This is a genomic window from Thioclava electrotropha (genome assembly GCF_002085925.2).
GTDB lineage: Bacteria > Pseudomonadota > Alphaproteobacteria > Rhodobacterales > Rhodobacteraceae > Thioclava > Thioclava electrotropha.
Genome location: NZ_CP053562.1, coordinates 3,466,657 through 3,577,756, shown reverse-complemented (window position 1 = coordinate 3,577,756; position 111,100 = coordinate 3,466,657). Strand labels below are relative to the sequence as shown.

Here is a 111,100-nt window from a genome sequence, read left to right as displayed (position 1 = left end):
CGCACAGGCCGCGCTGGCCGCCAACGGTCAGGTAATCGCGACGCTGCGGCTGGTGGGCGCGAAAGACGCCTTCATCGCGCGGGCTTTCGTGCGCCGCTTCACCACGCGCGGGCTGATCGGCGCGGTGGCGGGCACGGTGCTGGGGATGCTGGCGGTGGCGCTGCTGCCTTCGACCGAGGCGGCGGGCGGCTTCCTCACCGGCTTGGGCTTTTCCGGGGCCGCATGGCTCTGGCCATTGATCATTCCGCCGATCGCCGCGATCGTGGCCTTTGCCGCCACCCGTTTCGCCGCGCTGCGTATGCTCAGGAGACTTCGCTGATGTCCGACCCTTCGCGCCGCCCCGGAAAAGTCACGCCGCTGACCCATGTGATGACCGGGATTTACTACGTTCACATCGCGCTCGCGACGGTGCTGATCGGGGCGTGGGGGCTTGTGTTTCAGGTGCTGCCCAAGGGGCGGGCCGGCGTGCATCGCACCGCCGGTATCTGGACGCAGCATCTGCTGGATATGGCGCGGGTCTATCTGGGGCTGCGCTATGAGCTGCGCGGCACGCCGCCCGAGGGCGACTGCATCGTCGCGGCCAAGCATCAGAGCTTTTCGACATTCTGATCCTCGCCAATCACCTGCCGCGCCGGGCCTTCGTGATGAAGAAGGCGCTGCTGAACGTGCCAGTGATGGGGTGGTTTGCGCATAAGGCGGGCTGCATTCCGATCGACCGCTCGAAGGGGTCGGAGGCGATGAAGGTGATGCTGGGCGCGGTCGAAGAGGCGCGCGCGACGCATGGGCTGGGGCAGCTGATCATCTATCCCGAGGGCACGCGCGTGCCGCCGGGCGAGAGGCGCCGTTACAAGCAGGGCGTGGGTGTCGTGGCCGAGGCCACGAAGCTGCCGGTGGTGCCCGCCGCGACCAATGCGGGCCTGTTCTGGAGCAAGCGCGGCTGGCCGATCCGGTCGGGCGTGGCGGTGACCGAATTCCTGCCGGCGATCGAGGCGGCGGGCTCTGCGCCGCAGACGCTGGCGGCGGTCGAGGCAGTGGTCGAGCCGCGCTCGGATGCGCTGATGCTGGAGGCCGGGTTCGCGCTGCCGAAGCCCTGAGCGGGTGGCGGCGGAGGGAGCCTCCGGCGGGGATATTTCTGCCAAGAGGAAGAGGTTCCGCGGCGCTGCGGGTGGCATGCGTCGAACACGTTGGCGTGATCAGCTGTCGCGAAGATCGGCGTCGAGGATTGGGTCGATCAGGCCGGGGAAGCGCGCTTCGAGGTCGTCCCGGCGCAGGGTGAGCAGGCGGCCGCGCCCGTTCGGGTTCGGCTCGTTCCGGATCACGCCGGATTCCCGCAAAACCTTGAGAATATGGGATTTCGTCGACTTCGGGACATCCGCTGCCACGGCGCTGCAGGCCGCCGCTTCGAGTGGTCCCTCGCGCAGGTTGCGCGCGATTTCGCGTCGCGCCGGGTCGCTTAGCGCGAAGAGCACCTGCGAGAGCGACAGCGCTTCGAGCGGAGGGTGCGGGAGTTCGGGTTGTGTGTTCATGGTTCGGTAATACTTGAACCATCGGCCATGTCGAGTATGTGGGGGTTCGAGAATTTTCGAACCTACGCCTCAGGAGACAGCGATGACCGACGAGACAGATCCCGGCCCGAACGGCGCCTCTCCAAGTCTGCCGACGCGGAGCCGCGCAGGCTTCGTGCTGGCGATCATGGGGCTCGTGCTGATGCTGGCCGGGGCCAGTGCGCCGTCTCCTTTTTACCCAGTCCTGCAGGCGCGGATCGGCTTTTCCTCGGCGATGATGACGGGGATCTTCGCGATCTATGCCGGGGCGCTTCTGGTCACCCTGCTGGTCTTTGGTCGGCTCTCCGACCATCTCGGGCGGCGACCGGTTCTGTCGGTGGGCTTCGTGCTGCTTGCGCTCGGGATGCTCGAATTCCTTTGGGCGGATACGGCGATGGCGCTGCTGTTGGCGCGGGTGTTGCAGGGGCTGGCGAGCGGTCTGCTGATTTCGACGCTGAGTGCGAGTTCGACCGATCATGAGCCGTCTGCGCGGCCCGGTCTCGCGGCGGTCTGGAACGCGGTGGCGCCCTTGGCGGGGCTGGCGGCCGGGGCGCTCGCGGGGGCGCGTTGTTGGCCTATGCGCCTGCGCCGCGTCTGGTGACCTTCCTCGGGCTCGCGCTGGTCTATGGCGTGCTGGCGGTGCTGGTCTGGCTGCCGCCGGAGACCGCGCCGCGCCATGAGGGGACGCTGGCCTCGCTGCGCCCGCAGGTCTCTGTGCCGCCCCATATCCGTGCGGCGTTCCGGCGCGGTGCGCCCGCGGTGCTGGCGGGGTGGGGAACCGGCTCGCTGTTCCTGTCGCTGGGGGCGCCGATCGTGGCGCAGGTTTTCGAGGTTCACACCGCGCTGGCGCAGGGCGCGATCGTGGCGCTGCTATCGGGGACCGGAGCGGCCTCGTGCTATGCGACGCGCAATCTGGCCCCGCGCCGGATTGCGCTTCTGGGGACGGACGGGCTGGTGCTGGGCACGGTGCTGTCGCTCGCGGCGCTCACGACGGGGAGTTTCGCGCTCTATCTTGCGAGCGTCTTCATCGCGGGGATCGGCTTCGGCACCTGCTTTGCGGGGGTGTTGCGCTCGCTCGCGCCGCTGGCCGCACCGGATGAGCGTGGCGGGCTGTTCGCGGCGCTGTTCACGCTGGCTTACTCGGCCTTCGGGGTGCCCGCGGTGCTGGCAGGGCTGGCGGTGCCGGAACTGGGGCTGCGGCTGACGACCGAGATCTACGGCGCGGTCATCATCGCGCTTGCATTGGGGGCGGGGTTGATGCGCAGGCAGGCGGAACCGGCGTGAGGCCGGTTCACGATGCTTGGGGGCTTCGGTTTAGGCCGAAAGCCCCTTCGTGCCCATGTCGAGGAACTTCTTGCGGCGTGCCTTGATCAGATCGGCGGGCTTCTTGCCCTCCAGCTCTGCCAGCATCAGCGAGATTTCCGAGCCGACCGAGGCGATGGTCGCCGTGGAATCGCGCTGTGCGCCGCCCATCGGTTCGGAGATGATGCGGTCGATCACGCCGAGCTTCTTGAGATCCTGCGCGGTCAGGCGCAGCGCCTCGGCGGCTTCGCGCATCTTCTCGGAATCCTTCCACAGGATCGAGGCGCAGCCTTCGGGCGAGATCACCGAATAGACGGAATGTTCCAGCATCGCGACGCGGTCGCCGGTGGCGAAGGCCACGGCGCCGCCGGAGCCGCCTTCGCCGATGATGACCGAGATCAGCGGCACGCCGATCTGCAGGCATTTCTCGGTCGAGCGGGCGATGGCTTCGGACTGGCCGCGCTCTTCCGCGCCCTTGCCGGGATAGGCGCCGGGGGTGTCGATCAGCGCGACGACCGGCAGGCCGAAGCGCGCGGCCATGTCCATCAGACGGATCGCCTTGCGATAGCCCTCGGGGCGGGCCATGCCGAAGTTGCGCTCGATGCGGCTTGCGGTGTCGTTGCCCTTCTCATGGCCGATCACCATCACCGGCTTGTCGCCGAGACGCGCGAGGCCGCCCATCACCGCGTGATCGTCGGCGAAGTTGCGATCGCCCGCGAGCGGCGTGTATTCGGTGAAGAGCTGGTCGATATAGTCCTTGCAATGCGGACGGTCGGGATGGCGTGCGACCTGACATTTGCGCCAGGGCGACAGGTCTTTGTAGAGGTCGCGCAGCATCGCCTCGGCCTTCTTGTCGAGGGCTGACGCTTCCTTGTCGACATCCATCTCTTCGTTTTGCCGGGCCAGCGCGCGCAGCTCTTCGGCTTTGCCTTCGATTTCTGCCAGCGGCTTTTCGAATTCGAGATAGGTCATGGATCACTCCGCATCCGGAAACTCGCGCCCTTAATGTCTTCAACGCTCGGGAATTGCAACTGGGTGGCGCATGGCGGGCGCGTCCCGATTGCGGGAGCGGCGGCGCCTTGCCTCATAGGCGCGGCGAATGGGAGGTGATAGAGTAACCGAGGAAACGCGCGCTTTAACCGGATGAGGGTTAATTTGGCGTATGAAGTCGAGATCAAAGAGATGCCAGCGGTGCGGCTTGCCGGGCTGGCACATAAAGGGCCTTACCCGTCGGTCGGCCCGGTCTTTCAGAAACTTGTCTCGCTGATCCCGGAGCCGTCCTGGGCGGAAGTCGAGCACGCGGCGATGATCGGGCATGACAATCCGCGCAAAGTGCCGGCGGAGGAGCTGCGCTCGCATGCCTGTTTCGCGGTGGGCGAGGGGTTCGTGATCTTCCCGCCGCTTGCGGAGATTCGCTATCCGGCCGGGAAATATGCGGTGGTGACGGTGAAGGGGCCCTATGAGCAGCTGCCCGAGGCGTATCGCTGGCTGGACGAGGATTGGTTCCCGGCGTCTGGCATGGAGCACCGCGATCTGGTGGCCTACGAGGTCTATCTCAACGATCCGATGAACACGAAGCCGGAAGATTTGCTTACGGAGATCCGCTTGCCGCTGAAGGGCTAAGGCCTGCGGAGCTGTCATGGAGCCGTCGCACAGCGCGGCTAGATGGCGTTTGCGTGGGATTCCCCGGCGCTAGAAAAACGGAAACGCCCCGGCCGTAAGCCAGGGCGCTCCTTTTCCCTCATGCGACCGGGCCTCCCCTCCCAACCGCTCCGGGATTCGATAACTATATCGCGATTCGTTCGCGCGCGGCTTAATCTTTAATCATTTCGGCTTGTCTTACAATCACTTCGGCTTGTTTGATTGACGCAATGTCGACGAGACGGCCTTTGTAGACGGTCGCACCTTCGCCGCGTGCCTTGGCCTCTTCCATCGCCGCGAGGATTTCACGGGCCTCGGTCACAGCCTCATCAGAGGGCGTAAAGACCTCATTTGCAAGAGAAATTTGCTTGGGATGGATGGCCCATTTGCCCACCATGCCGAGCGTCGCCGAGCGCAGCGCCTGCGCGCGGAAACCATCGTCGTCGGAGAAATCGCCGAACGGGCCATCGACCGGCAAAATGCCGTGAGTGCGGCAGGCGGCGACGATCGCGGCCTGCGCCCAGTGCCACGGGTCGGACCAATGCTTCTCGCCGTTGCGCAGCATGTAGTAGTTTTCCTGCGTCCCGCCGATACCGGTGGTCTGCATGCCCATCGAGGCGGCGAAGTCGGCGGCGCCGAGGCTCATCGCCTGCAGACGCGGAGAAGATGCTGCGATTTCCTCGACATGCGCGAGGCCGGCAGCGCTTTCGATGATGACTTCGAGCGAGATTTTCTTCGTGCGCCCCTTCGCGGTTTCGATCGCGGTGACGAGCGCGTCGACCGCATAGACATCCGCCGCGCAGCCGACTTTCGGGATCATGATCTGGTCGATGCGCTCGGAGCCTTCTTCGAGCAGTTCGACCACGTCGCGATACCAATAGGGCGTGTCGAGGCCGTTGATGCGGACCGAGAGGTATTTGCTGCCCCAGTCGATCTCGTGGCTGGCCTGAATGATGTTGCGCCGTGCCTGCGCCTTATCGTTGGGGGCGACCGAATCTTCGAGGTCTAGATTGATCACATCGGCGGCGGAGGCAGCCATCTTCGGGAAGAGCTTGGTGTTCGAGCCGGGGCCGAAAAGCTGGCAGCGGTTCGGACGGGCAGGGGGCGTGGGTTGAACGCGGAAGCTCATGAAGCGGCCTTTCGCAAGGAAGTTACGTTTTGGGTTGCGGATTGGGTATATTGTTGCGCGGCCTCTTGCAAGGCGATTTTGCAGGCGCAGAATCAGGGCCGCGCTGCAGCATTGCAAGCATCCGAAAATCCGGGTGATGCACGAAATTGCGGCGAGTTGGTGCTTTTGCCGAAGGATCTTCCGTTTTGTCGGAAATGTTGCACGGAAATCCCCAAGAAATTTTTGCGCCGCGCCCTAATATCATCAACAAACAAGACAAAACACAGACCACAGGGAGACCCGCATGTCGCTGATCGACACCCCTTATCTACTGTTCCTGGGCGATGCCCCCGATCCCTTGTCCGCGAAAGTCGCGCAGGGGATCAAAGACTGGCGGCCCGAATATGCCGTCGGCCAGTACCGGATGGAGGGATGCCAAGCCGACATGGGCATCCCCGATCTCGATATCAAAGAAGCCATCGCACAAGGCTGCAAGACGCTGGTGATCGGCGTCGCAAACCGTGGCGGCGTGATCTCGCAGGGCTGGAAGAAGGTGCTGGTGGAAGCGCTGGAAGAGGGGCTCGATCTGGCCTCGGGCCTGCACAACCTGCTGCGCGACGAGCCCGATCTGGTCGCGGTCGCGAAGGCCTGTGGGCGTCAGCTGCACGACGTGCGCATTCCCTCGGTGAAATATCCGATCGCGAATGGCGAGAAGCGCACCGGCAAGCGCTGCCTTGCCGTGGGCACCGATTGCTCGGCGGGCAAGATGTATACTGCGCTTTGCATGGAGCGCGAAATGCGCGAGCGCGGCATGAAGGCCAGCTTCCGCGCGACCGGCCAGACCGGCATCCTGATCACCGGCGACGGCGTGCCGCTCGATGCAGTGATCGCGGATTTCATGGCCGGGTCGATCGAATACCTCACGCCCGATAACGATCCCGACCACTGGGACCTGATCGAGGGGCAGGGCAGCCTGTTCCACGTCTCCTATTCGGGTGTGACGATGGCGCTGATCCATGGCGGTCAGCCCGACGCGCTGATCCTCGCGCATGAGCCGACGCGCACCCATATGCGCGGGTTGCCCGGCTACAAGCTGCCCTCGCTGCAGGAGCTGAGCGATATGGCGCTGGCGCTGGCGAAGGTCGCCAATCCCGCCTGTCAGGTGGTCGGCATCTCGGTCAACACTCAGAAGATGGGTGAGGACGAGGCCAAGGCCTATCTGGCGAAGGTCGAGGAAGAAATGGGCCTGCCCACGACCGACCCGTTCCGCTTCGGGGCTGGCAAGCTGGTGGACGCGCTCGCCGCGATCTGATTGTCTCGCTTGTGACCCCTGCCGGATGCCTCCGGCGGGGATATTTGCACCAAGTCGAAGGGGGGCGCGGATGATCCGGGTGAGTCATGATACGTTCAAGCTGGCGCAGGTCTTTACCATCGCGCGCGGCTCGCGCACCGAGGCGCATGTGCTGAGCGTGACGCTGGAGCGCGAGGGCGTGACGGGGCGGGGCGAATGCGTGCCCTATGCGCGGTACGGCGAAAGCCTCGACAGCGTTACCGCGCAGATCGAGAGCCTGCCGCAAGGGATTTCCCGTGCGGAGCTGCAAGAGGCACTGCCCGCCGGGGCTGCGCGCAACGCGGTCGATTGCGCTTTGTGGGATTGGGAAGCCAAGAAGAAGGGCGTTCCGGTCTGGGAGCTTGCCGGGTTGGACAAGCCGGTGAGCCAGACCACGGCCTATACGCTGTCGTTGGACGAGCCGGAGAAGATGCGCGCGGCGGCCGCCGAGCATGCGCATCGCCCGTTGCTGAAGATCAAGCTCGGCACGCCCGAGGACATGCCGCGTCTGCGCGCGGTGCGCGAAGGGGCGCCGGAGTCGAAGATCATCGTCGATGCGAACGAGGGCTGGGAGATCGAGACTTTCCTCGACATTCAGGCCGAGCTGAAGAAGCTGGGTGTCGCGCTGGTCGAGCAGCCTTTGCCTGCGGCGGGGGACGAGGCGCTGTCGGATATCCAGCGGCTGGTGCCGATCTGCGCCGATGAGAGCTGCCATACGCGCGACGGGCTTACCGATCTGCGCGGCAAATACGACGTCATCAACATCAAGCTGGACAAGACCGGCGGGCTGACCGAAGCCCTGCGGCTGCGCGATCTCGCGCGCGCCGAAGGGTTCGGCGTGATGGTTGGTTGCATGGTGGGATCGAGCCTTGCGATGGCGCCGGCGATGCTGGTCGCCCAGGGGGCGGATTACGTCGATCTTGACGGCCCGCTGCTTCTGGCCGAAGACCGCGATGTGCCGCTGCGTTACAAGGGCAGCGTGGTGGAGCCGCCGGAGCCGGAGCTCTGGGGATGAGTTTTCAAGGAGCAAGAATATGAGCCGGATCGTCTATCTCAACGGAGAGTATATTCCCGAGGAAGAGGCCAAGGTCTCCGTCTTCGACCGTGGTTTCGTGATGGGCGATGCGGTCTATGAGGTGACTTCCGTTCTGGGCGGCAAAATCCTCGAATTCGAAGGTCACATGAACCGGCTCGGTCGCTCGCTGGCGGAGCTGGAGATGAGCTGCGATCTGACCCGAGACGAATGGATCGAGATTCACCGCGAACTGGTCAAGCGTAACGATCTCGACGAAGGGATGATCTACCTTCAGGTCTCGCGCGGGAATGCGGGCGATCGCGATTTCCACTACCCGCCGGAAGGCACGCCCCCGACCGTGGTGCTCTATACGCAGTCGAAACCGAACCTCGCCGACGATCCGAAGGCGAAACAGGGCATCAAGGTGATCTCGCTGCCCGACCTGCGCTGGCATCGCCGCGACATCAAGACCGTGCAGCTGCTCTATCCGTCGATGGCCAAGATGGCGGCCGAGAAGGCGGGCAAGAACGATGCGTGGTTCGTGGAAGATGGCTTCGTGACCGAAGGCTCGTCGAACAACGTCTATATCGTGAAGGGCAACAAGATCATCACGCGGCATCTGAGCCACGACATTCTGCACGGGATCACCCGCGCCTCGCTGCTGAAATATGCCGCCGAGAGCCAGATGGAGATCGAGGAGCGTCCCTTCACCATCGAAGAGGCGCAGGGTGCGGATGAAGCTTTCTTCACGTCGGCCTCGGCTTTCGTGATGCCGGTGGTGGAGATCGACGGCGAGGCGGTGGGCGAGGGCGCGGTTGGCCCGGTGGCTATGCGTCTGCGCGAGATCTATCTCGACGAGAGCCGCAAGGCCGCGATCTGATCCGCACCCAGGCGCAACATCCGGAATTTAAAAAAGAAAAGACCCCGGCCAGCCCAACCGGGGTCTTTTCCTGTCATGCGGGCGGTGTCTCTCAGGCCGCCGCATGAGCGCGGAATTGGAAGGCATCTGGCGCGATTTGCTCGGGCGCGATGCCTGTGATGACCAGTTCGGCCTGACCTTCGATCACGACGAGCGTGCCTTCGGCGCAGGTGCGGAAGGTGATGTCGTCGCGACGCGGCGCAGAGCCGGTGAAATCGAGGGCGATGGCGTCGCCCGGTTCGAACCCGTTTATGCGCGGCAGAGGCTCGGGGCCTGCGGCGGGTGCAGGTGCCGGAGCGTGTGCGCGGGTCTCGGCCTGTTGGTTCGGATGCGCCAGCAGCGCTTCGATGCGCATCATCACGGCGGCATCGAGGTCGTTCGCGTCCTCCGCCGAAGCGCCGAGCGCCTCTTTCGGCGAAGAGACCTGCGCGGGCGCAGCGGTCATCGTGGCGGCCTCCGATCCGGTGTCGGCGGCGGCGCGAACCTGGCGCTGGCGCGGCAAACCCTCGGCCCAGCCGAGAAGGCATAACGCGATGGTGGTGGCGATGAACAAGGCGAGCATGTTTTCTCCTGATCTTGCCTTGATCGTCGCGACATTTGTCGGCTTGCGCAAAAGCTTTGTGAGGCCGAAACCGGCCCATTGTTCAGGGGTCGTTAACCATCAGAGAGAATGACGAGGATTAGTATCGCGATCGGATATGGTCGCGTTTTTGGGGCTTTACCGAAACGGAAGGAGGCCGCGCGATCGGCGGCCTCCCGGCACGATTCGAGAACGGGTCAGGCGTAGACTGGCTGACCGTAGTTGAGTCCGTCGGTGGCATAGATCGCGCCGCCCGCCGCCTTGAGCGCGGCATATTCGACATCCTTGAGCGTCGCGACCTGCTGGCCATTGATCGACACGATGGAGTCGCTGCCGCTTTGCGAGACGGTGAAGTCGGACACGTTGTCGAGGTCGTCCACCTCGATGCCCAGAAATTCGCCGAGCGCGCCGGGGGCCGGGGTCGGGTCGAGCTGTCCGAAATCGGTCACGGTTACCGGCGCGTCGCCCTCGGTCCAATCGACCCCGAACCAGTCCGAGCCGGTGCCGCCGGTCATCGTGTCGCCGTCGTCGCCATTGAGATAGTCGTTATTCGCCCCGCCATCGAGCAGGTCGGGCGCGCCGTCCAGATCGCTGGCATAGAGTTCGTCATCGCCATAGCCGCCATAGAGGGCGTTCGACCCTTCGGCATCGAACAGGTAATCCGCGCCGAGATTACCGCGCAGCGTGTCATCGCCCTGGCTGCCGGTGATCGAGTCGTTGCCCGCGCCCGCGTCTATATAGTCGTCGCCCGAGCCGCCGACCGCGCCGAAGACCCCTGACGCCTCATAAAGATCGAGGAATTCGCCGAGGCTCGTCGCCTGATCCATCGCCTGCTGGTCCTCGGGCGAGAGGTCGCCGCCGTCATTGCCATCGCCGAGATAGATGTCGTCGTTGCCTGCGAGCCCCATCACCGTGTCGGTCCCATCGGTGCCACGGATCGTGTCGTCGCCCGACGTGCCCTCGGTCAGCTGATCGGGCTCGGAGATGTCGATCTCCTCGCCTGCACCAGTGCCTTCTTCATCAGGACGAGCGGCCTCCTCGTCCTCATGCTCATCTTTATGGTCGCCGCCACCGTCGAGGCTGGCCCCGACAAGGAGCGCCAACGGCAGGAAGGCAAGAAGAAGAGTCGCGAGCATCGGTGGTATCCCCCTGAAATCAGGGAAAATATCCGCGACGCTCACGAAGGCGTCAATAGAATGTGATCAGAATGTGGCAGGAGTAACGTCGTTTGGAAACAATCCCTCGCGCCACGCGGTCACTGTCGCCGGTTAGAGGCCGCTCTGCGCCAGAACCCGCGTCAGAATCGGAGCGAGGCGGTCGGCCCATGCGGCTTGCTGCTCGGGCGTCGCGATCAGGTCGTTGCGCAGCTCGATCAGCACGTTCGGCCGGCGATGCGCCAGAGCGTGGCGGTCGATCGAGTCGCCTTCCAGATGGCCCAGATAGGGTTGGTTGTCGCCCACGCAAAGATCGCCCTCGGCTTCGAGCGCCGCGATCATCTCATAGGCGAGGCGCGGATCGGCCGGAGCGTGCAGGATGCCGACGTCCCAAGGGCGGGGCGGGCGCCCGCGCAGGCGCGGTGTAAAGGAGTGAACCGCGCAGATCACCGTATCGTCGCGCCGCGCCGCGAGCCGGGCATATTCCGCATGATAGGGGCGATAGAGCCGGTCCAGCCGCCGCTCGACCTCTGCCGCGTCGGTATGGCGGTTCGCGGGGATGATCGTGCCGTCATAAAGCTTCATCACCAGTGTCGGATCGTCTTCGCCCCGGTTCGGGTCGATCACGAGGCGCGAAAAATCGCTCGCGATCATCGGCGAGTCGAGCCGCTCCGCCAGCGCCTCCGACAGCCCCAGCGCACCGACGTCATAGGCGATGTGGCGCGCCATATCCTCGGCGTCGATGCCCAGATCGCCACCACCCACCCAATCGGGCACGGTGTTGCGCGCATGATCGCAGGTGACCAGCCAGCGTCCGGGCCGTGCCTCTCCACTAATCGAAAGGGGCTGTTTTTCGTTCATAGTCTCTTCACGCTTGCTCGATATGGCTCAGATAACGGGAAAGATTGCGCCACGCCAGTTGCGGCCCGCGACAAATTGCGCCATACGCTTACTTGGCCCACGAAATGACATCAATTTGAACGGAAAACGAGGACGCATGAGACGCCTTCGCAACGTGAAGATCGTGGCTACGCTGGGCCCTTCTTCCTCGGACTATGACAGCATCAAAGCTCTGTTCGTCGCAGGTGCGGACGTGTTCCGCCTGAACATGAGCCATGGCAGCCACGAAGAGCATCGCGCTCGGCACGCCATCATTCGCCAACTCGAAGCCGAATTCGGTCGCCCGATCGCGATCCTCGCCGATCTTCAGGGCCCGAAACTGCGCGTCGGCACTTTCGCCGCGCATGGGGCGGAACTGGAAGACGGCGACAAGTTCCGCTTCGATCTCGACGAGACGCCCGGCGCTACGCATCGCGTGTGCCTGCCGCATCCCGAGATTTTCCAGGCGCTCGAGCCGGGGTCGGAACTGCTGGTCAATGACGGCAAGATCCGTCTCGTGGTCGATGACTGCGGCGACGATTTCGCGAATTGCACCGTCACCGTGGGTGGCACGATCTCGGACCGCAAGGGCGTGAACGTCCCCGACGTGGTGCTGCCGCTGGCCGCACTGTCGGAGAAGGACCGCAAGGATCTGGAATTCGCCTGCGAGATGGGTGTCGACTGGCTCGCGCTGAGCTTCGTGCAGCGTCCCGAGGACGTCGAAGAGGCGCGCGATCTGGCCAAGGGCCGCGCGGCGATCCTGTCGAAGATCGAGAAACCCTCGGCGGTGCGCAGCTTCGACGAGATCCTTCAGGCCTCGGACGGGATCATGGTCGCCCGTGGCGATCTGGGCGTGGAGCTTCCCGTTCAGGCCGTGCCGCCGATCCAGAAGCAGCTGATCCGCAAATGCCGCACCTGGGCGAAGCCCGTGATCGTGGCGACGCAGATGCTGGAATCGATGATCGAGAGCCCGATGCCGACCCGTGCAGAGGTCTCCGACGTCGCGACCGCGATCTACGAGGGCGCCGATGCGGTCATGCTCTCCGCGGAATCCGCAGCGGGCAACTACCCGGTCGAAGCGGTCGAGACGATGAACAACGTCGCGATCTCGGTCGAGAAGGACCCGACCTACCGCGAAGTGATCGAGGCCTCGCGCCATGCGGCCCGTCAGACCGTCGCCGACGGGATCGTGGCTGCGGCGCGCGAGATCGCCGAGACCACCGACATCGCGGCGATCTGCGCCTATACGCAATCGGGCAAGACGATCGCTCTCATCGCGCGGGAGCGTCCGCGGGTGCCGATCATCGCGCTTTCGCCGATCGAGGCGACGCTGCGCCGGGTCTCGCTGACCTGGGGCGTGCATGCGGTGCCGTGCGGCGAGCTGGAGCGGTTCAAGCAGGCCGTCGTCAACGCCGCCCGCGCGGCGCGCGATTTCGGCTTTGCCGACGAGACGCAGCAGATCGTCGTCACCGCTGGCGTGCCGTTCAACGTACAGGGCACCACGAACATCCTGCGCGTCGCACCCTGTGATGAGCGATTGATTTACCGCACTGACCCTGAGTAACCTTTCCCGAGAGGGTTGGTGACAAGGGCGCAGGTGATGGATCTTTCTTCGGTAGATGCCGATCTCCTGCTTACGATCGGGCTGGCGATCGCGATCATCGCGATCCCGGCTGCGATCTCCGCCTTCTCCGACAGCCGCCCGCCGCGGGCGGCGACGGTCGGGATCCTGGTGGCTGGTGCGTTGATCCTGCTGGCTTTCTACGCCCGGCCGGGGGGCTATACGCTCAAGACGGTGCCCGAGGCGGTGGCGCGCGTCTTGGCTCGCTTGGTCAATTACTAGCGTCGCCATCCGGGGGCAGGGCAGTTCCGGATTTTTCCCTTGCCAAACGGACCTGCGGCGTCTAACAGGCCCACTCTGAACCCGCGCGGCCGGCCTAAGTGGCATGCCGAGTCGCGCTTCCACACCCTGCAAAGGAGCTGTAAATGCCCAAGATGAAGACGAAATCCGCTGCCAAGAAGCGGTTCAAGTTCACCGCGACCGGCAAGGTCAAGGTGGGTCCGGCCGGCAAGCGTCACGGCATGATCAAACGCTCGACGAAATTCATCCGCGAAACCTCGGGCACCATGGTGCTCTGCGAGGCGGATACGAAGATCGTCAAGAAATACATGCCCTACAACCGCTGAACTCGGGAGACTTGAACAATGGCACGCGTCAAATCCGGTAAGGTCACCCACGCCGCGCACAAGAAAGTGCTCAAGAAGGCGAAAGGGTATTATTCCTCGCGCTCGCGCAACTTCCGCACTGCGACCCAGGCGGTCGACAAGGCGAACCAATACGCGACCCGCGACCGTAAAGCCCGTAAGCGTAATTTCCGCGCACTCTGGATCCAGCGTATCAACGCCGCCGTGCGCGCCGTCGATGCGGATCTGAGCTACTCGAAGTTCATCTTCGGCCTCAACCAAGCTGGCATCGAAGTGGACCGCAAGGTTCTCGCCGATCTCGCCGTGCACGAGCCCGAAGCCTTCGGCGCGATCGTCGAGCAGGCGAAAGCCGCCGCCGCCGCGTAATCGGCTTACGACAGAATTCGGGAAGGGCCGCTCCATCTGGGGCGGCCTTTTTCGTTTGGGATGGATTAGGGGCCGGGGAGGGGGCGCTGCCCCCGCTCGTTTCACGAGCCCCCCGGGATATTTCCACCAAGAGGAAGGTTAGTGGTTCATTAACTGGAATCGCGTTCACTCGGAGATGCGGTACAGGCGGGGACGCCGATGACCGCTCAAGGGGAAGCGCCCGGTCTGCCGCCCGATGATGGGTCCGAGCCGGGCGTTTTTCTTCCTCTTGATCCAAATATCCCGGGGGGCTCCGAAGGAGCGGGGGCAGCGCCCCCATCCGCCCTTTGCCTGCAAGCGCGAGGTTGCAAAGGCGCGCCGGCGCGGCTAACCCGTGGGCCAAGCAAATTCCCGGGGAATGATATGCAAGAGCTTCGCGATAAATACCTGAGCGCCGTGGCCGATGTGACCGACGAGGCCGCGCTGGAAGAGATCCGTCTGGCCGCCTTGGGCAAGAAGGGCGAGATCAGCCTTAAGATGCGTGAGCTGGGCAAGATGACCCCGGAGGAGCGCCAGACCACGGGCAAGGCGCTCAACGTGCTGAAGGACGAGATCGACGCGGCGCTGCGCGCGAAGAAGGCGGCGCTGGCGGATGCGGCGCTCGATGCGCGGCTGCGCGAGGAATGGCTTGACGTGACGCTGCCGGGCCGCCCGCGGCGGCAGGGCACCATCCACCCGGTCTCTCAGGTGATGGACGAGGTCACCGCGATCTTCGCCGATATGGGCTTTGCGGTCGCCGAAGGCCCGCAGATCGAAGACGACTGGCACAATTTCGACGCGCTCAACATCGCGCCCGAACACCCCGCGCGGCAGGAGCACGACACGTTCTTCATGCATCGCGACGAGGGCGACAATCGTCCGCCGCATGTGCTGCGCACCCATACTTCGCCGGTGCAGATCCGCGCGATGCTGGAGCAGGGCGCGCCAATCCGCGTGATCGCGCCGGGCCGCGTCTACCGCATGGACATGGACCAGACCCACACGCCGATGTTCCACCAGGTCGAAGGTCTGGCGATCGGGAAAGACATCTCGATGGCGAACCTGAAATGGGTGCTGGAAGAGTTCTGCAAGGCCTTCTTCGAGGTGGATGGCGTCGAGCTGCGTTTCCGCGCCTCGCATTTCCCCTTCACGGAGCCGTCGGCCGAGGTCGATATCCGCTGTTCCTGGGAGGGCGGTAGCCTGAAGATTGGCGAGGGCGACGACTGGATGGAGATCCTCGGCTCGGGGATGGTGCATCCGAAAGTGCTCGAGTCTGCCGGGATCGACCCGAGTGAATGGCAGGGCTTCGCCTTCGGCATCGGGATCGACCGCCTCGCGATGCTGAAATACGGCATCCCGGACCTGCGGGCGTTCTTCGAGAGCGACCTGCGCTGGCTGAAGCATTACGGGTTTAGTGCGCTGGATCTGCCGACGGTGGCTGGTGGGTTGAGCCGGTGAGATGGCGTGACGCTTACCGAGACCTAGATTGGCCCGTTGCGGGTCTCCTAACGCTTGTAGGTCTCGGTGGCGTTATCTGCTTGCCCTCGGCAGCTACAGGTATCATCGGTGCGACCGCAGCTCTGATGATCGGTTTCGTGGCATACCCTTGGCAGAAGGCACAGGATCGGAAAAACGAACGGCACCGTGAACTGAGAGAGTTCTACTTTCAGACAGTGTCAGAGCTCGTGGAGCTGCGGGGATCGCTCGCTCGGGGGCCGCAATTAACTGGCGATAGCGATATATCCGTTACGGCCGAAAACTGGGTAAGTGAAATTTTGCCTAAGGTGAACGTGATCGTAGGCAGAGTTTTTCTAGTTTCTGAAGATCAGAAGACTCTCGATGCGGCGATGAAGATGCAGCGCGTCACACTGGATTTCTTGCGGGGGTACTCGGAATTCGCCCTCACGGAATTTGGCACAAAAGATCTAGACCGAGTGCAATTGCGCGAAATAGCAACACGGTACTGGCATCAAGCTCGAAAGGGCGTCGATGAGATGCACTCGGAGCTAGAGTCCGCTTTTGTCAGTGAGGTTCAGGGGCACGAAGTGAAAATCACGAATTTGCCTCTCGACGGTAGGGATTGAGGAGCCGCCTGATCTAAGCACTGCTAAATGCGAAGCCATCTGTCGTTGCTTCCCCAACTCCAAAGGAAGCCCCAATGCCCAACACCCCCATCACCTTCACCTTCGGCGACAGCCGCGAACTCTGCGACGAACTCCTCACCCTGATCCGCGAAGGCAAGAAGACCGCCACCTGCGGCGCGCTCACCTATTTCACCGAAGGGGGCGAGGATATGCCGGTGGTCGGTCGCCGCGATATCGCGCTCGATTGGGACGGCAAGCCTGCGTTGATGATCGAGACCATCGAGGTCACGATCCGGCGGTTTTGCGATGTCGACGCGGATTTCGCGCTGGCCGAGGGGGAGGACGAGACGCTGGAAGGCTGGCGGCAGGGTCATCAGGCCTATTTCGAGCGTAACGGAGGTTTTACCCCCGAGATGGAACTCGTTTGCGAGCGGTTTCGCTTGGTAAAGGACTATCAAGGAGAACCCGATGGCCCAGAAGAAACACCTCTTCGACACCCCGAAGCATGAACAAAGCCCCGAGCAGCGCCGCTTCGTCGCCCTCACGGAGATTGCCTATACGGTGGTCGATTTCGGCGCGGCCTTCTGTTTCGTCATCGGCTCGATCTTCTTCTTCTACGAGAGCCTGATGATCCCCGGCACGTGGTTGTTCCTGATCGGGTCGCTCCTTTTCGCTGCAAAACCCTCGATCCGGCTTTGGCGGGAGTTGAAACTCCTTGAGATGGGGGATTACAAGGACCTCGCGCAGCGCAAGCAATCCTGAGGGAAGTCCGATGAAATTCACCCTGTCCTGGCTCAAGGATCATCTCGAGACCGAGGCCACCGTCGATCAGATCGCCGAGGCGCTCACCGATCTCGGGCTTGAAGTCGAGGAGGTCGTCGATCCGGCGGCGAAGCTGGAGACGTTTACGCTGGCGCGTGTGCAATCGGCCGAGCAGCACCCCGACGCCGATCGTCTGCGGGTCTGCATGGTCGAGACGGATGAGGGAGTGACGCAGATCGTCTGCGGGGCACCGAATGCGCGGGCCGGGATCACGGTCGTGCTCGCCAAGCCCGGCGATTACGTGCCCGGCATCGACGTGACGCTGTCGGTGGGCAATATCCGCGGGGTGGAAAGCCACGGGATGATGGCCTCCGAGCGCGAGCTGGAGCTGTCGGACGAGCATAACGGGATCATCGAATTGCCGTCGGGCGAGGTCGGGCAGAAGTTCACCGACTGGCTGGCCGAGAACCGTCCCGAGGCAGTCGATCCGGTGATCGAGATCGCGATCACGCCGAACCGTCCTGATGCGCTTGGCGTGCGCGGGATTGCGCGCGATCTGGCGGCGCGCGGTCTGGGCAAGCTCAAGCCGCTCGACGTGCCGAAGGTCGAGGCTGCGTTCGAGGCTCCGATTTCGGTGACGATCGACCCGGCGCTGAAGGACAAGGGCTGCCCGCTCTTTGCAGGTCGCGTGATCCGCGGTGTGAAGAACGGGCCGTCGCCCGAGTGGCTGCAAAAGCGGCTCAAGGCGATCGGTCTGCGCCCGATCTCGACGCTGGTCGATATCACCAACTACTTCACCTATGACCTGAACCGGCCGCTCCACGTCTTCGACATGAAGAAGGTGGCGGGCAATCTGGTGATCAAACCGGCCGAGGGCGGCGAGGAATTCCTCGCGCTCGACGAGAAGACCTATACCGTGCGCGCAGGCGACATGGTGATCTGCGACGACAAGGGCGTCGAGAGCCTTGCCGGGATCATGGGTGGCGAGGAGTCCGGCGCGGATGAGGACACGGTCGATGTGTTCCTCGAGAGCGCCTATTGGGACCCGATCACCATCGCGGCGACCGGTCGAGCGCTGAAGATCAATTCGGATGCGCGGTATCGGTTCGAGCGCGGTGTCGATCCGGCCTTCACGCTGCCGGGGCTCGATCTGGCGGCGAAGATGATCGTCGATCTCTGCGGTGGCGAAGTGTCGGACGTGGTGATGGACGGCGCGGTTCCGGATGTCAGCCGCGCTTACAAGCTGGACCCGGCGCGGGTGATCTCGCTCGTCGGTATGGATATCCCTGAGGCCACGCAGCGCGAGACGCTGGAGGCTCTGGGCTTCACGCTCGACGGCGACATGGCGACGCCCCCGACCTGGCGCCCCGACGTGCTGGGCTCGGCCGATCTGGTCGAGGAAGTGGCGCGCATCGCCTCGCTGACGAAACTTGAGGGCAAGCCGATGGGGCGCGAGACGACCGGCGTGCCGGACGCGATCCTCACGCCGATGCAGCAGCGCGAGCGGATGGCGCGGCGCACGACGGCGGCTTTGGGCTACAATGAATGCGTGACCTACAGCTTCATCGACGAGGCGTCCGCCAAGCTGTTCGGCGGTGGCGCGGACGCGACCAAGCTGGAGAACCCGATCAGCTCGGAGATGACGCATATGCGCCCGGATCTGCTGCCGGGTCTGTTGCAGGCGGCCGCCCGCAATCAGGCGCGCGGTCTGAACGATTTGGCGCTGTTCGAGGTTGGTCCTGCGTTCAACGGCGGCGAGCCGGGCGAGCAGGTTCTGCAGGCGACCGGGCTTCTGGTCGGTCACTCCGCGCCGCGCGATCCTTTTGGGTCGCGCCGTCCGGTGGACCTTTACGATGCGAAAGCCGATGCCGAGGCCGTGCTGGTCGCGGTCGGCGCGCCGGCGCGTGCGCAGATCAACCGCAAGCTGGATGCGTGGTGGCATCCGGGTCGCGCGGGTAATGTGGCGCTTGGTCCGAACCTGCTGGCGACCTTTGGCGAAGTGCATCCCAAGGTGCTGCGCGAACTGGGCGTGAAGGGCCCGGCGGTCGCCTTCACGATCCGTCTGGCAAACATCCCCTTCCCGAAGAAGAAGGGCGCGACGCGGCCCGCGCTGCAGATCTCCGACCTGCAGGCGGTCGAGCGCGATTTCGCCTTCGTCGTGGATGCGAATGTCGAGGCGCTGACCGCGGTGAACGCGGCGATGGGTGCAGACAAGAAGCTGATCGAGAGCGTGAATGTCTTCGACCAGTTCACCGGCGCCAAGGCCGAGGAGCAGATGGGCGCGGGCAAGAAGTCGATCGCGCTGACGGTGCGGATGCAGCCCGCCGACAAGACGCTGACCGATGCCGAGATCGAGGCGGTGAGCAAGAAGATCGTCGAGAAGGTGAGCAAAGCCACCGGCGGCACGTTGCGCAGCTAAGGTTGTCCTCGAGAGAGTTTGGAGCGCCCGGTCGGAGAGACCGGGCGTTTTCTTTTGCGTGCAGCGGGGGGGCTCTGATGGCGCGGGCGACCAGCCCGGGCCGCGCCCGATCCTCCCCACGGGAGGGCGCATTGGCGATGTCGCCGCGAGTTCGTCGGTCTTCCGGGCTTTTGAGATAAAGGGCCAAGCCACCTATCTCGCGCCGCGCCCACCCATGGCTCGGGCGCGTCCCTTGGCACTCCGACCCCGCGTCACGCTTCCCTATCTTCCGAAACCCGTTAGGCTTTTCGCGAACGAGGGAAGGAGGAGCCCTTGCGTTTCGATTATCTCATTCTGGGCGGCGGCTCGGCGGGGTCGGTGCTGGCGGCGCGGCTGTCGGAGGACCCGACCGTGACCGTCTGTCTTGTCGAGGCAGGCCGCGAGGCGCGCGATATCTTCGTGCGTGCGCCTGCGCTGGTCGCCACGATGGTCGCCGGGCGACCGCCGATCCATAACTGGGCGTTGAGCACCGTGCCGCAGCCGGGGTTGAACGGGCGGCGCGGGTTCCAGCCGCGGGGCCGGGGGCTTGGCGGGTCGTCGGCGATCAACGCGATGCTCTATGCGCGCGGCCAGCCCGAGGATTACGACGGCTGGGCCGAGGCGGGCGCCGAGGGCTGGGACTGGGAAACCGTGAAGCCGTGGTTCTTCGCCTCCGAGCGCAATGCCCGCGGGGCGTCGGACTGGCATGGCGCCGAAGGGCCGTTGCAGGTCGGCGATCAGCGGCGGCCGCGGGCGATCAGCCGTGCCTTCATCGAGGCCTGCGAAGCCGTGCAATGCCCGCCAAACGAGGATTTCAACGGGCCACGACAGGAAGGGGCGGGGCTCTATCAGGTCACGCAATTCTGGGACGGTCCGCGCAAGGGCGAGCGCTGCTCGACGGCGGCAGCCTATCTGCATCCGGTGATGGCGCGGCCCAATCTGACCGTGCTGACCCGCGCGCGGGCCGAGAAGATCGAGATCGTGGACGGGTGCGCGACGGGGGCAATCGTCCGGCAAGGCCGCAAGCGGATGAAGATCGAGGCGGCGCGCGAGGTGATCGTCTCGGCGGGGGCGTTCGGCTCGCCGCAGCTGCTGATGCTCTCAGGGATCGGGCCTGCGGATCATCTGCGCGAGGTCGGGATCGAACCGCGTCTCGATCTGCCGGGCGTGGGCGCAAACCTTCAGGATCATCTGGATTACGTCATCAGCTACACCTCGCCTCGGCGCGACGTGGTGGGGCTGAACCCGCGCGGGCTGATGCGACTGGCGCGGGCGGCGGGCGCGTGGCGCAAGCATGGCGAGGGGCTGTTCGCCTCGCCCATGGCCGAGGGCGGGGCCTTCCTGAGGAGCGATCCGAGTCTTTCGCGGCCCGATCTGCAAATCCATTTCGTCGTCGGTATCGTCGATCAGCATATGCGCAAGCCGCATCTGGCCGATGGCTGGTCGGCTCATATCTGTCCGCTGCGGCCTCAGTCACGCGGGACGCTGCGGCTGGCCTCGAGCGATCCGCGCGCGGCGCCCTTGATCGACCCGGAATACCTGTCCGATCCGCGCGATGCAGAGCTGCTGCTGAAAGGCGCGCGGCTTCTGGACCGGATCGCCGAGGCGGAGCCCCTCACCCCTTGGCGGGGGCGCAGGTTCTATCCGCATGACGGGACGGATGAAGGGCTGATGGCCGATATCCGGGCGCGGGCGGATACGATCTACCATCCGGTCGGCACCTGCGGGATGGGACAGGGCGACATGTCGGTGGTTGATCCTCAGCTGCGGGTGCGCGGGATTGACGGGCTACGCGTTGTCGATGCCTCGGTGATGCCGCGGCTGATTTCGGGCAATACCAACGCGCCGACGATCATGATCGCCGAGCGCGCCGCCGCGTTCATTCGAAAGGATCAGTCGGCGCGATCGGTCGGGTGATTGACGCCATCATTCCACGGCACCGGGTCCAGATCGCGCGGGTTCACCCCTGCAAGACAGGCGGCGTTCACGCCGTATTGGTTCGGGTTCGAGCGGCGCTGGTGATGGGTGTAGATGCCGCAGGTTTTGCAGAAGTAATGCTTCGCGGTCATCGTGCCGAATTGGTAGAGCGTCAGATTGTCCTCGCCCTTCACGATGCGGATGCCCGAGAGCGGGGCAGAGACCGCCACTGCCCCGCGCCGACGGCAGAAAGAGCAATCGCAACGCCGTTTGGTGTTCAGCCCGTCGGAGAGCGTCACCTCCATCTCCACCGCGCCGCAATGGCAGGTCAGGCGGTGGGGCGACTGGATTTCGGGCAGCATCAGCGTCTCCGTGTGACTGTGGGAATGTTGGTCTGGCGCTCGCGCGCCTCGGGGAAGGGCGGGTGGCCATGGGTGAGCCGCCAGAAGAGCGGCCCGCCAAGGCGATACCACAGCGGCAGCGTTAGAAGCGCGCCCGCCACGAAGCCTCCGATATGGGCCATGTGGGCGACGCCGCCCGACGCGCCGGAGGTCAGCTCGTTGAATAGCTGGATCCCGAACCACAGGCCCAGCACCAGCCAAGCAGGCGTGGCCCAGATCTTGAAGAAGACGAGGAAGTAGAACAGCACGTCGATCCGCGCTTTCGGATAGAGCAGCAGATAGCCCCCCATCACGCCTGCAATCGCCCCCGAGGCGCCCACCATCGGCACAGTCGCATTCGGGTTCGCGGCGATCTGCGCGAAGGCGGCGGCCAGCCCGCAGGCGAGATAGAAGATCAGGAAGAGAACGCGCCCCATCCGGTCTTCGAGATTGTCGCCGAAAACCCAGAGAAACAGCATGTTGCCCGCCAGATGCAGGATGCCGGCATGCAGGAACATATGGGTGAAAAGCCCGTGCCACGCGACGCCATGGGTCACTGCAGCAGGCCAGAGCGCGTTGTTGAGCCAGAGTTCCCGCATATCGCCGCCCCAGGGCGCGGTGAAGACATAGACCACGATATTGATCGCGATCAGGGTCCATGTGACCCATGGGGTGCTGTAAGAGGGGTTGTGATCGCGGATCGGGAACATCGCCCGAGAGGGCCACGCTCCGCACCGTCGGTCAAGGCGCTTATTGCGTGGCTTCGATCACCGTGTCGCCCTGCGAGATCAGCTCCAGCCGGTCCTGCGACAGTTTCACCGTATCGACGCGGGCCATTGCCGAGTGGAAGGCCTTCTCGACGCCCATTGCGGGCTCGGGGCACATCATGCGCGTCCCGGCCAGTTCGCCGACGCGCACCCGACCGTCCTTTTCCGAGATCCGGCCGTTATAGTGATTGCAGCCCGCCTTGCCCGCGATCAGGCCCTTTTCGGGATGGGTCAGCGTGACCTCGACGCCGTCGGGCAGGGGCTTGCCGTCGATCGACACCACTTCCCAGATCGCGTTCGGCGCAATCGCCTCGAGAGGGTCGCCCGGCTCCGACTGGCATCCTGCCACAAGCCCCAAGGCCAGCAGCGGCCCGATCACGATCGCACGCATTTTCAGCATCCCTCTTGGTCTCACGCGCCTTGCTTAGACCTTGAGAATGGGCTGTGCCATTCACGCCCCCGTGAGTGGCTGTCGGAAAGTTGCGACATCGGCGCGCATCCTCCTTGGCCCGAAGGCCGTATATCTCTATGCTCTCGCCCCGCGACAGGAGGAGTCCCATGATCAACGAACTCGGGCATTTTGCCCTGATTCTCGCCTTTGCGGTGGCCATCGTGCAGGCCATCGTGCCCATCGTCGGCGCGCAAAAAGGCTGGCGCGGCTGGATGGCGGTCGGCGAACCCGCAGCGACAGCGCAGTTTTTGCTCATCGCGGTGAGCTTCGCGGCGCTGACCCACGCCTTCGTCGTGTCGGACTTCTCGCTGAAGCTGGTCTGGGCGAACTCCCATACCGACAAGCCGATGCTCTACAAGATCACCGGCGTGTGGGGGAATCACGAAGGCTCGATGCTTCTGTGGGTGTTGATCCTGTCGCTCTTCGGGGCGGCGGCGGCCGTGTTCGGTGGCGCTCTGCCGCCGCGACTGCGCGCCCGCGTGCTGAGCGTTCAGGCCTGGATCGGCGTGGCCTTCCTCGGCTTCATCATCTTCACCTCCAACCCGTTCCTGCGTCTCGCAGAGCCGCCGTTCAACGGCGAGGGGATGAACCCGCTGCTGCAAGACCCGGGCTTGGCTTTCCACCCGCCCTTCCTCTATCTCGGTTATGTCGGTCTCTCGATGTCGTTCTCCTTCGCGGTGGCGGCGCTGATCGAGGGCCGGGTCGACGCGACCTGGGCGCGCTGGGTGCGGCCGTGGACGCTGGCGGCCTGGATCTTCCTGACCATCGGCATCGCGCTGGGCTCGTGGTGGGCCTATTACGAGCTTGGCTGGGGTGGTTTCTGGTTCTGGGACCCGGTGGAGAACGCCTCCTTCATGCCGTGGCTCTTGGCCGCCGCGCTGCTGCACTCGGCCATCGTGGTCGAGAAGCGCGAGGCGCTGAAGTCGTGGACCATCCTTCTGTCGATCATGGCCTTCGGTTTCTCGCTGATCGGCACCTTCATCGTGCGTTCGGGCGTGATCACCTCGGTGCATAGCTTCGCCTCCGACCCGCAGCGCGGCATCTTCATCCTCGGCATTCTCGCGCTCTTCGTGGGCGGGGCGCTGACGCTCTATGCGTTCCGCGCGACCTCGATGCAGGCCAAGGGCGTGTTCTCGATGCTGTCGCGGGAAACCGCGCTGGTGATCAACAACATCCTGCTGGCCGTCGCGGCGCTCGTGGTCTTCGTGGGCACGGTCTGGCCGCTGGTCGCGGAGATGTTCTTCGGCCGCAAGCTGTCGGTCGGTGCGCCGTTCTTCGATCAGGCCTTCACCCCGTTCATGGTGATCCTCGCCCTGATCCTGCCGATCGGCGCGATGATGCCGTGGAAACGCGCGCGTCTCGGTCGCGTGGTGAAGCCGCTGATCCCGGCATTCGTGCTGGCGCTGGCCGTGGGCGGCCTCGCCTGGGCTGTCGAGAGCGGCAATTCGCTGCTCGCCCTCGTCGCGGTGTTCCTGGGCAGCTGGCTGGTCTTCGGGGCCATGACCGAGCTGTGGCAGCGGTCGGCGCGCAATTTCGGACGCCTCAAGCGCCTGCCGCGCGCCGATTGGGGCAAGGCCACCGCCCATGCGGGCCTCGGCATCACCTTCATCGGGATCGGTCTTCTGACCGCGGGCCAGATCGAGGATATCCGCGTCGCCAAGATCGGCGAGCCCTTCACCGTGGACGGCTACCAGATCACGCTTCAGAAGGTCGAACAGGTCAAAGGTCCGAACTACACCTCCTCCACCGGCACGATGACGGTCGAGAAGGACGGCAAGCTGATCGGCACCATGCATCCCGAGAAGCGCGTCTATCCGGTGCAGCGGATGCCGACGACCGAAGCCGCGATCCACACCACGCCGCTGGGCGATATCTACCTCGTGCTCGGCGATCCGCAGGATCAGGGCGGCTACGCGGTGCGCACCTATATCAAGCCCTTCGCGGACTGGATCTGGGCGGGCGCGATCATCATGGCGTTGGGCGGGCTGCTGAGCCTGTCGGATCGCCGCTACCGTGTGGCAGCGGGGGCGCGCAAATCGCGCGCCGCCCCGTCGCAAGCGTCTCCGGCGGAGTAAACGATGCTCAGGAAAAACTTCTTTGCCTTGGCGTTGATGCTTTCGGCGCTCCTCTCGATCGGGCCTGCGCTTGCGGTGCAGCCCGACGAGATCCTGAAGGACCCGGCGCTCGAGGCGCGGGCGCGCGAAATCTCCAGAGTACTGCGCTGCCCGGTCTGTCAGGGTGAGAATATCGACGACTCCAATGCCGAAGTATCGCGGGATCTGCGGCTGCTGGTGCGCGAGCGTTTGCAGGCGGGCGACACCAATAGCCAGGTGATCGACTACATCACTGCCCGCTATGGCGAATATGTCCTGTTCGAGCCGGAGAAGCGCGGGGCGAACCTGCTGCTGTGGTATCTCGGCCCCGGGGCTTTGATCGTCGCATTGATCGGCGGGTTCTTCTATGTCCGCTCGCGCCGTGCCGCGTCCGAGGGCCCGGCTCAGCCCGATCTCTCTGACGACGAACGCAAGCGGCTGAATGAGCTGATGGGCGAGTAGGGGGCTTTCCTGCCCTCGCTCGAGCCTTCCATCCAGACGGAAAAGCAGGGCGCGCGGCGGCCCGTGGGCTGGCGCATCGCGACCTTGGACGGCAGGCGCTTTATGCCAGCCACGCCCCTCCATCGAATGAGCGTCGCGCGCGGTCACCAATGCGCCAGCCCGTCGGGACGGGCCGGCGCGCGCCCTGCGCCTTCGGCGCGCTCCGGGCGCAGCCGCTCTTCAGGCCTCTAAAAATGAAAGAAGCGGCGGGAAAGCCCGCCGCTTCTCTATTCTCGCCCTGATCTCTCGGGGTCAGCGCTTACTCGATCCCGCCGAGGCACATGTATTTCAGCTCGGTGAAATCCTCGATCCCGTATTTCGAGCCTTCGCGGCCGACACCGGATTGCTTGATGCCGCCGAACGGGGCCACTTCGGTCGAGATCAGCCCGGTGTTCACGCCGACGATCCCGGTCTCCATCGCTTCGGCCACACGCCAGACGCGGGCGAGGTCGTTGGCGTAGAAATATCCCGCCAGCCCGAACTCGGTCGCGTTGGCCATCTCGATCGCCTCGGCCTCGGTCTCGAAGCGGATCAGCGGGGCGAGCGGCCCGAAGGTCTCCTCGCGCGCGACCCGCATCTGCTGCGTCACACCCGTCAGCAGCGTCGGCTCGAAGAAGGTGCGCCCGAGGTTCGAGCGATGCCCGCCCGCAGCGACCTGCGCGCCCTTTTCGGTCGCGTCGGAGATATGCGCCTCGACCTTGGCCAGCGCGTCCGCGTTGATGAGCGGCCCGGTGGTCACGCCCGGCTCGAAGCCGTTGCCGGGGCGCAGGGTCGCAAGCCGCGCGGTCAGCTTCTCGGCGAAGGTGTCATAGACCCCGGCCTGCACGTAGATCCGGTTCGCGCAGACGCAGGTCTGCCCGTTATTGCGGAACTTCGCGATCATCGCACCGTCGACCGCAGCATCGAGATCGGCATCGTCGAAGACGAGGAAGGGCGCGTTGCCGCCCAGCTCCAGGCTGATCTTCTTCACCGTCTCCGCCCCTTGGCGCATCAGGATCTTGCCCACGCGGGTCGAGCCCGTGAAGGTGATTTTGGCGACCTTGGGATTGGCGCAGAGCTCTTCGCCCATGCCCGCCGCATCGACGCCGGGGATGATGTTGAAGACACCCGCCGGGATGCCCGCGCGCTCGGCCAGCACGGCCATCGCGAGGGCCGAGAGCGGCGTCAGTTCGGAGGGGCGTCCGACGAAGGTGCAGCCCGCTGCCAGCGCCGGGGCCAGCTTGCGCGCGATCATCGCGTTGGGGAAGTTCCACGGCGTGATCGAGCCCACCACGCCCACGGGCTGACGGATCACGAGGATGCGCTTGTCGCGCTGGTGGCCGGGGATCACGTCGCCATAGACGCGCTTGGCCTCTTCGGCGAACCATTCGAGGAAGCTTGCGCCATAGGCGATCTCTCCCTTGGCCTCGGCCAGCGGCTTGCCCATCTCGGCGGTCAGGATCGCGGCGAGGTCGTCCTGATTTTCCATCATCAGGTCGTGGAAGCGGCGCAGGTAGCCCGCGCGCTCCTTGCCGGTGAGCGCGGCCCAGTCCGGTTTCGCGGCATGGGCGGCCTCGATCGCGGCGCGCGTGGCGTCCACGTCGAGATCGGTCACCTCGGCGACGGTCTCGCCGGTCGCAGGATCCTGCACGGCGAAGCGCTTTGCGCCCTCGATCCACTCGCCATTCACATAGGCGCGGGTCTCCAGCAGGCTCGGGTCGTTCAGCTTGAGCATATCAGCCCTCCTTCGCGGCGGTCATCGCCTCTTCGAGGATGTCGAGCGCCTTGGCCATCTGGTCGTCGGGAATGGTGATCGGCGCGAGGAAGCGGATCACGTTGCCATAGACGCCGCAGGTCAGCAGCAGCAGACCGCGGTTGAGCGCTTCGACACGGATACGCTGGGTCAGCGCTGCATCGGGTTTGCCGTCCGTCATCAGCTCGACCGCGACCATGAAGCCGGGGCCGCGGATCTCGGCGATCTCCGGCATGTTGGCGCGGATCGCCTCCAGACGCTGCTTGAGACGCGAGCCGAGCTCGTTGGCGCGGGCGCAGAGGTCTTCTTCCTCGATCACGTCGAGCACCGCGTTCCCGGCAGCGATACCCAGCGGGTTGCCGCCATAGGTGCCGCCCAGACCGCCCGGGTTCGCCGCGTCCATGATTTCGGCGCGACCGGTCACTGCCGCGATCGGAAGACCGCCGCCCAGACCTTTCGCCATCGTGGTGACGTCGGCCGCCACGTCGTAGGCGTCCATGGCGAACAGCGTGCCGGTGCGCGCGAAGCCGGTCTGCACCTCGTCGGCGATCATCACGATGCCATGCTCGTCGCAGAAGGCGCGCAGGCGTTTCACGAAATCATGCGGCGCCGGGTTGAAGCCGCCTTCGCCCTGTACGGGCTCGAAGATCACCGCGGCGAGGCGCGTGGGGTCGAGGTCGGTTTTGAACAGGCTCTCCATCGCGGCGAAGCTGTCCTCGGTCGACACGCCATGCAGCGCGTTCGGGAAGGGGACGTGGAACACGTCGGGCATCATCGCACCGAAGCCCGCCTTGTAGGGCGCGACCTTGCCGGTGAGCGTCATCGTCATGAAGGTCCGGCCGTGGAATCCGCCGCTGAACGCGATGACCGCGTTACGGCCCGTGTAGGCGCGAGCAATCTTGATCGCGTTCTCGACCGACTCCGCGCCGGTGGTGACGAAGATCGACTTCTTGTCGAAATCGCCCGGCACCTTTTCGTTGAGCCGCTCGGCGAGGCGCACATAGGGCTCGTAGGGCATCACCTGATGGCAGGTATGGGTGAAGGCGTCGAGCTGGGCTTTCACCGCCTCGATGACTTTCGGGTGGCGGTGGCCGGTGTTCACCACCGCGATCCCGGCGGCGAAATCGATCAGTTCGCGGCCATCGGCATCGGTGACGGTGGCGTTCTCGGCGGAGACGGCGAAGTTCTGGGTCTGCACACCCACGCCCCGGGCAAGGGCGGCGGCGCGGCGGGTTTCGAGGTCGGCATTGCTGGACATGGGCACTCCTCAGGGGCTGGAGAATCACGGAATGATGTGACGCTAGTGTTTAACGGATAACTGTGCAATGTTTAGTTTGTTAAACGCATGGCGAAGGTGCGCGCGCTGGAAATCCGCCCGGCCGCACTCTAGAACAGGCACAGGACAGGAGGCTTGCGGTGAGCGAATTCGACGTGGGCGGACGGCTTCGGGCGATCCGCGAGGACAAGGGATTGTCGCAGCGCGAGCTGGCGCAGCGGTCGGGCGTGACCAATGGGCTGGTCTCGCTAATCGAGCGTAACAAGACTTCTCCCTCGATCACCTCGCTGCGCAAGATCCTCGAAATCCTCGAGACGACGCTCGCGGAGTTCTTCGACAGCGATACGCCCTCCGAGCCCGGCAAGTTCGTCTTCCGGCATTCCGAGCTCACCGAGATCAACCCGGGCCGGATCTACCGCTCGGGCGGTGCGGCGCTCGATGCGCTTTCGCTCAAGCGGGCGGGCAAGTCAGGGCAGACCAACATTCTGCTGCTCTACGAGACCTATGAGCCCGGCGCCGATACCGGGGCGGAGGCCTATGCCCATGAGGGCGAGGAGGGCGGTTTCGTCATCGAGGGCGAGTTGCTGCTGACGGTGGGCGAGACCACCGAGCTGTTGCGCGCGGGCGATGCCTACCTGTTCGACAGCCGCCTGCCGCACCGGTTCCGGAACGTGGCCAAGGCGCGTTGCGTGGTGGTCTCGGCCGCGACCCCGCCGACTTTCTGAGCGGTGCTCTCAGTAATACGTCCGCTCTTTCAGGTCGCTCTCGGCCATCATTTTTTCGCAGGCCGCGAGGAAGGCGGCTTCCGCGCTCGACTGCTTTCGCTGCCGATTGGTGAGCAGGTAGATATTCACCATCGGCAACCCGTCATAGGGCGGCAACTGGCGTAGCCGACCCGACTCGACGTCGCGATGCGCGACATGCAGCGGCAGCGCCCCGATCCCGATGCCGGCCACGATCATCCGGCGCAGTTCGTGCAGGTTCGAAGACACCCCGCGCCAGCTCGGGGCGAGCTTGGCCCGCGCACGCAGCAGCGAAACCGGGTGAAGCGGGCCGTCCTCGGTCTCGGTCTGGAACGACACCGAGGTCTCGCCTTCGATTTCGGCGAGGGTGATGTCCTCGCGGTCAAAAAGGGGATGGCGCGTGCCGCAGAACAATCCGAAATACTCGCGGTAGAGCACCTGCGCGCGGAGGTTTTCGGGCGTCTTGTGAAGCAGGCAAATCCCCAGGCTCGCCCGATTCTGTTGCACCCGGTTCACCACTTCCTCGCTCTCGGCCACCGTCATCGAGAAGGTCACCTTCGAATGTTCGGTGGCGAAATCATGCAGCACCGCATCGTAGTGATCCGAGATCACATGCGAGGTCGTCGTGATCGCGATATGGCCGCGCAGCTCCTCCGCGCCGGTCTCCAGCAGGGAGGGGATCTGCGACACCGCGCCGAAGATCTTGGCGCATTCCTGATAGAGCAGGTTGCCCGCCCTAGTGACCTTGAATTCATTGGGTTTTCGGATGATCAGCTCGTGGCCGGTGCGTTCCTCCAGCCGCTTGAGCGCGGCCGAAATCGTGGGCTGTTTAAGCCCCAGAAGATAGGCCGCCCGGGAGATGCCCCGCTGCTCCACCACCACCATGAAAGTGCGCAGAAGGTTCCAGTCGAGATGCCAGGGGAAACGTTGTTCGTAGGGCTTGACCATAGCCTAGATCTATATTGAAGATTTCTATTATTTATTTGCGCAATGGCGGTCGCCATGCAAGCGTTTCCGTCAACGAGGCTCTGGAAGGGGCGCTCGCCGTGGCGGGACGCGCCGGAAACAAGGCCGCCCGCAGTCATGACCAACAGGAGAAATCCATGACCAACCGCAGAACCGTTCTCAAAACCATCCTCGGGGCTGGCTCGCTCGCAGCGACCGGCATTTCGCTGCCCAGCCTCGCCGCGGCTGACGAGCTGGAGAGCCTCAAGGACAAGGGCGTGATCCGGATCGCCATGTCGGGCGCTTACCCGCCCTTCAACTTCATCAACGATTCGAACGAGGTCGTGGGCTTCGACCCGGCCATCGGCGAGGAGATCGCCAAGCGCATGGGGCTGAAGACCGAGATCGTGACGACCGCGTGGGACGGGATCATCGGCGGTCTGCTGGCCAACAAATACGACGCCATCGTCGGCTCGATGTCGATCACGCCCGAGCGCGAGAAGGTCGTCGATTTCGTCGGTCCTTACTACACGACGAAGCGCGCGATCTTCGTGCTGCCCGACAGCCCGATCAAATCCGTTGCCGACCTGAAGGACGTGACTGTCGGCGTGACTCTGGGCGAGACGCACGAAGAGTGGGCGCGTGAGCAAGGCTATGACGTGAAGACCTACAAAGGTCTGCCCGAGCTGATCCTCGAGCTTCAGAACGGTCGTGTCGACGCGATCATCAACGACTCGATCGCGGCGATCCTCGCGATGAAGAAGAACGATTACAAATACCGCATTCTCGACGATCTGAAGACCGACGCGATCGGTGCGGGCATCGCCATCCGCAAGGGCAATCCCGAGCTGAAAGACGCGATGCAGAAGGCGCTCGATTCCATGATGGAAGACGGCACCTATGAGAAAATCGCGATGAAGTGGATCGGCGCTGACATCCGCTGATCGGCGCGATCCAAGGAATGGTGGGCAGTCCGTCGTCTGACGGCTGCCCCGCCACACCCCAAACTTCGATGGATTCCCGAAAGGACACCGAACGGATGACCGCCGACTATGGAAAGCTGACTTGGGAGCAGGTCCGTGACGCGGATAAGGATCGTGTGGTGATCCTGAATGTTTCTGCAACGGAAGATCACGGGCCGCATATGCCGCTCGATACCGATACGGTTCTGGGAATGGCGGTGGCTAATGGCGTTGCCGAAGCCGCGCCCGACGAAGTTTTCGTCATGCCCGCGATCCCCTATGGCTTCAACGAGCATCACAAGGACTTTCCGGGGGTCATCTGGATTCAGCCGGAGACGCTGATCAATTTCGTCTGCGACGTGACGGAGTCCCTCGCGCATCACGGCTTCCGCCGGATCCTGCTGCTGAACTCGCACGGGTCGAACCACCCGATCCTCGATCTCGCTGCGCGCAAGACGGTCATCCGCACCGGCATCATCTGTGTTTCGGCGTCCTATTGGAACTTGTGCAGCGACCGAATTCAGGGCCTGCGCAAATCCGAAGTGGGCGGCATTGCCCATGCCGGAGAATTCGAAGCTGCGATGTACAAGCATCTGCACCCCGAGCTTGTCGATCTCGACAAGGCCGAGTGTCAGAACCTGCACGATCCCGACACCAAATTCTTCAATCTCGATTTGGCGGCCGGTGGTGGCAAGGCGATGCTGATGCGCTGGTGGTCCTCTGTGTCACCCGACGGCACGATGGGTGATCCAACCGTCGCCGATGCCGAGACGGGCAAGGCGTTTCTGGAAGCGGCGATCGAGGAGACGACAGCGCTCGTGCGCGAGATGCGCGCGCTGCCCATCCTGTCCCGCCGCGATCATCATTAAGGGGAATGCCGTGGATATCGAACTAATCCTCAAGGTCTATCCGTACTTCCTGAAAGCCGCCGTGATCACGGTCGAACTTTCGGTTCTGACCATCGTGCTGGGGCTCATCTGCGGGGCACTTGGCGCAGCATCCCGGCTTTCGCGTTTTGCCATTCTGCGCTTCATCGGGGCGGCCTATGTCAGCTTCTTTCGTGGCACGCCCGCGCTGATCCAGCTGTTTCTGCTTTATTTCGGCGGCCCGCAGATCGGCATCCAGCTCGATGCCTTTCAGGCCGGTGTGATCGGGCTGGGCGTCAATATCGGGGCCTACATGACCGAGACGATGCGCGGTGCGATCGTCGCGGTCGACCGGGGCCAGACCGAGGCCGCCCGGACGCTGGGTCTGTCGAAGGCGCAGGCGTTCCGAAAGGTGACGTTGCCGCAGGCGCTGCGGCTGATGATCCGCCCGCTCGGCGTGAATATCAACGCACAGATCAAGGGCACGGCGCTCGTCTCCGCGATCTCGGTGGTGGAGCTGACCTATACCGCGCAACGCTACATCGGTTCGACCTACAAGCCGTTCGAGATGTTTTTCCTCGCGGGGGTTCTCTACCTCATCATCATCACCGCGGTGGGTAAGGGCGTGTCGTTCCTCGACCGCAAGGTGCGCATCCAATGAGCCGTGCATCCGCCCTCGTTTCCCGCCCGCAAGAGAAGGAGTGAGCCATGGGTCTCGATTTCTCCGTCATCCCGCCTTTCTACGGCACGCTCCTGCTGGGTGTCCTGTGGACCATCGCCATCACCGCCGCCTCGGCCCTGCTGAGCTTCTTCGGGGGTATCCTGCTCGCGGTGATCGCGCTTTATGCGCCTGCCATCATCCGCCTGCCGGTGCGCTTCATCGCCTGGCTCTTCATGGGCACGCCGCTGCTGCTGCAACTCTTCCTGATCTATTTCGGGCTGGTGCAGATCGGTATCGACCTTCCGGCCTTCGTGGCAGGTGTGATCGGCCTCGGCTTCCACTTCGCCGTCTATAACTCCGAGCTGATCCAGACCGCGATGCTCGCGGTGGACAAGGGTCAGATGGAGGCCGCGCGCACGCTGGGCCTGTCGCGCAGGCAGGCGCTCGTCAAGGTCGTGGTGCCGCAGGCGGTGCGCGACGTGCTGCCGCCCATCGGCAATAACATGATCGCGCTTCTGAAAGACTCGGCGCTGGTCTCGGTGATCGGGGTGTCGGAACTGACGCTCTCGGCGCAGCGCGCAATCGGCCAGACCTACCGCGCCTTCGAGTTCTACGCGGCCGCTGCCGTCCTCTACTACATCATCAATCTCGGCATGGAGGCGGTGATCCGCTGGTTCGAGAACCGCAACCGCCTCTATCGCTGATCCGGGAGATATCGACATGACAGAGAAAAAATCCTTCGTCGAAATCCGTCACGCCCAGAAATCCTACGGCACGCTGGAAGTGCTCAAGGACATCTCGCTCAACGTGGAGCGTGGCCAGATCGTCGCGATCATCGGGCCCTCGGGCTCGGGGAAATCCACGCTGCTGCGCGCCATCAACGATCTCGACCCGCTCACCGGCGGCGAGGTTTGGCTCGACGGGGTGCAGGTGAATAAGTCCCTGCCGCACAACCAGTATGAGAAGCACATCAACCAGATGCGTCAGGACATCGGCATGGTGTTCCAGCACTTTAACCTATTCCCGCATCTCAGCGTTCGGGACAACGTGACGATGGCGCCGAAGCTGCTGAAGAAGATCTCCGACAAGGAGGCCAACAAGCTCGCCGAAGAGCAGCTCGATCACGTCGGCATGCTGGAGCGGATCGACTATTACCCGGCGCAGCTTTCGGGCGGTCAGAAGCAGCGTGTGGCCATTGCCCGCGCGCTCGCGATGAAGCCGAAACTGATGCTGTTCGACGAAGCCACCTCGGCGCTCGATCCCGAGCTGGTGGAAGAGGTGAACCTGGTCATGAAGAAGCTCGCGCAAGAGCACATGACCATGATCATCGTCACCCACGAGATGGATTTCGCCGCCTCGGTCTGCGACCGCGTGCTGTTCATGGACAAGGGCGTCGTGGTCGAAGAGGGCCCGCCCGAGCAGGTCTTCAAGAACCCGACCCAGGAACGGACCCGGAATTTCCTGCGCAAACATCTCGAAGGTGCAAAATGACGGCTGAAAAGTCTCACCTGTTCTACCAGTCGCGCCAGCCGCGGCCCTTCCTCGAACGCTCCGAGGGAATCTACCACTACGACGAGAACGGGAAACGCTACATCGACGGTTCCTCGGGGGCGATGGTCTCCAATATCGGCCATTCCAATCCGCGCGTGCTGGAGAAGATGAAGGCGCAGATGGACCGTTCGACCTTCGGCTACCGGCTGCATTTCCGCACGCACCCCTCCGAGGATCTCGCGGCACGGGTCGCCGCGCGGATGCCCGAAGGGCTCGACAAGGTGTTCTTCGTGTCCGGCGGCTCCGAGGCGGTCGAAACCGCGATCAAGCTCGCACGCCAATACGCCGTCACGCAGGGCGAGGAGAGCCGCTACAAGGTGATCTCGCGGCTGCCCTCCTATCACGGTGCGACGATGGGCTCGTTGAGTGTGACCGGCAGCCCGCTCTTCACCGGGAAATTCGCGCCGATGTTCACGGAGATGCCGAAGATCCCGGCGCCGACCTGCTACCTCGACCGCGACAACCTCACAGAGGAAGAACGCGGCATCAAATATGCCGAGATGCTGCGCGAGAAGATCGAGGCGGAGGGCCCCGAGACGGTGCTCGCCTTCCTGATGGAGCCGGTGGGCGGAGCCTCGACCGGCGCGCTCGTGGCGCCTGACAGCTATTACACCCGCGTGGCCGAGATCTGCCGCGAATACGGCATCCTGCTGATCTACGATGAGGTGATGACCGGGGCCGGGCGCACCGGCAAGTTCCTCGCGGCCGAGCATTGGGGGATCACCCCCGACATCGTCGCGCTCTCGAAAGGGTTCGGGGCGGGCTACGCGCCGCTGGGCGCCGTGGTCGCGCGTCACGACATGGTCGAGGCGCTGCTCGACGCGGGCGGCTTCCTGCATGGCTTCACCTATGCGGGCAACCCGCTGGCCTGCGCGGCCGGTCTCGCGGTGCTCGACGAGTTGGAAGAGCAGGACTTGATCGGCAATGCCGCGCGGATGGGCGATGTTCTCAAGGCCCGGCTGACCGGTCTGATGGACCGCTATCCCTTCATCGGCGACGTGCGCGGCAAGGGCCTGCTGCTGGCGTTCGAACTGGTCTCGGACCGCGAGACGATGAAGGTTCTGCCGAAAGAGTGGAACGCCCATACCGAGCTGGTCGAACTGGCCTATGAGCGCGGTCTCATCATCTATTCGCGTCGCACGCGGGGCGGCTACGAGGGCGACCATTTCCTCGTCTGCCCGCCGCTGATCGTGACCGAGGCGCAGATCGACGAGATCATGGCGATCCTCACCGACGCGCTCGATACCTTCGCCGCCAATCACGACCTGCCGGTGGTCGAGGAGGTCAGCGCATGAAGCTGCCCGACAAATCCATCGCGATGGAAGAGGTAGTGGCGCAGATCCCCGACGGCGCCACGGTGCTGGTGGGCGGCTTCGGCGTGCCCGGCACCCCCTTCGCGCTGCTGCGCGAGCTGGCCCGTCAGGGGCAGCGCGACCTCGTGCTGGTCAAGAACGACGCCAACGAGGCGGGCATGGGCATCGACCACCTGATCGCGGGCGGTCAGGTGCGCAAGCTGATCGTCACCCATCTCGGCCTCAACGCCAACGCCATCGCGGCGATGAACGAGGGCCGGATGGAGGTCGAGTTCTGCGCGCAGGGCATCCTCGCCGAGCGTATCCGTGCCGGCGGCGCGGGGCTTGGCGCGATCCTCACCGATATCGGCATCGACACCGAATTGGCGCAGGGCAAGCAGGTGGTCGAGATGAATGGCCGTCCGATGCTGGTCGAACCGGCTCTGCGTGGCGATGTGGCGCTGGTCCATGCCGCGCGCGCCGATTGCTTCGGCAACCTCGCCTATGCCGCCACCGCGCGCAATTTCAACCCGCTCATGGCGATGGCCGCGACCCGCGTGATCGCCGAGACCGAAGAGCTGCTGCCGCTGGGCGGGATCGACCCGGACGCGGCCGAGAGCCCCGGCGCCTTCATCGACCACGTCGTGAAACTCGACGCGATTTCGGAGGAGTATGGCATTGTCAGACGCTAGATCCCGCATGGTGGCCCGTGCCGCGCGCGAAATCGCGCCCGGCATGGTCGTGAACCTGGGCATCGGCCTGCCCACCAAGGTGGTCAACCATCTGCCCGCCGACTTCCCCGTCTGCCTGCATTCGGAAAACGGGCTAACCGGGATCGGGCCGACGCTGCCGCCCGAGCGCGCCGACCGCAATCTTATCGACGCGGGCGGGGCCTATGTCTCCACGATCCCCGGCTCGGCCTTTTTCGACAGCGCGGTGAGCTTCGCGCTGGTGCGCTCGGGGCGGCTCGACCTGACGCTGCTGGGCGCCTTCGAGGTCGCGCAGAACGGCGATCTGGCGAACTGGAAGATCCCGGGCAAGTTCTCGCCCGGCGCAGGCGGCGCGATCGAACTGGCGCAGAAGGCGCGCCGCGTCGTCGTGATGACCACCCATTGCGACCGCAAGGGCAACCCGAAGCTGCTCGAGACCTGCTCGCTGCCGCTGACCGCGAAGGGGCGCGTGGCGCGGATCTATACCGACATGGCGGTCGTGGACGTGACCGCGCAGGGCTTCGCGCTGGTCGAACTGGCCGAGGGCATCTCCGAGACGGAGATCCGCGAGGCGACCGGCGCACCCCTTGCGCTGCCGCAAGGCGACATTCCCAGATTCTGAGGCACCACATGGATACCGAGCTGAAAACCCGCATCCTCTCGGCGGTCGACGCCGCATTCGACGACGAGACCGCGTTTCTCTCCGAGCTGACCTCGCACCCCTCCACCCGTGGGCAGGAGCAGAGCGCGCAGGACTTCATGGCCGCCGCCCTCGACGAGCGCGGCTACGAGGTGGACCGATGGCAGATCGACGTCGACAAGATTCGCGACATGCCGGGCTTCTCGCCGGTGATGGGCGATTACGAGGATGCGGTGAACGTGGTGGGCACCCATCGCAGCCAATCGCGCAAGGGCCGCTCGCTCATCCTCAATGGTCATATCGACGTGGTGCCTGCGGGCCCGCTGGATATGTGGGATGCGCCGCCGTTCGAGCCGCATGTCGCCGATGGCTGGCTCTATGGGCGCGGTGCGGGCGACATGAAGGCGGGGCTGGTGTCGAACCTCTTCGCGCTCGACGCGCTGCGCAAGGCAGGCTTCGCCCCCGGTGCGGACGTGTTCTTCCAATCCGTCGTGGAAGAGGAATGCACTGGCAATGGCGCGCTGGCCTGCCTTGAGCGCGGCTACCGCGCCGACGCCGCGCTGATCCCCGAACCGTTCGAGGAAAAGCTTGTGGGCGCGCAGCTCGGCGTTGTCTGGGCGCAGGTGCACCTGAAGGGTCTGCCCACGCATGTGGCCTATGCCGGCACCGGCGCCAATGCGATCGAGGCCGCGATCCCGCTGATCGAGGCGCTGCACGGGCTGGAGGAACGCTGGAACGCGCCGGGCTGCCGGCACGGTGATTTCGGCCATGTCCATCACCCGATCAACCTCAATATCGGCAAGATCCAGGGCGGCGACTGGGCGTCCTCCGTCCCGGCATGGTGTATCTTCGACATGCGCATCGCGATCTATCCGGGTCAGGACATCGCCGCCGCGCGCGCCGAGATCACCGAGACCATCATGGATGCCGCGCGCTCCAACGCCTTCCTGAAGAACTCCTTGCCGGAGATCGTCTGGCACGGCTTCATGGCCGAGGGCTACGCGCTTTCCGATGACCACTCCGCCACGTCGAAGGCCGCGATCGGCGCCCTCGAAGGGGCGCATCGCAGCGTCAACGAGAGCGATCTCGACCGCGTGGCGATCACCGCGACCACCGATGCCCGCTTCTTTGGGCTCTATGCCGACACGCCCGCGCTGGTCTACGGGCCGCGCGCCGAGGCGATCCACGGCTTCAACGAGCGCGTCGAGCTGGAAAGCATCCGTCGCATCACCCAGAGCACCGCCCTGTTCATCGCGGACTGGTGCGGGCTCGAAACCATCTGAGGATTCCAATGCGCGACGCTGTCATCGTCTCCACCGCCCGCACGCCGATCGGCAAGGCCTATCGCGGGGCGTTCAACAATCTCGAAGGCCCGGCGCTGGCCGCCCATGCCGTGCGCGCCGCCGTTTCCCGAGCAGGGCTCGAGGGCAGCGAGATCGCCGATGCGATCTTCGGCTCCGCCCTCACGCAGGGCTCCACCGGCGTCAACGTGGCGCGCCATATCGCGCAGGCTTCAGGCCTGCCCGATAGCGTGGCGGGCGTCACGCTGGACCGTCAATGCGCCTCGGGGCTCAACGCCATCGCGACGGCGGCCCATGGCGTGATGACGGGCGAGATGGACGTGGCGCTTGCGGGCGGGCTCGACTCGATCTCGCTGGTGCAGAACGAGCATTGGAACGGCTATCGCTATCGCAGCCCCGGTGTGCCCGACGCCTATTACATGTCGATGATCGAGACGGCGGAGGTCGTGGCCGAGCGCTATGGCGTGACCCGCGAAGCGCAGGATGCTTATGCGCTGCAAAGCCAGACGCGCACCGCCGCCGCGCAGGAGGCGGGCCGTTTCGACGCCGAGATCATCCCGGTCGAGGCGGTGAAGCTGGTGAAGGACAAGGCTACGGGCGAGGTCTCGGAGCAGTCGGTGCGGCTGGAGCGCGACGAGTGCAACCGTCCGCAGACCACGCTGGAGGGGCTTCAAGGGCTCAAGCCGGTGCTGGGGCCCGATAAATGCGTGACCGCAGGCAACGCGAGCCAGCTCTCCGACGGCGCCTCGGCCTGTGTGGTGATGTCCGCCGAGGAAGCCGCGCGGCGCGGGCTGGAGCCGCTGGGCGCGTTCCGGGGCATGGCGGTTGCGGGCTGTGCGCCTGACGAGATGGGCATCGGCCCGGTCTTCGCGATCCCGCGCCTGTTGGAGCGCGCGGGGCTTTCCATCGACGATATCGACCTGTGGGAGATCAACGAGGCCTTCGCCTCGCAGCTCCTCTATTGCCGCGACCGGCTGGGCATTCCCGACGACAAGCTCAACGTCAATGGCGGCGCGATCTCGATCGGCCACCCCTATGGCATGTCGGGTGCGCGCATGGCGGGCCATATCCTGCTGGAAGGCAAGCGCCGCGGCGCGCGCTACGGCGTCGTGTCGATGTGCATCGGCGGCGGGCAGGGGGCTGCGGGCCTGTTCGAGATCTTCTGAAGAAAACGAGCCGGGCGTCCTTCGTGACGCCCCGTTCCGCTTTCCCTTCGCGTGACCCGCGTTATCGTGGGCGCGCGACAAAGAGGGAGGCGCGTTTTCCAGATGGTGTTCAAGGTTATCCGGTACGAGGTCGAAGAGCAGGTCGCGGTGATCACGCTCAATCGGCCCGATGTGATGAACGCGCTCAACGCGCAGATGCGCGCGGAAATCCTCGAGGCGGTGAAACGCGCCGAGGATGAGGCACGGGTGATCGTGCTGACCGGCGCGGGGCGCGCTTTCTGTTCGGGGCAGGATCTGGGCGATGGCGTCTCGGCGGCGGGGCTCGATCTGGAGCGGGTGCTACGCGACGAATACGAGCCGATGCTCAAGGCGATCTATGAGAGCCCGCTGCCGGTAGTCTCCGCAGTGAACGGGCCTGCGGCAGGGGCGGGGGCGAATATCGCGCTGGCCGCCGATGTGGTCATCGCCTCGGAAGCGGCGAGCTTCATTCAGGCCTTCACGCGGATCGGACTGATGCCGGATGCGGGCGGCACCTATTGGCTGCCGCGTCAGGTGGGATTTGCCCGCGCGATGGGCATGGCGCTGTTTGCCGACAAGATCTCGGCTCGGCAGGCGGCTGACTGGGGCATGATCTGGGAAGCGATTGCCGAGGTCGATTTCGACCATCACTGGCGCGCCCGGGCGGCGCATCTGGCCAATGGACCGACGGCGGCCTATCGCGCCGTGAAGCGCTCGCTGCGCGAGGGCTACAGCAATGATCTGTCGACCCAGCTGGAACTGGAGGCGGAGCTGCAGGGCAGCCTCGGCCAGAGCCATGATTTCCGCGAAGGCGTGACCGCGTTCCTCGAGAAGCGCGCGCCGAAATTCGAGGGGCGCTGAGCGCCTCGCGGCCTTGCCAAGTCGCCGCGCCCGCGCTAGCCAGAGCGCGCTGCGGGCGTGGCGAAATGGTAGACGCACGGGACTTAAAATCCCTTGGGCATTGCCCGTGCCGGTTCGAGTCCGGCCGCCCGTAGCCTTTTCGGCGAAAATGTGAGCTAACGTGAGGCTGTCCGGGCATGGGCGTGCCACCGCTTTGCCAATCGAGGCTTGCCCGCTGACCTCCCGCCCCCTAAACCCTTGAACCAAGCAAGGGAGAATTCATGGCTCGCAGACCGACGGGACCGGCCGATGACCGGCCGAAGACGAAGAAGATCGGCGCGCTCAAGGGGCTCGGCCCCTTCATCGCACCTTACAAGGGACTTGCCTTCGGGGCGTTGCTGGCGCTGATCGCCACCGCTTCGATCTCGCTGATCCTGCCGCTCGCGGTGCGCCGCGTGGTGGACGGGTTCCAGCAAGGCGCGGCGCTGCTCGATCAGTATTTCTTCGCCGCTCTGGTCATCGCGGGGCTGCTCGCGCTCGGGACGGGGCTGCGCTACTACCTCGTGACGCGCTTCGGCGAACGGGTCGTGGCCGATATCCGCAAGGCGGTGTTCGGCCGGGTGATCTCGATGAGCCCGGCCTTCTTCGAGCGGATCCTGACTGGCGAAATCATCTCGCGCATCACCACCGACACGACGCTGATCCTGTCGGTGATCGGGTCCTCGGTCTCGGTGGCGCTTCGCAACGTGCTGATCCTGATCGGCGGGTTGATCATGCTCTTGTTCACCTCGGCCAAGCTGACCGGGCTGGTGCTCCTGGTGGTGCCGGTGGTCGTGGTGCCGATCGTGGTTCTGGGTCGTCGCCTGCGGGTGCTGGGCCGCGAGAACCAGGACTGGATCGCGAATTCGTCGGGCTCTGCTTCGGAGTCGCTTCTGGCCGCGCAAACCGTGCAGGCTTTCACCCATGAGGCGATCACCCGCGAGAAATTCTCCGACGTCACCGAGAAGGCTTACCGGTCCGCCAAGAAGCGGATCGGCACGCGCGCGGTGATGACCGTGATCGTGATCTTCCTCGTCTTCGCAGGCGTCGTGGGCGTGCTGTGGATCGGGGCGCGCGATGTACGCGGTGGCGAAATGAGCGTGGGCGAGCTGGTGCAGTTCGTGATCTACGCGGTGATGGTCGCGGGCTCTGTCGGCGCGCTGTCGGAAATCTGGTCCGAGTTGCAGCGGGCGGCAGGCGCGACCGAGCGTCTGGTGGAACTGCTGCAAAGCGAGGATTCGGTGAAAGACCCCGAGCATCCGGTGCCGCTGCCGCTGCCCGCAACCGGCGCGATCCGCTTCGAGGATGTGAGCTTCCATTACCCGTCGCGGCCGCAGGCCTCCGCGCTCGATCATGTCGATCTCGACATCGCGCCGGGCGAGACCGTGGCGCTGGTCGGCCCGTCGGGCGCGGGCAAGACGACCGTCGTGCAGCTGATCCAGCGGTTCTGGGACCCCGAGACCGGCAAGGTGACGATCGACGGCTACGACCTGCGCGACATGGCGCGGCACGATTTCCGTCAGGCGATCGCGCTGGTGCCGCAGGATCCGGTCGTCTTCGCGGCTTCGGCCCGCGAAAACATCCGCTTCGGCCGTCCCGATGCGAGCGACCGCGAAGTCGAAGAAGCTGCGCGCGCGGCCCATGCTTATGACTTCCTCGAAGCGTTGCCCGAAGGGTTCGACACTTATGTGGGTGAACGCGGCGTGATGCTTTCGGGCGGTCAGAAGCAGCGTATCGCGATTGCGCGGGCGATCCTGCGCGACGCGCCGATCCTGCTGCTGGACGAGGCGACCTCGGCGCTGGACGCAGCCTCCGAACGCGAAGTGCAGGCGGCCGTCGATCAGCTGGCCAAGACCCGCACCACGGTGATCGTGGCGCACCGTCTGGCCACCGTGAAGAAGGCCGACCGGATCGTCGTCTTCGAGGACGGCAAGATCGTCGCGCAAGGCACGCATGACAGCCTCGTCTCCGAAGGCGGTCTTTATGCCGAACTCGCGAGGCTGCAATTCACCGAAGGGGCGTGACGGGGCGTTCGCGCCTTTTCACCTTGAACCCGGACGCTTGTTTCCCCACGTCAGAATTTGCGTGACGTGACGTTTTGGCGGCGGCGTAACTCTTGCCGTGGCGGGCGCTTTTGCCGCATCCTGCGCATGGCCCGTCAGTGGAGGAACGCGGCGGCCGCTGGAGGAGACTAATGCAGAAATTCGCGACAGTTGCCGACCGTGATGCGGTCGAGGCCGAGAAACCCTGGGAGGCGCGCAACCGCCCCGAAACGCTTTACGGCTTTCTGAGCGAGACCGCCAAGGCCCATGGCGATCGTCCGGCCCTGTCATTCCAGATCATGTCCGGCCCGACCGACAAAGCGGAGACGCTGAGCTGGTCGCAACTGCACGGCAAGGTCACGCAGGCGGCGAACCTGCTGCGCCATCTAGGCGTGGGGCCGACCGACACGGTGGCCTACCTGCTGCCGAATTCGCTCGAGACCGCGACGGTGCTTCTGGCAGGCGCGACGGCCGGGATCGTGAATCCGATCAACCCGCTTCTGGATGCCGAGCAGATTGGTGCGATCCTGCGCGAGACCAAGGCGAAGGTTCTGGTGACGCTGAAGGCGTTCCCAAAGACCGACGTGGCGCAGAAGGCGGCTGAAGCCGTGCGCCTTGCGCCCAATGTCGAGGCCGTTCTGGAGGTCGATCTCAATCGCTATCTCTCGCCGCCGAAAAGCTGGATCGTGCCCTTCATTTGCCCCAAGACCGAGGTGAAGCACAACGCGAAGGTGATGAGCTTCAACGGCGAAGCCAGCAAGATGCCCGGCGACCGGCTGATGTTCGACGATCCCAACGAGGATCGCGTCGCGGCTTATTTCCACACCGGCGGCACGACGGGCATGCCCAAGGTCGCGCAGCACAAATATTCCGGCATGATCTATAATGGCTGGCTCGGCGGGCGGCTCCTGTTCAAGCAAGACGACGTGATGATGTGCCCGCTGCCGCTGTTCCACGTCTTCGCGGCCTATCCGATCCTGATGTCGGCCATCGCGAGCGGCGCGCATGTCATCTTCCCGACCCCTGCGGGCTATCGCGGGGAGGGCGTGTTCGACAATTTCTGGAAGCTGATCGAGCGCTGGCAGGTGACCTTCCTGATCACCGTGCCGACCGCTGTGTCCGCGATGGTGCAGCGCAAGGTCGATGCCGATATCTCCTCGCTGCGGATCGCGCTCTCGGGCTCGGCCCCGCTGCCGATCGAGCTTTACAACCGCTTCAAGGCGGCGACCGGGGTCGAGATCGCGGAAGGCTACGGTCTGACCGAGGCGACCTGTCTGGTGTCGGTCAACCCGGTGGACGGGATGAAGAAGGTGGGGTCGGTCGGGATCCCGATGCCCTATACCCATGTGCGGATCCTCAAGAAGCGCAACGGCACGTTCGATGAATGCGCGCGCGACGAGGTCGGCGAGATCTGCGTCGCCAATCCGGGCGTCTTCGAGGGCTCGACCTATACCGAGCCGGACAAGAACCACGACCTGTTCGCCGAGGAGCGTTTCCTGCGTACCGGCGATCTGGGCCGTATCGACGAGGACGGCTATCTCTGGATCACGGGCCGCGCGAAGGACCTGATCATCCGGGGCGGGCACAATCTCGACCCGGCAGAGATCGAGGACGCGTTGCTGAGCCACCCGGCGGTGGCCTTCGCAGGCGCGATCGGTCAGCCCGACAGCTTCGCGGGCGAGCTGCCCTGCGCCTATGTCGAGCTGGTTGCCGATGCCGAGGTGACCAACGAGGAGCTGATGGAGCATGCGCGCGCCAATATCCACGAGCGCGCCGCGGTCCCGAAATATCTCGAAGTGATGGACGAGTTGCCGAAGACGGCGGTGGGCAAGATCTTCAAGCCCGACCTGCGCAAGAAGGCGATCATCCGGGTGCTCAATGCCGAGCTGGAGACGGCAGGCATCAAGGCGCATGTCATCTCGGTCACCGAGGACAAGAAGCGCGGTCTGGTGGCGCATCTGGCGACCACGGGAGACTGCGATCAGGATGCGCTGGCCCATAAGCTGGGCGAGTTTACCGTACCGTGGGATTGGGCCCGGTAACCTCCCTCTCGCATCGCTAGCAACAATCGCGCCTCCCTCCGGGGCGGCGTTTCGATTGTGGAAACATCATGGCGGGCCATCGTGAAATTGCCCCGGTGGAGCCCCAGTGCGTCCCGATTCCGATGGTTAATGAAAGGTAACGAAGTCGTCTCCGCATCAAGAACGGGGCGACGCCATCGAGATCGAGCGTGTCATGTTGTTACCGATTGCCAGTTTTGCGAAACGCTGTCTCGCCCTTGTGGTGGCGAGCGTCCTTTATGCCTCTGCCGCGCAAGCGGTGACGGTCGATCTGATCACCAACGGTGATTTCGAGACCGGCGATCTGTCGGGCTGGAATTCGACCAGCTCTTCCTATGCAGAGGACTTCCAGATCAATAACGGGCGGTTCAATCCGCGCGGGCCGACGCGCCGCGTGGATCCGATCTCGGGCAGTTACGACGTGATGAACGAGCAAACCGGCTACGGGATTTCGACCCTGACGCAGTTCTTCACGGTCCCCGATCGGGTGATCAGCGCAAGTTTCAACTTCACCTATCAGCTCGTGAACCACTACGCGTCGGGCTTCGACGATCCCAATCAGCAGTTCCGTGTAAGCCTGATCGACGATGCGGGTGCGGTGATCTCGCAGATTTTCTCGACCCAGCCGGGCGACGCGGCGGTCCAGGGCGCGACGCCGCTGAGCTACGATCTGACCAGTTATCTGCAGGCGGGTGTGGGGTCGACGCTGGGCATCCAGTTCGATGTCGAGACGAGCTATTACTATATGAACGCCTCGCTCGACGATATTGCGATGATGGTGGAGACGCCCGCCACCGTGCCGCTTCCCGCCTCGGTCTGGATGATGCTGGCGGGGCTGGGGCTTTTCGCGGCGCTTGGCTGGTCGCGCAAAGCCCGTAATGGCGCGGATATCGCAAACTGCGACGGTCCTGTCGCGGCGTAAGAGGCCGTGAAAGCGTCCCGACAACGCCTTCGACATATCCACAACCCGCCACGTAAGCGCCTCAATTGGCCGGAAATCTCGAAGGGTGACGCCAAAACGGCGTCGATACAAAGGAGACACGAAATGCGCTGTCTGGCTGCCCTTTTTCGCCTCTTCAAGCGCCGCGAGGATCGGATTGACCTGCGGATGAAAGAACTCGGCTCGATGCCCGCACCGTGCCGCAGACGCGTATCGCCTTTCGCTGAGATGCCGAAGCCTCAGTAAAAGCACGCGCCTTAGTCAGCTACCCGTACCAGTACGAAACGCCCGAGGGTCATCCCCAGCGGGCGTTTGTTTGTCTCAAGGGGCCTGTTGCGCCGTGAGAGGGGCTCAGAAGTCGACCGCGACGCCGGGCAGGTCCAGCTCCTTCATCAGGTCGCGCACTTCCTGACGGGCTGCCACGTTGGAAATGTTGAGGCTCTCGACGCCGAGATCCTTGAGGTCCAGAAGCGTCAGCCCGCGCGGGAACAGTTCGCGGAAGATCACCCGCTCCGAGAAGCCGGGCGAGACGCGGAAGCCGATACGCTTCGAGAGCTGCTCCAGCGCCGCGCCGACCTTGCGCTTGTTGTGCATCTGCTGGGCGCCCACGCGGTTGCGCAGCACGATCCAGTCGATCGGCTTCAACCCCGCCTTCGCGCGCAGCTGCCGCGCCGACCAGACCATCTCGGAATAGATCGAGGGGCCGATCACCTTCGACGTCACCGGATCGATCCGCGCCAGCAGGTCGAAATCGATGAAACTGTCATTGAGCGGCGTGACCAGCGTATCGGCCAGCGAATGCGCGACCTGAGACAGCCGCGTATGCGAACCGGGGCAGTCGATCAGGATGAAGTCGCAGGACGGCTCCATCTCGGCCACGGCGGTGGAGAGGCGATGGTCATAAGGGTTCTCCCCCGGACCCAGCGTCGAGGCGTCCACCTCGGGCAGTTCGCGATAATCGGGGCAGGGCAGGTCGAGCCCCTCGCGATCCATATAGGCCAGCCGGTTCTCGACATAGCGCCCGAAACTGCGCTGCCGCAGATCGAGATCGAGCGCCCCCACTTTCCATCCCATGCGCGCCAAGGCGGTCGCCACATGCATCGAGGTGGTGGACTTCCCCGACCCACCCTTTTCGTTGCCCATCACGATGATATGCGCCAAGTCCCATCCCCGCTTTGTCTTGTGTCTTGTCCCTTACCAGACACTATAGATGGCAATCGGGAACTGGGGAAGGTGGCGCGCAAGGGGCGAGGTGAGATGAGGCTGGGGTGTGTGGTTTTGGTTGGGGAGAAAGGGATGCACTACCACATCTGCTGTGAGCATCGGAAAGGCTTGCACTTTCCCAAAATGCAGTAATCCTAAAGATAAGTATTTTAAGGGGCTGATGGAATGGAGTGCTATTTTGATCTTCGTTACGAAGGGCGTTGGGCCGATCGAAACGGTATCGAGTTTTACGATGTAGCCCAAGCACTGATCGGATTTGAGCGCGTTATCGGATTGACCACCCATCTACTTTTAAATGGAAAGGTTCTAGTTCAATCGCCCTCTAAACATGGTTTTAGCTTGGTCGCTCTTCCTGCTGATGAGGGGAGTTGGAAGTGGACCGTAGGCTTGGCGCTCGGCTTCGGTCAAGTTGTGCACGCTTTTGGAACTGCTCCCCCTGACACGGCCTTCGGATGGCTGACAAAATCAGCGGTCGAATACGTCATTCAAGAAACCTTAGGCTTCAGCCCAAATTTCGATGAAACGCTCGGAAAGCAAATTGAACGATACAAGCAAGGGTCGCATCGGGTTCCAGTATCGCGTGATCTAAGCATCGAAAGGTTTGACTCTCTTTTGGAGAAAACGGAGTCGGGGGTCAAAGCGCTGCACCGTCCAATTATTCAGTCAGGAAGTGCCGAGAGAGCGAACTTTGATTTTCGCTCTGCCGCGCAAGAAGCCAATCTCGATGTTTATGTTGACGCCGATACGTTCGACTACGTTGATCGTGTAATTACATCCGAGGATTTTTCGGATTTTCGCGGGGTAATTTCTAGCTACAACTCGAATACATACAAAGGGCGGCTTTATGTTGAAGATGAGAAGAGGACGATCCCTTTTGAACTTGCTGAGAACATGCGCTCGCTAGACGTAATTTCTGCGATCACACGTAGTCTTTCGCGAAACGCACAGGCAAGGGCTGGATCAAGGCGCAACAATCAAGAAATCTGCCTGCAGGGGCTTCGAAATGAAACCCCAACAGGCAGACTGAAAAGCATTTATGTGATCGAGTTGGTCACCGAGTGATCACCGGCTGAACTTCTTGTACTTCACCCGCTTCGGCTCGACAGCATCCGGACCGAGACGACGGATCTTGTCTTCCTCGTAATCCTCGAAGTTGCCCTCGAAGAATTCCACATGGGCGTCGCCCTCGAAGGCGAGGATGTGGGTGCAGAGGCGGTCGAGGAAGAAGCGGTCGTGCGAGATGATGATCGCGTTGCCGGCGAAGTCTTCGATCGCGGCTTCCAGCGCCTGCAGGGTTTCGACGTCCAGATCGTTGGTCGGTTCGTCGAGCAGCAGCACGTTGCCGCCCTCTTTCAGCAGCTTGGCCATGTGGACGCGGTTGCGCTCACCGCCCGAGAGGAGGCCGACCTTCTTCTGTTGGTCGCCGCCCTTGAAGTTGAACGCGCCGCAATAGGCACGGCTGTTGACCTGCGCGTCGCCCAGTTCGATCAGCTCGGCCCCGCCGGAGATTTCCTCCCAGACGGTCTTGTTCGCATCCAGCGCGTCGCGCGACTGGTCGACATAGGCCAGCTTGACCGTGTCGCCCACGGTGATCTCGCCGGTGTCGGGCTTGTCCTGACCGGTGATCATGCGGAACAGCGTGGATTTACCGGCGCCGTTCGGGCCGATCACGCCGACGATGGCGCCCGGCGGGATCGAGAAGGACAGGTTCTCGATCAGTTGCTTGTCACCGTAGTGTTTCGAAATGCCCTCGACCTCGATCACCTTGCCGCCCAGACGCGGGCCGTTCGGGATGATGATCTGGGCCTTGCCGACGCGCTCGCGCTCGGACTGGTCCGCCATCTTCTCATAGGCCGAGATACGCGCTTTGGACTTCGCCTGACGCGCCTTGGCGCCGGCGCGGATCCACTGAAGTTCCTTCTCGAGGACCTTCTGCTTGGCCTTGTCCTCGCGGGCTTCCTGCTCGAGGCGCTTGGCTTTCTGTTCGAGCCATGCGGAGTAGTTGCCCTCATAGGGGATGCCGCGGCCGCGCTCGAGTTCGAGAATCCACGAGGTGATGTCGTCGAGGAAGTAACGGTCGTGCGTGACGCAGAGGATCGTGCCCTTGTATTCGATCAGGTGCTTTTGCAGCCAGGCGATGGTTTCCGCGTCGAGGTGGTTGGTCGGTTCGTCGAGCAGCAGCATGTCGGGCGCTTCGAGCAGCAGCTTGCACAGCGCGACCCGGCGGCGTTCCCCGCCCGAAAGGGTTTCGACATCGGCCTCGTCGGGCGGGCAGCGCAGGGCTTCCATCGCGACGTCGACCTGGCTGTCGAGATCCCAGAGGTTTTCCGAGTCGATCTCGTCCTGCAGCTGGGCCATCTCCTCGGCGGTCTCGTCCGAGTAGTTCATCGCCAGCTCGTTGAAACGCTCCAGCTTGGCCTTCTTGGCGGCCACGCCTTCCATGACATTGCCGCGGACGTTCAGCGCCGGGTCCAGATCGGGCTCCTGCGGGAGGTAGCCGACTTTCGCGCCTTTCGCGGCCCAGGCCTCGCCCGAGAAGTCCTTGTCGAGGCCCGCCATGATACGAAGCAGCGTGGATTTACCCGCGCCGTTGACGCCGACGACGCCGATCTTCACGCCGGGAAGGAAATTCAGGCGGATGTTTTCGAAGCATTTCTTGCCACCCGGATAGGTCTTCGAGACACCATCCATGTGATAGACATATTGATAGGACGCCATGGTCGACCTCGTTTGGAATAAGGGGTTTGGGCGCCTTCTATGCGGAAAGCCGGCATAGGGAAAGGGGGCGTGGCGGGGGCCTACGGGCGAGCCTGCCGCTTCTGTCGTTTAACTGTCATTTTTCAACGTGCGCAAATGCGCAGAACTGTGTGTGAAAAGGATGGTTTTCTGCGAATGCGAACGGTCCTAAATCCCTCTCATCGCCGAGGGCACAGACGCTTCCCCCTGTCGCTTCGCTCTCGGTGAGAAGCACAACACGCGTATTCGTATAGGAGAGTAACAATGAAAACGCTGATCACGACTTCGGTCCTCGCCCTCGCCCTGAGCACCTCGCTGGCCGCTGCCGGCGGTGACGGCTACGGCTCCATCGCACCGTCGATGTCGCAAAGCTCCTCGGCCAGCAAAGGCTCGGCTGTTGGTGAAGTGACCCCCGGCAAAGCGCAGATCGCAGCCCAGCTCGGCCTGAACCCGGCTGAATACACCACCGCTGAACTGTTCCGCATCCAGAACGCGCTGCGCAACGGTAACCGCGAAGAGGCGAAATACGTCATCAACCACACCAACCGTCAGCCGGTTGACGTGGCGCCGCAGCCCGTGATGGGCCGTGACGCATAAGATCGACACAGTCTTCTGACCGAAAACGGCCCCCTCGCAGGGGCCGTTTCTATATCCGGCCCATCGTGCCGGATTCTTTCGAGAAATACGGTTTACTTTTGTATTCCAATCACTTCACGGAATCCGGACTGGATGAGAGTTCCCTGTGTATATGTGTTTGAGTGAACACGGGGCGGGGCCAAAACGGCCTTTTGTGCGATGATTGGGCTCATATGTCGGGGGCATCGGCGCCACAGGGTGCCGCTGGAAATCAACCTGCTGATGAAAGGATTTCATCATGACCCGCAATCTTCTGACCACTGCCATCACGGCGCTTGCCCTTGCTGCCGGCTCTGCCGGGATCGCCTCGGCCGCCACGACCCAAGTCGGGGCCGACAATGGTACGGATCTGGGTGTCATCGCGCCTTCGATGACGCCGCAACCCCAAGCGTCGTCGATGGTCGTCAACGCCACCAATCAGGGCAAGACCCAGCTTGCGGCGCAGCTGCAAACCTTCGCCGGTCTGAACAATGTCGATCCCACGCAATATTCGGTGGGTGAATTGCAGAAGATGTTGCACGCGGCCCGTAACGGCGATGTCGCCAAGCTCGCTTATTACCGCAGCCACGCGGACCGGCAGTTGGGCGGTCCCGGCCTTGGCGAGACCACACCGGGCAAGACCCAGATGGCCGAGCAGCTTGGGCTCAACCCCGATGACTACACCGTGGCCCAGCTCCAGCGCATCCAGCATGACGTGCAGCGTGGACGTTACGGCGACGCCAATTACATCGTGACCCAAGGCGCCTCGTCGCAACCCGCGATGATGCTGTTCGCGCCCAGTGCGCAATGAGCTGATATGAGCTGACTCAACGAAAAGGGCGGTCCTCCGGGGCCGCCTTTTTCATGCGCTTTGACAGGGCGTTCAAAGCCTGTATCCCTGAGCGAAGACGATGGGAGAGACGATGCTCAAGACGCTGCACCATTACTACGAGGAGGATTCCCGCCGCGCCCATGCGTTTCGCTACGCGCTTCTGGCCTTCGATCTTGCCACGATCCTCTTCGTCATCGTCACCTCCTTCTTCCCCCACACGGTCACGATCGAAGTCATCGATGCGGTGATCGGCGTCGTGATCGTGGCAGATTTCCTCGCCCGCTACGCAATCTCGGACGAGAAAGTCCGCTTCTGGACCCGCGCGGCGACATGGGCCGACATCATCGCGATCGGGTCGTTCCTCGCGCCGATCGCGGGGGAGGGGCTGGGCTTCCTGCGGATCCTGCGTACGTTGCGACTGCTGCATACCTATCAGCTCATGGCGCGGCTGCGGCATGACTTCAAATTCTTCCGCCATCATCAGGAAATCATCATCGCCGCCATCAATCTGGGCGTCTTCCTCTTCGTGATGACGGGGCTGATCTATGCCACGCAGGTTCGGATCAATCCGCAGATTTCCAACTATGCCGACGCGCTCTATTTCACCGTGACCACGCTGACCACGACGGGGTTCGGGGATATCACGCCCAAGGGTGAATGGGGGCGGATGATCTCGGTCGCCATCATGATCTTCGGCGTCACGCTGTTCTTGCGGCTCGCGCAGGTGTTGTTCCGGCCCACGAAGGTGCGCCATGAATGCCCGACCTGCGGGCTGAGCCTGCACGATGCCGATGCGATCCACTGCAAACATTGCGGCGAGGTCATCCACATCGACACCGAAGGGCTGACCTGAGCTTCAGCAGGGCTTCGCGAGCACCATCACATACCACGGGCCCTTGCCGTCGCGCCGGGGTACGACCGCCACGCCGATCCGGGTCACGCCGCGCAGCAGGATGTTGCGGCGATGGCCGGGCGAATGCATCCAGGCGTCGAACACCTCACCCGGATCGCGCTGGCCCATCGCGACATTCTCGGCGATCAGGCAGGCGCGGAAGCCAGCCTTCGCCGCCCGCCTGAGCGGGGTCGATCCGTCCGAGCCCTTGTGATCGAAGAAGCCGCGCCGGGCCATGTCGCAGCCTTGCGTTGCTGCGGCCTGCGTCAATTGCAGATCCATCGCGAGCGCATTCAGCCCCTGGGCTTGCCGCTGTTGCGAAGTCGCCTGCGCAATCTCGCGACCTTGGGCGGCATCGATCGCGCATGCGCCAGCCTGCGCCGCGACGGGCAGCAGGCCGGCAAGCAATGTGAGCAGAGCGAGAGTGCGGATCAAACGAGCCTTCCCCAGAGATCGTATTCCGAGGCCTCATCGACCTCGACCGTCACGATATCACCGGGGCTGAGATTCTCGAAATCCTCATCGATGAACAGGTTGCCGTCGATCTCGGGCGCGTCTGCCTTGGTGCGGCAGGTGGCGCCTTCGGCATCGACCGCGTCGACGATCACCTGCTGGACGCTGCCGACTTTGGCTTGCAGCTTCGCTTCGGAAATCGCCTGCGCTTTTTCCATGAAGCGGTTCCAACGATCCTGCTTCACCTCGTCGGGCACGTGATCGGGCAGGGTGTTGGAGCGCGCGCCCTCGACGTTTTCATATTGGAAGCAGCCGACGCGATCGAGCTGCGCTTCGTCCATCCAGTCGAGCAGATATCGGAACTCGTCCTCGGTCTCGCCGGGATAGCCCACGATGAAGGTCGAGCGCAGCGTGATATCCGGGCAGGCCGCGCGCCATGCCGCGATCTCGTCGAGCGTCTTGGCCGAGGCCGCGGGCCGCGCCATCCGCTTGAGCACATCCGGGTGCGCGTGCTGGAACGGAATGTCGAGATAGGGCAGCACGCCGCCGCCATTCTCCTGAGCTTCCGCCATCAGCGGGATCAGGTTGCGCACATGCGGGTAGGGGTAGACGTAATGCAGCCGCACCCAAGCGCCGAGCGAGCCCAGATCACGGGCGAGATCGGTGATGTGCGCGCGGTGGCCCCGCTCTTCGGCATGTTTGATATCGACGCCGTAAGCGGACGTGTCTTGGCTGATCACCAGCAGTTCACGCACGCCCGCGCCGACGAGATTTTCGGCCTCGCGCACGATCGCATGGGCCGGGCGGCTGACGAGGCGGCCGCGCATGTCGGGGATGATGCAGAACTTGCACTTGTGGTTACAGCCCTCGGAAATCTTCAGATAGCTGTAATGGCGCGGCGTCAGCTTCACGCCGGCGGCGGGCAGAAGATCGACGAAGGGATCGGGATCGGGCGGCACGGCGGCATGGACCGCGTCCAGCACCTGCTCGTATTGATGCGGGCCGGTCACGGCCAGCACGGAAGGGTGCGTGCCGGTGATATATTCGGGCTCCGCGCCCAGACAGCCGGTCACGATGACCCGGCCGTTTTCATTCAGCGCCTCGCCGATGGCCTCGAGGCTTTCCGCCTTGGCGCTGTCGAGAAACCCGCAGGTATTCACGATCACCGCATCCGCGCCTGCGTAATCGGGCGAGATCGCGTAACCCTCGGCGCGCAGCCGCGTCAGGATGCGTTCGCTGTCGACCAGTGCCTTGGGGCAGCCAAGCGAGACCATCCCGATCAGCGGCTGACCGGGGCGGGGGGCATCCGTGATGCGCGCGCGGGGCGCGAGATCGGGACGCAGGTTCGGAGGGTTTGTGCTCATGGCGCGCGATATAGCCCTTGCAGAGCGTTCCGAAAAGCCCCCCGCGTGACGTGCGGTATTCCCGTGGCATGAGGGGCGGATTTCGGCCCCACTCGCGCCAAACGAGAAAACGCTTGCCAGATCAGGTATATTTAAAGTTGAATATTTGAAGCTGTTTTCGAAACGGCACAGCCGAGGTGCAGGGGGGAAGGGAGAGCCTGCCTGCGCGACAAACCGGCTCAGAGGGAGGAAACTAATGAAGAAGTTTGAATTACCCCGTTTTGCGGGGGCGGTTTCGCTGTGCCTGGCGTTGGGCGTTCCAGGTGCCGCAAGCGCGACCGAGGGCTACTTCGCCCTTGCCTACGGACCCGCGCAGCGCGGTGTCGGCGGGGCAGGGGTGGCCTATTCGGTCGACCCGATGTCAGCGGCGATCAACCCCGCGAATATCGCCGATATCGGCCACGCGATGACCTTCGGGCTCGAGGCTTTCTCGCCGCGGCGGGGGTTTGACGCAAACGGGGCCTTCCCCTTGCCCGATGGCGGGGCGGATTCGGGGCATGAATGGTTCGCGATCCCGAATTTCGGCTATAACCGCCCGCTGGAAGGCGGCGGCGCGCTGAACGTCATGGTCTATGGCAATGGCGGCATGAATACGAGCTATCCCGATGTCGCGAACCCGAACTGTGCGGCCGCGCCGGGCGATACCGGGATTTTCTGCGACGGGAAGGCGGGCGTCGATCTGATGCAGATGTTCGTCTCCGTCGGCTACGGGCGCAAGGACGGGAATTTCAGCTGGGGCATCGCGCCGACATTCGCCGCACAACGGTTCGCGGCGCGCGGTCTGAATCCTGCCTTGTTCGGGCCGATGACGACGGATGCCAGCAATTTCAGTGGCAGAGGCTACGATATCTCCACTGGGTTCGGCCTGCGCGCCGGTCTGAAATACGAGATCTCGCCGCAGGTCACGGTCGGTCTCGCGGGGCAAACCCGGTTCAAGATGACGAAATTCGACAAATATGCGGGGCTTTTCGAGGATGGCGGCAGTTTCGACATTCCCGCCTCGATCAGCGCGGGCGTCACCTTCAAGCCGCGCAGCGATCTGGCGCTGATGCTGGACTACCAGCGGATCTTCTACAGCAATATCGCTGCGGTCGGGAACTCCAATACCAACGGGCTTTTCGGGGCCAAGGGCGGCGCGGGCTTTGGCTGGGATGATGTGGATGTCTTCCGGATCGGCGCGGAGTGGCAGCAGACGCCGGATATGACGTGGCGCGCGGGCTATGCCTACGCGACAAACCCGATCGGCAAGGAGGACGTGATGCTGGGCGTACTCGCACCCGGCGTGGTCGAGCATCATTTCAGCTTCGGCGGGGCGAAGAAGCTCAACGAGCGCGACACGTTCGATTTCGCGATCAACTATGTCGCGCCGCATAAGGTCAAAGGGCCGGGCATGTTCGGCAGCGATGTCGAATTGGACATGCACCAGTTCTCGGCCTCGGTGGGTTGGACCCGGCGGTTCTGACCTTCCGGCCAACTGGCAAAGAAAAAGGGCGCCCCGCGAGGCGCCCTTCGTCATTCGTATCGCGGTTGCCTCAGCGGCGACGGTCGCGGCGCGAGCTCATCGGCTGGAAAGCGACGCCGACATGGGCCTCGCAATAGGGTTTGCCGGATTGGCTCGGCAGGCCGCAGAACCAGAATTCCTCGGTCGCGGGGTCGCCGATCGGCCATTTGCAGGTGCGCTCGGTCAGTTCCATCAGGCCAAGCTTCTTGGCGTGTTTCTCGACCTCACCGACCTTGGCCAGCGCGGCCGGGTCGATCTCGTTGGCGGAGGGCTGCGGCGGAAGCGGCTGACCGGCGGGGATGATCGCCTTGCGCGCAGGCGAGACCGCAGGCGTTGCAGCCTGTGCGGGCGCGGGGCTTGCCGGTTTCGCGGCGGGCTTGGGCTCGGGCGCCTCGGCTGCGGGCTGCGCGGCGGGCTTCTCGGCCTTCGCCTCGACCTTCTCGGGCTTGGCTTTCGGCTCGGGTTTCGCGGGCTCTGCTGCGCCGCCGGTGCGGTTCGACAGGCCGAGGCGATGCACCTTGCCGATCACCGCGTTGCGCGTCACACCGCCCAGCTCTTTCGCGATCTGGCTGGCCGATTGGCCTTCAGTCCACATCTTCTTGAGCAATTCGACGCGTTCATCGGTCCAGGACATGGGCATCCTTCCTTGGTTTCCTGCAAGTCCGTCTCGCAGGCCATTCCAGTTTCAATCCCTATTTTAGCGGGAGAGCGCAGAGATACAATCGCGAGGCCCGCTTTTCAAGGCCCGCGAGGACGTCCAGAGCAGTGCGCAAGCGGGAAACCAGCTGTGCGCGGGCTACGTTGAGCTGCGGGCCGCGAGCGTGTAGGGAGCGGGCAACAACGGGAGTATCAGGATGTACGAGATCGGCGTGCGCCGTTTTGGCGCGGTGAACTGGATGGGCCTGCGGATGCTGGGGTGGCGCGAGATTCGCCGCTTTCTCGCGGTCTGGCAGCAGACGGTGCTGGCGCCGCTGATCACCGCCGGTCTGTTCCTGACCGTCTTCGCGCTGGCTTTCGGGCGCAACCGCGCCGATGTTCTGGGCGTCGATTTCCTGCATTTCATCGCGCCGGGCATCCTGATGATGACGGTGATCCAGAACGCTTTCGCCAACACATCTAGCTCGATCGTGATCGCGAAGGTGCAGGGCAATATCGTCGACACGCTGATGCCGCCGCTTGCGCCTTGGGAAATCCTCGTAGGTTATCTGACCGGCGCTGTGGCGCGGGCGTTGATCGTCGCCGTGGTGATCTGGCTCGGGCTGTTTGCCGTGCTGGGGCAGGGGATCGCGCATCCGTTCTGGGCAATTGCGGCGGTCGTGCTCGGCGCGGCCTTCCTGGGCGGTCTGGGGATTCTGGCGGCCGTCTTCGCCGACAAGTTCGACCAGATGGCGGCGATCACCAACTTCATCATCACGCCGCTGTCGTTCCTGTCGGGGACCTTCTATTCGGCCAAGGCGCTGCCGCCGGCCTTCCAGATCTTGACCCATTACAACCCGGTCTTCTACCTGATCGACATGGCCCGCTTCGGTTTCTTGGGCGTATCGGACGCCTCGCCGTGGCACGGTCTTGCCGTGATCTGCGCCGCGTTGGTCTTGGTTCTGGGGCTTGGCTGGTACTGGCTGCGCATCGGCTATCGCATGAAGCCCTGAGCCGCGCTTAAGCGGCGCGTGGCCGTTCAGGCCGAATGCGCGCCGCCCGCGAGGCCCTTCACGAAGTCCAGCACTTCCGCCACCGGCTTGCCCTCGGCGATCTCTTTCACGATGGCCGAGCCCACGACGCAGCCATCGGCCACGCCCGCGATGGTCTTCGCGGCTTCACGCGTCGTGATGCCGAAGCCCACGATCACCGGCAGATCGGTCTTCGCCTTGATCCGGGCGACTTCCGGGCCGACTTCGGTCGCCTGCGCGGCCTGAGAACCGGTAATCCCCGTCACAGAAACGTAATAGACGAAGCCCGAGGTGTTCTGCAGCACCTTCGGCAGACGCTTGTCGTCGGTCGTCGGCGTCGCGAGCCGGATGAAGTTGATCCCGGCGGCCTGTGCGGGGATGCAAAGCTCGACATCTTCCTCGGGCGGCAGGTCGACGACGATCAGCCCGTCGATCCCGGCAGCCTTCGCATCTTCGAGGAAGCGATCGACGCCACGCGAATAGATCGGGTTGTAATAGCCCATCAGCACAATCGGCGTGGTGTCGTCGGTCTTGCGAAACTCCGCCGCCATATCGAGCGTCTTCTGCAGCGTCTGCCCACCGTCGAGCGCGCGCTGGCTCGCCAGCTGGATCGTCGGACCGTCGGCCATCGGATCGGTGAAGGGCACGCCCAGCTCGATGATGTCGACGCCTGCCGCCGGCAGGCCCTTCATCACCTCGAGCGAGGTTTCCAGATCCGGGTCGCCCGCCATGATGTAGGAGACGAAGGCTTTCTTGCCCTCTTCCTTGAGGCTGGCGAATTTGGCGTCGATGCGAGTCATGGCGTCCCTCCGGCTGGTCCCGAAGCGGTTTGCGCGAAGAGGGCGGGAAAATCAATGCCTCGCGCGCGGTCTAGTGTTGTAGCTACGTCCCAGACGGCCTGCGCCTACATCTTTGCCGGACCGTTGATCATCCACGCCGTGCCGAAGCGGTCGCGCAGCATTCCGAACCCGTCGGCCCAGAACGTGTCGTCGAAAGGCATCATGACCTCCTCGGCCCCATCCATCAGCCGCTCGAAGATTGCCTTCGCGGCCTCCCGGCTGTCCGAGACATGCGAGATCGAAATCGAACTTTGCGGGCGGTCGCGCCCCTCGGGCCAATCCGAGGCCATCAGCGCGCCATCCCCGAGCTTGATCAGCGCATGCATGATCCGCGCCTTGCCTGCCTCGCTCATGCCTTCGCTGGCCTCGGGCATGTCGCCATAGCGCATGATGAAGGGTGGCTCGGTGCCGAAGAGGTCGGCATAGAAACGCATCGCCTCTTCGCAGTTTCCTTGAAAGTGGATGTAGGGTTCGAAACTCATCGCGGTCACCTCCCTGAACAAGAAGGCCAGCCTATCACGATTCCGGCCTTCGCGCGCGCTTGCACCGGGGGCGGCCAATGAATAAGAAGCGCGCAGCCACAAACAGGAGGGCGAAATGGGTTTCAAGATGGGTATCGTGGGTCTGCCGAACGTAGGCAAATCCACCCTCTTCAACGCGCTGACCAAAACGGCGGCCGCGCAAGCGGCGAATTTCCCCTTCTGCACGATCGAGCCGAATGTCGGCGAAGTTGCCGTTCCCGATGAGCGGATCGACACACTGGCCCAGATCGCAGGCTCGAAAGAGATCATCCCGACCCGCATGACCTTCGTCGATATCGCAGGCCTCGTGAAAGGCGCCTCGAAAGGGGAGGGCCTGGGCAACCAGTTCCTCGCCAATATCCGCGAAGTCGATGCCATCGCCCATGTGCTGCGTTGCTTTGAAGACGGCGACGTGACCCATGTGGAGGGCCGCGTCGATCCGGTGGCCGATGCCGAGACCATCGAGACCGAGCTGATGATCGCCGATCTCGAAAGCCTCGAGAAGCGTATCGCGAACCTCGCCCGCAAGGTGAAATCCGGCGACAAGGAAGCGAAAGAGGCAATGCGCCTTCTGGAGCAGGCGAAAGAGGCTCTGGAAGCCGGTCGCCCCGCGCGCACCGTCGAGGTGTCCGAGGACGACCGCAAGGCGTGGAATATGCTGCAGCTGCTGACCGCCAAACCGGTTCTCTATGTCTGCAATGTCGAGGAAGGCTCCGCCGCCACCGGCAACTCGAAATCCGAAGCGGTCGCCAAGATGGCCGCCGAGCAGGGCGCGGGCACCGTCGTGATCTCGGCCAAGATCGAAGAGGAAATCTCGCAGCTCGACGCCGAAGAAGCCGAGATGTTCCTCGAAGAGATGGGTCTGGAAGAGGCCGGTCTCGACCGGCTGATCCGCGCGGGCTACGACCTTCTGGGCCTGCAGACCTATTTCACCGTCGGCCCGAAAGAGGCCCGCGCCTGGACGATCCGCAAGGGCACGCTGGCCCCGGCGGCGGCGGGCGTCATCCACGGCGATTTCGAGCGCGGCTTCATCCGCGCCGAGACGGTCTCCTACGATGATTACGTCGCCAATAAGGGCGAAGCGGGCGCGAAAGAGGCGGGCAAGTTCCGCGTCGAGGGCAAGACCTACGAAGTGAAAGACGGCGACGTCCTCCACTTCCTGTTCAACGCGTGAACCTCGGCTGGGGGCGTTACTTCTTCGCCCCCGCCTTGACCTCCGTGATCGCGTCGGCCTCCACCATCTGCCACGGCATTCCCGCATTGCGATAGAGCCGCTTGCCCAAATCGGGATAGTCGCCCACGTCATGGGCCAAGCGCTGACCCATCACGAGCAGCCGCAACATCTCCGTCCCGGTATTCTCGACCGTATGGGCCTCGCCGCCCGCGCGGTAGCCGATGAAATCGCCCGGCCCGATTGCGTGACGCTCTTCGCCGATCCGCGCGGTCGCCTCGCCGCTGAGCACGAAGATCGCCTCGTCCTCGTGGTGGTGGCGGTGAAACTCGGTGGTCTCGCAGCCGGGCTCCACCTCGATGATATGCACGCCGATCCCGGTCAGCCCCGTCGCATCGCCAAGGCTTTTGTTGATCCGCCGCGCATTCGGGTTGAGGAAATGCGTCTTCGCCAGCCCTTCCATCGCCGCGATTTCATCGGCCCGGATCAGATACCGGTCTTCGCGCATCGCGCACCTCCTTCTCCTTGATCCAAATATCCCCGCCGGAGGCTTCCGCAGTCTCAGCCAGCGATCCGGTCCAGGATAGCAGAGACATCGCTGCCCGCCATCGCGCCGGTGGTCCGGCCCGCCTCGCCCGCAAGCCGCGTCGCGACGAAGGCGTCGCTCACCGCCGCAGGTGCATTTCGGATCAGCAGCGACGCGGTCAGGAGCAGTGCCAGCCGTTCCGCGAACCAGCGCGCCTCGGCCTCGGGCGGCAGGGCGGGCCAGCGGGCGAGGTGATCGGCCAGCGCCGCGTCGTAGCGCGGATCGGTGCCGCGCGCCGCGTCCAGCTCCGCGCGCAGCATCTCCGCCGCCAGTGGTTCCTTGGCCAAGGTCCGCAGGATGTCGAGGCAGATCACATTGCCCGAGCCTTCCCAGATGCCGTTCAGCGGCGCTTCGCGATAGAGCATCGGCATCGGTGTGTCCTCGACATATCCAATGCCGCTCAGCACCTCCATCGCCTCGTAGGTCACGACGGGGCAGCGCTTGTTGCCGTAATATTTTGCCAGCGCCACACCGATCCGGGCGAAGGCGCGGTCCTCGGGGCGGGCGCTGTCGAAGGCCTGCGCCACCCGCATCCCCAGCGTCAGCGCGCCTTCCCAATCCAGCGTCAGATCGGCCAGCACCGCACGCATCAGCGGCTGGTCGATCAGGCGGCGCTGGAAGGCGGAGCGGTGCGTGGCCCAGTGATGCGCCTCGGAGATCGCGGCGCGCATCAGGCCAGCAGGTGCTAGCGCCGTGTCGAGCCGGGTGTGATGCACCATCTCGATGATCGTGGCGACGCCCCGGCCTTCCTCGCCCAGAAGATGCGCCACCGCGCCCTCATATTCGATCTCGGAGGACGCGTTGGAGCGATTGCCCAACTTGTCCTTCAGCCGCTGGATGCGGATCGCGTTACGCTCCCCTTCCAGCCAGCGCGGGACGAGGAAACAGCTCAGCCCCTTGTCGGTCTGCGCCAGCGTCAGGAACCCGTCCGACATCGGCGCAGAGCAGAACCACTTGTGCCCAGTCAGCCGCCAATGCCCGTCGGCGCGCTCGGCCCGCGTGGTGTTCGCGCGGACGTCCGAGCCGCCCTGTTTCTCGGTCATCGCCATCCCCAGCGTCGCGCCGGTCTTCTCGCCCACCGGCAGAACGCGCGGATCGTAGCTGCGCGCGGTCAGTTTCGGGCGCCAGAGAGCGGCGATTTCAGGCGAGGCCTCGAGGGCAGGCACGGCGGCATAGGTCATCGTCATCGGACAGCAGCTTCCGGGTTCGATCTGGCTTGCGAGATAGACCATAGAGGCATGGGTTGCGTGGCCGCCCTTCGCGCCCTCCCACGGCAGCGCGGCATAGCCCGCGCCGATCCCGGCCTCCATGAAACGGTGATAGGCGGGGTGGAAGCGCACCTCGTCGAGCCGCCGCCCGCCCATATCGAACAGGCGCAGCTCCGGCAGGTAGCGGTTCGCGTCGCGCCCCGCCTCGCGCATCTCCGTGGTGCCGAGGGTCTGACCGTAATCTGACAGCGCCTCCGCCTGACCGCCCGCCCGCGCGACGGCCTCGCGCAGGGGCGCATCCGTCCCGAACAGATCGACGTCGCCGCGCGCGGGCGGTTGGTTCTCAACGCGGTGGGTGGGCAGATCGGCGCGGGGATCGGGTGTGGTCATGGTCGGCTCCTCCTGATCCGGATGGTAGGCTTGCGCCGTAGAACATGCGAGCGAAACGCGGCGGCAGGGCTTTTCTCGCGGCCGCCGCCGCCTAGATCAGGCGCGAAAGGGAGACCCATCATGAGCAACTGGCAAAAATCCGACGACGCGGTCGCAAAGCTCACCCCCGAGCAATACCGCGTCACTCAGCAGAACGGCACCGAACGCCCCTTCACTGGCGAATATGACGACCACTCCGCCAAGGGCATCTATGTCGACGTGGTCTCGGGCGAGCCGCTTTTCGCGTCCTCGACCAAATACAATGCGGGCTGCGGCTGGCCGTCCTTCACCAAGCCGCTGATCGACGATCATGTCGTGGAGCTGACCGACACCAGCCACGGCATGACCCGCGTCGAAGTGCGCTCGAAAAACGGCGACAGCCATCTGGGCCATGTCTTCCCCGACGGGCCGCGCGATCAGGGCGGTCTGCGCTATTGCATCAACTCCGCCTCGCTGCGCTTCGTGCCTTACGAGGAGATGGAGGCCGAGGGCTACGGCGACTACATGGACCGGGTCGAGTAAACCCGACCGGGTCAGAGGCCTTTACCTTCCCGCGGCCCAGTGGCAGGGTCCGCGCAACATCATATGACAAAGGGGGCGCGGGCATGCGCAAGCTGGAACTTGGTCAAAGCGGGATCATGGTGTCCGAGATTTGTCTCGGGACGATGACCTGGGGCAGCCAGAACACCGAGGCCGAGGGCCATGACCAGATCGATTTCGCGCTCGACCGCGGGATCAATTTCCTCGACACGGCCGAGATGTATCCGGTAAACCCGGTCAAGGCCGAGACGATGGGCCGAACCGAGCAGATCGTGGGCACTTATCTGGCCAAACGCGGCAAACGCGACGATCTGGTGGTGGCCACCAAGATCACCGGCGAGGGCTCGAACGCGATTGAGGGCGGCCCCGAGATCAGCCCGACCCGTATCCGCCAGGCAGTGACGGATTCGCTGACCCGGCTGCAGACGGATTACATCGACCTCTACCAGTTCCACTGGCCCAATCGCGGCTCCTATCACTTCCGCAAGACGTGGCGCTTCGATCCGTCGAAGCAGCCTTCGAAGCAGGAAGTGCTCGACGATATGAGCGCCTGTCTCGAGACGCTCGAAGATCTGCGTAAAGAGGGCAAGATCCGCGAATTCGGCCTGTCGAACGAGAGCGCCTGGGGCACCGCGCAATGGCTGGCACTGGCCGAGGCGGGCAAAGGGCCGCGAGTCGAGTCGATCCAGAACGAATATTCGCTGATGTGCCGCTACTACGACCTCGATCTGGGGGAGTTGGGGCAACAGGAGAAAGTGACGCTGCTGGCCTATTCGCCTCTCGCCGCGGGTATCCTGACGGGCAAATATTCGGGCGACGTGATCCCCGACAACACCCGGCGGTCGCTGGTCAACAATCTCGGTGGGCGCGCCAATCCGCGCGCTTTCGAGATCGCTGACCGTTATGTCGCGCTGGCCAAGGAGTTCGATCTTCACCCGGTGACGATGGCGATTGCCTGGGTGATGAGCCGTCCCTTCCCGGTGATCCCGATCGTCGGCGCGACCTCGGTCGACCAGCTCAAACCGAACCTCGACGCCGAAGGGGTGGAACTGCCGAAGGAGCTGCTCGACAAGATCGCCGAGCTCCACAAGCATTACCCGATGCCCTACTGATGCGCGGGGCGTCGATCCTTCTGTGTGCAGCGCTTGCCTTGGCGGGCTGCAATCCCTTCGGCCCCTCGGACGAGGGCGACACGGCAGAGCAATTGCCGCTGGTTGGGCAGGAGAAGATCGATGCCGGGAAATTCGAATGCGTCGCGCGCGGCGGCAACTGGGTCGCGCGCGGCGGGGCGTTCATCTGTGTGAAGATGACCTCCGATAGCGGCAAAAGCTGTCAGGCGGGCAGCGAGTGTGAGGGCGAATGCCTCGCGCGCTCGAAGACCTGCGCGCCGGTGACCCCGCTTCTGGGGTGCAATGAGGTGATGAGCGAGGCGGGCTACCCGATGCAACTATGCGTGCAATGAGCCGGGCGAAGATCGGCGTGCTGGGCGGGATGCTCGCGCTGACCCTCGCGGGCTGTGCAACGCCCCCGGAGACCGCGTCGCTGCGCAAACCGGGCACGCTGATCTCATCGGCCTCGCTGTTCGACGCCGAGCGGTTTGGCGGCGAATGGCATGTCGTCGAAAGCGGGATTCCGGGGTGTTCGGGCACGCAGAACTGGGCGTGGGACGGCAAGAGCACCTACCGGCTGCGCGGCACGAATTGCGCCATCACGCCTGCCGCTGTCGACGAGAAAGTCACGCTGACCGGGCCGGGCGGGCGACTGCTGGCGAAGGGCGCGTTCGGCGGCGAGCCGATCTGGGTGCTCTGGGTCGATTTCGATTATCGCGTGGCGGTGCTCGGCACGCCCTCGGGCCGTTGGGGGATGATCCTGTCGCGGCAGACCCCGCCACGGCCCGATCTGATCAAGGCGGCGCGCGATGTCATGGACTTCAACGGCTATGACATGACGCAGGTCGGTAAGTGACCGACGCGCCGGTGCATCTCTGGGTCTGGGTGACCCTGTTCGCGGCGGCCGTTCAGACCATTCGCTTCATGTTGCAAAAGCTGCTGGCGGGGGCGCAGCTCTCGGTGGGCGGCGCGACGTTTTCTCGCTTTCTATTTGGCTTCCCGCTCGCGGCTGTAACGGCACTGGGCTTTCTGGCCGCGACGAACACGCCATGGCCGCATCTGAGCGGCCCCTTCTGGGGGTTCGTCATTGCGGGCGGGGCGGCGCAGGTGGCGGCGACCTTCCTGACGGTGGCACTGTTCGGCTTGCGCAATTTCGCGGTAGGCGTGGCCTTCACCAAGACCGAGACGGTGCAGGTCGCGCTGTTCTCCGCGATCATCCTCGGCGAATTCGTCGGGCCCATCGGCTGGATCGGGATCGCAATCGGGCTGGCGGGGGTCCTGTTCCTGACCAAGCCGCCCGAAGGCGGCTTCAACCCGCGTGCGGCGCTTTACGGCGTCGGGGCGGGGGCGCTGTTCGGCCTGTCCTCGATCTTCTATCGCGGCGCGACGCTGGAGCTGGAGCCGCTCGACTTCTTCGCCCGCGCCATCGTCGCACTTGCCTGCGCGACCTTCGCGCAATCGCTCGGCATGGGGCTTTATCTGCGACTGCGCGAGCCGGGCGAATTGACCCGCGTGTTCGGCGCGTGGCGGCGCACGGTGCTGGTGGGGATCACCGGCGTTCTGGGCTCGGCGGGCTGGTTCACCGCGTTCTCGCTGCAAAACGCGGCCTTCGTGCGCGCGCTGGGCCAAGTGGAGATCGTCTTCACGCTGCTCGCCTCGGCGCTGGTCTTCCACGAGCGGCTGCACAAGCGCGAAGGGGCGGGCATCGCGCTCGTCGTGGTGTCGCTGATCGTGATTGTGCTGGCGGGACGTTAAAGCCCGATCCGCCGGAACTCCGAACGCGGCCCGCGATTGTCGAAGAACGGCACCGAATGCGGCGTGCCAAGCGCGTGTTTGGTGGTGATGAGGGCGGCGATTTCGGCCAGAACCACTTCGGTGATGAAGGGCAGGTTGAGCGCTCGCGCCTCGGGCAGGGGCACCCAATGCAGGTGCGAAAGCTCGTCGCAGGCGCGCGAGAAATCGTCGAGATCGCCCTGGATCGCTCCCGCATCGATCAGGAAGAACCGCGCATCGAAGCGGCGCGGGCGGCCGGGCGGCGTGATCGCGCGGAACACGAAATGCAGATTGGCCGCCGAGGGCAGAAAGCCCAGATCGGCAAAGCCCTGCCAGTCGGCGGGCACCGCGCCGGGCCAACTGGTTCTCTCGCCTAACACCAGCCCGGTTTCTTCCCACAACTCGCGCAGAGCGGCGGCGGCCAGCGCCGCGCCGATCCCCTCGGGCGCATCGGCCTCGAGCCGCGCGTGATCGGGCGCGGGCAGGGGATAGGCGAAGGGCACCTCCCAATCCGTGGCGTCGAGCGCGCCGCCCGGAAAGACGTATTTCGAGGGCATGAAGGCCGCCCCCGCACCGCGCTGGCCCATCAACACGCTCGGCACCGCATCGGCATCACGGCGCAGGACGATCACGCTGGCCGCGTCCCGTAGCGCGGTTTTGTCGACCGGGGGGCTCGTGTCAGTCATGGACGATTTCGCCTTCGCCAAAACCATGCATCCGGCGCGACCATTGGATGCCCACCAGCATCCCCTTCATCAGCGGCAAAAGCACCGCCGAGAGCACCATCGAGCCGATGCCGAAAATCCAGATCATCTCCCACGGGCCGGGGCGGAAAGCGATGAAATAGGCCGCCATCATCGGAATCGCGAGATGGCCGACGATCAGGATCGTCAGATAGGCCGGGCCGTCATCGGCGCGCTGATGCGAGAGGTCCTCGCCGCAGGACGGGCAGGCATCACGCACCTTGAGATAACGGTGCAAAATCAGCCCCTTGCCGCAAGCCGGGCAGCGGCAGCGCAGGCCCCGCCCGATCGAGCGGCCCAGCGGGCGGTCATCGTGATACTCGTCATGCGACTGCATTGCGCTCTCCCTTGTGGCGGTCTCTCTCCGCCCGTTCGCAGGGCAGTATGGCGGCAGCCGGGGCGGATGGAAAGTCCGGCGGGTCTATCACGGATGCGTGAGTTTGGCGACGGAATGCTGCGCATGCGCCGTTTGGACAAATATCGACGGCGCGAGACGTGCCGTGGCAGCGAGAACAGGAGTTTCGAATGAAAGTCATGAACAGGCAGACCCTCGTCGCGGCAATCCTCGCAGGCAGCGCGATCACCCTCGCAATGCCGGTGGTGGCGCAAAACCAGAACGGCGGCCAGATGCAGGGACAGCAGGTCATGCCCGGGAATGGGCCGGGCAACGGACCGGGCAACGGTGCTGGCAATGGCCCCGCCAATGGCATGGGGCAGAACATGCAGCCCGGCGCGATGCGCGATCAAGACGGGCGCGGCTTCGGCTTTGACCTCAGCCGCTTCGACACCGATGGCGACGGTCAGGTGACGATGGAGGAAATTCAGGCCAAGCGAGCTGCTGACGCTGAGGCGCTCGACGCCAATGGCGATGGGATGATTTCTCAGGAGGAGCTCGTCAATTCCGAGATGGCCAAGGTGAAAGCCCGCATCGAAGCCCGCGTGAAAGCGCGCTTCGCTTCGCAGGACAGCAACGGCGATGGCGAGCTGTCGGCCGCCGAACTGATGGCGCATCCGATGCCGACGCGCATGTTCGACCGGATGGACCGCAACAATGACGGGGCGATCAGTGCCGACGAGATGCAGATGGCCAAACGGTTCATGCAGCGGATGAGCGACCGCCGCGACCATGGCCGGATGGGCAAGGGCGATTACCACGGCCATGACCGCATGGGCAAAGGGGATCGCCATGGCCATGACCGTATGGGGTGGAACGGCGACCGCGACGGCTACGGGCGGATGATGCAAGGCGATGGCCCGATGGGTCAGGGTCCGATGGGGCAAGGCCCGAACGGCCAAGGCCCGCGGGGCACGCCGCCGATGCAGCCGGGCACCGGGGCTGGCCAAGGTCAAGGTCCGGGAAACGGTCCGGCGGATGGCTCGGGCCGATCCACGAACTGAGTTTCGAGCAGTGAAGAAAGCCGGGGCGCGGAAAAGCGCCCCGGCTGCATGTCAAATTGCATGCGCAGGGAAAGCAGGCTAGGCCTTTGACGGAATGACGATGGCACTGGATGCGATGAACGAGGCTTCGGACGAGGCTCTGCTGGAGCTTTACGCGCAGGGCGACCCGGCGGCGGCGCGGGCGTTGACGCTGCGCTTCGGGCCGTTGGCCTACCGGCTCGCCTATCGCTATCTGCGCGATGCGGCCGAGGCCGAGGACGTCGCGCAGGAGGGGCTCTTGCGGCTCTGGAAGATCGCGCCGGAGTGGCGCGCCGGCGAGGCGAAGGTCTCGACTTGGCTTTACCGGGTGGTGGCCAACCTTGCGACGGACCGGCTGCGCAAGCGCCGCGGCGTGGGGCTGGATGAGGCGCCCGAGGTGGCCGATGACCGCGCGAGCGCGCTGGACGAGTTGATCGCGCGCGACCGTGTGGCCGCGCTGGAAGCGGCGCTGGAGCAATTGCCGGAACGGCAGCGGATCGCGGTCACACTGCGACATATCGACGGTTTGTCCAATCCCGAGATCGCTGCCGCGATGGAAACTGGCGTCGAGGCCGTAGAAAGTCTGACAGCGCGTGGAAAACGCGCTTTGAGCAAGCTGCTTCGGGGGCAGCGAGAGAAATTGGGGTTTGGCGATGACTGACAAACGCATGGATCGCGAGACGGACGCGTTGGACGACGCGGCGCTGGAGACGCTTTTCGGCGAGGCGCGCGCGGCGGGAGGGCCTGAGCCTGAGGCGGGTTTCCTCGCCCGGGTTCTGGCCGATGCGGAGGTGGAGCAAGCGGGCTTCGCGCATTCTGGCCCCGCTGCAGCGCCCGACAAGCCTGACGTCTTGGCCGGTATCTGGGACGCGCTTCGCGGCGCGTTTGGCGGCTGGGCTCCGATGGGCGGTCTGGTCACGGCCGCTCTGGCCGGGGTCTGGATCGGCTTTGTGGGGGCCGACGAGATCGGCGCGCTCAGCCCGTTTTACGCCAGCAGCACGACCGAAAGCCTCGGCACGGTCAACCTGCTACCCGAGGGCGACACCTTCGCCTTCGCCGATGAAGGAGGGTTCTGATGGCGGCTGCCGACACGCGAAATGGCCGGGGATTGCGCTGGGCGCTGATAGGGTCGGCGGTGCTGAACCTGCTTTTGCTGGGGTTCTTCATCGGCGGCTGGATCGCGCATGAGCGGCATCCGCCGCGCCCGGTCGTGGGCGATGTCAGCCTCGGCGCGTTCACCGGGGCGCTGAGCCCGGAAGATCGTGATGCGCTGCGCAAGGCGGCGCAGGCGCGCGGCTCGGAGTTCCGCGATATGCGGCGGCAAGCGCGCAGCGACATGACGGCGCTGATCGCTGCGATCGACGCGGAGCCCTGGGATCGTGCGCAGGTGGCCGAGCTGCTAGAGCGGCACAAGGCGCGGACGGTGCAGCGGGTCGATATCGGCGAGCAACTGATCCTCGACCGGCTCGACGCGATGAGCGCCGAGTCGCGGCACAGCTTTGCCGAGCGTCTGCGCGAGGGCGCGGCGCGGTTCGACAAGCGCAAGAAAGACCGTGAGGACACCCCAAAGCCCAAGCCGTGAGATCAGGCGGACGGGCGCCCCCAAGGGGGCGCGGCCATTCGCCGTTTGGAAATTCGCCAACCCTCAGTGTCATCGCCTGCCCACGCGCGGCGTGACCCTTCTATTTCGGGTCAGGCCGCGTTTGTGTGCTGGGCGAGGGAGACTTGGTTTCGACCGCTTCCCTTGGCGCAGAGAAGCGCCGCATCGGCCTCGTCGATAAGATGCTGAGGATCGTCGTGGCGCGTACCGCCGAAAGCGAGGCCGATCGAAATGGTGACCTGCATCGCGCGCCCGTCGGGCAACGTGATCTTGCTCTGCGCGATTTCGCGTCGGAGCCGTTCGGAGATCCGGCAACCCTCGACCAGAGAGCTGTCGGGCAGCGCCACGAGAAACTCCTCGCCGCCGATGCGACCGATGAGATCGACGTCGCGCAGGCTTTGGCGCAGATGGCGGGCGATACTCGCCAGCACCTCGTCACCCGCGCCGTGGCCATAGGTGTCGTTCACCGATTTGAACCGATCGAGGTCGAGCAGCATCACCGCATAGCCGTGGCCCGTGCGGCGCGCGCGCTCGGACATGCGCGACAGATGCGCGTTCACGTAGCGACGATTGTGCAGCCCGGTCAGGGGGTCGACCAGCGCAAGACGCAGACCTTCATCGACCGAGAGACGCAACTGGTCCGAGAGGCGCTTGCGGCGGAGCTGCGCGCCGATCCGAAGTGTGGCTTCCTTTGCTGCGAGCGGCGTCGACATCTCGGCGGGCAGCAGGTCATCCGCACCCAGATCAAGCGCGCTGGCTTGCGTTTCGCGCGCGTCGGGTTGGCTGGCGATCAGGATCGCCGCATGGCGCGTTTCGGGATGCGAGCGCAATTCCGACATCAGCCGGAGACCATCGCCGCGCTGCGCGAGGTCTGCGCCGATCACGAATAGATCGGGGGCGCGACGCGAGGGATCGTCGCCGCAGGGCTGGTCGTAACTGGTCAGCAGAATCCGATTTGTCGTCAGCAGGGGAGCGAGCGCGGATTTCCAGCGCAGCCCCTCGGCCGGGTTGGGCGCGATCAGAGCGATCCGCGCGAGAGGGACGAAGTCGCTCGCCGCCTCTGCGAAGCCGAGTTCCCGGCAGGTCTGCTCGCGCAGCGCCGAATCCTCGTCGCCGACATGGGCGCGGATCAGGCTGCGCAAACGGGCGAGCAGCACCAGTTCGTCGAAGGGTTTGGCCAGCACCTCATTCGCCCCAGCCTGCAGCAGCGTCACGCGCAGCTCCGGCGTATCGCGCCCCGTCATCGCGATGATCGGGATGCGCCGGGTCCGCGGGTTCACTCGCAACCGGGCGATCAGGCCGTCTCCGGTCATGTCGGGCAAGGTGACGTCGAGCAGGATCAAGCCGGGCCGTTGCGCCGCGGCGAGGGCGAGCGCCTCCGCCGCGCTTGCGGCTTGCAGCGTGTTGTAGCGCGCGCCGGTCAGTTTCGCCTTGAGCACAATGCGATTGGTCGCCACATCATCCACGATGAGGATCGATCCCGGCATATAACGCTACTCCTTCAACCTCCGGCGCGGTGCGGCTTGCATCGGGCGGCTCCCGACTGCGCCAGCTTCTCATCGCGCCTTTTCTTGACCTTAGCGGTCTATAGGTTAACAAAGCGTTTCCCCCCGACAGAGAAGGACCCGTCATGCGGCAAGAAAACGCTCATACGCTCGCGTTGCAGACCCTCGGCTGGCTTGCCGGTCGCGAAGATCTGATCGGCGCTTTCCTCGCCAATTCCGGGGCGAGCGTGGACGATTTGCGGGCGCAGGCGAGCGATCCGGACTTCCTCGCAGGTGTTCTCGACCATGTCCTGCAGGACGATCAGGTGGTGCTGGATTGCGCGCAGGACCTTGGTGTGCAGCCCGAGGCGCTGATGCAGGCGCGCGCGGTTCTCGGGCGCGGCGATCTGCGCCACTGGACCTGACGCGCAGCTTTAGGCAATCTGCCCGCAAAGGGAGGCAGATCGCAGATGGCAGGCGGCAAGATACGGGCGGTGCTGTTCGACAAGGACGGTACGCTTTTCGACTTCGACGCGACATGGGGCGCGTGGGCGAAGCTGCAAATCGAGGCGTTGGCAAATGATCCCCAGCAGGCTGGTAGGCTTGCCGCGGCGATCGGATTCGACCTCGAGCGGGTAGAATTCGAGCCGCACTCGCCGGTGATCGCGGGCACGGTTCGGGAGGCGGCGGAACTGCTGTTGCCGCATCTTCCGGGGCGGTCGCTCGATGATCTGGTGCTCGAACTGGAGCAGGCGGCGCATGACGTGCCTCTGGTGGAGCCGGTGCCGCTTGCTGCGCTTCTGTCCGATCTGCGCGGACGCGGATTGCAGCTGGGCATTTGTACGAACGATGCCGAGTCCTCGGCGCGGGCGCATGCTGCACAGGCGGGCATCACCGATCTTTTCGACCGGATTATCGGCTATGACAGCGGGCACGGGGCGAAACCAACGCCGCGCCCGCTTCTGGCCTTCGCGGATTCGCTGGGGCTGGACCCGGCCGAGGTCGTGATGGTCGGCGACAGCCAGCATGACCTGCACGCGGCGCGCGCGGCGGGGATGATCGCGATCGGCGTGCTGAGCGGACCGGCGGAGCGGGCCGATCTGGCCCCGCTCGCCGATGCGGTGCTCGATCATATCGGGGGGCTTCCCGACTGGCTCGCGCGGCGCGCGGGCTAGCACGACGCGTCAGACGCGCGGGAGCCTCGCGCAAGACAGGAGAGGAACGCATGCAACTACGTTTGCAACATATTCTGCTTGGGCTGTTGGCGGGCATGTTCTTCTGGGCGCTCGATAACCAGTTGCAGCAACGGCTTCCGATTGACGCGCACGGACAATTCGGCGTGTCGGTTCTGGGCACGGCGTTCTTCGCGACCGCGCTTGCGATGCTGGGTGAGATCGGCTGGCGCAGGGCATTCGGTGCGGCGGCGCTGATTGCGGTTCCGGTCGCGTTGCTCGGATGGTGGGCGTCGCTTGGATATGCCCCGAGCGAGACGCTGGCGGGATACATGCCTTACGAGCTGCTCGCGCTCTCGGTTCTGGCGATGCTGCCGATGCCCTTCGCGATGGCCGTGGCGCAGGGCGGGACGCGCGCCTGGAACGACTATCCGGCGCTGTTCCTGCACGCATGGAATATCGTGGTGCGCTATGCGGCTGCGTGTATTTTCCTCGGGATGGTCTGGCTCGTGCTGTACCTCTCGGCGCGCCTGCTCGAGAGTGTGGACCTCGATTTCCTGCGCCAGCTTCTGCGGGAGAAGCTGTTCGCCTTTACAGTCTCGGGCGGCATTCTCGGGCTCGGGCTGGCAGTGGTGACCGAGCTGGAGGAGATGATCTCTCCGACCCTGATCCTGCGGCTTCTGAGGCTGTTGCTGCCGCCTGTGCTTCTGGTCGCGGTGATCTTTGTGGCTGGGTTCATTGCGCGCCGCGGGGAGGTCTCGCTGATCGGGTTCTCGCAGATCGAGACGCTGCTGGCGATGGCCGCGGCGGCGGTGACGCTGATCTCGATCGGTATTGAGCGCGACGATGAAAGTGCCGTCCGTGCGCGGGTCTTGCGCCTGTCGGCTCAAGGCTTGGCGCTGGTGCTGCCCGTGCTGGTCGGGGCGGCGGCCTGGACCGGATGGCAAAGCGTCACCGCGCAAGGCTGGACCCCGGGACGCGTGGCGCAGGCGGTGCTGATCGTGCTTCTGGCGGGCTATGCGCTGGGATATGCCGGGTCGGTGCTGCTGGGGCGCGGCTGGATGGTGCGCTTGCGGCGGATCAATATCGCCATGGCGGGTGTCCTGCTGCTTGCCGCTTTGGCATGGCTGACGCCGGTGCTGGATGCGAACGGAGTGGCTGCGCGCTCGCAACTGGCGCTGTATCGCGAGGGGCGCATCACGGCAGGCGCTTTGCCGCTCTACGCTTTGAAGAACCACTGGGGGCTTGCCGGGCAGGCGGCCTTTGCGGAGTTGGAGGCGCAAGCCGGTGATGACCGCGCGCTCGCAACGGCCTTGGCCCGTCTGAGCCCGTCTGCGGATGGGGCGGAGGGGGCCAGCGCCGCGCGCGCCCAACTGCGCCGGGATCTCGTGCTGCCGCCCGGTGCGAAAGCGCCCGAGGATGCGCTGCTCGATGCGATCCGCGCGCGCGCGCCGGAGGTTGCGGCGGGGCTTTGCGCCTCGGCCGAGGGGGCAGCGGCGAATTGCGCCTTGATCGAGGCTGATTTCCTTTCGGATGTGCCCGGTGACGAGGCGATGGTGCTCCTGCATCTGCCCGACCGCGATGCGATCTACGTGCTGCGGCAGTCGAACGGCGCGTGGGATTCGATCGGTTGGGGCAGCGTCGTCGATGCGCAGGGCGAGCCACGTTTCCGCGTCGATCTGGCCCCTGTCATCGCCGCGATCAAACGTGGTGAGGTGCAGCTGGCCCCGAGCGGGATCATGGCGCTTGAGGCCGGTGGGCTGCGTCTCTTGCCGCTGTCGCGCTGAGCCGGGCGAATTTGGAGCTTTGTTAACTTCTGACCGCTAGCGTGGCGGTCAGGAGGGCACATGCTCGGCTTGATCAACCGCTCTATCGAGACGTTTCTGACCGACACCCACGGGGCGGCGCTCTGCGCGCGTGTGCGGCGGCGCGCGGATTTGCCGGGCGAGAGCTATGAGCCTCTGCTGCAATATGACGATGCGCAGACCTTGCGGCTGATCGATGCCGCTTGTGACGAGTTGGGGCGGGCGCGATCCGAGTTTTTGGAAGACCTTGGGGCGCATCTGTGCAGCCGTGAAGCGGTGCGCCGCCTGTTGCGTTACGGTGGCTGCGATTATCGCGGTTTTCTGAACTCGCTCAACGAGTTGAACGATCGCGCGCGCATGGCGCTGCCCGATCTCAAGCTGCCGAACTTGCATCTGGTCGCAACCCAGCCGGGTCAGTTCCGTCTGCGTGTCGCCGCGGATCTGCCGGGCTGGGGGGCGGTGCTGGCGGGGATTCTGCGCGCGATGGCGGATGACTATGGCAGCCTCGCGCTGATCGAGGTGCCGCCGCGTGCCCCCGGGGGCGATCTGCGCGATCCCGACCCGATGGGGGAAACCGTGACCATACAGCTGCTCGACGCCACCCATGCCGAGGCGCGCCAGTTCGCCCTCGCGCGGATGATTGGTGAGGTGTGATGAGCGTGCCGGGCGAGAACACTGTCACGCGACTGGCCGCACAGCCTCCCCCTGATCGGGGCGCGCAAGCCTATTGGCTAACGCTGTTGACCGGGCTTTTGCCGATGTTTCTCTGGCTCGACGAGCGGGCCTGCATCCTTGGAGTCGGGCGCACGTTGCGCAAGGTTCTGGGGGTGCCGGATGCCCAGATCGTCGGCGCGCCGTTCTCGCGGTTTTTCTCGGTCGCGCGGCGCGGCGGGGCGGTGCGAATGTGCCCGAAAGAGCTGCGCTCAAGTTGCGGTGCTGTTGATTGCGATAGCCAGATCGGGCGCTGCGGGCGCTCGCTCGGGGCCATGACGGCGGAGGAGATGCTGCATGTCACCCTTCGCATGCGCCCACAGGTAAGCCTGCGCGGCGCGCTGGTGAGCCACGCGGGTCAGCCAGTTCAGGGGGGCGCGCCGACGCTGGCGGGGGGCGATATGCTCCTTAATTTCAGCTTCGGTATTCACCTGCGCGAACTCGTGGCGGAATTCGACCTGACCGAACACGATTTTTCCGCCGCCGATCTCGCGATGGAAATGCTGTATCTGCAGGAAGCGAAATCGCTCGTGCTTGAAGAGTTGCGGGCTCTGACCGGGCGCCTTGATCAGGCGCGCAAAGCGGCGGAAGATCAGGCGTTGAGCGATCCGCTGACGAAACTCGCCAACCGCAGGGCCATGGCTCAGGCGCTCGCGCGGGCCGTCGACCACGCGACGAACGGGCTGGCGAATTTCGCTTTGCTGCAGATCGACCTCGATCACTTCAAGACGATCAATGATACGCAAGGCCATGCGGCGGGGGATTACGTGTTGCAACTGGTGGCCCGCAATCTGTGTGAAAGCGTGCGCGGCGGTGATCTGGTTGCACGCATGGGCGGCGACGAGTTCCTCGTTCTCTTGCGTGGTAATCCGAGCCGCGCGGAGATCGGCGCGCTCGCGGCACGCATCATCGAGCAGCTCGAAGCGCCGAAATGGTATCGGGGGCAGGAATGTCTGGTCTCGGGATCGCTCGGCGCTGTGTCGTCGCGCGACTACGAGAACCTCGAGATCGAGGCGCTGCAGAATGATGTCGACAGGGCGACCTATGCCGCGAAGACCGCAGGGCGCGGATGTCTTCGCTTCGGGTCCGGGCCTGTCGAAAACGTCGAGGATGGGCCGGGGACGTCACCCGGCTCCGCGCCTTAGGCGCACAAACGCTCTTTTCCTGACCGGTCGCCTTCGGGTAAGGGCAGCGCATGAGACAAGGTTTCCCCTATGCTCGCGCCGGACAGCGCATCGGTCTTCTGGGCGGGTCGTTTGATCCGGCGCATGAAGGTCACGTCCTGATCACGCGTGAGGCGCTGCGCCGCTTCAATCTTGATCGGGTCTGGTGGATCGTGAGCCCCGGCAACCCGCTCAAGGCGCATGGGCCCGCGCCGCTCGATCAGCGCATCGCGAGCGCGCGGGCGAGCCTTGGCGGAGATCCGCGAGTGGTGGTGACTGACCTCGAAGCGCGGCTCGGAACGCGTTACACCGCCGACACGATAACGCGGCTGCGCGCGCTCTATCCCGGCGTGGATTTCGCGTGGCTGATGGGGGCCGATAACCTCGTGCAGTTCGACCGCTGGGATCATTGGCGCACGATCATGGAGAGCGTGCCGGTCGGTGTGCTGGCGCGTCCGGGCTGGCGGATGCCGGGGCGCTGGGCGCGCGCGGCGCGCATTTATGCGGGGGCCGAATTGCCCGCGGTCGCCTCGCAGCGCCTCCTCGACGGGCCGGCGCCGCGCTGGTGCTTCGTCAACATTCCGATGTCGTCTCTTTCCTCCACGGAAATTCGCGAGAAAGGCGGCTGGCGGGCATCGACACCCGCTTGAAGACGGTGCGGGGCGCGCTACGCTCGGATTGACGCCGAGGGAGGAATCGCCATGCCGCTATCGATATCGCGCCGCTTCGCATTGCTGGGTGGCGCCGCGCTTTTCGCCACTCCGAAAACGGGCTTCGGACAGACGGTCGCGGCAGCCGAATTGGTCCGGATGGCCGGGCTCAGCGGCGATGTGGGCTATGTCGTCGCGGACCTGAAGAGCGGCCAGATCCTCGAACAGCGCAATGCAGGCCAGGCGATGCCGCCCGCCTCCGCGCTCAAATCGATCACCTCGCTCTATGCGATGGAGCAACTGGGCGGCGATTTCTGTTTTGGCACGCAGTTGATCGCGACCGGCCCGATCTCTGGCGGGCGCATTCAGGGGGATCTGATCCTCGCGGGCGGGGGCGATCCGACGCTGACGACTGACGATTTGAACGCGATGGCGAAGTCGCTGGCGGCGAAGGGAGTGCAGGGCGTCACGGGGCGTTTCCTGACTTGGGCCGGGGCGCTGCCCTACAAGAACGAGATTGCGAACGATCAGCCGATCTTCGCGGGCTACAACCCGTCGATCTCCGGGCTGATGCTGAACTTCAATCGCGTGCATTTCCAGTGGCGGCGCTCCGGTAGCGGCTGGGCGCTGAGCATGGATGCGCGCGGGCGCGACGTGCAGCCGCAGGCCTATACCGCGAAGGCGTCGATCGCGAAACGCTCCTCGCCCACTTTCACCTATTCCGATCGCGGCGGGGTCGAGCATTGGACGGTCGCCTCGGCGGCCTTGGGGCGTGGCGGAAGCCGGTGGTTGCCGGTGCGCCATCCAGCGGCCTATGCGGGCGACGTGTTTCAGACATTGGCCCGCGCGCAGGGCACACCGCTGCCCGCGCCGGAAGAGGTCCGCAACCTGCCCGGCGGTACGGTTCTGGTGAGCCATGGCAGCGATCCGCTTGTGCCGGTTCTGCGCGAGATGATGAAATATTCGACCAATATCACCGCGGAAGCGGTGGGCATGACGGTAAGCAAGCGGTTGGGTGCGGGGAGTTCGCTGAAGCAATCGGGGCAGATGATGACCCAATGGCTGCAGCAGCGCACGGGCGCGCGCTCGGCCCGTTTCACCGACCATTCCGGGCTGCGGGCCGATGCCGAGCTTTCGCCGCAGGACATGGTGGCGGCGCTGCGCAATCTCGGTGCGCCGATGGGGCTGCGCAGTTTGATGAAGCCATTCAAGCTGCGCGATGCGACGGGCAAGAACATGCCGGCCCAGCCGTTCCGCGTCGATGCCAAGACCGGGACGCTGAATTTCGTGTCGACTTTGGCGGGCTATATGACCGCGCCTGATGGCACCGAACTGGTCTTCGCGATCTTCACCGCCGATCTAAACCGGCGTCGTCGTGCGGGCTCGGCGCCGCGCCCGCCGGGGCAGGTCCAATGGGTGCGGGCGTCGAAAATCCTTCAGAGCCAGCTGTTGGAGCGTTGGGCCGGGATTTACGGCTGAGGGGCAGCTCCACCCGGACGGCGGGGCGGTCGTCAGGTTTTCTCGCCGGGACTCTATCGTCCGATCAGAGCGTGACGTGGCGCACTTTTGCACCCCATTCGATGGCGACGGCGTGCAGCCGGTCGATCGCCAACTCACCGCGAATTTCTTCGAGAAGACGTAGTTCGGTTTGACGGATCGTACCATCTGCGGCGGCCACATCGCAGGCCAGCGCATACGCGGTTTCGAAAATATGTTCGGGCAGCGCGTCGCGGATCAGGCCGAACAGCGCCTCGAGCCCATCTTCTTCTTCGAAAAGCGTGAAGACCGAGCGGGAGACCCGCGAGACGCGGTCGAAATCATAGCCCGCGAAGATCGGCATGTGGTTCACTATCCGCTCGATTGCGACGAGTTCGGAGGTCGGCACGTCCTCATCGGCGGCGGAAATCGCGACCATCACGGCGACGAGCGCGTCTTGGGGCGAAAGCGAGGCGAGAACGTCGGGCACGTGGGAGCTCCTTGATAGTGTTCGAGTGCTAATTATTGACTGTCCCCGTCCGCTTCAATAGGTCAGGCGCGACTGGGCGCACGGGGCGCCTTCATGAGGTATGCAATGACGAGCTTGCGTGACGCTGCGATGAAATCCAAGGCCTGGCCCTTCGAGGAAGCCCGCCGGGTGCTCAAGCGTTACGAGAAACGGGACCCGGAAAAGGGTTACGTCCTGTTCGAGACGGGCTATGGGCCGTCGGGTCTGCCGCATATCGGCACGTTTGGCGAAGTTGCGCGCACCACGATGATCCGTCGCGCCTTCGAGCTGATCTCGGACATCCCGACGAAGCTTCTGTGCTTCTCGGACGATATGGACGGGATGCGGAAGGTGCCGAGCAACGTGCCCAATCAGGACATGCTGCGCCAGCATGAGCAAAAGCCGCTGACCTCGGTGCCTGATCCGTTCGGCGAGTTCGACAGCTTCGGCAACCACAACAACGCGATGCTGCGCCGTTTCCTCGACACCTTCGGGTTCGAGTATGAATTCGCGAGCGCGACCGATTACTACAAGTCGGGTCGGTTCGACGAGATGCTGATCAAATCGGCTTACGAATACGATCAGATCATGGAAATCATGCTGAAGTCGCTGCGCGAAGAGCGTCAGCAGACCTATTCGTGCTTCCTGCCGATCCATCCCGAGACGGGCCGCGTGCTCTACGTTCCGATGAAGGAGGTCAATGCGCGCGACGGCACCGTGACCTTCGACGACGAGGATGGGCGCGAATGGACGCTGCCGGTCACCGGCGGCAATGTGAAGCTGCAGTGGAAACCCGATTTCGGGATGCGTTGGGCCGCGCTCGGCGTCGATTTCGAGATGTATGGCAAGGACCACTCGACCAACACGCCGATCTATGACGGCATCTGCCGCGTGCTGGGTGGGCGTGCGCCGGAGCACTTCACCTACGAGCTGTTCCTCGATGCGAATGGTGAGAAGATCTCGAAGTCGAAGGGCAATGGCCTGTCGATCGACGAGTGGCTGACCTATGCGGCGACGGAATCCTTGAGCTACTTCATGTATCTCAAGCCGAAGACCGCGAAGCGGATGCATTTCGACGTGATCCCGAAGGCGGTGGACGAATATCACCAGCAGCTGCGCGCCTATCCCGATCAGCCGATCGAGCAGCAGGTGAACAACCCGGTCTGGCACATCCACGGCGGCAACCCGCCCGAGAGCCGGATGGTGGTGCCTTTCGCGATGCTGTTGAACCTCGCGAGCGTCGCGGGCGCGACCGAGAAGGAAGGGCTGTGGGGCTTCATCAAGCGCTACGCGCCCGAGGCGAGCCCGGAAGGCAATCCCGATCTCGATCAGGCGGCAGGCTTCGCGCTGAAGTATTTCGAGGATTTCGTGAAGCCGACGCTGGTCTTCCGTGCGCCCGACGCCTCCGAACGTGCCGCGCTGGAAGATCTTGCCAAGGCGCTGAAATCGGAAGAGGCGGCGCTCGATCAGATCGCGCGCAAGAACGCGGCGGCAGGCAACGAAGAGCCGCTGCCGGAGGCCGATTTCCATAGCGACGAGTTCCTGCAGACGGTCGTTTTCGCGGTCGGCAAGAACCACGAATTCGCGAACCTGCGCGATTGGTTCAAGGCGCTCTACGAGGTGCTGTTGGGCCAGAGCCAAGGACCGCGCTTCGGCGGGTTCATCGCGCTTTACGGTGTCGATGAAACGGTCGCCCTGATCGAGCGGGCGCTGGCGGGCGAACTGGTCGACTAAGCTTTCCAGAGATCGAACCAAGCCCCCCAGCGGTCGCAAAGCGGCTCGGGGGGCTCGGCGAATATCCTGGCGCCGAGAGTGAAGGCCTCTGCCTCCAGCCGGGCGGACTCGGCGCGGATCAATGCAAGCAAGGCCTCGGCCCTTTCCGGGTCGAGATGCTGCGGCACTTTCGTCTCGAGCACATGCAGATCGTGATGGTCGCCGATCAACTCTCCCAAAGTGTCGAGTGCGTCTTCGCGCGGATGCAGCATTTCTGGCCAGATCGGGGCGAGCAGTCGCGTGTGATACCAGTGCTGCTTCACCCGCGTCCGCCAATGGTGCAGGTCTAAGCCAGCCCTTGATTTCTGAGAGGTTTTCAGACGCTTGCGGCAATCTTTCAGCGTCTCGTACAATCCGGCCTCATAGGCGGGCCAGCCCTTTTCGGTGACGTCCCAATCCTTCGCGCGTTTGCGGATTTCCGTGACGCGTTTCGCGAATGTCGAGATATCGCCTTCCTTCGGGGGCGGGGTCACGGGCAGCGCGTCGAGCATTGCACGGGCGGCCGACGCACCGTCGAGATCAGGCCCTTCGCGCCCGAGCCGGATAAGCGAGGCGCGCATTACTTCGTCGTCGCGCAGGCCGGAAATGCCCCGGGCGGCTTCGGCCAAGGCGTCGTTCTCCTTGTGAAAATCGGAGAAATGCGGCGCGAAGAGTCGGATCAAGCCGCGGGTCTTCTTGATCGCTTTGCGCAGGGCGTGAACCGACGGGTCGGGCTTGTCGGCCAGTTTAACGGCTGTCCCAAGCTCGCTGCGCGCGATGCGGCGCAGGGCTTTCGTCGGGGTCTTGTCGTCGGGGGATATGGCGTAAACCATCTGCGGCTCCTCTTGGCTGCACACCCGATGTGGCGCGAGGATATGTCAGGCGCATGACGCTGTCACCTGCGAAGCGGGAGGGGCAGCGGGAGCGCAGGCCGTGACCAGAGGCTGCGAACGGCCCTCTCAGGTCTTCTTTAACCTTTCCTTCTAGCTCTGTTCGGGCCGAAGCGCGGGCGCTTTCGGTCGGTCCCGGCGCGCAATTGGTACGGCAAGGGGCGCGCGGGTGGGAACATGGACAAGAGGATTGCAGATGAACGTCGCGATTACCGAAGGGCTGGTGCTGACCCCGCCCGCATTCGCCGAAGGGCTGGATCAATGGTCGAGCGAGGATGGCACGCCGGGCTCCACGACCTATGAGAGCACGGGCAATGCCGTGCTGGTTCCGGCGGATGCGGATTTCGGCGGCTGTCTGGAGATGCTCAAGACGCAGACGGTGCAGAAGCTGCGCTACATGGGCGACACGCCGATCCTGCCCGGGACTTACCTGCGCATCCGGGCGCGGGTGAAGGCGGTCAGCGGCAACCTGCCGGAGGTCCGCGTCGCGGGCTATGCGGCGACGGGGTCGGGTGCCCATGTGACCGGCGTGGTCGAAGTCGGTCCGATGGTCGCGCTGCAAAGCTATGGCGCGGTGGTCGAGGTCTCGGCGATCGTCGGGACCGGCTCGCGCGACGGTGTCGATATGCCGTGGGGGCTGGATGCGGTCTACGGGTATTTCGGGCTGGACCTGACCGGCGCGAATGGCGGCGTGGTGCGCATCGACGATATCGAGATCGAGGATGTGACCGAGGCTTTCCTGCGTGACCTGATGGGCTGGGTGGATGTGCGCGATTACGGCGCGGTGGGCGACGGGACGACCGACAATTTCGCGGCGTTCAACGCGGCCGATCAGGCGGCGAACGGGCGCAAGGTTTTCGTCTCGGAGGGCGTTTATTACCTGGGCAGCACGATTTCGATCTCGTCGCCGGTCGAATTCGTGGGCACGCTGGTGATGCCGGTCGCAGCGAAACTGGCGCTGATGTCGTCCTTCGACTTTCCGACCTATGCGGCGGCTTTCGGCGATGAGCTGGCGGGCTTCAAGAAGGCGCTGCAGGCGCTGTTCGGCTATACCGATCACAACGTGCTCGACCTGAAAGGGCGCCGCGTCGAGGTGACCGAACCGATCCGCATCGAGGAGATCGCGCCGGACCTTACGAGCTTTTCCAACCGCCGGGTTCTGCAGAACGGGCAGATCAACGTGATCGCGGGCTCTGCCTGGGACGATGAGGTGGTGACGTCGCAGGCGAGCTATTCGGTGAGCCAGTCGATGCAGCTGACTTCGGTCGCCAATATCGCGAACATCCCGGTGGGCGCGCGGATCACCGGCACTGGAGTCGGGCGCGAGGTCTATGTGAAGTCGAAGAATATCGGCGCGCAGACACTGTATCTTTCGCAGCCGCTTTATGGCGGGTCGGGCACGCGCACCTACACGTTCACGCGCCATCAATATGTGCTGGATTTCTCGGGGATGGAGAAGCTCGACCGGTTCAACATCGCCAATGTGGAATTCCTCTGCAACGGCGCGGCGAGCTGCATCATGCTGGCGCCTGACGGGCAGATGTTCCAGATCCGCGACAGCTATGTGGTGCGGCCCAAGGATCGCGCGATCACCTCGATCGGGCGTGGGTGTCAGGACCTGCTGATCGATGGCTGTCAGTTCCTGTCGGACGAGATGCTGGTGCCCGCGCAGGATCGAAAGTCGATGGTGCTGAACGTGAATGCCAATGACTCGAAGATCCGCGACTCGCGCTTCGTGCGCTTCGGGACCAGTTTCGTGCTGAATGGCTCAGGGCATCTGATCGTCGGCAATCACTGGTTTCAGGGCGACGAGGAAAGCAATGGCGTGCGCGTGGCGGGGCTGGTCTTTACCCAGACCAATGTGCAGTCGGCGGTGACCGGCAATTACATCGACAACTCGGTGATCGAGTGGACCAACGAGCATGACGCAGAGCCGGATTTCGCGAGTGAATACAGCTTTGGCGGGCTGACGGTGACGGGCAATACCTGCGTATGCATCAATGTCGCGCCGTGGTTCACTTGGCTGTCGATCAAGCCCTATGGGCCGGGGCATTTCATCCAAGGGCTGAGCGTGACGAACAACGTGTTCAAGTCGCTCAACGGCAGTGTCGACCGGATCGAGAAGATCGACACGAGTTTTGCGGATATCGACCGCTCGCGGGTACGCAACGTGGTCTTCGAGGCGAATATGTTCAACGCGATCAACGACATCTCGCAGAACCCGGTGATGGTCGAGGTGAACCAGTCCACGGCGCAATCGGTCTGGACGGTGGATGCGAGCCAGTATCTGCCCTTCGGGGGCTGGGCGCGCAATGTGCAGAGTCTGATCGCTGAGGGCATGGTTCGCGACGGCTCGGGGGCGCGGATCGATGCGATGCCCTATGTCGCGGTGGAACAGGGCGCGGCCAAGAACCAGATCACGGTGAACTGGCCGGAGGCGGCGAAGGGGCGGCTGCAGGTTACGCTGCGGATGGATAACCCGATCTGACGGGATGCAAGGGCGGGGCCGATCCGGGCCGGGGCGGGCGGATCGGCAAGGCGGCGCGTGGGGCGAAAGTCCTGCGCGCTGTTTTTATGTCAGGTCTGCGGGCGTCAGACGAAAGGCGCGGCCGAAGCCGCCATTGAGAGCCGCCGAGGTCGCGCGGAGATCGAAGAAAAAGAAATCGGGCAGGTCGATATAGAGCTTCGATTTCGGATGATCGGAGAGCCAGCGGTCTCGCATCGCCGGGAAGGCGGCGTCGTCGCGGTGGATGGCAACTGCTTCGACCTGCAACGAGAGGCGGGGATGGGTGAGGGGATCGCCTTTTGTACCGGGCTCGCCGAGCAATAGCCCGGCCCGGTGGTCTTGCAGCAGGGCTGTCGTGTGTACTGCGAGGCTGGAAACGAAGGTTAACAGTTCCCCTTGCGGGCCGGGGCCGAGGGCGACGCGTGTCACGACCGGCGCGCCGGTATCCGGGTCGAGCGTGCCAAGCGCGCCGAACCGGGCTTCACGGATCAGGCTTTGCGCCAAGGCGCGGGCCTCATCATCCGTGGGGCGGATCGGGTTGGTCGGCGGGGTCGGCTGCGTCATGGGAGGCTCCTTCAAGGCGGCGCGATGGTAGGGCGCGGGCCTGCGGGCGACAATCGTCGAAGTTATCCACAGGATGCCGTTACGGCAGGCCGCGCGCCGAATCATTCGGAGCCTCCGATTCGTCTCGTCGAAGCTGCGGCATGATTTTAACCGTGCGGTCGATTTTCAAATTCAGTTGGGTTCGAGCGGAAACGCTACAGGCAAGCGCTTGAATTGGCTCGCCTATTTTCTGCCTCATTTCCGTGCATTTACAGCGTTAGCGCAATCGGTGTCAAAAAATTTACAGAAATATGCATTGTATAAAGGGGGTTACATGAATCTTAACCTTTGAGTTACAGTGGCGCGGGGTAGAGGGCCTGCACTATCACGCGGGCGACATGCGGACACGCCGTGCCGCAATGCGAAATTGCTGGGAGGAAGCTCATGACTGCGCAAGACAAGGTGACTCAGGTTCCAGAGGTCAAAGAGGTCCCGCCGGGCTTCGAGAACGCCCACGCCGACGCCGCGAAATATCGCGAGATGTATCAGGAATCGATCACCGATCCGGAGAAGTTCTGGGGCCGCGAGGGCAAGCGCCTCGACTGGATCACGCCGTATACCAAGGTGAAGAACACCGATTTCACCTTCGGCCATGTCGATATCAAATGGTTCGAGGACGGCGTGCTGAACGCCAGCGTGAACTGTATCGACCGTCACCTCGCCACGCGCGGCGACCAGACCGCGATCATCTTCGAGCCCGACGATCCGGAAACCCCGGCGCAGCACATCACCTATAAGGAACTGTCCGAGAAGGTGAACCGCTTCGCCAACGTGCTTTCGAGCCAGGGCGTGATGCGCGGCGACCGCGTCGTGATCTATCTGCCGATGATCCCGGAAGCGGCTTACGCGATGCTCGCCTGTGCGCGTATCGGCGCGATCCACTCGATCGTCTTCGCGGGCTTCTCGCCCGACGCGCTGGCCAACAGGGTCAACGACTCGGGCGCCAAGGTCGTCATCACCGCCGACACCGCCCCGCGCGGTGGCCGCCGCACGCCGCTCAAGGCGAATGCCGACGCCGCGCTGCTGCACTGCTCGGACAAGGTGCGTTGCCTTGTCGTGAAGCATACCGGCGACCAGACCTCGTGGATCGACGGTCGCGACGTCGACGTGAAGGCGATGATGGAGAACGTCTCGCCCGAATGTCCGCCGCGTCCGATGAATGCGGAAGATCCGCTGTTCATCCTTTACACCTCGGGCTCGACCGGCAAGCCGAAGGGCGTGGTGCATACCACCGGCGGTTATCTCGTCTACGCCGCGATGACGATGCAATACACGTTCGACTACCACGATGGCGACGTGTTCTGGTGCACCGCGGATGTGGGCTGGGTCACCGGCCACAGCTACATCGTCTACGGGCCGCTCGCGAATGGCGCGACCACGATCATGTTCGAAGGCGTGCCGACCTATCCGGATGCGGGCCGCTTCTGGGCCGTGTGCGAAAAGCACAAGGTCAACCAGTTCTACACCGCGCCCACCGCGATCCGCTCGCTGATGGGGCAGGGGCCGGAATGGGTCGAGAAATACGACCTGTCCGATCTTAAGGTGCTGGGCTCGGTCGGTGAGCCGATCAACCCCGAAGCCTGGGCCTGGTACGACAAATACGTCGGAAAGGGTAAATGCCCGATCGTCGACACGTTCTGGCAGACCGAGACCGGCGGCCACATGCTCACCCCGCTTCCGGGGGCGACGCCCACCAAGCCCGGCTCGGCGACCCGTCCGTTCTTCGGCGTGAAGCCGGTCGTGCTCGATCCGCAGACCGCGGTGAAGCAGGACGAGACCGAGACCGAAGGCGTGCTCTGCATCTCCGACAGCTGGCCGGGCCAGATGCGCACCATTTGGGGCGATCACGAGCGTTTCCAAGAGACCTATTTCAGCCAGTACAAGGGCTATTACTTCACCGGTGACGGCTGCCGCCGCGACAGCGACGGGTACTACTGGATCACCGGTCGGGTCGACGACGTGATCAACGTCTCGGGCCACCGCATGGGCACGGCGGAAGTCGAATCCGCGCTGGTCGCGCATCAGGCCGTGGCCGAGGCCGCTGTGGTCGGCTACCCGCACGAGCTGAAGGGGCAGGGCATCTACGCCTATGTCACGCTGATGAACGATGTCGAACCCTCCGACGAGCTGCGCAAGGAGCTCGAGAAGTGGGTGCGCACCGAGATCGGTCCGATCGCCAAGCCCGATATCATCCAATGGGCGCCGGGCCTGCCGAAGACCCGTTCGGGCAAGATCATGCGCCGCATCCTGCGCAAGATCGCCGAGAACGATTTCGGCAGCCTTGGGGACACCTCGACGCTGGCCGATCCGTCGGTCGTCGATGATCTGATCGAAAATCGCGGGAACAAATGATGTCGGACAGCACGACCATGACGCAGACCAAGCCTGCCGTTCTGATCCTTCTCGGTCCTCCGGGCGCGGGCAAGGGCACGCAGGCGCGGATGCTCGAAGAGACCTTCGGCCTCGTGCAGCTCTCGACGGGCGATCTTCTGCGGGCCGCGGTGTCTCAGGGCACCGAGGCCGGTCTCGCCGCGAAAGCGGTGATGGAGGAGGGCGGCCTCGTCTCGGACGAGATCGTTCTGGCGATCCTGCAAGATCGCATGGCTGAATCGGATGTTGCGAAAGGGGTGATCCTCGACGGGTTCCCGCGCACCGCCGGTCAGGCTGCGGCGCTCGACGGTCTTCTGGAGGAGAATGGCCAGTCGGTGACCGCAGCGATCAGTCTGGAGGTCGATGACGAGGCGATGATCGCCCGCGTCGCCGGCCGCTACACCTGCGCCAAATGCGGCGAAGGCTATCACGACGAGTTCAAACAGCCCGAAGTTGCGGGTGTTTGCGACAAATGCGGCGGCACGGAATTCAAACGCCGGGCCGACGACAATGCCGAGACGGCGCGCGCGAGGCTGGAGGCCTACCACGCGCAAACGGCACCGCTGATCGCCCATTACAAGGCGCTCGGTGTTCTCGAGGGAATCGACGCGATGGGCTCCATCGACGAGATCGCCTCGGGCCTTGGGTCGATCGTAAAGCGCGTCTCGGCCTGATTTTTGGGGAGGGGCGGGCCCATGAGGGGCCCGTCTGGAGAGAAACTAAAAGGGAGTTAGTCTCATGGCGGACAAATCCTCGTCCAACGCCTATTGGAAGGCGAATATCCGGACCATCCAGATTTCTCTGGTGATCTGGTTCATCGTGTCCTTCGGCTTCGGCATCCTGCTGCGCCCGATGCTGGCAGGCATCAAAATTGGTGGCACTGATCTTGGCTTCTGGTTCGCCCAGCAAGGTTCGATCCTCGTGTTCCTGGTGCTCATCTTCACCTATGCGTGGCGGATGAACAAACTGGACCGCGAGCACGGCGTCGAAGAATAATCTCAGGGAGGAGAGAGGGACATGGATCAGTTTACCCTCAACCTGCTGGTGGTCGGCGCGACTTTCGTGCTCTACATCGGCATCGCGATCTGGGCCCGTGCGGGTTCCACGTCGGAATTCTACGCCGCGGGTCGCGGCGTTCACCCGGTCGTCAACGGTATGGCTACGGGCGCTGACTGGATGTCGGCCGCGTCGTTCATCTCGATGGCTGGCCTCATCGCCTTCGGGGGCTACGACACCTCGACCTATCTGATGGGTTGGACCGGTGGCTACGTGCTTCTGGCCATGCTGCTTGCGCCCTATCTGCGCAAGTTCGGCAAGTTCACCGTGCCGGAATTCATTGGCGACCGTTTCTATTCGCAAACCGCACGCACCGTGGCCGTTATCTGCCTCATCGTTGCGTCGATCACCTACGTTATCGGTCAGATGACCGGTGTGGGCGTTGCGTTCTCGCGCTTCCTCGAAGTGGACAACACCACCGGCCTGTTCATCGGCGCGGCGATCGTGTTCCTCTACGCGGTTCTCGGCGGCATGAAGGGCATCACCTACACGCAGGTGGCTCAGTACGTCGTTCTGATCATCGCCTACACCATCCCGGCGATCTTCATCTCGCTGCAGCTGACCGGCAACCCGATCCCGGGTCTCGGCCTGTTCTCGAACGACGTCAACACCGGCGCGCCGATCCTGTCGACGCTGAACGACACCGTCGAGGCTCTGGGCTTCGCGTCCTACACCGGCCAGCATGACACCACGCTGAACATGTTCCTGTTCACCATGACGCTGATGATCGGTACCGCCGGTCTGCCGCACGTCATCGTGCGCTTCTTCACCGTTCCGAAGGTCGCCGACGCGCGTTCCTCGGCGGGCTGGGCGCTGGTGTTCATCGCGCTTCTCTACCTGACCGCTCCGGCTGTGGGTGCAATGGCGCGTCTGAACCTCGTTTCGACCTTCTACCCGAATGGCGTGACCGAGCCGGCCGTGGAAATGACCGCGATCGAGAACGACCAGAACCTCGCTTGGGTGCGTAACTGGGCCCAGACCGGTCTTCTGTCCTTCGACGACAAGAACGGCGACGGCCGCATCGAGTACAATGCGAGCGACGCCAACGAACTGACCGTGAACCGCGACATCATCACGCTCGCCAACCCCGAGATCGCCAACCTGCCGGGTTGGGTGATCGCGCTGGTGGCGGCCGGTGGTCTGGCTGCGGCTCTGTCGACGGCGGCTGGTCTTCTGATGGCGATCTCGTCGGCGGTCTCGCACGACCTGATCAAGTCGCAGATCAATCCGGGCATCTCGGAAAAAGGCGAGCTTCTGGCCGCCCGTATCTCGATGGCCGTGGCGATCGTCGTGGCGACCTATCTGGGTCTGAACCCGCCCGGCTTCGCGGCACAGACGGTGGCTCTGGCCTTCGGTCTGGCAGCGTCGTCGATCTTCCCGGCACTGATGATGGGCATCTTCACGAAGCGCATCAACAACACCGGTGCTGTTGCAGGTATGCTCACGGGTCTCGCGACCACGCTGATCTACATCTTCCTGCACAAGGGCTGGTTCTTCATCCCGGACACCAACACGTTCACGGATGCGAACCCGATGATCCTCTCGATCAAGTCGACCTCCTTCGGGGTTATCGGCGCGGTCCTGAACTTCATCGTGGCCTACGTCGTGTCGAACGCGACCAAGGAGACCCCGGAAGATATCCAGGAGCTCGTCGAGTCGATCCGCGTGCCGAAAGGCGCCGGTGCGGCAGTCGACCACTAAGACAGCGGCGCGGGACGGGGTTCGCCTCGTCCCGACCTCTGGACCTTCGGCAGGCGCCCTTCGGGGCGCCGCCACCACCCAAAGGACAAGATCATGGCCGCCGATCTGACCCCGATCCTCGCATTTCTCGAAGGCGTCCACCCTTACGACAATCTGTCGCGCAACGAGCTGGAGCATGTCGCCAGTTCCTTCCGCCGCAGAGAATTGCCCGCGAATGAGACCGTCTATTCCTATCGCGAGCCGCTCAAGGGCATCTACCTGATCAAGCGCGGAGCGGTCGAAGTGACCGATCAGAACGGGGCGCTGGTCTCGATCCTCGGCGCGCGCAACACCTTTGGCGAGCGCGGGCTGATGCGCGACGGTCTGGCCGCGACCACGGCGCGCACCACTGCCGAGACCGTGCTGCTGGAGCTGCCGGTCGAAGAGTTCCGCGAGCTGTCGCAAAACACCCCCGCCTTCGCGCGCTTCTTCAACCGCGTGCGCGGCGGCGAGACCCGCACCAATTCCATCGCGACGATGAAGATCGCCGATCTTCTGGCGCAGGAGCCGATGGGCTGCGCGCCCGAGACCACCGTCACCGAAGCCGCGCGGCAGATGCGCGATGCGCATATCTCCTCGCTCGGCGTGACCGATTCCGAGGGCGGGCTGGTGGGCATCGTCACGGTGCGCGACCTGTCGAACAAGGTTCTGGCCGAAGGCCGCGCGCCCGATACGCCCGTGGGCGAGGTGATGACCCCCGATCCGGTGACGCTGACCCCCGAAGGGCTGGGCACCGACCTTCTGCATGTCATGCTGGAAAAGCGCGTCGGCCACCTGCCGATCACCGATCGCGGGCGCTTCGTGGGCATGATCACCCAGACCGATCTGACCCGCTTTCAGGCGGTCAGTTCCGCCGTTCTGATCCGCGATGTGGCGGGCGCCGAGACCGTGCCGGAAATGGCCGCCGTCACCGCGCGCATCCCGCAGCTTCTGGTGCAGCTCGTGGGCGGGCATCACGCGCATGAGGTCATCACCCGGCTGATCACCGATATCGCAGATGCGGTTACGCGCCGCCTGCTGAAGATGGCCGAGGAGGCGCTGGGGCCGCCGCCGGTGCCCTATCTGTGGCTGGCCTGCGGCTCGCAGGGGCGCCAAGAGCAGACCGGGGTGTCCGATCAGGACAATTGCCTGATCCTCGACGACGCCGTGACCGAAGCGGATATGGAGTATTTCCGCCAGCTCGCGAAGATCGTCTCGGACGGGTTGGATGCCTGCGGCTACGTCTATTGCCCGGGCGACATGATGGCGACGAACCCGCGCTGGTGTCAGCCGGTCCGCGTCTGGCGCGACTATTTCCGCGGCTGGATCGCCAAGCCCAACCCGGAGGCGCAGATGTTGGCCTCTGTGATGTTCGATCTGCGCGCGATCGGCGGCAACGGGGCGGGGCTGTTCCAGCAGTTGCAGGAAGAGACCTTGGCGAAGGCGTCGAAGAACTCGATCTTCGTGGCCCATATGATCGCCAACAGCCTCAAGCATCACCCGCCGCTGGGCCTGATCCGGGGCTTCGCCACGATCCGCTCGGGCGAGCATCGCAACCATATCGACATGAAGCATAACGGCGTCGTGCCGGTGACTGATCTGGCCCGCGTCTACGCGCTGCAAGGGCGCCTGCCCGAAGTGAACACCCGCGCCCGTCTGATCGAGGCCGAACATGCCGGCGTGCTGAGCCATTCCGGCGCGCGCGATCTGGTCGAGGCCTATGACCTGATCGCGTCGATGCGGCTGGAGAACCAGGCGCATCTGGCCCGTTCGGGGCGCAAACCTGACAATTATCTCGCACCGTCGGACCTGTCCGATTTCGAACGCTCCCACTTGCGGGATGCGTTCGTCGTGGTGCGCACCATGCAATCGGCCGCCGGACATGGCAAAGGCGCGATGAGCTGAGGAGAGCTTATGACGAACGATTACATCTCGACCCTTGCTGCCGGCGCGCTTGCCGCTCTCGTGGTCTTCCTGCTCTCTCATCTGAGCAAGAAGTTCCGCGGCGAGAAGCTGCCGAAATGGGTGATGCCCGCAGCGGTCGGGGCGGCGCTGATCGGCTACACGGTCTGGAGCGAGTATTCGTGGTATCCCAAGATGCGCGCGGACATGCCCGACACGGTCGTGGTGCTACAGAAGATCGACGAAAGCGTCGGCTGGCGGCCCTGGACCTATCTGGTGCCGATGGTCACCCGCTTCATGGCGGTCGATGCGGGCAAGGTGGAGCATCCGGTGGCGGGCAAGCCGGAGCTGGCCGAGACCGATCTGCTGCTGATCGGGCGCTGGCAAAATTTGCAGACGGTGCCGACGGTCTATGACTGCAAGACCGACAGCCGCGCCGATCTGGTGAACGGGGCCACGCTGACGAAAGACGGAGAGCTGTCGGGCGGCGGCTGGCTGAAACTCACGCCCGACGACCCGGGGCTGAAAGCGGTATGCGCAGGAGGATGAGACCATGCCGGGGGGGAGGAAACATCGCGTCCTGATCGTGGAGGATGAGGACAATATCGCCATCGCGCTCGACTATCTGATGAGCCGCGAGGGGTTCGACCATGACCGGATCGACACCGGGCGCGGCGCGTTGGAGAAAATCCGCGAGACCCGCCCCGATCTGGTCCTGCTCGACGTGATGCTGCCCGAGGTCTCGGGCTACGAGATCTGCGAGGGCGTGCGCGCCGACAAGGGCCTCGGCGATGTGAAGATCCTGATGATGACCGCGCGCGGCTCCGCGATGGAGCGCCGCAAGGGCCTCGCGCTCGGTGCCGACGGTTTCATCGCCAAACCCTTCGAGCTGCGCGAATTGCGCGAGGAGGTCCACCGCATTCTCGACGGGGAGACGGCCTGATGGACCTCACCCGGCTTTCCCTGCGCACCCGGGTGTTTCTGTTCTTTGCCGCCTTGGCGCTCGGCAATCTGGTGGCGCTGGTGGCGGGGCTGTGGTTCGGCTTCACCCGTCTGGGCGACCCTGAGCTTCTGAATGCGATGGTGATCGGCGGCGCGGTCGCGGGCTTCGTGATCCTCGGGCTGATCGCCTGGATCTGGTTTCTCTTCGACGAGAACGTGGCCAAGCCGATCGAGCGGCTCTCGGGGATGCTGCGCGCCCGCACCACGGCCGAGATCGAGGGCGATATGGACGCCGATATCGCGCGCTATCTGGGCGATCTTGCCCCCGCTGCGGCCTCGGTCACGCGCCACCTGTCGGAGACCCGAAACGCCCTGACCGAGGCCGTGCAGCGCGAGACCACCCGGCTCGCGCAGGAAAAGGAACGGCTCGAGGCGCTCTTGTCGGATGTGCCGGTGGGCGTGCTGCTCTGCACCGCGGATCATCAGCTTGCCTTCTATAACGGGCAGGCGGTGGAGCTTCTGGGCTCGGCCCATGCGCCGGGGCTGGATCGGCGCGTCTTCGACTATCTCAACCAGCCGCCCATCGCCCATGCCTATGACCGGCTTCTGGCGACGGAAGATCCCGACGCGGCCTCGGACCTGCTCTGTTCGACGAAGGCGGAGGGCCGGGTGCTCGCCGCCCGGATGAGATTGCTGTCGGAGGGAGAAGATCACCATCTGAGCGCGCGCCCGGGCTACGTGCTGACGCTCCGCGACGTCTCGGGCGACATGGCCTCTCATGCGCAGCGCGAGCAGTTGATGGACGAGCTGTTCGACCGCATCCGCCGCCCTGCCGCAGCCCTGCAATCGCTGATCGGTGTGCTGACCGCCGATGACGGCCCCGCGCCGGGCCCCGAGCGGGACCGGGTGCGCGAGGCCGCCAATTCCGAGGCCCATCACCTCTCCGCCGCGATCCACGAATTCTTCGAGCGCCACGAGGCGAACCGCGCCGATTGGTGGCCGCTGGCGATGATCCGCGCCTCCGATCTGGGTCAGGCGGTGGCCGCGCGGGTGACCGCCGAGGGCGGGGCGATCCTGCCGGTGACCGCGGGGCTGATGCTGCGCTGCGAGGGCTTCGAGATGGTGGCCCTGCTGGCGGGGCTGGTGCGCAAGCTGACAGGGCGCCGCGGCTTCCGGCTGGAGATCACCGAGGACGGCCCCGGCGCGCTGATCGCGCTGGAATGGGAAGGCGCGCCGGTCCCGATCTCCGAGCTGGAGCGCTGGCTCGATCAGCCGCTCGATGTCGGGCTGGAGGACGTCACCGGGCATCGCGTGCTGACCACCCATGCCGCCGAAATCTGGCCCGAGAAGCTGGGAGACACGCGTGCGCGGCTCTGCATCCCGCTGCGCGAGGCGCGCCATGTCACCAAGCGCCCGAAGCCGGTGCCGCGCGCGGTGGTCTACGATTTCGAACTGCTTGCGCGCGAGCGCGTGGCCGAGATCGCCGATACGCCGCTGACCGATCTGACCTATGTCGTCTTCGACACCGAGACCACGGGCCTGCTGCCCACCGAGGGCGATGAGATCGTGCAGATCGCCGCCGTGCGCATCGTTAACGGGCGGCGGATCGATACCGAGGTCTTCGATACGCTCGTCGATCCCAAGCGCTCGATCCCGCCCGGCTCGACCGAGGTGCACGGCATCTCGAACGCGATGGTCGAAGGGGCGCCGGACATTGCGAAGGTCGGGCGCGATTTCCACCGCTTCGCCGAGGGCGCGGTGCTGATCGCGCATAACGCGCCTTTCGACATGGAATTCCTGCATCGCAAGGAGGTGGCGATCGGCGAACGGTTCGATCACCCGATCCTCGACACGGTGCTGCTGTCGGCGGTGGTGTTCGGGCAATCCGAGAGCCACACGCTCGACGCGCTGACCCATCGCCTCGGCATCACCATCCCCGAGGAGGCGCGTCACACCGCGATCGGCGACACGGTCGCGACGGCGGATGCCTTCCTGAAGATGCTCCCGGCGCTGCAGGCGCGGGGCTTGCGGACCTTCGGCGAATTGGTGGCCGAGCTTCGTAAGCACGGGCGACTGATCAAGGATCTGAACGGGTAGGGGCGCGCTGCCCCCCCCCTCGCCGTAGGGCGACAAGACTTAAGGAAGAGGGGGCCTAACCCGACCGATAGTTGTCAGCGGAGTGCCTCTGCAGTGCTTAGCTGGCTGATGGTACCGGACTGCGCCGGTACATTCGGATCGCTGCCCAGCCAATGAGCGGCCCATGATAACGAGAAAAGGGCGCGGAATATACCGCGCCCTCTTACTGTTCGTGTTGGATGACTTAAGCCCCGCTAGCCTTCGCTGGCGTTGTTCGACTTCCCGAGCGCAGCGCGTGCAACGCCTTCGTTGCCACGGATGGAGCCAGTCTTTTCGATCCGCTGCGCGATCTCGTCGCGCACGACGTCCGGGCAGTCAGGATGATTGGCGATCCGCTTGGCGTTCGCCAGCGTGGCGGTTTCGCTGAACAGGCGGAAAAACTCTTCCGCTTTGGGCGTACCCGCGAGTTGTGCCAGGACGCTCTCGAGGCTGGCGAAGAGCGCTTTGTTCGCGCGGTCGTGCTCCCGGTGCTGATCAAGAGCGATCTGCGCAGTGAGGTTTTCCGCGCGGGCTTTCATTTGCCGTTGGCGGTCGGTCATGCGGTTCCAGTCGATTACGGGATGCCGGTTTTTCTGTGCCATGTAGTCTAATCCTTTCGTGGCGCGGTTATTGCAGCGTCTGCCTCGCGTACGTCGCGAGGCTTCTTGGTCGCTGATGATGAGGTGGGTTCATCGCGCAGGGCGCGGAAATCGAATTCGCGAACTTTTTCACGTTTTCTCATCAGAGCCCCGATCGACGTCGTCGAACCGGGCGGGCGACAAGCGGCGCCGAAGCGCATTCAGCGGCAAAGAAAGCGATCTGCGCGCCTGAGCGAGACGCTGCCGGGCTTTGTCGGGCAGCGTTTTCGCGATCTCGAGAAGCGCAGCGTCCGCCGCCTCGATCTGCGTGAACTCATCAGTGAGCTCCGCGCGCGCTTCTTTGCGTGCCCGTTGGTGGAGAACTTCCAAAGCGCGTCCGAAAAGCGCCCGCACCGGCGATGGCGTATCGGCTTGAGCGACCTGTGATACCGTCTCGTTCAAATCGGACACGATATCAACGCGACCCTCGGCCACCGCAGCCGCGACATCGAGCACAGACTGTGCGTCTTGTTGACGCTGCGTGACCGTCTGCTTCTGTTTAGCAAGCGCCGATTTTTCGGCAGCGAGCGTGTCCTCGGTCTGCTTCACCACCTTGTCGCGACTGGCCAGTTCAATCTCCTGGCTCTCGCGCCATTTTCGTGGGCTGACGTGATCGCGATGTTCTGGCAACGCGATCTCGGTTCCAGGATCGGCCACTCCATTCGCGCGCGCTTCGCGGACTTTCCTGTTGTGCTTGAGCGCCTCCCTCAGGGCTTGCTTGCGCCGCTCGCCGCGCCGGAGCCCAATCGCCGCGAACCATTCACCAACGCTATCTTGCGCTTTCTCATAGCTACGGATCATCGGGTGGACTGCCGGCTGCAGCATGCGCCGACCATCCGTTGTCACTGCGCGCGGAATGATCACCGCGTGGATATGGTAGGCGGTTTCGTCGAGATCGGCGCGTGCATGAACGCAGTCATCGCCGAAGTTCGTCAAGAGCCACTGCTTGGCTCGCGTCTCGAATTGCATTTCTCGCGTCGGGCCGCTCTCCCCGAAAAACTCGGTGAGATCTTTGTCGAACCACTCTTTGTTTACCGTCAGAATGATCTCGCGCAGCGGACCGTGCCGGGTTGCGCGCCAAGGATCGCGGGGCCCCCGAAAAAGCGCATTCTTAAGTTCCGTCTTCCGACGCCGGCGGCGCAGCTGCTCCAGTTCGAGGAGATGGTTCGCGTGGCGCATGTCTTGGATCTCGTCCCACGCATCTTGTGCCCAGGTTTTCGAGCCGATGAGGCGCCGGTTGTGTGCCATGAGAGTGCGTTCGCAATGGCCGTGGTCGCCCCCACGGCGCATGCGGTGCTTCTCGTAACCCGCAAGATTGCGGGGGTGCATGCCCTGCATGCGCATGACGATTGGGTAGGAGGTTTTAGGTGCTGATGACATATTCGATCTCCGTGCTTGTGGGATCGAAATGGGTTCATGTCATTTGGCGCGGAAATCGCTGTGAATCTCCCCCGGTATCTATCCAGGAGGTGCCTGCGAGGCGGGTGTCGGGGACCGCTAGGCGACTACGGGAGGCTCAGCCACAAAGGGACGCGAAGCGGACCTTCGCTGCATAGGCAAGCTGTACGGTACGCGTTCGCTAAAGCTGACATTGGTGATCGGGTTGAATTCACATGCGCGGCATTAATGCGCTCGAGTGACACAAATCCGCGACATGGATAGCTCCGCGACTGTAAGCGGGTGCTTACAAAGCGATGACATGGGTGGAAGTCCGGCTCGCTCAGGCTAACCACTCACTGATCGGTAAACCAAAAATGTGGTGGGATCGGCATTCGGTAGTGTCGACAGGCGGCCAGAAACAGAACGATTAACCCTGATTTTACTGCACTTACCTCATTGAGGTTTAGGCAATTTTCCATGGCTGTGTCTATGACTTCCGCCACTTTCTTGAATCCTTGAGATGGCGCAACATCCGTCACGCAGACCCCGTGATACGTGTCGCCAAGCCAGAGACATTTGTCAGTCTCTTCATCAGGCAGCCAAACTTGATGCGTGCAATTTGGGAGCAACTCGGTTAGCCGCTCTACATACTCTGTCGTAGCGGTTTCATCGCCTATTCGATGAAGCCATAGATACAGGTAAGGATAGAGGATGCTCCCAGGGCATACCTCGTTTCGATACTCTGGCTCCGCCGCGCCTGGGTGGTTGAGCAAATCATGGTAATCTCGCTTGGCGATGGGATAGTGAGAGTTCAGTATCAGGGCGAGTGTCGCCTTGTTCGCGATCTCTGCGATCCATGGAGTGAAGCGCGCCGCGTTGCCCGTGATCTGCGCAAGATACATTACCAAGGCAATTTCTATCATGTGATCGTCTCGGAACGGTGAGAGCAGCGTTGGGTTGGCGTTGATAAGCCCAATCAACGCATCAATGGTTCGCTCAGTAGTCTTACGAAGAACGCTAAGCGCTTCCTCATCGTTCTGTTGCATCGTGTCTCGGAGCGAGACCGTCCAAATGCCATGCATAGCTAGCCGCCCCAACAACTCAAAAAGAGCGAGGTTGACGTCAACGGCTTCGCGCGAATTCACAGCTACAGAGAGCGCATGGAGCCGGTCACCATGGCTACGCACCGTCTTCTCTAGATAGCGGTCAGAGCAGGTTAGGAAGAGTTTGATGTACTGGTTGAGCAAGACGAAAAGCGCCTGATCGTGCTTTGTCGGCTTCTTTCGAGCAGGTTGGTTTCGGACAATATGCCAGCAATGAAACAGGCCCAACTCTGCCACATTGTGGATACTTTCAAGGTTATCGGCTTCAACGGCCCATGCCGTCACTGCATTCAAACAGATATAAGCCTGACGCAGCCTTAGTAGTTGCTCTTCCTTGCTTAGGTTCTCATCTGAGAGAAGGTCACGAAGAAATGCCTGCGAATAGGCGTAACAGGCGCTTGGCTCATTAACCATCGCCACGGCCTTCTAAAAGTTCCGGCGAGGCTCTTCTTCAAGCAGCTCTCTAGCGAGCAAGCTTCGCATCATTAGCTCGGCCAAACGGTCCCCAGACCAGCGCTCATATTTGATCTTTTCAGTTTGATGGTCGTGGCTGTAGCCAGCCCAATTCGCCATGACCGTCTCTTCGATGTCGCCACCGCAGCACAGGCATATCTTGATAGGCAAAGAGGCGTGCTCACTCGCCACGCAGGTCCGCAGATAGACATCTCTGATTTCATCAAGTTCGGGGCGAACCGATTGCGGTGTGCCGTCCCAATCATTTCGCGAAATATTGCCCGCCTTGATGCAGAACAGATAGAGAAATCTCTCTTGATCCTCGCCTGCAACCTGCCCGACGGCGGCAATATCAACGCCATACTGACGGGTTCCAAGCATGGGTAGGTTCAGCACTTCCAAGCCGATCTCGGCGAGCAAATTAGGTAAAACTGAACTATCCAATTCCTTTCGCTCTTTGAGGGAGGCGAGATACTCTTTCAGAATTATTTTCACGATGACCTCCGTTGCATGGCGCGAAAGATCGTCAACATTTCATTGAAACCCACCGGGTCGATCACCGACAGCCGAGGAAGCTCCATGCTGTAGGAAAACTCTGATAGCTCTGAAATGTTCGGATGTGTCTCTCCGCCCGTCCCGTGAATGATAGAGAAGGTTTTTCGGCCATAGAGCAGGTTCTGCGTAGTGAATAGGTCGCCAAAAATCGAACGCTCACGCGCCAGCCGCTGAATGTCGCGATTCCGCTCATGGTCTTTCATGGCAGCAGTACGACGTTGGTCATTGGAAGGCCGCAGCTCAACTAGGTTTTTGGGTGTTTCAAGGCCCGCGATATGGGCATCATGTTTCTCTAGCAACCGCTCGACACATGCAGCGATGCGTTTTGAGCGGTCGCCTCTTCGTTCCTCAAGATACTCACGAAGCTGGCCGCCATAGCTCAGCAGCAACGGATTGAAGAGCAGGTCCTCGGCATCCTGACGGGCCTCAGCTTTGCCATGCTTCACCACACTCAGCAAAATCGAGGCCGTGGTGACTTCCTTGTGCCACAGATACCCAATCGCCTTGCGCGCTAGGAAAATCTGATCAACCGCTGTCTTCGGGAGATGAGCGCGCTGAAGGTTAATGCCCGGATTATTGTCCAGACCCTTGAGCTACTCCCCATCTCTTGGACAGGATCTGACGTAATTTAAGCTACTCGTTGCACCTGCTGACCGGGTTGGTTGATATCATGTCTCTGCCAATAGACCAGCGCCGGTGGCTTGCCGCCGAGGGCTGAGTGAGGGCGCTGGTGGTTGTAGAAGGTCATCCATTTCCGGATCGCCGCCTTTGTCTCCGATCCTGTCTCCCAGGCATGCAGGTAGACGCATTCGTATTTCAGGGTTCGCCACAGCCGCTCGATGAAGATGTTGTCGAGGAATCGGCCTTTCCCATCCATCGAGATGCGCACGCCCGACCGGCGGAGCCGATCCGTCCAAGCGAAGGACGTGAACTGAGAACCCTGATCCGTATTCATTATCTCGGGCGGGCCGAACTTGTGGATGGCTTCGTTCAGCGCCTCGACACAGAAGTCGGCCTCCAGCGTGTTCGAGATCCGCCAAGACAGAACCTTGCGGGTGTGCCAGTCCATGATCGCCACGAGGTAGAGGAACCCGCGCCGCATGGGCAGGTAGGTGATATCCGAGCACCAGACCTGGTTCGGGCGATCCACCCGCAGACCTCGCAGCAGGTAGGGATAGGTCTTGTGCCCCTTCGCCGGCCTGCTTGTGTTGGGTTTCTGGTAAATCGGCATGAGCCCCATCAGGCGCATCAGTCGCCGTATCCGCTTCTCGTTCACCAGGTGGCCGTCGTTACGCAGGTGCCAGGTCATCTGGCGGACACCGAAGAACGGGGTCTCCAGGAACTGCTCGTCGATCTGCCGCATCAGGCCGAGGTTCTGTTCGGTTTCGCCCTTCGGCTCGTAGTAATAGGATGAGCGTGCGATCGACAGCAGCTTGCACTGCTGCCCAATCGACAGATCCGAATGGTTCGGCTCGATCATGCCACGCCTCACTTCCCGCCCCAAGGCTTCAGCTTTCGTTCCAAAAAAGAGTTGGCCACCGCCAGCTCCCCGATCTTGGCGTGGAGCTCCTTCACCTGCTCCTCGTCGATCTCGGGCTTCCTTCGGCCCCCGCGCTCGAACACGCCCGACGCGCCTTCGAGCAAGGCCCGCTTCCATTGATGGATCATCGTTGGATGCACCCCGAACCGGCTCGCCAGCTCGGCCGCTGTCTCTTCACCCTTCAGGGCTTCCAGCGCGACCTTTGCCTTGAACTCGGGTGCGTGCTGCTTGCGTTTCGACATCTCTGATCTCCTTCTCGTCGAAGATCAGCAGACTGCAAATCGTAGCTTATGTCAGTGTCCGAATTTCAGGGGTAGCTCACCTGGAGCAGCTCACTCAGATACCCACAAAGCTCGCGGTTACCGTTCTCTAGCCATCTTGTGTAGACATACGACGTGTTGGAAGGCTCTTCCCATAGCCACTGAGTGAAGTGGTAGTAGGTTCGTCCTTCAGGCTTGGTATCGAGTCTTGGGATGCAGTACTCAAATACTGCGGCGACTTGTGCAAAGTCCCATCGCTCATCCTTTCTATGTATCGCATGATCAAGGTTATTAAGCGTTGCATGGCTGTTCGATGGCGCCGTCGAAAGCCACCTTAAGATCAGCTCAACACTGTTTTTGGATAGGCCCGAATGGTGCAAGAATAGCATCGCAGCAAGATAGCTAAGCTCTTGTTTGTCGCCGTGTGCGCCCACAGCGTTGATCAGCTCATCTTGGCGATATCGCTTCTTCGGCCCTAAGGTTTCCCAGAGCCTAAATGCCGCCTGAATGGCATTCGCGCGTGGTTCTGGCACCGTTTCGGAGGCAAGAACCTCAAGCGCGGCGTCTATCGTCTCCATCCTCTTATCCTCGGGCAGTGTCTCCATGCGAGAAAGTGCATTTAGACCGATCATGCGAACCTTCGTTTTGGGGGATGCCAGTAGCTTGGAGGCAATGTCTTCATCATCTAGCCCAAGCACTGCAAACAAGCCGTGGGCGAGACAGAGCGGGTCTTCTTGTTCAATACCCTCAATAATGCCAGCCGCGTGATCGGGTTGATTTTTCGACCATTCTTGCAAGGCCAAATTTGGCTGGCCTGCCATGCCATCATTGCCCGCTTTTGTGACCAAGGTGCTCACCAACCGTAGAACCCCTTGATGTGAGCAATTCAGCCCCGCGATGGCTTGCGTTATTGGATGAACCGCAATCCAAAAATCATTATGCGCAAGGGCTTCAATCGCCTCCAGGTTTTGATCAGACGTAAGGTTGATGCGCTCGTCATTGTGCAGCTGCGTCAGTAAGGTTGCGATGTTGTCCCGCTCGGTTCTTAGCTCCCTTGCGGCAGTTTCTTCGATCAGCTTACCCGATGCTTCTGCCTCGGCTAGCCTTGCTTCTAGTTCCTCTTCTTCACTCATCATGGCATCTCAGCTTGGATCGCGTCACATCACTTCAATTTAGTGAATGCGCACCAGATATTTAACCAACATAGCGTTGATTTACGCTCCCCCCCTTTTTCCGCAAGGCCCCCTTGGAAACGATCTCATTGAGATCGCGTGTTGTGGTGGCGTCTTCGCGCCGGCGATTGCCCGGTGGTTCTTTGCGCTCAGATACCACAAAACAGGGCATTTCGCAGATAGCGAAACTTATGAGCCTTCCAATCTCGCGTTCGCAGCGAAAGTTTTATCTGACGGGCCGTACCGCAGCAATTGCCAGAAGAGGTAAACGGCAGCTCTGGGCCGGACAGGGGAATGACTCTTCTGCGCGGGTCAGCCGCTGGCAATCAGGTTCAGAAACTCCGTTTCACCGATTATCTGAAGGTCGTGCCCCTCGGCGATGAGCTTCTCGGCCTTGCGGTGTTTGGAGCTCTTATTCTGCCCGGCAGCCATCGCAGAAAGATCCTGGTCGCCAACGACTAGGAGGTGGACCTTCTTCGAAACGCTCTGTGTCGTCGTGATTCCGACCCGCGCAGCGGCTTCGGCAGCTTCGCTGCGGGTCATGGAGAGCGCCCCCGTGAACACCGCAACTTTCCCAGATAGTGGCCCGTCTGCGCAGCCCGCACGCGTGACCGCTGATTTCACTGCCGATCCAGTTGGCCTCGAGAGGATATCGGCGAATGAGATGCCCATTAGTAACTCGGCTCGGAGGATAACCTCAGCTGCCGCCCGGGCATCCTCGCCCGCATCGTGGTGGCGGAAATCCAGGCCCAAGGCCGTTTTCAGGTGACCGAGACCATGGCCTCCATTTCCCTTGAACTCTGGCCAGGCGCGACGCGCGACTATTACGCTGTCGTGCCATTGCAAAGGGCGAGGAACCCGACCGCAAGCTTCGGTTGCACAGCGGATCGCGCGGCCATCAAAGGAGCTGTGTTGGACGAGCATGTGTCGCTCGAGGAAGTCACCGATCGTATCCAGGAAGTCCTCGAACAGAGGTTGTCCAGATACGTGCTCCGGCCAGATACCGTGGATCTGGATGTTCATTTCAGAAAACTCGCACTGCGGGTCAATGAGCAAGGTCACGACCTCGTCCACGCCGCCTTCCACGACGCAGGCCATGCCAATCTGGCAAATACTGCTCGCGTCTGAGTTTGCGGTTTCTACGTCGATCGCGATGAAGCGGTACGATTTTGATAGCATAGCTTGCAGCATCGGGAAGGTGTTCACCGCCAAAGCGCCGCCAAGAGATTGTTTTGTCATGTTGGATCCAAATCACATGCCAGGAACTAAAGGCTCAGTTTGCATTATCTTGTCTCTGGTGTGTCAATCGGTTGCGGGCCACGTTCGGGCGAGCGCGAGTGAATGGTTGTGCATTTGCAAGATACAGCTTCAAATCCATCCTCGGGAGAGTGCCGGAGAAACCGCTGCAAAACTCTGGCCGTCGTTGTTCATTCCTACTTGAACGATCGTCTCCTATCGGCTGGGACAGGCCCTGCGGCGCGCCACCAATCGAGGAGGTCAGATGCAGATGACATTCCTCGTCGGCCCTCTTTCCCGACGACTGGTCTCTCCACCCGCTCTCCAAACGCAGCTGGCCTAGACACTCTCTAATTCCAGACGCCATCGCTCAACGGGTGCGCAGGGTCCTCTACTCACTAGACGGCCCGCGCAATCGTCCTTCGGCCAATAGCGCGTCCCGTGCGTTCGCTGGGGCGCAGCCCCAGACCCGGCGCCGCTGCGCGCCGCATGGGGGGAGCTCCACATCCCCCAAACCCCCAGGGCAGGGATCGTTCGCCACTTTCCCTGCACCCTAAGGCGCCCATCCGGCGGACCGGGGGAGACTTTCGCCAATCTCCCCGGACCCTCTCAGCGTCCTTCCGACGGATCGAAGAGGCGCTCGCCACCCTCTCCGAACTCTCCCGGCGCCCCCGGCGGGTCGAGAGGGATGTCACCCCTCTCGACGCTCTCCCCGGCACCCGCGCGATCTGCCCGCAGGCGAGCGATCAATGGGTCGCGGGAGGGCAGGCCTCGGCGCATGTCTTGCTTGCGTGCAGCGTCTTTGACGCACGCAATCAAGCCACGCCCCGAGGCCGCGTATCGGGGTTTGTTGGTGAGGTTGCGCGCGTCGTTCTTCTTATCAACGACACGAGGCACTCATGCTCCACGACCGATACCTTCGGCTGCTTCCGGGCGGCCAGCTCAAACCGGGCGATATCTTCCTCATGCGCTTCCCCTACGGCTCCGACCGCAGGCGTGATGGCGAGTTCGACATCCCGCCCGGCACGCGTCCCTGTTTGCTGCTCTCGCGCGGGCTGATCGGTGATACCCCGATGAACATCGTCGCGCCCGGTGTCAGCCCGGAAGGCCGACTGCTGCGCGAAGATGACATCGTCATTGCTGATGACGATCAAGCTGCCGCTTGCGGGCTCTATCGCCCCACCATGTTCCGCGCGTCGCATCGGCTCTTCATCGCGACCGGTTCCGACCTGTTTGAACGCAATGCTCGTATCGGGCGCCTCGGCCCCGCGCAGCGCGAACAATTCGAGGCTGTCGAGACGCTACTCGCGACCGCACCGCGCGAGGTTCGGTCCCGGCTGAGGCCGCGGGTCGCGATCTACCGCCCCAAACCTCTCATCCAACCGTAACGCGCGCCGTCGATTGGGGCTGCAGCGTCCGTCCGCCTGCCTGTCGAGGCGGACGGATCTTGCAGCCCTGCCTGTCCCCAATTTCTTCGAAAGGTAATACATGACTCACGATAAACACCCCTCCGAACTCACCGCCGAAGAGCTCCGCAAAGAGCGCAATGTGCTCGCAAACGTCGTCCATGGAGCGACCGCGACGCCGTCCCCGAAAGATCTCGAGAACGCGCCGCTTCTCGACGATTGGTTGCTCTTCACCGGTTTCGAGGACATCTCGCTGATCGGTCGACTGACGGAAGCCAACGGCCGCACCCGAACGCTGATCACGCGAGCTCTCATCGCGCTCGATGACGATCTCGAGTGGGCCTACCTCGAAGACGGCTACATGCGGCTCGGACCGCGTTTCTCCGTCGAAGAGGCACCGCCGCATCTCGCGATGCGCGCCGTCGCGACAGATCTGAGAGGGATCCGCACGCAGCTCGAGGGACAGGCATATTGGGCGCAAAAAGCGCTCGATGCGCTTGGAGAGATGCGCTGCGATGCATGATCGCGCGATCGTCCAGAACGATCCTGATGGGATCGGCTGAACCGCCACCGCTGCGGCCCCTCGATGAGGGCCGCAGCGCCCGCAGTTCAGCTTTGGAAGGATGTCCGATGTTTCAGCAACCGAACCGGATCGACGATGTGAACACCATGGCGCGCGAGGCAATCGACGCTCTCGATGCGCTGCCGGTTGACGCTCTTCGGGGCGCAGAGTTTGATCGCGATTTTTGCGAGCGACTTGTGATCAAGGGCGACGTCTTTGGTGAGAATTTTCGCGAGGCGGGTGCGGAGATCCTGCGCCACCTCGCAAGGATTGAACCCGAAGGGCGATTTGCACGCGATCTCGACAGCGCGATGCGTCGACTTCGGGACGCGATCAATGCCTCCTATAGCGCTGCCGTGGCATTCGGCGCCGAGCGCGCGACCAGTACCCAGCGAGCCGCATGATGGAAATATGACGCCGGGCGGCGTCGAAGAGATGGCGGTGGTAATCCGCCTGGGCGCGCCAACAAATCCTTTCCGCATATGCTCCAAACTCAACCGGAACCGGCGCGCCCGACTTTCCTTCCATTCGAGCGACGCGGTGTGTTCAAGACTGTTGGTTTGCACGATGCTCAGCGCGTGACAGCTCCTAGCGGCCCTGAGCCGACCTTCGTTCCAGGGAACGACGCCACTCAGCAATCCGTCGAAACGGACATTGGGGCAGTCGGGGGGGCAAGCAAATATCAGCGACGTTCTTGTGTCGCTGTCGCTTAAACACGCTTCTGCATGTCTGTTTCCCTGTCGGATCGATTAGAAAAATGGGTTGATCTATGGACATATGAGTCCATGGGTTAATACCTACTATGTTCCGTCCTTTGACAATGCGTCCTGTATCCGGAATGCATCTTCTTTAGTGGACGCTCGAGACCATGCCCCAATGCATCTTCTTTAGTGGACGCTCGAGACCATGCCCCCTGTGGACTTGAAAGTCCATAGCATGGGTCTCATATGACCATAGGCCTGAGGCGCAAGGCTCTTCACATAAAGAACTTTTAGCTTCATCTCATAGCCACGGAAACATGAAATGAGGTTATAATGTCCGAGAACGAAGATGAAGCCACGAACGTGGTCCCTCTCAACCCCAAGCAGCATCCGCAAGCGACGCTGAAAGTCCTGGATCAGAAGTGGGGCAAGGAGACTATGGAAGCCAACTACACGGTTTTGCCTAGTGCTCTGCTTCGTGGGCAGGCCCGGTTGGGGATCAACGCAACTGAGTTGGCAGTGCTGGTCCACCTGATTGACCACTGGTGGAAGGCCGATGAAATGCCTTGGCCTTCCAAGCGCACATTGGCCGATCGCCTTCGGGTGGGAGAGAAGACCATCCAGCGGGCGATAGCACATCTGGAAGAGGAGGGTCTCATCAAGAGGACCCCCCGCTTCAGCAAGAAGACCGGAGCGAGGACTTCTAACGAGTATGACCTCAAGCCCTTGGTCGAGCGCTTGAAGCCGATTGCTCAGGATCAGGTCCAGGCTGCGAAGGAGGCGAGAGCTATCAAGAAGAAGGCCGAGAAGCCGGGGCTCAAGCGGCGGAGTTCTGCAAAGAAGGCGGCCTCTGAATGAAGCGCTTGGTGACGAATGATGCTTTCTACCGCTGGGTGATGCTCGTCATTGCCATTGCTTCTCTGATCGTCGGCGTGCTGCAGGTCATCTGATCATGCCCCAATTAGCACATGCGCACAGCAGCAGGCCCAAGTGCACGGCTTGGGCCTGCTGGATTCCCTTCAGTCAGGCGTCCTGAAAGTCACGGCGTAGCATCTGAGACGCAGTCGAAGCTCGACTATCATTCGCTCCTGCCAGCTCCTTTGCTGCCGCTCGGCCATCCTCCGCGAACTCCGCGAGACGTCCTCTCAGGTCCGTTAGGTTCCTTGTGTCGATGAAGAGGCGGATCGCAGTACCTTGGAAGGAGGTTTCAAAGTTCTCTTTGCCATCTTGGCTGAGTTCGATGCCATGACCGCCAGAGCAGATCAGGAAGTGGCCACCATTCCTGCAAATGCGGTTAGTCATGTAGAGGCCGTATCCCGAGTTATTCCACTCGTTTCGTCCCTTGCCAGCCATTGGGTTACCGGAGATGCCAGGCATCAGAGAGAGCTCAAGGGCTTCCTTCTCGCCCAAGTCATCATGAGCAGGGTTCGAGGTAAGAGCTGCATGCACGCCGATACCATCATCAACGATACCCACCTCGACTTCATGCCGGCTGGGCCAGTACTGAGCACAGACATGAATGTTCTCGGACTTGCTGTGCTCCACAACGTTCCGCATGATTTCCCGGATCGAGTAAGTCAGCGTATCCTGCAGATCACCAGCTTCATCTTGAGTTAGTATCTTGGCGAGTTCTGCAGCTCGCTCCTCAATCACGTCTCCGACCTCAAGAAAACGGTCGACAGCTTCATCCTTAATCTGGGCCACATTGAGATCTCGGATGGGGATGTACCGCGAGCTTCCTGCAGCTTCCCCTGGCTCCTTGCCGTGATTTAAGCCGAACGACTTGAAGAAGCCAAGATTGGCCGCATAGCCATGGTGTTCATAGTTCATTGCGCGCCGCCGCCCGTTTGGCCGGTTTTCCCTGAAGGTCCTAAAGATCGAACTCAGGAGAAGCATTGAGAATGGCGGAAACCATCTCTTCTGCCCGAAGTCGATTATATACTCGTCGGCTTCGGGGAGCTCATGAAGCTCAGTTGCGAATTGTGCTAAAGGAATGGGGTCTAGAGATGTCGGAAGAGTAATATTCATTGGTTTGCCTATTTTTCACGCGACCAAGGCCATGAGAACCGGCGTTTCTCGATCAACTTTTCTGAGCTACCCCCTGAAATTCGGACACTGACATAAGCTACGATTTGCAGTCTGCTGATCTTCGACGAGAAGGAGATCAGAGATGTCGAAACGCAAGCAGCACGCACCCGAGTTCAAGGCAAAGGTCGCGCTGGAAGCCCTGAAGGGTGAAGAGACAGCGGCCGAGCTGGCGAGCCGGTTCGGGGTGCATCCAACGATGATCCATCAATGGAAGCGGGCCTTGCTCGAAGGCGCGTCGGGCGTGTTCGAGCGCGGGGGCCGAAGGAAGCCCGAGATCGACGAGGAGCAGGTGAAGGAGCTCCACGCCAAGATCGGGGAGCTGGCGGTGGCCAACTCTTTTTTGGAACGAAAGCTGAAGCCTTGGGGCGGGAAGTGAGGCGTGGCATGATCGAGCCGAACCATTCGGATCTGTCGATTGGGCAGCAGTGCAAGCTGCTGTCGATCGCACGCTCATCCTATTACTACGAGCCGAAGGGCGAAACCGAACAGAACCTCGGCCTGATGCGGCAGATCGACGAGCAGTTCCTGGAGACCCCGTTCTTCGGTGTCCGCCAGATGACCTGGCACCTGCGTAACGACGGCCACCTGGTGAACGAGAAGCGGATACGGCGACTGATGCGCCTGATGGGGCTCATGCCGATTTACCAGAAACCCAACACAAGCAGGCCGGCGAAGGGGCACAAGACCTATCCCTACCTGCTGCGAGGTCTGCGGGTGGATCGCCCGAACCAGGTCTGGTGCTCGGATATCACCTACCTGCCCATGCGGCGCGGGTTCCTCTACCTCGTGGCGATCATGGACTGGCACACCCGCAAGGTTCTGTCTTGGCGGATCTCGAACACGCTGGAGGCCGACTTCTGTGTCGAGGCGCTGAACGAAGCCATCCACAAGTTCGGCCCGCCCGAGATAATGAATACGGATCAGGGTTCTCAGTTCACGTCCTTCGCTTGGACGGATCGGCTCCGCCGGTCGGGCGTGCGCATCTCGATGGATGGGAAAGGCCGATTCCTCGACAACATCTTCATCGAGCGGCTGTGGCGAACCCTGAAATACGAATGCGTCTACCTGCATGCCTGGGAGACAGGATCGGAGACAAAGGCGGCGATCCGGAAATGGATGACCTTCTACAACCACCAGCGCCCTCACTCAGCCCTCGGCGGCAAGCCACCGGCGCTGGTCTATTGGCAGAGACATGATATCAACCAACCCGGTCAGCAGGTGCAACGAGTAGCTTAAATTACGTCAGATCCTGTCCAAGAGATGGGGAGTAGCTCATTTCAGCTATACTGGGCCAGTGATCCCGGTCTTTCTCGGTGGCTTCTAGCCGCTGTCGGAGCTAATTATTCTCGACGTTTTTGGCGGCGAGTTCCAGAGCTTCTAAGGAAATACTAGGGTCAGGACCCGTGAAGATTTGCTTGGGAGGAGGGCGGGCTCGTTCGAAATGAACTCGAGCTGCTTGGCGACCACTCTGAAACGCGAGTTGCATTTTTTCGTGATCGCATTTCCGCGCTCTGACCGATGAACCCAGCTTCTTCGTAGGATCATCACGAAGGAGCTTGCCATGCCATCCGCCCCCATCACCGCCGCGAACGATACGCTCGATGAAGCGACGGCAGTGCCGCCCGCCTGCAACGCGATTGCGCGGCTGCTGGCGCGCGCTGTTGTCCGGGATCTCGCGAATGCGATCCCCGCCAACAGCCCCGCCGCGCCTCACAAGGAGAAAGCACAATGACGAAACGCGTCGCAATCTATGCTCGCTACAGCTCGGGTCTCCAGAAGCAGACTTCGATCGACGATCAGGTCGCCATGGCGGAGCGTTTCGCGGCCGAGCGCGGCTGGGTGGTGACACATCGTTTCACGGATTACGAAAAATCGGGCCGCAACACGCGCCGCGAAGGCCTCCAGGCGCTGTGCGCTGCGGTCAACGCGAGGCAGGTCGATGCGATCGTCATCGAAGCTGTCGACCGCCTCACCCGCAAGATCGCCGACGCGCTCAATCATTACGAGCTGTTCCAGTTCCAGCAGGCCGAGCTTTACTCTGTAGCTGAAGGTCAGCAGGACTTCTTCAAAGTTCTGATCAATGCGCTCGGCGCGCAGCTTTATGCGCAGATGATCGGTGAACACACGCGCCGCGGAATGGTGCAGGGGCTCACCCGAAAGCGGCTTCACACGAGCGCATATGGCTACCGCAAGTGTGAAGGCGACGAAGGGCTCAATCGCGAGATCGATCCCGAGGAGGCCGAAGTTGTGCGCCGCATCTTTCGCGAGTTCGCTGATGGGCATTCGACGCAGGCGATCGTCAAGCGGCTGAACGGAGATGGCATTCCGGCCCCACGCGGCGGCACATGGGATATCAGCACCATCCGCGGCAACCCGGCACGGTTCGAAGGCATACTCCGCAATCGTCTTTACATCGGCATTGCAAGCGTCGCGAAGACGTCACGCCGCTATCATCCCGAAACTGGCAGCAAAGAAGTCTACGAAACCCCGGGCGCCGCCGCGGAGATCGAGATTCCGGCGCTCCGGATCATCGATCAAGATCTATGGAAGCGAGTAGAAACGCAGCTTGCGACCCAAGCCGTAAAAGCCAAAAGCAAGGGCAATCCCGTCGGGGCCCGGCGCAGTAAGCACCTGTTGAGCGGTTTGTTGGTCTGCGGCTGCTGCGGCGCGACCTATGTGAAAGTCGGCCGAACCCATTTCGGCTGCCGCGAAGCCCGCAAGGGGGCGTGCAACAACAAGAAGACAATTCACCGTGATCGGATCGAGGCGCGTGTCTTCTCGAAGCTTCGGGGCACCTTTCTGACGTCGGAGCTCGCTGCAAGCTTCGACGCCGCGCTGAAGGCGGAGTACAAGGCGCTGGCGAGCGCCCAGGGCGCAAATGCTGTAACTCGGCTCGAGCGTCGTCTTAAGAAAGCGTGTACCAGCCGCCAACGGATCTTTGAAGCGATCGAGCAGGGCGCGCCATACAGCGCTTACAAGGTGCGCGCGGAAGAGCTCGAACGCGAGATCGCCAATCTCGAAGCCGAGCTGTCTCAGCATCAGGAGACCCGCTCGGTGCTGCCACAGCTTCCGACCGACAGTGCAGCGCTCTTTGCGCGCGCCGTGCAGGAGCTCGAGACACTGCTCGCCGACCCCGAACTTGTTCACCAAGCCAATGAGCATCTTCGAGAACTAATAAGGCGGGTCGAGTTGAGACCCGACCCATACGCACCAGACGCCCTTGCCGCCGAGATCACCACTGATCTCGGCGCTTTGCTTTCCGCCGGGGGTGTTACGCCGAGTATCGTCGATATTTTCAGCGCCATGCGGCAACTATCGGTCAGGCAGGGGGCTCTGCCCCCATCTCCTCCGGAGATTCCCCCGGGATATTTTGGCCAAGGCGAAGAAGCTGTTTTGCTTCTCCTTGATTGAAATATCCCGGGGTGAATTCGGCGGAGCTGAAGAGGGGCAGCGCCCCTCAACCTTAAAGGATTTCGAGAACCGTCTCGGGTGGGCGACCGATGCGGGCTGCGGTCTCGGTCAGTACGAGCGGACGTTCGATCAGCTTCGGATTGGCGGTAAGCGCCGAGAGGATTTCATTCTCATCGGCGTCTTTCGTAAGGTCGGTGTCCTTCCAGCGGATCATCGCGGCGGCGGGCTGGCCGAGTTTCATCAGCGCGTCCTGCAGCTCGGCCATGGTCGGCGGCGCTTTCTGGTAGTCGCGCACCTCAGGGGCGATCCCGCGGGTTTCGAGCAGCCTCAAGGTCTCGCGCGATTTCGAGCAGCGCGGATTGTGCCAGATCGTTACAGCCATTTGTCCCTCCCGGTGCCGATTGCCTCGGAAACGCTGGCGAAGCCGTCGCGTTCCAGAAGCGCGTCGAGGCCGCGCGCGATATCGGCGGCGAGCGAGAGGCCCGCGAAGACCATCGCGGTGTAGAGTTGTACGGCGGAGGCACCCGCGCGGATTTTCTCGTAGGCCTGCTCGGCAGAGCCCACGCCGCCCACGCCGATCAGCGGCAGCGCGCCCGCGGTATGCTGCGACAGCTGCGCCAGAACGCGGGTCGATTTCTCGAACAAAGGCGCGCCGGAAAGGCCGCCCTGATCGGAGGGGTTGGGCGAGGTCAGACCTTCGCGCGAGAGCGTCGTATTGGTTGCGATGATCCCGTCGATACCGCTTTCCAGCGCGACCTCGGCGATTTCGGCCAGTTCCTCGGCGCTCAGATCGGGGGCGATTTTCAGGAAGACCGGAATGCGCCGCGCGAGGGTGTCACGAGTCTCGATCACGCCAGCCAGCAGCGCCGACAGCGCGGCTTTGCCCTGCAGATCGCGCAGCTTCTCGGTATTGGGCGAGGAGACGTTGACCGTCGCGAAATCCAGATGCGGACCGGCATGGGCCAGCACGGTCGCGAAATCTTTCGCGCGGTCGGCGGCGTCTTTGTTGGCGCCCAGATTGAGGCCCACCGGAATACCTTCCGGGCGCTTTGCCAGCCGCTCGGTGATCGGTCCCATGCCCTGATTGTTGAAGCCGAAGCGATTGATCGCGGCGCGGTCGGCGGGCAGGCGCCAGAGGCGGGGCGGCAGGTTGCCTTCCTGCGGGCGGGGCGTCGCGGCGCCCACTTCGATGAAGCCGAAACCCGCGCGCATCAGCTGCGGCACGGCTTCGGCATTCTTGTCGAAGCCCGCCGCGAGGCCCACCGGGTTCAGAAGT

Annotated in this window: 114 protein-coding genes and 1 tRNA gene (2 of these 115 running past the window's edge); 77 read left to right on the top strand and 38 right to left on the bottom strand. The window is 63.4% G+C overall.

The genetic code is table 11. The features are described from left to right. The 3 genes in view from AKL02_RS16945 to AKL02_RS21130 are tightly spaced (at most 35 nt apart) and all read left to right on the top strand, a layout consistent with a single transcriptional unit that may run on beyond the window. A protein-coding gene (locus AKL02_RS16945; RefSeq protein ID WP_078542196.1) for a cell division protein FtsX crosses the window boundary here: on the top strand, window positions 1-319 show its end. It extends 578 nt beyond the left edge of the window; the window shows 319 of its 897 coding nt (coding positions 579-897); its start codon lies beyond the left edge, outside the window; it ends in the stop codon at window positions 317-319. Further along, window positions 319-609: a hypothetical protein gene (locus tag AKL02_RS21135; RefSeq protein ID WP_232621650.1), complete on the top strand. Its 291-nt coding sequence runs from the start codon at window positions 319-321 to the stop codon at window positions 607-609. The genes AKL02_RS16945 and AKL02_RS21135 overlap by 1 nt, the downstream gene beginning before the upstream one ends. A 35-nt stretch (window positions 610-644) precedes the next feature. Beyond that, complete coding sequence (locus tag AKL02_RS21130) at window positions 645-1,094, top strand: lysophospholipid acyltransferase family protein (protein ID WP_232621649.1); 450 nt, start codon at window positions 645-647, stop codon at window positions 1,092-1,094. Window positions 1,095-1,193: 99 nt separating this feature from the next. Here the strand turns inward: AKL02_RS21130 and AKL02_RS16935 are convergent, their stop codons facing one another. Further along, complete coding sequence (locus AKL02_RS16935; protein WP_083078383.1) at window positions 1,194-1,526, bottom strand: ArsR/SmtB family transcription factor; 333 nt, start codon at window positions 1,524-1,526, stop codon at window positions 1,194-1,196. Between the two features lie 82 nt (window positions 1,527-1,608). Between AKL02_RS16935 and AKL02_RS16930 the strand changes: the two genes are divergently transcribed. Both AKL02_RS16930 and AKL02_RS16925 read left to right on the top strand, forming a co-directional pair. Continuing rightward, complete coding sequence (locus AKL02_RS16930) at window positions 1,609-2,145, top strand: MFS transporter (RefSeq protein ID WP_198453207.1); 537 nt, start codon at window positions 1,609-1,611, stop codon at window positions 2,143-2,145. After that, window positions 2,115-2,828 carry an MFS transporter gene (locus tag AKL02_RS16925; RefSeq protein ID WP_198453206.1) on the top strand — a complete coding sequence of 238 codons (714 nt, stop codon included), beginning with the start codon at window positions 2,115-2,117 and terminating at the stop codon, window positions 2,826-2,828. Before AKL02_RS16930 ends, AKL02_RS16925 begins: the two co-directional genes overlap by 31 nt. Window positions 2,829-2,858: 30 nt before the next feature. Here AKL02_RS16925 and AKL02_RS16920 read toward each other — a convergent pair whose 3' ends face one another. Further along, complete coding sequence (locus AKL02_RS16920) at window positions 2,859-3,818, bottom strand: acetyl-CoA carboxylase carboxyltransferase subunit alpha (RefSeq protein ID WP_078548923.1); 960 nt, start codon at window positions 3,816-3,818, stop codon at window positions 2,859-2,861. A gap of 183 nt (window positions 3,819-4,001) precedes the next feature. Here AKL02_RS16920 and AKL02_RS16915 point away from each other — a divergent pair, with 183 nt between their 5' ends. After that, entirely contained in the window at window positions 4,002-4,469 is a 468-nt protein-coding gene (locus AKL02_RS16915; protein ID WP_165756995.1) for an AraC family transcriptional regulator, read from the top strand. 190 nt (window positions 4,470-4,659) lie between these two features. Here AKL02_RS16915 and AKL02_RS16910 read toward each other — a convergent pair whose 3' ends face one another. Then, a complete protein-coding gene (locus tag AKL02_RS16910; protein WP_083078388.1) occupies window positions 4,660-5,616 on the bottom strand; it encodes an L-malyl-CoA/beta-methylmalyl-CoA lyase in 957 nt (318 codons plus the stop codon). A 289-nt stretch (window positions 5,617-5,905) separates the two neighbouring features. Between AKL02_RS16910 and dgcN the strand changes: the two genes are divergently transcribed. The 3 genes from dgcN to AKL02_RS16895 all read left to right on the top strand — a co-directional run bounded on the left by dgcN (window position 5,906) and on the right by AKL02_RS16895 (window position 8,820). Then, a complete protein-coding gene (gene dgcN / locus AKL02_RS16905; protein ID WP_083078583.1) occupies window positions 5,906-6,907 on the top strand; it encodes an N-acetyltransferase DgcN in 1,002 nt (333 codons plus the stop codon). A gap of 70 nt (window positions 6,908-6,977) precedes the next feature. After that, on the top strand, window positions 6,978-7,940 hold the full coding sequence (gene dgcA, locus AKL02_RS16900; protein ID WP_078600529.1) for an N-acetyl-D-Glu racemase DgcA: 963 nt from the start codon (window positions 6,978-6,980) through the stop codon (window positions 7,938-7,940). Window positions 7,941-7,959: 19 nt separating this feature from the next. Continuing rightward, window positions 7,960-8,820, top strand: a complete 861-nt coding sequence (locus tag AKL02_RS16895) for a D-amino-acid transaminase (RefSeq protein ID WP_083078391.1) — start codon at window positions 7,960-7,962, stop codon at window positions 8,818-8,820. Window positions 8,821-8,911: 91 nt separating this feature from the next. On the opposite strand, the gene AKL02_RS16890 is transcribed toward AKL02_RS16895, so the two are convergent. The 3 genes from AKL02_RS16890 to AKL02_RS16880 all read right to left on the bottom strand — a co-directional run bounded on the left by AKL02_RS16890 (window position 8,912) and on the right by AKL02_RS16880 (window position 11,454). Then, window positions 8,912-9,421 (bottom strand): hypothetical protein, encoded by a 510-nt coding sequence (locus AKL02_RS16890; protein WP_083078393.1) that lies wholly within the window; start codon window positions 9,419-9,421, stop codon window positions 8,912-8,914. Window positions 9,422-9,636: 215 nt separating this feature from the next. After that, a complete protein-coding gene (locus tag AKL02_RS16885; protein WP_083078394.1) occupies window positions 9,637-10,575 on the bottom strand; it encodes a calcium-binding protein in 939 nt (312 codons plus the stop codon). A 132-nt stretch (window positions 10,576-10,707) separates the two neighbouring features. Further along, window positions 10,708-11,454 (bottom strand): N-formylglutamate amidohydrolase, encoded by a 747-nt coding sequence (locus AKL02_RS16880; protein ID WP_083078395.1) that lies wholly within the window; start codon window positions 11,452-11,454, stop codon window positions 10,708-10,710. A 136-nt stretch (window positions 11,455-11,590) separates the two neighbouring features. Here AKL02_RS16880 and pyk point away from each other — a divergent pair, with 136 nt between their 5' ends. The 10 genes from pyk to AKL02_RS16830 all read left to right on the top strand — a co-directional run bounded on the left by pyk (window position 11,591) and on the right by AKL02_RS16830 (window position 21,261). Continuing rightward, complete coding sequence (gene pyk / locus AKL02_RS16875; RefSeq protein WP_078542186.1) at window positions 11,591-13,036, top strand: pyruvate kinase; 1,446 nt, start codon at window positions 11,591-11,593, stop codon at window positions 13,034-13,036. A 36-nt stretch (window positions 13,037-13,072) separates the two neighbouring features. After that, window positions 13,073-13,315, top strand: coding sequence for a hypothetical protein (locus tag AKL02_RS16870; protein WP_083078396.1), 243 nt, complete (start codon window positions 13,073-13,075; stop codon window positions 13,313-13,315). Window positions 13,316-13,458: 143 nt separating this feature from the next. Next, window positions 13,459-13,659 (top strand): 50S ribosomal protein L35, encoded by a 201-nt coding sequence (gene rpmI, locus AKL02_RS16865; protein ID WP_078542184.1) that lies wholly within the window; start codon window positions 13,459-13,461, stop codon window positions 13,657-13,659. Window positions 13,660-13,677: 18 nt separating this feature from the next. Further along, window positions 13,678-14,043 carry a 50S ribosomal protein L20 gene (gene rplT, locus AKL02_RS16860; RefSeq protein ID WP_078522551.1) on the top strand — a complete coding sequence of 122 codons (366 nt, stop codon included), beginning with the start codon at window positions 13,678-13,680 and terminating at the stop codon, window positions 14,041-14,043. 402 nt (window positions 14,044-14,445) lie between these two features. Further along, window positions 14,446-15,519, top strand: coding sequence for a phenylalanine--tRNA ligase subunit alpha (gene pheS, locus AKL02_RS16855; protein ID WP_078600495.1), 1,074 nt, complete (start codon window positions 14,446-14,448; stop codon window positions 15,517-15,519). Between the two features lie 125 nt (window positions 15,520-15,644). Further along, entirely contained in the window at window positions 15,645-16,145 is a 501-nt protein-coding gene (locus tag AKL02_RS16850) for a hypothetical protein (protein ID WP_083078397.1), read from the top strand. Between the two features lie 74 nt (window positions 16,146-16,219). After that, window positions 16,220-16,654, top strand: a complete 435-nt coding sequence (locus tag AKL02_RS16845) for an ASCH domain-containing protein (RefSeq protein WP_083078398.1) — start codon at window positions 16,220-16,222, stop codon at window positions 16,652-16,654. Then, entirely contained in the window at window positions 16,614-16,907 is a 294-nt protein-coding gene (locus AKL02_RS16840; protein ID WP_083078399.1) for a YrhK family protein, read from the top strand. Before AKL02_RS16845 ends, AKL02_RS16840 begins: the two co-directional genes overlap by 41 nt. Before the next feature lie 10 nt (window positions 16,908-16,917). Next, window positions 16,918-19,326, top strand: a complete 2,409-nt coding sequence (gene pheT, locus AKL02_RS16835) for a phenylalanine--tRNA ligase subunit beta (RefSeq protein ID WP_083078401.1) — start codon at window positions 16,918-16,920, stop codon at window positions 19,324-19,326. Between the two features lie 312 nt (window positions 19,327-19,638). Then, the gene (locus AKL02_RS16830) at window positions 19,639-21,261 is read left to right on the top strand and encodes a GMC family oxidoreductase (protein ID WP_083078404.1); all 1,623 of its coding nucleotides are present in this window, start codon (window positions 19,639-19,641) and stop codon (window positions 21,259-21,261) included. On the opposite strand, the gene AKL02_RS16825 is transcribed toward AKL02_RS16830, so the two are convergent. From AKL02_RS16825 to AKL02_RS16815, 3 genes are read right to left on the bottom strand one after another with little or no spacing between them, the layout of a single operon-like run. Next, complete coding sequence (locus tag AKL02_RS16825) at window positions 21,237-21,623, bottom strand: GFA family protein (protein ID WP_083078406.1); 387 nt, start codon at window positions 21,621-21,623, stop codon at window positions 21,237-21,239. The two genes, AKL02_RS16830 and AKL02_RS16825, sit on opposite strands and share 25 nt — an antisense overlap. Continuing rightward, window positions 21,623-22,351 (bottom strand): rhomboid family intramembrane serine protease, encoded by a 729-nt coding sequence (locus tag AKL02_RS16820; RefSeq protein WP_083078409.1) that lies wholly within the window; start codon window positions 22,349-22,351, stop codon window positions 21,623-21,625. The genes AKL02_RS16825 and AKL02_RS16820 overlap by 1 nt, the downstream gene beginning before the upstream one ends. Before the next feature lie 40 nt (window positions 22,352-22,391). Next, complete coding sequence (locus tag AKL02_RS16815) at window positions 22,392-22,799, bottom strand: META domain-containing protein (RefSeq protein WP_165756996.1); 408 nt, start codon at window positions 22,797-22,799, stop codon at window positions 22,392-22,394. Window positions 22,800-22,966: 167 nt separating this feature from the next. On the opposite strand from AKL02_RS16815, the gene AKL02_RS16810 reads away from it, so the two are divergent. Both AKL02_RS16810 and AKL02_RS16805 read left to right on the top strand, forming a co-directional pair. Further along, entirely contained in the window at window positions 22,967-24,934 is a 1,968-nt protein-coding gene (locus AKL02_RS16810) for a heme lyase CcmF/NrfE family subunit (protein ID WP_083078414.1), read from the top strand. 3 nt (window positions 24,935-24,937) lie between these two features. After that, on the top strand, window positions 24,938-25,414 hold the full coding sequence (locus AKL02_RS16805) for a cytochrome c-type biogenesis protein (RefSeq protein ID WP_083078417.1): 477 nt from the start codon (window positions 24,938-24,940) through the stop codon (window positions 25,412-25,414). A gap of 298 nt (window positions 25,415-25,712) precedes the next feature. Here the strand turns inward: AKL02_RS16805 and AKL02_RS16800 are convergent, their stop codons facing one another. After that, a complete protein-coding gene (locus AKL02_RS16800; RefSeq protein ID WP_083078419.1) occupies window positions 25,713-27,167 on the bottom strand; it encodes an NAD-dependent succinate-semialdehyde dehydrogenase in 1,455 nt (484 codons plus the stop codon). Window position 27,168: 1 nt separating this feature from the next. Continuing rightward, a complete protein-coding gene (locus tag AKL02_RS16795) occupies window positions 27,169-28,443 on the bottom strand; it encodes a 4-aminobutyrate--2-oxoglutarate transaminase (RefSeq protein ID WP_083078422.1) in 1,275 nt (424 codons plus the stop codon). Window positions 28,444-28,601: 158 nt separating this feature from the next. Between AKL02_RS16795 and AKL02_RS16790 the strand changes: the two genes are divergently transcribed. Then, on the top strand, window positions 28,602-29,186 hold the full coding sequence (locus AKL02_RS16790) for a type II toxin-antitoxin system RelB family anti-toxin (protein WP_078522564.1): 585 nt from the start codon (window positions 28,602-28,604) through the stop codon (window positions 29,184-29,186). 9 nt (window positions 29,187-29,195) lie between these two features. Here the strand turns inward: AKL02_RS16790 and AKL02_RS16785 are convergent, their stop codons facing one another. Beyond that, window positions 29,196-30,152, bottom strand: coding sequence for a LysR family transcriptional regulator (locus AKL02_RS16785; RefSeq protein ID WP_083078423.1), 957 nt, complete (start codon window positions 30,150-30,152; stop codon window positions 29,196-29,198). 155 nt (window positions 30,153-30,307) lie between these two features. Between AKL02_RS16785 and AKL02_RS16780 the strand changes: the two genes are divergently transcribed. The 15 genes from AKL02_RS16780 to AKL02_RS16710 all read left to right on the top strand — a co-directional run bounded on the left by AKL02_RS16780 (window position 30,308) and on the right by AKL02_RS16710 (window position 45,219). Further along, a complete protein-coding gene (locus tag AKL02_RS16780; RefSeq protein ID WP_078522566.1) occupies window positions 30,308-31,093 on the top strand; it encodes an ABC transporter substrate-binding protein in 786 nt (261 codons plus the stop codon). A gap of 95 nt (window positions 31,094-31,188) precedes the next feature. Beyond that, window positions 31,189-31,980, top strand: a complete 792-nt coding sequence (locus AKL02_RS16775) for a creatininase family protein (protein ID WP_165756997.1) — start codon at window positions 31,189-31,191, stop codon at window positions 31,978-31,980. A 10-nt stretch (window positions 31,981-31,990) separates the two neighbouring features. Then, the gene (locus AKL02_RS16770; RefSeq protein WP_078522568.1) at window positions 31,991-32,638 is read left to right on the top strand and encodes an amino acid ABC transporter permease; all 648 of its coding nucleotides are present in this window, start codon (window positions 31,991-31,993) and stop codon (window positions 32,636-32,638) included. Between the two features lie 47 nt (window positions 32,639-32,685). Next, the gene (locus tag AKL02_RS16765; protein ID WP_078522569.1) at window positions 32,686-33,342 is read left to right on the top strand and encodes an amino acid ABC transporter permease; all 657 of its coding nucleotides are present in this window, start codon (window positions 32,686-32,688) and stop codon (window positions 33,340-33,342) included. 16 nt (window positions 33,343-33,358) lie between these two features. Then, a complete protein-coding gene (locus tag AKL02_RS16760) occupies window positions 33,359-34,129 on the top strand; it encodes an amino acid ABC transporter ATP-binding protein (protein ID WP_078548865.1) in 771 nt (256 codons plus the stop codon). Further along, the gene (locus AKL02_RS16755) at window positions 34,126-35,484 is read left to right on the top strand and encodes an aminotransferase family protein (protein WP_083078429.1); all 1,359 of its coding nucleotides are present in this window, start codon (window positions 34,126-34,128) and stop codon (window positions 35,482-35,484) included. Before AKL02_RS16760 ends, AKL02_RS16755 begins: the two co-directional genes overlap by 4 nt. Continuing rightward, the gene (locus tag AKL02_RS16750) at window positions 35,481-36,173 is read left to right on the top strand and encodes a CoA transferase subunit A (RefSeq protein ID WP_078604787.1); all 693 of its coding nucleotides are present in this window, start codon (window positions 35,481-35,483) and stop codon (window positions 36,171-36,173) included. The genes AKL02_RS16755 and AKL02_RS16750 overlap by 4 nt, the downstream gene beginning before the upstream one ends. Beyond that, window positions 36,160-36,813: a 3-oxoacid CoA-transferase subunit B gene (locus tag AKL02_RS16745; protein ID WP_232621648.1), complete on the top strand. Its 654-nt coding sequence runs from the start codon at window positions 36,160-36,162 to the stop codon at window positions 36,811-36,813. Before AKL02_RS16750 ends, AKL02_RS16745 begins: the two co-directional genes overlap by 14 nt. A gap of 8 nt (window positions 36,814-36,821) precedes the next feature. After that, window positions 36,822-38,114, top strand: a complete 1,293-nt coding sequence (locus tag AKL02_RS16740) for an ArgE/DapE family deacylase (protein ID WP_083078432.1) — start codon at window positions 36,822-36,824, stop codon at window positions 38,112-38,114. A gap of 8 nt (window positions 38,115-38,122) precedes the next feature. Continuing rightward, complete coding sequence (locus AKL02_RS16735) at window positions 38,123-39,298, top strand: acetyl-CoA C-acyltransferase (RefSeq protein ID WP_083078434.1); 1,176 nt, start codon at window positions 38,123-38,125, stop codon at window positions 39,296-39,298. A 102-nt stretch (window positions 39,299-39,400) separates the two neighbouring features. After that, on the top strand, window positions 39,401-40,177 hold the full coding sequence (locus AKL02_RS16730) for an enoyl-CoA hydratase-related protein (protein WP_083078437.1): 777 nt from the start codon (window positions 39,401-39,403) through the stop codon (window positions 40,175-40,177). Window positions 40,178-40,228: 51 nt separating this feature from the next. Beyond that, window positions 40,229-40,310, top strand: a tRNA-Leu gene (locus tag AKL02_RS16725). 127 nt (window positions 40,311-40,437) lie between these two features. Beyond that, window positions 40,438-42,219: an ABC transporter transmembrane domain-containing protein gene (locus AKL02_RS16720; RefSeq protein ID WP_083078439.1), complete on the top strand. Its 1,782-nt coding sequence runs from the start codon at window positions 40,438-40,440 to the stop codon at window positions 42,217-42,219. A gap of 170 nt (window positions 42,220-42,389) precedes the next feature. Next, window positions 42,390-44,279: an acyl-CoA synthetase gene (locus tag AKL02_RS16715; RefSeq protein WP_083078441.1), complete on the top strand. Its 1,890-nt coding sequence runs from the start codon at window positions 42,390-42,392 to the stop codon at window positions 44,277-44,279. Window positions 44,280-44,472: 193 nt separating this feature from the next. Further along, a complete protein-coding gene (locus tag AKL02_RS16710) occupies window positions 44,473-45,219 on the top strand; it encodes a VPLPA-CTERM sorting domain-containing protein (RefSeq protein ID WP_083078444.1) in 747 nt (248 codons plus the stop codon). Window positions 45,220-45,588: 369 nt separating this feature from the next. On the opposite strand, the gene AKL02_RS16705 is transcribed toward AKL02_RS16710, so the two are convergent. Continuing rightward, a complete protein-coding gene (locus tag AKL02_RS16705; RefSeq protein WP_078522580.1) occupies window positions 45,589-46,398 on the bottom strand; it encodes a division plane positioning ATPase MipZ in 810 nt (269 codons plus the stop codon). Window positions 46,399-46,626: 228 nt separating this feature from the next. Between AKL02_RS16705 and AKL02_RS16700 the strand changes: the two genes are divergently transcribed. Next, window positions 46,627-47,523: a DUF7946 domain-containing protein gene (locus AKL02_RS16700; RefSeq protein ID WP_133051974.1), complete on the top strand. Its 897-nt coding sequence runs from the start codon at window positions 46,627-46,629 to the stop codon at window positions 47,521-47,523. Here AKL02_RS16700 and ettA read toward each other — a convergent pair whose 3' ends face one another. After that, the gene (gene ettA, locus AKL02_RS16695) at window positions 47,524-49,179 is read right to left on the bottom strand and encodes an energy-dependent translational throttle protein EttA (RefSeq protein WP_083078446.1); all 1,656 of its coding nucleotides are present in this window, start codon (window positions 49,177-49,179) and stop codon (window positions 47,524-47,526) included. It abuts the gene before it with no gap. Window positions 49,180-49,461: 282 nt separating this feature from the next. Between ettA and AKL02_RS16690 the strand changes: the two genes are divergently transcribed. From AKL02_RS16690 to AKL02_RS16680, 3 genes are all read left to right on the top strand, one after another. Continuing rightward, on the top strand, window positions 49,462-49,794 hold the full coding sequence (locus tag AKL02_RS16690) for a hypothetical protein (protein WP_078522583.1): 333 nt from the start codon (window positions 49,462-49,464) through the stop codon (window positions 49,792-49,794). A gap of 277 nt (window positions 49,795-50,071) precedes the next feature. Further along, window positions 50,072-50,623, top strand: coding sequence for a hypothetical protein (locus AKL02_RS16685; protein ID WP_083078448.1), 552 nt, complete (start codon window positions 50,072-50,074; stop codon window positions 50,621-50,623). 112 nt (window positions 50,624-50,735) lie between these two features. Beyond that, on the top strand, window positions 50,736-51,497 hold the full coding sequence (locus tag AKL02_RS16680; RefSeq protein ID WP_083078451.1) for an ion channel: 762 nt from the start codon (window positions 50,736-50,738) through the stop codon (window positions 51,495-51,497). A 3-nt stretch (window positions 51,498-51,500) separates the two neighbouring features. Here the strand turns inward: AKL02_RS16680 and AKL02_RS16675 are convergent, their stop codons facing one another. Together AKL02_RS16675 and rimO are read right to left on the bottom strand one after the other, a co-directional pair. Then, a complete protein-coding gene (locus tag AKL02_RS16675) occupies window positions 51,501-51,971 on the bottom strand; it encodes a CAP domain-containing protein (protein ID WP_083078453.1) in 471 nt (156 codons plus the stop codon). Then, window positions 51,968-53,353: a 30S ribosomal protein S12 methylthiotransferase RimO gene (gene rimO / locus AKL02_RS16670; protein ID WP_083078456.1), complete on the bottom strand. Its 1,386-nt coding sequence runs from the start codon at window positions 53,351-53,353 to the stop codon at window positions 51,968-51,970. Before rimO ends, AKL02_RS16675 begins: the two co-directional genes overlap by 4 nt. A 235-nt stretch (window positions 53,354-53,588) precedes the next feature. Between rimO and AKL02_RS16665 the strand changes: the two genes are divergently transcribed. After that, on the top strand, window positions 53,589-54,854 hold the full coding sequence (locus tag AKL02_RS16665; protein WP_083078458.1) for an OmpP1/FadL family transporter: 1,266 nt from the start codon (window positions 53,589-53,591) through the stop codon (window positions 54,852-54,854). Between the two features lie 70 nt (window positions 54,855-54,924). Here the strand turns inward: AKL02_RS16665 and AKL02_RS16660 are convergent, their stop codons facing one another. After that, window positions 54,925-55,527, bottom strand: a complete 603-nt coding sequence (locus tag AKL02_RS16660) for a GcrA family cell cycle regulator (RefSeq protein WP_078522589.1) — start codon at window positions 55,525-55,527, stop codon at window positions 54,925-54,927. 220 nt (window positions 55,528-55,747) lie between these two features. Here AKL02_RS16660 and AKL02_RS16655 point away from each other — a divergent pair, with 220 nt between their 5' ends. Next, window positions 55,748-56,542, top strand: a complete 795-nt coding sequence (locus AKL02_RS16655; protein ID WP_078522590.1) for an ABC transporter permease — start codon at window positions 55,748-55,750, stop codon at window positions 56,540-56,542. Between the two features lie 26 nt (window positions 56,543-56,568). Here AKL02_RS16655 and trpA read toward each other — a convergent pair whose 3' ends face one another. Both trpA and AKL02_RS16645 read right to left on the bottom strand, forming a co-directional pair. Further along, a complete protein-coding gene (gene trpA / locus AKL02_RS16650; RefSeq protein ID WP_083078459.1) occupies window positions 56,569-57,360 on the bottom strand; it encodes a tryptophan synthase subunit alpha in 792 nt (263 codons plus the stop codon). 104 nt (window positions 57,361-57,464) lie between these two features. Next, window positions 57,465-57,881 (bottom strand): VOC family protein, encoded by a 417-nt coding sequence (locus tag AKL02_RS16645; protein WP_083078460.1) that lies wholly within the window; start codon window positions 57,879-57,881, stop codon window positions 57,465-57,467. A gap of 115 nt (window positions 57,882-57,996) precedes the next feature. Between AKL02_RS16645 and ychF the strand changes: the two genes are divergently transcribed. Continuing rightward, on the top strand, window positions 57,997-59,094 hold the full coding sequence (ychF, locus tag AKL02_RS16640; protein WP_075774034.1) for a redox-regulated ATPase YchF: 1,098 nt from the start codon (window positions 57,997-57,999) through the stop codon (window positions 59,092-59,094). A 16-nt stretch (window positions 59,095-59,110) separates the two neighbouring features. On the opposite strand, the gene AKL02_RS16635 is transcribed toward ychF, so the two are convergent. Both AKL02_RS16635 and AKL02_RS16630 read right to left on the bottom strand, forming a co-directional pair. Beyond that, the gene (locus AKL02_RS16635) at window positions 59,111-59,599 is read right to left on the bottom strand and encodes a cupin domain-containing protein (RefSeq protein WP_083078461.1); all 489 of its coding nucleotides are present in this window, start codon (window positions 59,597-59,599) and stop codon (window positions 59,111-59,113) included. Between the two features lie 53 nt (window positions 59,600-59,652). Then, window positions 59,653-61,275 (bottom strand): acyl-CoA dehydrogenase family protein, encoded by a 1,623-nt coding sequence (locus AKL02_RS16630; RefSeq protein WP_083078462.1) that lies wholly within the window; start codon window positions 61,273-61,275, stop codon window positions 59,653-59,655. A gap of 120 nt (window positions 61,276-61,395) precedes the next feature. Here AKL02_RS16630 and msrB point away from each other — a divergent pair, with 120 nt between their 5' ends. The 5 genes from msrB (at window position 61,396) to AKL02_RS16605 (ending at window position 64,718) form a co-directional block, all read left to right on the top strand. After that, on the top strand, window positions 61,396-61,836 hold the full coding sequence (gene msrB, locus AKL02_RS16625) for a peptide-methionine (R)-S-oxide reductase MsrB (protein ID WP_083078464.1): 441 nt from the start codon (window positions 61,396-61,398) through the stop codon (window positions 61,834-61,836). A gap of 83 nt (window positions 61,837-61,919) precedes the next feature. Then, the gene (locus AKL02_RS16620; protein WP_083078476.1) at window positions 61,920-62,966 is read left to right on the top strand and encodes an aldo/keto reductase; all 1,047 of its coding nucleotides are present in this window, start codon (window positions 61,920-61,922) and stop codon (window positions 62,964-62,966) included. Further along, on the top strand, window positions 62,966-63,316 hold the full coding sequence (locus tag AKL02_RS16615; protein WP_083078479.1) for a hypothetical protein: 351 nt from the start codon (window positions 62,966-62,968) through the stop codon (window positions 63,314-63,316). The genes AKL02_RS16620 and AKL02_RS16615 overlap by 1 nt, the downstream gene beginning before the upstream one ends. Further along, window positions 63,304-63,819: a lipocalin family protein gene (locus AKL02_RS16610; protein ID WP_108722391.1), complete on the top strand. Its 516-nt coding sequence runs from the start codon at window positions 63,304-63,306 to the stop codon at window positions 63,817-63,819. Before AKL02_RS16615 ends, AKL02_RS16610 begins: the two co-directional genes overlap by 13 nt. Then, window positions 63,816-64,718: an EamA family transporter gene (locus AKL02_RS16605; RefSeq protein ID WP_232621647.1), complete on the top strand. Its 903-nt coding sequence runs from the start codon at window positions 63,816-63,818 to the stop codon at window positions 64,716-64,718. Before AKL02_RS16610 ends, AKL02_RS16605 begins: the two co-directional genes overlap by 4 nt. On the opposite strand, the gene AKL02_RS16600 is transcribed toward AKL02_RS16605, so the two are convergent. Both AKL02_RS16600 and AKL02_RS16595 read right to left on the bottom strand, forming a co-directional pair. Then, window positions 64,715-65,422: an NUDIX hydrolase gene (locus AKL02_RS16600; protein WP_083078489.1), complete on the bottom strand. Its 708-nt coding sequence runs from the start codon at window positions 65,420-65,422 to the stop codon at window positions 64,715-64,717. The two genes, AKL02_RS16605 and AKL02_RS16600, sit on opposite strands and share 4 nt — an antisense overlap. Beyond that, window positions 65,415-65,816, bottom strand: a complete 402-nt coding sequence (locus AKL02_RS16595) for a DUF983 domain-containing protein (protein WP_083078494.1) — start codon at window positions 65,814-65,816, stop codon at window positions 65,415-65,417. The genes AKL02_RS16600 and AKL02_RS16595 overlap by 8 nt, the downstream gene beginning before the upstream one ends. Before the next feature lie 188 nt (window positions 65,817-66,004). On the opposite strand from AKL02_RS16595, the gene AKL02_RS16590 reads away from it, so the two are divergent. The 4 genes from AKL02_RS16590 (at window position 66,005) to AKL02_RS16575 (ending at window position 68,477) form a co-directional block, all read left to right on the top strand. Next, a complete protein-coding gene (locus tag AKL02_RS16590) occupies window positions 66,005-66,877 on the top strand; it encodes an EF-hand domain-containing protein (RefSeq protein WP_083078497.1) in 873 nt (290 codons plus the stop codon). Window positions 66,878-66,971: 94 nt separating this feature from the next. Beyond that, complete coding sequence (locus AKL02_RS16585) at window positions 66,972-67,556, top strand: RNA polymerase sigma factor (RefSeq protein WP_075774043.1); 585 nt, start codon at window positions 66,972-66,974, stop codon at window positions 67,554-67,556. Further along, window positions 67,549-67,971 (top strand): hypothetical protein, encoded by a 423-nt coding sequence (locus tag AKL02_RS16580; RefSeq protein WP_133051975.1) that lies wholly within the window; start codon window positions 67,549-67,551, stop codon window positions 67,969-67,971. Before AKL02_RS16585 ends, AKL02_RS16580 begins: the two co-directional genes overlap by 8 nt. Continuing rightward, on the top strand, window positions 67,971-68,477 hold the full coding sequence (locus AKL02_RS16575; protein WP_083078502.1) for a periplasmic heavy metal sensor: 507 nt from the start codon (window positions 67,971-67,973) through the stop codon (window positions 68,475-68,477). The genes AKL02_RS16580 and AKL02_RS16575 overlap by 1 nt, the downstream gene beginning before the upstream one ends. Before the next feature lie 110 nt (window positions 68,478-68,587). Here AKL02_RS16575 and AKL02_RS16570 read toward each other — a convergent pair whose 3' ends face one another. Beyond that, on the bottom strand, window positions 68,588-69,982 hold the full coding sequence (locus AKL02_RS16570; RefSeq protein WP_083078504.1) for a diguanylate cyclase: 1,395 nt from the start codon (window positions 69,980-69,982) through the stop codon (window positions 68,588-68,590). A 143-nt stretch (window positions 69,983-70,125) separates the two neighbouring features. On the opposite strand from AKL02_RS16570, the gene AKL02_RS16565 reads away from it, so the two are divergent. The 7 genes from AKL02_RS16565 to dacB are packed head-to-tail and all read left to right on the top strand — an operon-like array spanning window position 70,126 to window position 76,959. After that, window positions 70,126-70,404, top strand: coding sequence for a DUF3572 domain-containing protein (locus tag AKL02_RS16565; protein ID WP_078542139.1), 279 nt, complete (start codon window positions 70,126-70,128; stop codon window positions 70,402-70,404). 45 nt (window positions 70,405-70,449) lie between these two features. Continuing rightward, window positions 70,450-71,154 carry an HAD family hydrolase gene (locus AKL02_RS16560; protein WP_083078508.1) on the top strand — a complete coding sequence of 235 codons (705 nt, stop codon included), beginning with the start codon at window positions 70,450-70,452 and terminating at the stop codon, window positions 71,152-71,154. A 50-nt stretch (window positions 71,155-71,204) separates the two neighbouring features. Further along, window positions 71,205-72,938, top strand: a complete 1,734-nt coding sequence (locus tag AKL02_RS16555) for a DUF4153 domain-containing protein (protein ID WP_083078511.1) — start codon at window positions 71,205-71,207, stop codon at window positions 72,936-72,938. Between the two features lie 60 nt (window positions 72,939-72,998). Next, a complete protein-coding gene (locus tag AKL02_RS16550; RefSeq protein ID WP_083078514.1) occupies window positions 72,999-73,610 on the top strand; it encodes a heme NO-binding domain-containing protein in 612 nt (203 codons plus the stop codon). Further along, window positions 73,610-74,812: a GGDEF domain-containing protein gene (locus tag AKL02_RS16545; RefSeq protein WP_083078516.1), complete on the top strand. Its 1,203-nt coding sequence runs from the start codon at window positions 73,610-73,612 to the stop codon at window positions 74,810-74,812. The genes AKL02_RS16550 and AKL02_RS16545 overlap by 1 nt, the downstream gene beginning before the upstream one ends. Window positions 74,813-74,862: 50 nt before the next feature. Then, window positions 74,863-75,480 (top strand): nicotinate-nucleotide adenylyltransferase, encoded by a 618-nt coding sequence (locus AKL02_RS16540; protein WP_078522612.1) that lies wholly within the window; start codon window positions 74,863-74,865, stop codon window positions 75,478-75,480. A gap of 51 nt (window positions 75,481-75,531) precedes the next feature. Further along, entirely contained in the window at window positions 75,532-76,959 is a 1,428-nt protein-coding gene (dacB, locus tag AKL02_RS16535; RefSeq protein ID WP_083078519.1) for a D-alanyl-D-alanine carboxypeptidase/D-alanyl-D-alanine endopeptidase, read from the top strand. 64 nt (window positions 76,960-77,023) lie between these two features. On the opposite strand, the gene AKL02_RS16530 is transcribed toward dacB, so the two are convergent. Next, on the bottom strand, window positions 77,024-77,446 hold the full coding sequence (locus AKL02_RS16530; protein WP_078522614.1) for a tellurite resistance TerB family protein: 423 nt from the start codon (window positions 77,444-77,446) through the stop codon (window positions 77,024-77,026). 105 nt (window positions 77,447-77,551) lie between these two features. Here AKL02_RS16530 and AKL02_RS16525 point away from each other — a divergent pair, with 105 nt between their 5' ends. After that, entirely contained in the window at window positions 77,552-79,198 is a 1,647-nt protein-coding gene (locus AKL02_RS16525; RefSeq protein WP_078600417.1) for a lysine--tRNA ligase, read from the top strand. On the opposite strand, the gene AKL02_RS16520 is transcribed toward AKL02_RS16525, so the two are convergent. Further along, on the bottom strand, window positions 79,195-80,049 hold the full coding sequence (locus tag AKL02_RS16520; protein ID WP_083078522.1) for a CHAD domain-containing protein: 855 nt from the start codon (window positions 80,047-80,049) through the stop codon (window positions 79,195-79,197). The two genes, AKL02_RS16525 and AKL02_RS16520, sit on opposite strands and share 4 nt — an antisense overlap. A 253-nt stretch (window positions 80,050-80,302) precedes the next feature. Here AKL02_RS16520 and AKL02_RS16515 point away from each other — a divergent pair, with 253 nt between their 5' ends. Further along, entirely contained in the window at window positions 80,303-82,594 is a 2,292-nt protein-coding gene (locus AKL02_RS16515; protein WP_083078525.1) for a glycosyl hydrolase family 28-related protein, read from the top strand. A gap of 84 nt (window positions 82,595-82,678) precedes the next feature. Here AKL02_RS16515 and AKL02_RS16510 read toward each other — a convergent pair whose 3' ends face one another. Beyond that, complete coding sequence (locus AKL02_RS16510) at window positions 82,679-83,176, bottom strand: HugZ family pyridoxamine 5'-phosphate oxidase (RefSeq protein WP_083078528.1); 498 nt, start codon at window positions 83,174-83,176, stop codon at window positions 82,679-82,681. A gap of 423 nt (window positions 83,177-83,599) precedes the next feature. On the opposite strand from AKL02_RS16510, the gene acs reads away from it, so the two are divergent. The 8 genes from acs to AKL02_RS16470 all read left to right on the top strand — a co-directional run bounded on the left by acs (window position 83,600) and on the right by AKL02_RS16470 (window position 93,301). Further along, window positions 83,600-85,567, top strand: a complete 1,968-nt coding sequence (gene acs / locus AKL02_RS16505) for an acetate--CoA ligase (RefSeq protein WP_078569896.1) — start codon at window positions 83,600-83,602, stop codon at window positions 85,565-85,567. Continuing rightward, on the top strand, window positions 85,567-86,259 hold the full coding sequence (locus AKL02_RS16500; protein WP_408648100.1) for an adenylate kinase: 693 nt from the start codon (window positions 85,567-85,569) through the stop codon (window positions 86,257-86,259). The genes acs and AKL02_RS16500 overlap by 1 nt, the downstream gene beginning before the upstream one ends. Before the next feature lie 64 nt (window positions 86,260-86,323). Next, window positions 86,324-86,581, top strand: a complete 258-nt coding sequence (locus AKL02_RS16495) for a DUF4212 domain-containing protein (protein ID WP_075774060.1) — start codon at window positions 86,324-86,326, stop codon at window positions 86,579-86,581. A 21-nt stretch (window positions 86,582-86,602) separates the two neighbouring features. Beyond that, window positions 86,603-88,342 (top strand): sodium:solute symporter family protein, encoded by a 1,740-nt coding sequence (locus AKL02_RS16490; protein WP_078542129.1) that lies wholly within the window; start codon window positions 86,603-86,605, stop codon window positions 88,340-88,342. A gap of 93 nt (window positions 88,343-88,435) precedes the next feature. After that, entirely contained in the window at window positions 88,436-90,265 is a 1,830-nt protein-coding gene (locus AKL02_RS16485) for a DUF294 nucleotidyltransferase-like domain-containing protein (protein WP_083078533.1), read from the top strand. 9 nt (window positions 90,266-90,274) lie between these two features. Beyond that, entirely contained in the window at window positions 90,275-90,811 is a 537-nt protein-coding gene (locus AKL02_RS16480; RefSeq protein WP_078548720.1) for a hypothetical protein, read from the top strand. 4 nt (window positions 90,812-90,815) lie between these two features. Beyond that, entirely contained in the window at window positions 90,816-91,205 is a 390-nt protein-coding gene (locus AKL02_RS16475; protein ID WP_078548717.1) for a response regulator transcription factor, read from the top strand. After that, window positions 91,205-93,301 (top strand): 3'-5' exonuclease, encoded by a 2,097-nt coding sequence (locus AKL02_RS16470; RefSeq protein ID WP_083078536.1) that lies wholly within the window; start codon window positions 91,205-91,207, stop codon window positions 93,299-93,301. The genes AKL02_RS16475 and AKL02_RS16470 overlap by 1 nt, the downstream gene beginning before the upstream one ends. 233 nt (window positions 93,302-93,534) lie before the next feature. Here the strand turns inward: AKL02_RS16470 and AKL02_RS16465 are convergent, their stop codons facing one another. The 8 genes from AKL02_RS16465 to AKL02_RS16430 form a co-directional block, all read right to left on the bottom strand. Next, complete coding sequence (locus tag AKL02_RS16465; protein WP_083078538.1) at window positions 93,535-93,921, bottom strand: hypothetical protein; 387 nt, start codon at window positions 93,919-93,921, stop codon at window positions 93,535-93,537. A 126-nt stretch (window positions 93,922-94,047) separates the two neighbouring features. Then, a complete protein-coding gene (locus AKL02_RS16460) occupies window positions 94,048-95,337 on the bottom strand; it encodes a plasmid recombination protein (RefSeq protein ID WP_108722392.1) in 1,290 nt (429 codons plus the stop codon). 353 nt (window positions 95,338-95,690) lie between these two features. Beyond that, window positions 95,691-96,854: a hypothetical protein gene (locus tag AKL02_RS16455; protein WP_198453204.1), complete on the bottom strand. Its 1,164-nt coding sequence runs from the start codon at window positions 96,852-96,854 to the stop codon at window positions 95,691-95,693. A 12-nt stretch (window positions 96,855-96,866) separates the two neighbouring features. Further along, window positions 96,867-97,388, bottom strand: coding sequence for a hypothetical protein (locus AKL02_RS16450; protein WP_198453203.1), 522 nt, complete (start codon window positions 97,386-97,388; stop codon window positions 96,867-96,869). Further along, complete coding sequence (locus tag AKL02_RS16445; RefSeq protein WP_133051976.1) at window positions 97,385-97,894, bottom strand: hypothetical protein; 510 nt, start codon at window positions 97,892-97,894, stop codon at window positions 97,385-97,387. Before AKL02_RS16445 ends, AKL02_RS16450 begins: the two co-directional genes overlap by 4 nt. Before the next feature lie 182 nt (window positions 97,895-98,076). Beyond that, window positions 98,077-99,230, bottom strand: a protein-coding gene (locus AKL02_RS16440; RefSeq protein WP_232621810.1) for an IS3 family transposase whose coding sequence is annotated in 2 segments (ribosomal slippage) — window positions 98,077-98,978 and window positions 98,978-99,230 — 1,155 coding nt in all. Because the reading frame shifts where the segments join, the coding sequence is not laid out codon by codon here. Between the two features lie 65 nt (window positions 99,231-99,295). Further along, window positions 99,296-100,381 carry a hypothetical protein gene (locus AKL02_RS16435; RefSeq protein WP_198453202.1) on the bottom strand — a complete coding sequence of 362 codons (1,086 nt, stop codon included), beginning with the start codon at window positions 100,379-100,381 and terminating at the stop codon, window positions 99,296-99,298. A 351-nt stretch (window positions 100,382-100,732) separates the two neighbouring features. Further along, window positions 100,733-101,659 (bottom strand): exonuclease domain-containing protein, encoded by a 927-nt coding sequence (locus AKL02_RS16430; RefSeq protein ID WP_232621646.1) that lies wholly within the window; start codon window positions 101,657-101,659, stop codon window positions 100,733-100,735. An 896-nt stretch (window positions 101,660-102,555) separates the two neighbouring features. Here AKL02_RS16430 and AKL02_RS16425 point away from each other — a divergent pair. The 4 genes from AKL02_RS16425 to AKL02_RS16410 all read left to right on the top strand — a co-directional run bounded on the left by AKL02_RS16425 (window position 102,556) and on the right by AKL02_RS16410 (window position 105,183). Then, on the top strand, window positions 102,556-103,044 hold the full coding sequence (locus tag AKL02_RS16425) for a hypothetical protein (RefSeq protein WP_083080420.1): 489 nt from the start codon (window positions 102,556-102,558) through the stop codon (window positions 103,042-103,044). A 100-nt stretch (window positions 103,045-103,144) separates the two neighbouring features. Next, complete coding sequence (locus AKL02_RS16420) at window positions 103,145-103,585, top strand: hypothetical protein (RefSeq protein ID WP_083080417.1); 441 nt, start codon at window positions 103,145-103,147, stop codon at window positions 103,583-103,585. Window positions 103,586-103,692: 107 nt separating this feature from the next. Continuing rightward, window positions 103,693-104,028 (top strand): hypothetical protein, encoded by a 336-nt coding sequence (locus AKL02_RS16415; RefSeq protein WP_083080415.1) that lies wholly within the window; start codon window positions 103,693-103,695, stop codon window positions 104,026-104,028. Between the two features lie 630 nt (window positions 104,029-104,658). After that, window positions 104,659-105,183: a helix-turn-helix domain-containing protein gene (locus tag AKL02_RS16410; protein ID WP_083080413.1), complete on the top strand. Its 525-nt coding sequence runs from the start codon at window positions 104,659-104,661 to the stop codon at window positions 105,181-105,183. 165 nt (window positions 105,184-105,348) lie between these two features. Here AKL02_RS16410 and AKL02_RS16405 read toward each other — a convergent pair whose 3' ends face one another. Further along, the gene (locus AKL02_RS16405; protein WP_133052026.1) at window positions 105,349-106,155 is read right to left on the bottom strand and encodes an ATP-binding protein; all 807 of its coding nucleotides are present in this window, start codon (window positions 106,153-106,155) and stop codon (window positions 105,349-105,351) included. Window positions 106,156-106,495: 340 nt separating this feature from the next. On the opposite strand from AKL02_RS16405, the gene AKL02_RS16400 reads away from it, so the two are divergent. The 3 genes from AKL02_RS16400 (at window position 106,496) to AKL02_RS16390 (ending at window position 109,824) form a co-directional block, all read left to right on the top strand. Then, window positions 106,496-107,649 (top strand): IS3 family transposase gene (locus tag AKL02_RS16400; RefSeq protein ID WP_232621810.1). Its coding sequence is split into 2 segments (ribosomal slippage): window positions 106,496-106,748 and window positions 106,748-107,649, totalling 1,155 coding nucleotides; the frame shifts between segments, so codons are not numbered across the junction. A gap of 325 nt (window positions 107,650-107,974) precedes the next feature. Further along, window positions 107,975-108,145 carry a hypothetical protein gene (locus AKL02_RS16395; RefSeq protein WP_165756929.1) on the top strand — a complete coding sequence of 57 codons (171 nt, stop codon included), beginning with the start codon at window positions 107,975-107,977 and terminating at the stop codon, window positions 108,143-108,145. Further along, window positions 108,142-109,824, top strand: a complete 1,683-nt coding sequence (locus AKL02_RS16390) for a recombinase family protein (protein ID WP_083075651.1) — start codon at window positions 108,142-108,144, stop codon at window positions 109,822-109,824. Before AKL02_RS16395 ends, AKL02_RS16390 begins: the two co-directional genes overlap by 4 nt. A 52-nt stretch (window positions 109,825-109,876) precedes the next feature. Here the strand turns inward: AKL02_RS16390 and arsC are convergent, their stop codons facing one another. Both arsC and AKL02_RS16380 read right to left on the bottom strand, forming a co-directional pair. Beyond that, window positions 109,877-110,206, bottom strand: coding sequence for an arsenate reductase (glutaredoxin) (gene arsC / locus AKL02_RS16385; RefSeq protein WP_083075654.1), 330 nt, complete (start codon window positions 110,204-110,206; stop codon window positions 109,877-109,879). Then, window positions 110,197-111,100 carry the 3' portion of a quinone-dependent dihydroorotate dehydrogenase gene (locus AKL02_RS16380; protein WP_083076177.1) on the bottom strand. It continues 149 nt past the right edge of the window, so the window shows 904 of its 1,053 coding nt (coding positions 150-1,053); the start codon falls outside the window, past its right edge; it ends in the stop codon at window positions 110,197-110,199. The genes arsC and AKL02_RS16380 overlap by 10 nt, the downstream gene beginning before the upstream one ends.

Bases quoted from the DNA above. Each gene is read 5' to 3' on its own strand.
- AKL02_RS16645 (WP_083078460.1), bottom strand. From the start codon at position 57,881: ATGAGTTTCGAACCCTACATCCACTTTCAAGGAAACTGCGAAGAGGCG.
- AKL02_RS16470 (WP_083078536.1), top strand. From the start codon at position 91,205: ATGGACCTCACCCGGCTTTCCCTGCGCACCCGGGTGTTTCTGTTCTTT.
- rplT (WP_078522551.1), top strand. From the start codon at position 13,678: ATGGCACGCGTCAAATCCGGTAAGGTCACCCACGCCGCGCACAAGAAA.
- AKL02_RS16485 (WP_083078533.1), top strand. From the start codon at position 88,436: ATGGCCGCCGATCTGACCCCGATCCTCGCATTTCTCGAAGGCGTCCAC.
- AKL02_RS16590 (WP_083078497.1), top strand. From the start codon at position 66,005: ATGAAAGTCATGAACAGGCAGACCCTCGTCGCGGCAATCCTCGCAGGC.
- pheT (WP_083078401.1), top strand. From the start codon at position 16,918: ATGAAATTCACCCTGTCCTGGCTCAAGGATCATCTCGAGACCGAGGCC.
- AKL02_RS16515 (WP_083078525.1), top strand. From the start codon at position 80,303: ATGAACGTCGCGATTACCGAAGGGCTGGTGCTGACCCCGCCCGCATTC.
- acs (WP_078569896.1), top strand. From the start codon at position 83,600: ATGACTGCGCAAGACAAGGTGACTCAGGTTCCAGAGGTCAAAGAGGTC.
- AKL02_RS16635 (WP_083078461.1), bottom strand. From the start codon at position 59,599: ATGCGCGAAGACCGGTATCTGATCCGGGCCGATGAAATCGCGGCGATG.
- AKL02_RS16615 (WP_083078479.1), top strand. From the start codon at position 62,966: ATGCGCGGGGCGTCGATCCTTCTGTGTGCAGCGCTTGCCTTGGCGGGC.
- AKL02_RS16585 (WP_075774043.1), top strand. From the start codon at position 66,972: ATGACGATGGCACTGGATGCGATGAACGAGGCTTCGGACGAGGCTCTG.
- AKL02_RS21130 (WP_232621649.1), top strand. From the start codon at position 645: ATGAAGAAGGCGCTGCTGAACGTGCCAGTGATGGGGTGGTTTGCGCAT.
- AKL02_RS16465 (WP_083078538.1), bottom strand. From the start codon at position 93,921: ATGGCACAGAAAAACCGGCATCCCGTAATCGACTGGAACCGCATGACC.
- AKL02_RS16775 (WP_165756997.1), top strand. From the start codon at position 31,189: ATGACCGCCGACTATGGAAAGCTGACTTGGGAGCAGGTCCGTGACGCG.
- AKL02_RS16700 (WP_133051974.1), top strand. From the start codon at position 46,627: ATGGAGTGCTATTTTGATCTTCGTTACGAAGGGCGTTGGGCCGATCGA.
- AKL02_RS16920 (WP_078548923.1), bottom strand. From the start codon at position 3,818: ATGACCTATCTCGAATTCGAAAAGCCGCTGGCAGAAATCGAAGGCAAA.
- AKL02_RS16805 (WP_083078417.1), top strand. From the start codon at position 24,938: ATGCTCAGGAAAAACTTCTTTGCCTTGGCGTTGATGCTTTCGGCGCTC.
- dgcA (WP_078600529.1), top strand. From the start codon at position 6,978: ATGATCCGGGTGAGTCATGATACGTTCAAGCTGGCGCAGGTCTTTACC.
- AKL02_RS16930 (WP_198453207.1), top strand. From the start codon at position 1,609: ATGACCGACGAGACAGATCCCGGCCCGAACGGCGCCTCTCCAAGTCTG.
- AKL02_RS16845 (WP_083078398.1), top strand. From the start codon at position 16,220: ATGCCCAACACCCCCATCACCTTCACCTTCGGCGACAGCCGCGAACTC.
- AKL02_RS16475 (WP_078548717.1), top strand. From the start codon at position 90,816: ATGCCGGGGGGGAGGAAACATCGCGTCCTGATCGTGGAGGATGAGGAC.
- AKL02_RS16870 (WP_083078396.1), top strand. From the start codon at position 13,073: ATGGATCTTTCTTCGGTAGATGCCGATCTCCTGCTTACGATCGGGCTG.
- AKL02_RS16575 (WP_083078502.1), top strand. From the start codon at position 67,971: ATGGCGGCTGCCGACACGCGAAATGGCCGGGGATTGCGCTGGGCGCTG.
- AKL02_RS16730 (WP_083078437.1), top strand. From the start codon at position 39,401: ATGGTGTTCAAGGTTATCCGGTACGAGGTCGAAGAGCAGGTCGCGGTG.
- AKL02_RS16595 (WP_083078494.1), bottom strand. From the start codon at position 65,816: ATGCAGTCGCATGACGAGTATCACGATGACCGCCCGCTGGGCCGCTCG.
- AKL02_RS16565 (WP_078542139.1), top strand. From the start codon at position 70,126: ATGCGGCAAGAAAACGCTCATACGCTCGCGTTGCAGACCCTCGGCTGG.
- AKL02_RS16655 (WP_078522590.1), top strand. From the start codon at position 55,748: ATGTACGAGATCGGCGTGCGCCGTTTTGGCGCGGTGAACTGGATGGGC.
- AKL02_RS16665 (WP_083078458.1), top strand. From the start codon at position 53,589: ATGAAGAAGTTTGAATTACCCCGTTTTGCGGGGGCGGTTTCGCTGTGC.
- AKL02_RS16525 (WP_078600417.1), top strand. From the start codon at position 77,552: ATGACGAGCTTGCGTGACGCTGCGATGAAATCCAAGGCCTGGCCCTTC.
- AKL02_RS16555 (WP_083078511.1), top strand. From the start codon at position 71,205: ATGCAACTACGTTTGCAACATATTCTGCTTGGGCTGTTGGCGGGCATG.
- AKL02_RS16395 (WP_165756929.1), top strand. From the start codon at position 107,975: ATGCCATCCGCCCCCATCACCGCCGCGAACGATACGCTCGATGAAGCG.
- ettA (WP_083078446.1), bottom strand. From the start codon at position 49,179: ATGGCGTCCTATCAATATGTCTATCACATGGATGGTGTCTCGAAGACC.
- AKL02_RS16910 (WP_083078388.1), bottom strand. From the start codon at position 5,616: ATGAGCTTCCGCGTTCAACCCACGCCCCCTGCCCGTCCGAACCGCTGC.
- AKL02_RS16490 (WP_078542129.1), top strand. From the start codon at position 86,603: ATGGATCAGTTTACCCTCAACCTGCTGGTGGTCGGCGCGACTTTCGTG.
- AKL02_RS16510 (WP_083078528.1), bottom strand. From the start codon at position 83,176: ATGACGCAGCCGACCCCGCCGACCAACCCGATCCGCCCCACGGATGAT.
- AKL02_RS16600 (WP_083078489.1), bottom strand. From the start codon at position 65,422: ATGACTGACACGAGCCCCCCGGTCGACAAAACCGCGCTACGGGACGCG.
- AKL02_RS16760 (WP_078548865.1), top strand. From the start codon at position 33,359: ATGACAGAGAAAAAATCCTTCGTCGAAATCCGTCACGCCCAGAAATCC.
- AKL02_RS16545 (WP_083078516.1), top strand. From the start codon at position 73,610: ATGAGCGTGCCGGGCGAGAACACTGTCACGCGACTGGCCGCACAGCCT.
- AKL02_RS16560 (WP_083078508.1), top strand. From the start codon at position 70,450: ATGGCAGGCGGCAAGATACGGGCGGTGCTGTTCGACAAGGACGGTACG.
- AKL02_RS16540 (WP_078522612.1), top strand. From the start codon at position 74,863: ATGAGACAAGGTTTCCCCTATGCTCGCGCCGGACAGCGCATCGGTCTT.
- AKL02_RS16405 (WP_133052026.1), bottom strand. From the start codon at position 106,155: ATGAACTATGAACACCATGGCTATGCGGCCAATCTTGGCTTCTTCAAG.
- AKL02_RS16815 (WP_165756996.1), bottom strand. From the start codon at position 22,799: ATGCGTGCGATCGTGATCGGGCCGCTGCTGGCCTTGGGGCTTGTGGCA.
- AKL02_RS16780 (WP_078522566.1), top strand. From the start codon at position 30,308: ATGACCAACCGCAGAACCGTTCTCAAAACCATCCTCGGGGCTGGCTCG.
- AKL02_RS16480 (WP_078548720.1), top strand. From the start codon at position 90,275: ATGACGAACGATTACATCTCGACCCTTGCTGCCGGCGCGCTTGCCGCT.
- AKL02_RS16720 (WP_083078439.1), top strand. From the start codon at position 40,438: ATGGCTCGCAGACCGACGGGACCGGCCGATGACCGGCCGAAGACGAAG.
- AKL02_RS16840 (WP_083078399.1), top strand. From the start codon at position 16,614: ATGGCCCAGAAGAAACACCTCTTCGACACCCCGAAGCATGAACAAAGC.
- AKL02_RS16415 (WP_083080415.1), top strand. From the start codon at position 103,693: ATGTTTCAGCAACCGAACCGGATCGACGATGTGAACACCATGGCGCGC.
- AKL02_RS16460 (WP_108722392.1), bottom strand. From the start codon at position 95,337: ATGTCATCAGCACCTAAAACCTCCTACCCAATCGTCATGCGCATGCAG.
- AKL02_RS16820 (WP_083078409.1), bottom strand. From the start codon at position 22,351: ATGTTCCCGATCCGCGATCACAACCCCTCTTACAGCACCCCATGGGTC.
- AKL02_RS16825 (WP_083078406.1), bottom strand. From the start codon at position 21,623: ATGCTGCCCGAAATCCAGTCGCCCCACCGCCTGACCTGCCATTGCGGC.
- rimO (WP_083078456.1), bottom strand. From the start codon at position 53,353: ATGAGCACAAACCCTCCGAACCTGCGTCCCGATCTCGCGCCCCGCGCG.
- AKL02_RS16735 (WP_083078434.1), top strand. From the start codon at position 38,123: ATGCGCGACGCTGTCATCGTCTCCACCGCCCGCACGCCGATCGGCAAG.
- AKL02_RS16710 (WP_083078444.1), top strand. From the start codon at position 44,473: ATGTTGTTACCGATTGCCAGTTTTGCGAAACGCTGTCTCGCCCTTGTG.
- AKL02_RS16885 (WP_083078394.1), bottom strand. From the start codon at position 10,575: ATGCTCGCGACTCTTCTTCTTGCCTTCCTGCCGTTGGCGCTCCTTGTC.
- trpA (WP_083078459.1), bottom strand. From the start codon at position 57,360: ATGACTCGCATCGACGCCAAATTCGCCAGCCTCAAGGAAGAGGGCAAG.
- AKL02_RS21135 (WP_232621650.1), top strand. From the start codon at position 319: ATGTCCGACCCTTCGCGCCGCCCCGGAAAAGTCACGCCGCTGACCCAT.
- AKL02_RS16420 (WP_083080417.1), top strand. From the start codon at position 103,145: ATGACTCACGATAAACACCCCTCCGAACTCACCGCCGAAGAGCTCCGC.
- ychF (WP_075774034.1), top strand. From the start codon at position 57,997: ATGGGTTTCAAGATGGGTATCGTGGGTCTGCCGAACGTAGGCAAATCC.
- AKL02_RS16800 (WP_083078419.1), bottom strand. From the start codon at position 27,167: ATGCTCAAGCTGAACGACCCGAGCCTGCTGGAGACCCGCGCCTATGTG.
- dacB (WP_083078519.1), top strand. From the start codon at position 75,532: ATGCCGCTATCGATATCGCGCCGCTTCGCATTGCTGGGTGGCGCCGCG.
- AKL02_RS16895 (WP_083078391.1), top strand. From the start codon at position 7,960: ATGAGCCGGATCGTCTATCTCAACGGAGAGTATATTCCCGAGGAAGAG.
- arsC (WP_083075654.1), bottom strand. From the start codon at position 110,206: ATGGCTGTAACGATCTGGCACAATCCGCGCTGCTCGAAATCGCGCGAG.
- AKL02_RS16890 (WP_083078393.1), bottom strand. From the start codon at position 9,421: ATGCTCGCCTTGTTCATCGCCACCACCATCGCGTTATGCCTTCTCGGC.
- AKL02_RS16425 (WP_083080420.1), top strand. From the start codon at position 102,556: ATGCTCCACGACCGATACCTTCGGCTGCTTCCGGGCGGCCAGCTCAAA.
- AKL02_RS16430 (WP_232621646.1), bottom strand. From the start codon at position 101,659: ATGACAAAACAATCTCTTGGCGGCGCTTTGGCGGTGAACACCTTCCCG.
- AKL02_RS16680 (WP_083078451.1), top strand. From the start codon at position 50,736: ATGCTCAAGACGCTGCACCATTACTACGAGGAGGATTCCCGCCGCGCC.
- pheS (WP_078600495.1), top strand. From the start codon at position 14,446: ATGCAAGAGCTTCGCGATAAATACCTGAGCGCCGTGGCCGATGTGACC.
- AKL02_RS16685 (WP_083078448.1), top strand. From the start codon at position 50,072: ATGACCCGCAATCTTCTGACCACTGCCATCACGGCGCTTGCCCTTGCT.
- AKL02_RS16500 (WP_408648100.1), top strand. From the start codon at position 85,567: ATGTCGGACAGCACGACCATGACGCAGACCAAGCCTGCCGTTCTGATC.
- AKL02_RS16550 (WP_083078514.1), top strand. From the start codon at position 72,999: ATGCTCGGCTTGATCAACCGCTCTATCGAGACGTTTCTGACCGACACC.
- AKL02_RS16410 (WP_083080413.1), top strand. From the start codon at position 104,659: ATGTCCGAGAACGAAGATGAAGCCACGAACGTGGTCCCTCTCAACCCC.
- AKL02_RS16785 (WP_083078423.1), bottom strand. From the start codon at position 30,152: ATGGTCAAGCCCTACGAACAACGTTTCCCCTGGCATCTCGACTGGAAC.
- AKL02_RS16810 (WP_083078414.1), top strand. From the start codon at position 22,967: ATGATCAACGAACTCGGGCATTTTGCCCTGATTCTCGCCTTTGCGGTG.
- AKL02_RS16630 (WP_083078462.1), bottom strand. From the start codon at position 61,275: ATGACCACACCCGATCCCCGCGCCGATCTGCCCACCCACCGCGTTGAG.
- AKL02_RS16690 (WP_078522583.1), top strand. From the start codon at position 49,462: ATGAAAACGCTGATCACGACTTCGGTCCTCGCCCTCGCCCTGAGCACC.
- AKL02_RS16610 (WP_108722391.1), top strand. From the start codon at position 63,304: ATGCGTGCAATGAGCCGGGCGAAGATCGGCGTGCTGGGCGGGATGCTC.
- AKL02_RS16715 (WP_083078441.1), top strand. From the start codon at position 42,390: ATGCAGAAATTCGCGACAGTTGCCGACCGTGATGCGGTCGAGGCCGAG.
- AKL02_RS16495 (WP_075774060.1), top strand. From the start codon at position 86,324: ATGGCGGACAAATCCTCGTCCAACGCCTATTGGAAGGCGAATATCCGG.
- AKL02_RS16455 (WP_198453204.1), bottom strand. From the start codon at position 96,854: ATGGTTAATGAGCCAAGCGCCTGTTACGCCTATTCGCAGGCATTTCTT.
- pyk (WP_078542186.1), top strand. From the start codon at position 11,591: ATGAGACGCCTTCGCAACGTGAAGATCGTGGCTACGCTGGGCCCTTCT.
- AKL02_RS16795 (WP_083078422.1), bottom strand. From the start codon at position 28,443: ATGTCCAGCAATGCCGACCTCGAAACCCGCCGCGCCGCCGCCCTTGCC.
- AKL02_RS16935 (WP_083078383.1), bottom strand. From the start codon at position 1,526: ATGAACACACAACCCGAACTCCCGCACCCTCCGCTCGAAGCGCTGTCG.
- AKL02_RS16520 (WP_083078522.1), bottom strand. From the start codon at position 80,049: ATGGTTTACGCCATATCCCCCGACGACAAGACCCCGACGAAAGCCCTG.
- AKL02_RS16755 (WP_083078429.1), top strand. From the start codon at position 34,126: ATGACGGCTGAAAAGTCTCACCTGTTCTACCAGTCGCGCCAGCCGCGG.
- AKL02_RS16750 (WP_078604787.1), top strand. From the start codon at position 35,481: ATGAAGCTGCCCGACAAATCCATCGCGATGGAAGAGGTAGTGGCGCAG.
- AKL02_RS16850 (WP_083078397.1), top strand. From the start codon at position 15,645: ATGATCGGTTTCGTGGCATACCCTTGGCAGAAGGCACAGGATCGGAAA.
- AKL02_RS16570 (WP_083078504.1), bottom strand. From the start codon at position 69,982: ATGCCGGGATCGATCCTCATCGTGGATGATGTGGCGACCAATCGCATT.
- AKL02_RS16740 (WP_083078432.1), top strand. From the start codon at position 36,822: ATGGATACCGAGCTGAAAACCCGCATCCTCTCGGCGGTCGACGCCGCA.
- rpmI (WP_078542184.1), top strand. From the start codon at position 13,459: ATGCCCAAGATGAAGACGAAATCCGCTGCCAAGAAGCGGTTCAAGTTC.
- AKL02_RS16390 (WP_083075651.1), top strand. From the start codon at position 108,142: ATGACGAAACGCGTCGCAATCTATGCTCGCTACAGCTCGGGTCTCCAG.
- AKL02_RS16620 (WP_083078476.1), top strand. From the start codon at position 61,920: ATGCGCAAGCTGGAACTTGGTCAAAGCGGGATCATGGTGTCCGAGATT.
- AKL02_RS16435 (WP_198453202.1), bottom strand. From the start codon at position 100,381: ATGAGTGAAGAAGAGGAACTAGAAGCAAGGCTAGCCGAGGCAGAAGCA.
- AKL02_RS16765 (WP_078522569.1), top strand. From the start codon at position 32,686: ATGGGTCTCGATTTCTCCGTCATCCCGCCTTTCTACGGCACGCTCCTG.
- AKL02_RS16880 (WP_083078395.1), bottom strand. From the start codon at position 11,454: ATGAACGAAAAACAGCCCCTTTCGATTAGTGGAGAGGCACGGCCCGGA.
- AKL02_RS16580 (WP_133051975.1), top strand. From the start codon at position 67,549: ATGACTGACAAACGCATGGATCGCGAGACGGACGCGTTGGACGACGCG.
- msrB (WP_083078464.1), top strand. From the start codon at position 61,396: ATGAGCAACTGGCAAAAATCCGACGACGCGGTCGCAAAGCTCACCCCC.
- AKL02_RS16660 (WP_078522589.1), bottom strand. From the start codon at position 55,527: ATGTCCTGGACCGATGAACGCGTCGAATTGCTCAAGAAGATGTGGACT.